Genomic DNA, 101,436 nt, shown 5'->3' on the forward strand with positions numbered 1-101,436 from the left:
CATTTCGCCGAGATCGAGCATGTCCCAGACCATGGACAGCACTGCGGTCGGCAGCCGCACCGCGGGATCCAGTCCGGTCATGCGCCGAGCGTGGGCGGCGTCGACCGGAGGCCGGTGACGGGATCGATGGTCGCTTCTTCGTCGGAGAAGATGTCGTCGGTGTCCAGGACGTACTTGCGGTTGTGCTCGGCGTCGTCCTCCTTCTTGCCGCCGCGACCGCCGCTCATCCCGGCCCCGGGCATGCCGCGCTCGCCGGCCGCGCCTCCGCGCAGCGCACCCGTTCCCGCTCCGCCGCTGCCCCGAGGACCGAACTCTCCGGCTCCGACCCGGGAACCGCCGCCCGGACCGCGAGGCGTGGTCGCGGCGCCTCCGCTCTCTCCGCCGGTCGAACCGAACCCGATGCCCGGGGTGTAGCCGAGGCCAGACCCGCCGGAGCCGCCGGAACCCGGGCCGGACGCGCCAGGCTGGTACCCGGCGATCTCCGGCGGGGTGAACCGGGACTGAGCGGAACTGTTCGGCTCCAGGTAGCTGGAGGTGCTGGTCGCGTCGGCCGGACTCGGCGAACGCGGGTAGCTGCCGCTGTACGGCCCGGTGTCGCGGTAAGGACTGTGGCCTCCGCTGACACCGGGGCCCGGGCTGCTCGCCCCGCTCGCTCCGGGAACTTGGCCGCCTGGTCCCGTCTCATACGGGTCGGGACCTCCCGGCCGCCGACCGCCGGGGCCTGGTGGGCCTGCTGGCGGATGGCCCGGGCCTGGGTCGCTCGGCTGGTGATTGACCGAGACGCCGCCGTCGTACGCGCCGAGCTTGCCGTAGTCGTACTTCAACTGCCCCGAATTGGACTGGGTCTGGTGGGTGAACTCCTGGTAGAGCTGCAGATTCTTGGCCGAAGCCTCGTTGTGGCTGCGCATCTCGGCCATCACGTCGGAATCGAACAGGTTTTTCCCGCTCTTCAGCGCGTTCGTGAGCGGTTCCGCCGACATGGGCGCCATCTGATTGCGCAGATTGTCGAGCATCGCCGCGGCGGAGGCGTGCGTTCCGCTGTTGTCGTGGAACGTTTGCTGCGCACCAGTCATCGAGGAACGCACCGTCCGCAGCCGCTGCGAGACCTTGTCCGCCGCCGCGCCGCTCCAGACGGATTCGAGACCGCCGAGAATCTCCGAGACGTCCTGGCTGACCGCTTCCTGATCACCCGCCAGCCCCTTGGCGAGGTCGCTTCCCTCATGCCAGATACCGGGTTGAGCTGCCTGGATCTGCGGGACGATCTCCTCGATCGGCACCGTCATCTCCTGGTATTTGTCGAGCAGCGCCTTGGTGGACTCCACCCAGCCCATGTCACCGCCCCGCTTTCTTCTTGAGCGTCGTGACCGCGTGGTCGGCAATGATGGCGGCGATGCGGCAGGAGTCGGTCTTGCCGCTGTTGGACAAACCGAGGTCGACTCCTACCTCGAATTCGAGAGTGTCGGAGAGCCCCACCGCGATCTGGCACCCGTCTGTCCTCGGGCCTGGCTTCGGGTCGTAGGCCACGGCAGGGAAGCCCTGGATGGGCGGAAGCACGTCGAACCGTTTCATCTGCGGCTTGACCTGCTTGTAGATGATGCTCAAGCCTTCTCGTTGCTTGGTCGTGTAGAAAATCGTCAGCATTGAGCCGTCCTGATGGTCAGACCAGGTGCACTTCGGGCCGAGAGGGCCGTCTTCCGGTTTGCCGGTGACGCCGTCTCCGACGTCCTCATGGACCTGCTGGGGGCTGAGCGCGTCGCACGCGCTCCCGGAGAGCACGGAATCAGGAAGCGGATTCTCGACCTTCGGAGCGCCACCGTAGGGCGGCACTTCTCCGCTTGGCGACGAGGTGCTGGCCGACACCGGCGTGGGGTGGCCGCCCGTGGTGCCGGAGCAGCCGGCGAACAGCATTGCGGAGCTGAGCAGGACAAATGCCGTGCGGAGTTTCATTCCGTCGTTTCCTGGGGGTCGACGCTTTTCATCATGGCGGATTGCTGGTGATCGCTCGATTCTGTCATGCCGAGCGCCTCTGCGATGCGCCGGATGAATTCATCGACGTAGGCAATCTGAAGGTCGATGTGGCCTCCGCCGTATGAGTAGGCGCCCAGTTTGCCTTTGCCGTCCCCGACCATTGCCACATGCGCGGCAAGCGTCGAGGGGTCCTGCGCCGGTGCCTTCATTCCGCAGAGGTTGACCGCATTCCGGCGCATCTCCGTCAGCTTCTCTTTCACTGTCATCAGCTTGCTGAGCAGCTGTTTTGCCTCATCGGGCTCCAGCACGAAGCCGTCCGGCGCCGTCGTCTTGGCTTGCCCGCTCGCGACCGTGAACGCCGTGTCCTCCCACACCTGTGCCCCCTCGACGCTGGTGTCGGCAATTGGTTACAGGTAGCACGGTAGCCGATCAATCACCCGCGGTGGACGCGATTCTGAAAGGTGCTCTACGGCTAGACATAAATGCTCTAGACATAGCTGCTCTAGTTATTTGTGCTCTGGTTTTGCTGGCGCTAGACGTGTGTGATTACCTGACTATGGCCAAGCCTCCGATCTCCGCTGCCGCGCGCATTATCGGCGAGCGCGTGCGCGAGTTCCGGAACAAGGCTGGGCTCAATCAGGAGCAGCTGGCCGAGGCGGCCGGCGTGCACTGGACCTTCGTGAGCCAGGTCGAGCGCGGCCTGCGCAACATCAACCTGCACAACCTGCTCAAGTTCGCCGACGGGCTCGGCGTGAACCCCGCGAAGCTCGTGGACGGCTTGCGTCCGCCGTCAGACTCGGACTAGCCGCCGTCCGGTGTCTGGTCCACTGTAGACGGACGCATAACCTGACGGAACGTGCCTTCGCGAGCGAGCAGAATCTGCGTGAGCACCTGCAATCCGACGAAGAACGCGATCGACAGTCCGGCGTCGAGTGCGGGAACGTCGTCGACTGGCAGCGTGTACGCCATCCCGATGCTCAGTCCACTGTGGACCAAGCTGCCGACGCCCCACGCCACGGTCAGCGTCCGCCACACCCGGCGGAACGACGGGCGGGCCGCCCACGCCGCGTCCAGCCGGGGGCCGCGGCCGGGGAGCAGGGCGCGGGCTGCCTGATAGGTCGTCGGGTACTGGCCGACGAACAGGCTCGCGAGCAGCCAGACGCCCGCCAGCGTGCTGAACCAGGCCCCGCGCACGAGCAGCAGCCGGGCGTCGCCGGTCATCAGCGTGGTGGCCAAGCCGACGGCGAGGAACATCAGGACGAGCAGGCCGATCCCGTCCGCGCGACGCCGGGTGACCAGCGTGTACAGCACGCGCAGCGCGGGCGGCAGGCCGCTCAGCAGCAGCGCCCATACGGGTGGGACGTCGAAGGCGCGCAGCAGGTAGTAGCCGCCGACTGGCGCGCCGAGATCGATCAGCAGCGCGGCCAGCGACGAGCGGAATTCGTTCCCCATGCCCCGAGTTTCGGCGCGCCGGGCACCTCAGGACATCGTCGAGCCGGTCAGCCCGGCATCCACCGAACGGTGGAGGCCGGGCCGGAACAACGTCAGACCGGCAGCTTGCGGAAGATCGGCCGCGGCACGTGCCGCAGGATCGACATCACCAGCCGGAACTCCGACGGCGACCACACGAGGTCCTTGCCCTTGCGCGCGGCCTCGACCGCGACGTCGGCGACCTGCTCGGCGGTCCGGGTCAGCGGGGCGTCCTTCATGCCTGCGGTCATCTTGGTCTTGACCTGGCCCGACCGCACGACGGTCACCTGCACGCCGTGCGGCGCGAGGGCCTCGCCGAGACCGAGGTAGAACCCGTCGAAACCGGCCTTGCTCGAGCCGTACACGAAGTTCGACCGGCGCACGCGCTCGCCCGCGACCGACGACAGCGCGATGACCTTGCCGTGGCCCTGCGTCTTGAGCTTCTCCGACAGCGCGACGCCGACCGACACCGCGGCGGTGTAGTTGACCGTCGCCAGCTCGACCGCCTTGCCGTGGTCCTGCCACAGCTCCTCGGCCTCGCCGAGCAGGCCGAACGCGACCACCGTGACGTCGATGTCGCCGCCGGCGAACGCCTCGTCCAGCACCTTCGGGTGGGAGGCGAGGTCCTTGGCGTCAAAGGCCACAGTGGACACTTCGGCACCGCGATCCTTCAGGCGCTGCGCGGCTTCCTCCAGCCGCGGCGAAGGACGTGCGGCCAGCACGACCCGCAGCGGCTTCTCCGCGAGGTACTTCTCCGCGATCGCCAGCGCGATGTCGGACGTGCCGCCGAGCAGCAGCAGGGACTGGGGGTTACCGACCGCGTCGATCACAGTGCGAGCCTCCGGCTCATGTCAGAGGCGAAAACGCCTTCGGGGTCAACGGAAGCGCGCACCTTGCGCCACTCCTCCAGCCGCGGGTACATCTTCGCGAAAGTCTCGGGCGAGGTGCGCGAGTCCTTCGCGGTGTAGAGACGGCCGTTCGCGTCCAGGACCATCTCGTCCATTTCCTCGCAGAACCGGCTGAGCCCGCTCTTGATCGGGAAGTCGACGCTCAGCATCCAGCCCGGCGCCGGCCAGGACATCGGAGCCGGGTTCGAGTCGCCCATCCGCTTGAACACGTTCAGGAACGAGTAGTGCCCGGACCGCGAGATGGCCCGGCAGATGCCCTTGAGCTGCTCTTCCGCGCCGAACGGCACGGAGAACTGGTACTGCAGGAAGCCCTTGCTTCCGTAGCCGCGGTTCCACTCGCTCAGCATGTCGAGAGGGTGGTAGAACTGCGTGAGGTTCTGGATCTTGCCGCGCGCGCCCTTCTTGGGCACGGTCTGCTGCCACAGATTGCCCATCATGGTCGAGGTCAGCTTGTTGACCAGACCGCTGGGGAACACGTCGGGCAGCGTCAGCAGCTGCGGCGCGTCGAAGCGCAGCGGGTCGTTGCGCAGCTTCGGCGGCAGCTGGTCGAGCGTCGCGAGCGAACCGCGCGAGAACGTGGCCCGGCCGAGGCGGCTGTCGGACGAGATCAGGTCCGGCACGGCCATGGAGTAGTCGTAGTTGAGGTCCGAACCATCGGTGAAGAGCCCGAGGGTCTCGTCGAGGTTCGAGGTGCGGTCGGCGTCCACGTAGAAATACGCCGATTCCGTCTTCTTCATCCGGATCGTGGCGCGGACGATGATCCCGGTCAGCCCGATCCCCGCCACGGTCGCCCAGAACAGCTCGGAATCCGGGCCTTCGGGGGTGAGCGTGCGCACGGATCCGTCGGCGGTGAGCAGGTCCATCGACACCACGTGGTTGCCGAAGCTGCCCGCCGAATGGTGGTTCTTGCCGTGGATGTCGTTGGCGATCGCGCCGCCGATCGTCACCTGGCGGGTGCCCGGCAGGACCGGGACCCACAGGCCGTACGGCAGGGCCTCGCGCATCAGCTTGTCGAGGCTGACGCCCGCGTCGAGGTCGACGAGGCCGGAGTCCGGGTCGATCGAGTGGATGCGGTCGAGCACGGTCATGTCGACGACCAGGCCGCCCGCGTTCTGCGCCGGGTCGCCGTAGGACCGGCCGAGCCCGCGTGCGATGACCCCGCGCGGGCCTGCGGAGGCGACGGCGCGGGCGATCGCGTCGACGTCGCGGGTGCTCAGCACGTCGGCGACGGTCCCGGCGGTGCGGCCCCAGCCGGTGAGCGTGCGGCGCTGTGTCTCGGGTGCTTGGGTCACGCCGACCAGGGTAGCCACGCCGAACACCGCCCGGAACGTGACCCTGAAGTGCTCGCTTCTACACTTTGCGCATCAAGGCACAAGCGTCCGAGCGTCGAAGTGGGTAATACGGACACTGACGCAATAGGCCGAGAAGGTATTCCAAGTGGTGGCTACAGAACCGCAGAGTGACCAAGCGCAGCCGGTGCCCGCGGGCCCCGGGCTGCTGGGCCAGCTGATCCGGTTCGGCGTGATCGGCGGCTTCTGCGCCCTGTTCGACCTGGGCACGTACTCGCTGCTGCGAGCGGTCGGCATGGACGCCGTCCCGTGGGTGGACGTCGCGCGCGCGATCAGTTTCGTCGTGGGCACGACCACGGCGTTCTTCCTGAACCGGCGCTTCACGTTCGCTGACGGGCGGCGCGACGGGAACGCGCAGGTCGGCAGCTTCGTTCTGCTGTACGCCGTCACCTTCTTCGTCGCCGTCGGCGTGAATCAGCTCATGCTGCACGTGCTGCCGGAGTCGGGCTGGAAGGCCACGCTGGCCTGGGTGGTGTCCCAGGCAACGGCGACTGTGATCAATTTCGTGATGCTCAAATGGGTCGTGTTCCGTGTACGGCCGGTAAAGGAGAACTGAGTTCGATGCCCGGTAAAGCAGCCCCGGTCGCGGAGGCGGCCCCCGCAGGCCAGACGCGGTTCGCCGAGCACGCCCCCGAAGGCAGGCTCACGGCCCAGCGCGGGCTGTACGCCGGGCCGGCTCCGATCGTCAGCAAGGACATGTACGCCGAGGTCGAACTGGGCAACGCCCTGCGCGAGCGCGGCAGTGTGACGCTCGAGCCGTCCGCGAAGGTCACCGGCAACACCTACTTCGGCCGCTTCCCGGCGAGCTACTGGCAGCGCTGGACCACGGCGACCGAGGTGAAGCTCGAGGCCGTCGTCACCGGGGACGGGCTGCTGTCGCTCGGCGCGTCCGACATGCTCGGCGACCCGCGCGTGGTCGACGCGCAGCAGGTTTCGGGCGCGAAGGGCGCCAAGGTCGAGCTGACCGGCAAGCTGGACAAGTTCCTCGACGGCGGCGCGCTGTGGCTCGACCTCGAGACCGAGGGCGGCCAGACGCTGCGGGTCGAGCAGGTCCGCTGGACCGTCGACGCGCCGGAGTCGATCCGCCCGACCGCGGTCACCATCTGCACGATGAACCGCGCCGACGACTGCCTGAAAAACCTCCAGGCGCTCGCCGCCGACGTGTCCTCGCTGGACACCCTCGACGCCATCTACGTCGCCGACCAGGGCACCGACCTGGTCGAATCGCGCGAGGGCTTCGAGCAGGTCGCGAAGGACCTCGGCGAGAAGCTGCACTACATCAAGCAGCCGAACCTCGGCGGCGCGGGCGGCTTCACCCGCGGCATGTACGAGGTGGCCGGGCACACCGAGACCGAGCACGCGAACGTGCTGTTCATGGACGACGACGTGCTGCTCGAGCCGGACCTCGTCGTGCGCATGACGGCGTTCTCCAACCGCGCGGCCAACCCGATCATCGTCGGCGGCCAGATGCTCAACCTGCTGCACCCGAACCAGCTGCACGTCGGAGCCGAGTACGCCCGGCTGAACACGCTGGAGCCGGGACAGCCGGTGCAGCACTCGCTGTCCACCGCCGACCTGCTCGGCGTCGACGAGGACGGCAACCCGAACCGCCAGGAACGCCGCCTCGACGCCGGGTACAACGGCTGGTGGTCGTGCCTGATCCCGTACGAGGTCGTCAAGGCCATCGGCTACCCGCTGCCGTTCTTCTTCCAGTGGGACGACGCGGAGTACTCCTACCGGGCCCGCGAATACGGCTTCCCCACGGTGACCCTGCCGGGCGCCGGCGTGTGGCACGCGGACTTCCACTGGAAGGACTGGGACGAGTGGCACCGGTACTTCAACCTGCGCAACTCGATCATCACCGCCGCGCTGCACTCGCCGTTCAACCTGAACCTGCTGTCCCGCGTGCTGCTGGCGCAGCTGGTCCGCTACCTGCTCGGCATGCAGTACGGCCTTTCCGCGACGCTGATCAAGGCGGTCGAGGACTTCCTGGAGGGCCCGGAGATCCTGCACGACGGCGGCGTCGAGGCGATGAAGGAGATCCGCCGGATCCGCGACGCGTACCCGGAGACCAAGCGGCACAAGGTCACTGACGTGCCGGGCATCGCGTCCAACGACATCGGCATCATCAACAGCGCGCCGCGGCCGAGCATGCAGCGGCTCGTGCTGATCAAGCGCATCCTCGACAAGGTGCTCGGCCGCAGCCGTTTCGGGCTCGGCGCGGTGTCGATCGACGAGGCGCACTGGTGGCACGTCGCTTTGTTCGACACCGCCGTGGTCACCGACGCGTCGCAGGAAGGCGTGCGCGTGCGCACCTACGACAAGGTCAAGATGTTCGACCTCGCCAAGCGCGGCGCGAAGGTGCTCAACCGGCTGCGCAAGGAGGGGGCGGGCGTGCAGGAGCAGTACAAGCGCGCGATGCCGGAACTCACCTCGCGGGAGAACTGGAAGCGGCTGTACGGGCTGTGATCGCCTGAGCTGTCCGGGAAGGGCGTTCGCGTTTCGGCGCGGACGCCCTTTCTGTCTTTTTCGGTAGCTTTGAATTCATGGCCGACCTGGTTTCCCGCGCGCGGGCTCTTGCCGACGATCTGTTGTTTCCGGCGGCGGCTGAGGTGGACCGGCTGGGCGTGGTGCCGCGCTCGCATTTCGACGCGCTCGCCGAGGAGGGTTTCTACGGTCTCGCCGCGCCGGATTCCGGGGTCGGCCTCGAGCAGCTGGTCGGCGTGCTCGAAGCGCTGGCCGGCGGGTGCCTGAGCACCGCGTTCACTTGGCTGCAGCACCACGGCCTGGTCGCTGGCCTGGCCGCGACGGACCGGGAGGACCTGCGGGAGCGATACCTGGCGGACCTGATCAGCGGACGGTTGCGCGCGGGCGTCGCGTATGCGGGCGTGATCCCGACGCCGCCGAGAGTGCGGGTTCAGCGGGTCGACGGCGGGTATCGGTTCGACGGCGAGGCGCCGTTCGTGAGCGGCTGGGACGCGATCGACCTGCTGCAGCTGTCCGGCCGGGACGGCGACACGGTGGTCAACGCGTTGGTGTCGCCGATTGTCGGGCACAGTCTGGTCGCCGAGCCGTTGACGCTCATGGCCGCGCAAGGCACCGCGACCGTGCGATTGAAGCTGAACAACCACTTCATTCCCGACGAATCGGTTTTCGCCAAGGTCAGCTACGACAAATTCGTGGCCGGCAATACGTTTGCGGCCCGGCTCAACGGGTGTGCGCCGCTTGGCCTCGCGGAGCGCTGCGCCTGCTTGATCGAGGCGACCGGCGAGAAGGAAACGGCGACGGCGCTGCGGTCCGAACAGGAAGAAATCCGTCGTCGCCTCGACGCCGGGCTCGCTGATCCGGCCACGCTCCCGGCTGCCCGCGCCGCCGGAGCCGAGCTGGCGTACCGGTCGGCGGGCGCGCTCGCCGCGGCGACCGGCAGCAGCGCGGTGCTGGCCGGGGCGCCCGCGGGCCGGCTGGTGCGCGAGGCGACGTTCCTGCTCGTGGCCGCGAGCAGACCGGAGATCCGCGCCGGACTGCTCGCCCTCGTCCGCCGCTAAACGGACAGGCCGAATTTGCCCTTTCGGCTCAGATCGTCCACATAGGCGGCCGCCACGTGGACGAAATTCACCGAAACAGTGTTGCCGTCCCGGGTTTCCAGCGAGTGAACGCCGCCGTGTTTCAGGAGGTCCGGGAGCTTTTCCTGAACAGTTTCGGAACTGTCCGCGGTGAGCGGGAAGATCAGCGGCTCTCCGCCTGCCGAAAGGTGCAGGACCAGTGCTGGTTTGGAATCTGCCATGGGTCCATGGCAGCAGCGGGTGATCATCGGCGGCAAGGGCGGTTCGCCGACAGCGGATCCGCTCACAGCGGAAGCGGGCTAGGCGGGTTCGCCGAGGCGGGCGGCGAGCCGGTCCGTGACAGTGCGGGGCTCGCGCCCGAGAAGCTCGCCCAGCAGCGGGCCCGATTCGGCGAAATAACCGGCCCGGGTGGCCTGGTGCCAGGTGAGCAGGAACCGGGCCGTCTGCTCCGGGACCCCGTTCGCGATGTGCCCGGCGACCCATTGTTCGTCGTCCAGGACAACGCGATTGACAGTGCGACCGGTGAGGCCGGAAGCGATTTCGGCGAAATCGGCGAAAGTGACCGCGGCCGGAGCGGCGAGGGTGACGGGGCCGTCGACGGAGCGGTCGCCGGCGAGAAGGGCCGCGGTGGCTTCGGCGATGTCCGCGCGGTCGGTGTACGGGACGGGGCCGTCTGCCGGCTGGGCGATCTCGCCGGTCCGCTGCCACGGGCCGAGCACCTGGTCGAGCGGACCGTAAGCGCTGTTGCGCAGTGCGGTCCAGGCGACTCCGGAGTCGCCGAGGATCGCCTCGGTGGCGAGGTGGAGGTCCGACGGCCGGTACGGATTGCCGGGGGCGGCGCCGTGCTGGCTCGTGTAGAGGATCCGCCGGGCGCCGGCCGCGACGGCCGCGTCGATGGCGCGCCGGTGCAGGCTCACCAGGTCGGCGGCGGGGTCGTTGCCGGAGATCAGCAGGACCTGGTCGGCGCCGGCGAAAGAGTCGCCCGGGTCCTCGTAGGAGCCCCGTCGTACGCGGACCCCTCGGTCGGCGAAGTGTCGCGCCTTCGCGGGATCGCGGACGCTGACGCCGATCTGGCTTGCGGATACGCGCGTGAGGAGGTGCTCGACGGTGGCACTGCCCAGCCCGCCGGTGGCACCGGTGACAACGATCATTCCCCTGGTCTCTTCCTCGGGAGCATAAGTTGACTTCATGGGTCAACTTCTTCCGCCGCTGACTTTAGGTAAGCTGACTCATCGAGTCAACTTACGTGGAGAGACGAGGTCGCGGTGCCCGCGGAATCCCGGCTGCGCGCCGACGCCAGACGCAATTCCGAGCAGATCCGAACCGCTGCGATCGGCGCCTTCCAGGGACGGGGCCTGACCGTCCCGCTGGAGGAGGTCGCCAAGGCGGCGGGAGTCAGCAAAGCCACGATCTTCAACCGGTTCGGCGGCCGGATCGGCCTCATCGAGGCGGTGCTCGAAGAGGTCGTCGCGACGGAACTGTTCGCGGTCATCGACCGCATGCGGACCGTCGACGACATCGGCGAGCGGATCGACTGTTACGTCACCGGGCTGCGCGATCTCCAGTACCGCCAGCCCTCCGTCAATGACGTCCTGCTGCAGACCTATCCGAACTCGCCGCAGCTGATGGAGATCTGCCGGGTCGGGGGCGAGGCGAACGAAGAACTCGTCGCGGCGGCACGGGCCTCCGGGGCTCTTCGGCCGGAGTTCACGGCGGGCGACCTGCACGCATTCGTCGTCGAAACCGCCCTCGCCCTGAAACACGGCGAACGGCCTGCTCGCGAGGCCTACGACCGGCGCACCGCTTACTTCCTGAACGGAATCCGAACCGCGCGCTCCGGATGACGCGCCCTTGGCGCCGATGGCCGCGACCGTGCGGAGTGGACTACGGTTTCGCCGGGGAGAGACCGGATTTAGGGGTGGGTCGTGCCGTACACGTTGACGCTGTCACCGGCAGCGGTGGATCTCCTGCTGGCCGAACTCGGACTCGGCCGCGCGCCGGTGCCGTTCGTGGTGCCGCACATCGGCATCACCGGCGAGGAACGCGCCGCGGTGCGCGACGCCGTCTTCCGCGACCTCGACAGCCGCGGCCTGCTGCGGCGGGGGACCATCGACGACGACGTCCAGATCGCGCTAGCCACGTTCGCCCGGCCCGGACTCGCGGTGTCCGCGGCGGCGAAGCTCGGCGACGAGCAGCTGTTCGCGCGCGTGGCGTCCAACGGCCAGTTCGCGGTGCTGGTGTCCCAGCGGGACGGGATGTTCGCCTTCGAGGAGGTCCGCCCGACCGGCATCGTCCCGGCGATCGTCGACCTGCTGCCGCTCACGCCCGCCGCGCCGGGGCAGTCGGTGACCGTCGCGCAGCCGTCGAAACAGCCGGTCCGGGGCGACGCGTACGACCCGTTCGCCGGGGTCAGCGGCCCGCGCACGCACAATCCGCAGCTCCGCGCGGTCCAGCGGATCTTCGAGAAGCCGCGGTTGGCGGTCGGCCAGTTCACGCCGTACGTAGGCGACGGCAACGGCCATGAGCGGGCGCTGCCGTCGCTCGCGTGGTTCGACACCGAACTCGGCCGCTACCTGCTGAGCACGCGCGATTCGAGCGACGGAAACCGCTGGCTCACCTATGCCCCGGCGGACAATGCCCGGCTGGCCCAACAACTGTTCACCCAGCTGGAAGGCTATTCGGCAAACGCCTGACCGGAGCGGCTCGCGTCGGTAAACTCCGGCGCATGAGCACTGATCCGCTGGCGGCAGGCGGGCTGAACGCCAAGGGCATCGCCGAAGCCGCGGCCGAAACGCACAAGCTGGCCGACACCGCGAAGGCCGGCGGGTTCAGCATCGACGGCGACGCACTCGGTGACCTGCGCAAAGCGCTCACCGACATGGTCACGCGCCTCGAACGGCTCAAGCCGCAGACGCAGGCGCTGACGACCGCGCCGAAACTCGGCAGCCACCCGTATGGGCAGACCGTGGCCGAGCACGACCGCAAGAGCGGAGCCGACGCGCCCGGGTCGGCCCTCGACGTGCTGGACCAGTTCGGCCGGATCCTGAAGGAGGCCGACGAGGCCCTCGCCCGCGCCGGCGGGGTCTACACCGAGAACGAGAACCAGGCCGTCGATTCCCACCGCACCGTGAAGGGCACCGAATGAGCACGCCGCAGCCGGGGCTCGCGCCGTCGGACGCCGACTACCTCGGGCACCCGCACCAGCAGCTGAAGTCGTTTGTCGAGACCAATCTCGACGTGGAGCAGGTTTCCTCGGTTTCGCACGCGTACACCGAGGTGCAGAAAGCGTTCGAGGAATTCGCGACGCAATTGGGCGAGGCCGTGAAGAAGGCTTCGCACGCGTGGAGCGGCGAGGCCGCGGCCGGTGCGCAGGCGTATTTCGTGAGCCTCGCCGAATGGGCCGAGGCGAACGGCCAGAACGCGAAGCTGGCCGCGCAGATCGTCGAGGAACAGGCGTCCGCGGCGCAGGCGGCGAAGCATTCGATGCCGGAAGCGGTCCCATTCGACTGGTCCGAGGAATTCGACAAATGGTCGCACGCGAGCCCGCTCGAAATGAGCAATGAGATCGACGCGACGCTGAAGAAGCAGCAGGAGAGCCGTTCCGCGCACGAGCAGGCCGCGGAGACGATGTCGAAGTACGACGCTTCGCTGTACTCGTCGGGCTCGAAGCAGCCGACTTTCGCGCACCCGCCGAAGTTCGGGGTCGCGGCGGGCGGCGGGGCCGCGGTGGCGATGCCGACTGGTCCGGAGCACCACGACGCCCCTGCTCCTGCCCCTGCGCCCGCTCCCGCTCCGGTTGCCGCGGACGCTGGTTCAGCCTCGGTGGGTGCTGCCGGTGGCGGCGGCGCGGTGGCCGGGCACGCGAGCGCGCCGACGGTCAGCGGCCCGAGCCAGTTCACCGGTGCCGTGCATCAGCCAATGCCGGACAGCGCGACCACCGCGGCCGGTTACGCACCGGCCGCCGCCCAAGCGGCCTCGAGCGGCGGCAGCGCCGGGGCGGGCGGAATGGGCATGGGCGCGATGCCGATGGGCGGCATGATGGGCGGTGGCGGCGGCGGTTTCGGCGCCGACGAGGAGCACGAAAACAAGGTCGGCCGCGGCGGCGGTTCGTTCGGCCCCGGCGACGGAGCCATGTCCCCGGGCGCGGCGGACGTCGCGGCCGGAGGAATGGGCGGCGCCCCGGCCCGCCCGGGCATGGGCTTCGGCGCCCGTCCGTACGACGACGGCAACGACCAGCCCGCGTTCGTGATGGAGATCGACGAGAACGAGGAATACGGCGGGCACCGTTCCGCGCCGCCGGTCATCGGGGAATAACGCGAAAGTCCGTTGTGGACGGTGAGCCCATCGTCCACAACGGACTGACCGGCGTCAGTACCGGTAAAACTTCTCCGCCCGTCCCTGCCGGACGAGCTTCAGCCACTGCACGAAGGCCTTCGGGTCCCGCTTCACGCCCACGAAATACAGGCCGAAGCGCAGCACCTCCAGCGCCCCGATCTTGCGCATTCCCGGCTGCGACAGCAAATACCCGCGGTTGCGGTACGTGTAGTACCGCTTGACCTCGTTCTCCGGGTCCTGCGCGTGGAATTTCCCGCCCAGCATCGGCTTGAACTCGTCCGAACCGTCCGGGTGCAGGTAGGTCGTGCGCAGCGACGTGCCGAACGGCAGGCCGGACCGCACCAGGCGGCGGTGCAGTTCCACCTCGTCGCCGCGGAAGAACAGGCGCAGGTCGGGCACGCCAGTGACGTCCAAAGTGGACGCGCGGAACAACGCACCGTTCATCAGGGACGCGATGCCCGGCAGGAAATCCGTGCCGAGTTCGGCCGACGAGCGCTTCCAGGTCAGGCCGCGGCGCAGCGGGAACGCGAGTTTCGCCGGCGCGTCGATGTTCGCCACCACCGGGGAAATCTCGGCGAGACCGCGCTTTTCGGCTTCCTCCAGCAGGATCTCGAGCACGTGCTCGTCCGCCGGGCGGCCGTCGTCGTCGGCGAGCCAGACCCACTCCGCGCCGAGCGACAGCGCGTGCAGCATGCCGAGCGCGAAACCGCCCGCGCCGCCGAGGTTCCGGTGCGACGGGAGGTACGTGTACGGCAGCGGGTAGGCCTCCACGACGTCCCGCGCGGACTTGTCCGGGCCGTTGTCGACCACGACGAGGTGGTCGACCGGCCGGGTCTGGGCGGCGATGACCTTCAGCGAGTCCGCGAGCAGCTCGCGCCGGTGCCGCGTGACCACCACGCCGACGACCGCGCCGTCGGGCAGCTCTCGCGTCTCGCCGGTCATCATTCCCCGCCGTTCGTCGTGGTCGCGGGCTCGATGCCGAGGCGCTCGAGACCTTCCTGGCTCATGTTCTCGAACGGGTCGCGGCCCTTGTACTCGGTGAGCACCTCGCGCAGCGAACCCTGCTTCCGGACGTGCCCCTCGTCCATCCAGATCGCGGTGTCGCACAGCTCCATGAGGAACTCGTCGGAGTGGTTCGCGAACACCAGGATGCCGGAGCGCTTGACCAGGTCCTTGAGCCGGTCGCGGGCCTTGTTGAGGAACGCCGCGTCGACCGCGCCGATGCCCTCGTCGAGGATCAGGATCTCCGGGTCGATCGAGGTCACGACGCCGAGCGCGAGCCGCACCCGCATGCCGGTGGAGTACGTCCGCAGCGGCATCTGCAGGTAGTCGCCGAGTTCGGTGAACTCCGCGATGTCGTCGACCCGCTTCTCCATTTCCTTGGCGCTCATGCCGAGGAACAGGCCGCGGATCAGGATGTTCTCGACGCCGGAGATCTCCGGGTCCATCCCGATGCCGAGGTCGAACACCGGCGCGATCCGGCCGACGATCCGCGACGATCCGCGCGTCGGCTCGTAGATCCCGGCGAGCAGCCGCAGCAGCGTGGACTTGCCCGCGCCGTTGTGCCCGACGAGGCCGACCCGGTCGCCCTCGCGGAGGCTGATCGACACGTCGTGCAGCGCCTCGATGATCGGCACCTTCTGGTCGGAACTGATCTTTCCGCCGACCTTGCCGAGCACGCGCTTTTTCATCGAACGCGTTTTCGCGTCGAAAATCGGGAAGTCCACGTACGCGTTGTGGACGTCAATGCTGACCATCTGTCACACCCAATACGAGACGCGAGACCGGTAATTGCGCATGGCGACGAGCGCGAGCCCCCACCCGACGACGGTGATGCCGCCGACCACGACCCAGCTGGACCAGCTCACCGCCTGCCCGATGAGCGGCGACCGCACCACCTGCATGTAGTGGTAAAGCGGGTTCAGCTTGATGATCGGCAGCGCCCACGACGCGCCGTCCCGCGCGCCGCCGGACAGCAGCTGGTCGACCGGCCAGACGATCGGGGTGCCGTAGAACATGAGCTGGATCAGCGAGTTGATCAGCTGCGGGATGTCCCGGAACCGGGTCGAGATGATGCCGAGCAGCAGCGCCGCCCAGCCCGCGGTGAGCGCGAGCAGCACGAAGCCGGGAATGGCGAGGAAAATGTTCCAGCTCAGCCCGGGGTGGCAGTACTTGTGCGGAAGACACGCGCCGTCCGGCGACCCGAGCGAATACGGGGAATCGAGCGCCGAGAAGAAAATGATCAGCAGCACGACGTAGACGATCATGTTGTGCGCCAGCAGCAGCGTCTGCCGCCAGATCGTGCGCAGCACGTACACGCTGATCGGCGCGGGGACCTGTTTGATCAGGCCCTCGTTCGCGATGAACGTCTCCATGCCCTCGGTGAGGCAGCCCTGGATGAAGCCCCAGATGATGAAGCCGGTGGAGAGATAGGGCAGGAACACCTCGATCGGCGTGCGGAACAGCTGCGAGTACAGCAGGCCGAGACCGAGCGCGATGACACCCTGGCTGATCGTGATCCAGAACGGCCCGATGATGGACCTGCGGTAGCGCTGCTTGATGTCCTGCCAGCCGAGATGGGTCCAAAGCTCGCGGGCGGCGAAACCGGTCTTGATGTCGTCGATGGCACGCGCGAACGTCTTGCTGTCCGACGACGGTGGAACCGGAGTCGAGACATCGGGTTCGGCTGCGTGAACCGTGCTGGTGGCATGCACGTGGACGAGGGTACCGATGGGGCGAGGCGGGCTAGGTCCGACCCGTCGCGCGGCCGCCCGATCCTTCTCACCCGTGCTGACCGGCGCGTGTGCGCGCCGTTACGATGAGCCGATGCCGGTCCCCGAAATCAGCGCTTCGCACCCGAAGTCTGTTTCTTCCCGCGCGCAGTACCACCTGGTCGCGCCGGTGGGCCACCCCAACTACGGTGACGAGCTCATCACCGCCGGCTGGCTGGGTTACCTCGCGGAGACCGCCCCGGACGCCGACGTGTGGGTGGACACGCACTCGCCGGGGCCGGCCAGCGTCCTGCTCGACGGCATTCACCCGCGGGCGAAGTTCACCGACACCTTGTGGCGTTTGTGCTGGGAGTCGCCGGACGAGGACCCGTGGCGCGCTGCCGCCTGGGTGCGCGACGCGGTGCACAGCCCGGGCATGATGCCGCGCCTGCACCACAGCGTCGAACTGCTGGCGAAGGCCGACGTGGTGCACGTGGTCGGCGGCGGATACATCAACAAGCTGTGGCCCAAGCAGATCGGCTTGCTGGCGGGCGCGGTCGCCGCGGTCGAACGGTCCGGCGGCCGGGCGGCCATGACCGGACAGGGTCTGCTGCCCGCCTGCGAGGGTTCGGCGCCGCTGGTGAAAGCGCTCGCCGACCGGTTCGAGGTGGTCGAGGTCCGCGACAGTGCGTCAGCGGATCTGCTGGGCCGTCCGGTCGGCCTCGACGACGCCTTCCTCACTCTCGGGCCGGACCGCTACGACCACTCCGAAGACCTGCCCGAAGTAATGCTGTGCCTGCAATCCGACCTGGTCGAGATCGGCATCGGCGCCTTGGCCGGCTCGGTGCTTTCCATGCTGCGCGCCTGGAAGACGGACCCGGCGAAGATCGGCGTCGTCGAGGGAGTGCCCCGGGTCGACCGCGAAGTCTTTTCGTTGCTCGAACGCGAATTGCCGGGCGCCCGGTTTTATCCGTTTTCGCACATTTGGACGCACGGCCTTCCCGCCGGGCCGGAGCAAACCTGGATTTCCACCCGGTTCCACGTCCACATGCTGGCGGCCGCGGCCGGGGCGTCCGGCGTCGCGGTGAGCATCCACCCGGACTATTACGCCACGAAGCATCGCTCCCTGGCCGAGCTCGGCTCGAACTGGACGCTGCTCGAAGACCTCTCCCAGGTCCCGGACCGCCCGGACGCGGGAGGGTACGCGGAAGAGACGCTGGCCCGCTTCAAGGACAGCAAGCGGAAGATCGCCGAACAGGTTTACGCGCCGGTGGTCCGCCCGGTCGAGGAGGAGCCGGAGCCGTCGGTGCCCGAGGAGCCGCCCGTGGAGCCGCCCGCCCAACGGCGCCGGTGGCCCCGGCGGCGCGACTGAGCCGGCGGACGCCGTCCCGGGAACGCGTCGCCGATTGAGGACCGGAATGGTCCGCAATCCCGCATAGCTTCCCCTCATGGCCCACGACCTCACCCCCTTCCGCGTCCAGGTCCCGCAGACCGACCTGGACGACCTCCGCCGCCGTCTCGCCGACACCCGCTGGCCGGACCCCTTCGCCGACCCGGCGTGGGAGCTGGGCATTCCGGTGCCCGAAGTCCAAGACCTCGCCGACTACTGGCGGCTGGGCTTCGACTGGCGGGCACAGGAAGAGCGCCTCAACGGCTTCCCGCAGTTCACCACCACGATCGACGGCGCGAACATCCACTTCCTGCACCTCGAATCCCCCGAACCGGACGCCGTCCCGCTGCTCCTCACCCACGGCTGGCCCGGTTCGATCGTCGAGTTCCTGGACCTGATCGGCCCCCTCGCCGACCCGCGGGCGTACGGCGGCGACGCCACCGAGGCGTTCCACGTCGTCGTCCCGTCCGTGCCCGGGTTCGGCTTCTCCGGCCCGACCCCCGACCGCGGCTGGGGTCCGGCGCGGACGGCGCGGGCGTGGGCGGAGCTGATGACCCGCCTCGGGTACCGCAACTTCGGCACGCACGGCGGGGACTGGGGCGCGCTGATCTCCCGCGAACTCTGCGTCCAGTTCCCCGAACGGGTCCTCGGCGCGCACGTCACGATGCTGCCCTCCGCGGTCGCGCGCGACGAGGCGGACCTCGCCGGGCTCGACGGGGACGAACTGGCGAAGGGACAGCGGTCGCTGGAGAAATCCCGGGCCTTCCAGCGGACCGGCATCGGCTACGCGATGATCCAGTCCACCAAACCGCACACGCTCGCCTACGGCCTCACCGATTCCCCGGCCGGGCAGCTGGCCTGGATCGCCGAGAAGTTCCGGGCCTTCTCGAACACCGACCACGACCTGATCGACCGCGACGACCTGCTCGCCAACGTCTCGATCTACTGGTTCACCCGCACCGCCGCGTCGTCCTCGCGGATCTACGCCGACCAGGACGTCCAGTGGGGCGCGGCGCTGCCGGCGTCGACCGTGCCGACCGCGGTCGCGGTGTTCCCGGACGACATCGGGCTTCCGCTGCGCTCGCTGGCCGAGCGCACCGACCGGATCGTGCGGTGGACGGAATTCCCGCGCGGCGGGCACTTCCCGGCGCTCGAAGAACCCGACCTGCTGATCGGCGATCTTCGAGCGTTCTTCTCCCGGGAAAGCTAGAGGTACTGCCCGGTTCCGGTGATGCCGTGCCCGTGCCCCTCGCCGGGGTGGCCGCCGGAGCCGGACGACCCCGCGGGCAGGCCGCGGCGCATCTGCTCCAGCTGCACCCGCGCCGCCATCTGCTGCGCGAACAGCGCGGTCTGGATGCCGTGGAACAGCCCCTCCAGCCAGCCGACCAGCTGCGCCTGCGCGATCCGCAGTTCGGCGTCCGAGGGGGTCTCGTCCTCGGTGAACGGGCGCACCAGGCGCTCCAGTTCCTCGCGCAGTTCGGGCGCGAGCGCTTCCTCCAGCTCGCGCACCGACGTCTGGTGGATCTCGCGGACGCGGTTGCGGCTGGCGTCGTCCAGCGGTGCGGCGCGGACCTCCTCCAGCAGCTGCTTGATCATGGTCCCGATGCGCATCACCTTGGCCGGTTCCTCGACCAGGTCGCCGACGGACTCGTTCTCCTCGCCCTCGGGTGCCGTCTGCGCGGTGCCGACCGGGACGCCGTCCGGTCCGACGACGACCACGCGCGGCGCCTCCGCGTCCCTGGCTGCGCCCGTTCCCCCGAAGTTCGGCTCGCTCATATGCTCCATCCCCGTCGGTCAGCGGTCCTGCCCCGAGCCTAGCGGCCGTTCGGGCAGTTCTGCCCAACCCCGCGGCAACCGCGAAACCGCACGTCCGTACGGTGTCCCCATGGCGTTCGACGTCGCTCGTATCCGTGGGCTCTTCCCCGCGCTTGGCGACGGCTGGATTCACTTCGACGGCGCCGCCGGAATGCTCGTGCCCGAACAGGTCGCTTCGGCCGTTTCGACAGCTATGCGGGCGCCGGTGTCCGGGCCGGGCGGAGCGTTTCCGGCCTCCCAGCGGGCGGAAAGCATCGTCACCGCGGCCCGCCGGGCCGTGGCCGATCTGGTCGGGGCGGACCCGGCCGCCGTCGTGCTCGGCCCGAGCGCGCCGGTCCTGCTTCGCCGTCTCGTCGACGCGCTCGCCGAACGCTGGACGATCGGCGACGAGATCGTCGTCTCCCGGCTCGACGAGGAGGCCAACATCGCGCCGTGGCGGCGCGCCGCGAAACGCGTCGGCGCGGTCGTGCGGTGGAGCGAGATCGACATCGAGACCTGCGAGCTGCCCGCGTGGCAGTACGAGAACCTCGTGTCCGCGCGGACGAAAGCGGTGTCGGTGACACTGGCGTCCGGGTCCGTCGGGACCCGGCCGGACGTGCCGACGGTGATCGAATTCGCCAAGCGGGTCGGTGCGCTCGTGGTGGTCGACGCGACCTACGCCGCTCCGTTCGTGCCGCTCGACCTGCAAGAACTCGGGGCCGACGTCATGGTCGTCTCCGCGCCGTCGTGGGGCGGCCCGTCGGTCGGCGCGCTCGTGTTCCGCGACCCGGAGCTGCTGGAGCGCATCTCGTCGGCGTCGCTCGACCCGGCCGCCACCGGTCCCGCGCGGCTCGAACTCGGCCCGCACGCGTACCCGCTGCTGGCCGGTCTCGTCGCGTCCGTCGACTACCTCGCCGGCCTCGACGACGCCGCGACCGGCTCCCGCCGCGAACGCCTCGTGACGTCGCTCGGCTCGGCCAAGTCGTACCACGCGGGCCTGCTCGCGCAGCTGTCCACGGAACTGCGCTCGCTGCGGCACGTGATGGTGATCGGCGACGCGATGCGCCGGATCCCCGCGCTCGCCTTCGCGGTGGCCGGCGCGAAAGCGTCCCAGGTCGCCGAATACCTGGCGTCGCAAGGGCTTTGCGCGTTCGCCGACGACGGCACCAGCGGCGTGTTCGCGTCGCTGGGCGTCGGCGAGGTCGGGGGAGCGGTGCGGATCGGGCTCGCGCACTACTCCAACGTGTTCGAGATCAATCAGCTGGTGCGGGTGCTCGAAGAACTGCGCTGAGGTCAGGACTTCGCGGCGAGCAGGACCTTCCCGAAGATGCTGCCCTCCTCGAGCATCCGGTGCGCGGACGCGGCCTCGGCCATCGGCACCACGTGGCCGACGATCGGCTGCACCGAACCCTGTTCCACCAAGGGCCACAACCGTTTCCGGACATCCGCGACGATCGCGGCTTTCTGGTCGAGCGGACGGGACCGCAGCCCGGCCGCGAACACGCTCGCGCGCTTGCCCAGGAGCTTGCCGATGTTCAGCTCGCCCTTGATCCCGCCCTGCATGCCGATGATGACCAGCCTGCCGTCCGCGGCGAGCGCGTCGACGTTGCGGTCGAGGTACTTCGCGCCCATGTTGTCGAGGATGACGTCGGCGCCCTTCGTCTCGGCGCGCAGCACCTCGACGAAATCCTGGTCCTTGTAGTTGATCGTGAGGTCCGCGCCGAGCTGGCGGCAGCGTTCGAGCCGTTCCGGCGAACCCGCGGTGACCGCGACGGTCGCGCCGAGCGCCTTGCCGACCTGGATCGCGTGCGTGCCGATGCCGCCCGCGCCGCCGTGCACCAGCAGGACCTGGCCTTCGCCGAGACCGGCGTGCATCACGACGTTCGCCCACACCGTGCAGGCCACCTCGGGCAGCCCGGCCGCGGCGACCGTCTCGATCTCGCCCGGCACCGGCAGCAGCTGCCCGGCCGGGACCGCGACGCGTTCGGCGTACCCGCCGCCGGCGAGCAGCGCGCAGACCTCGTCGCCGACCTGCCAGCCCTCGACGCCCTCGCCGAGTTCGGCGATCGTGCCGGAGCATTCGAGGCCGAGGATGTCGCTCGCCCCGGGCGGCGGCGGATAGTTGCCCTGGCGCTGCAGCAGGTCGGCTCGGTTGACCGCGCTGGCCGTGACGTCCAGCAGCACCTCGCCCGGACCGGGCTCCGGATCGGGGACCTCGGTCCATTCGAGCACGTCAGGGGCGCCGGGTTCGCGGATCGTGATCGCGTGCATGCGCCCGACTGTATCCCGGGTCAGCCGAGGTCGTTGGTGCTGAAGGTGTTGCAGCTCGCGGGCTGTCCGGTGCGGTAGCCGGTGGTGAACCACTTCTCGCGCTGCGCCGAGGTGCCGTGCGAGAAACTCGACTTGTCGACGTGGCCGTTGCCGAGGTTCTTCTGGATGTAGTCGTCGCCGATCCGGGACGCGGTGTCGAGCGCGCGCGAGATGTCGTCCTGCGTGACGTCCTGGACCAGCGGCTTCCCGGAGCTGGTCGGGGTCGTGCTGGCGTGGTTGGCCCAGACGCCCGCGTAGCAGTCGGCCTGCAGTTCCAGCCGGACCGAACCGGACGTCGGCCCGGTGCCGGTGCCGCGCTTGGACGTGCCGGTGAGGTTCTGCACGTGGTGGCCGTATTCGTGGGCCAGCACGTACGCCTCGGTGAACAGGCCGCCCTTCGCGCCGAAGCGGGTCTTCAGCTCGTTGAAGAACGACAGGTCGATGTACACGTAGGAGTCGGCCGGGCAGTAGAACGGGCCGGTGTCCGACGTCGCGCCGCCGCAGCCGGTGCGCACGCCGCCGGTGAAGAAGCGGGTCGTCGCCTTGCGGTAGGTCTGGCCGGAGCGGGAGAACTCCTGCGTCCAGTAGTCCTGGATGGAGTTGACGATCGCGACGATCGCGCAGTCGTGGTCCCGGTTCGCGTCGGCTCCGGTCTTGCACTTCTTCGCGAGCGTGCCGGAGTCGAGCTGCTGTCCGGACTGGACGTCGCCGAGCCCGACCCCGCCCACCGCGGGCGACGTGCCGGTGCTGGGTCCGCCGCCGAACTGGGAGAACAGGAAGTAGATGACCAGGCCGACGATGCCGAGCCCGCCACCGCCGAGGGCCACGCGGCCGCCGATGCCGCCGCCTCCGCCGCTGCCGCGCATGTCCTGGATCTCGGAGGCGTCCAGATCCGCGTTGTCGTCGAATCGCACGCGGAAAGGGTAGCCGCAAACCCGGGAACGGGGCTGGGTGCGGCCCCTGCGCTGGGGGCCGCACCCAGGTACTACCGAGGTTTCGTTGACAGCGGTTGGCCACCGGCCGGGCTGGCGTCCGGCGCTGCCTTCGCGGTGCCGAGGCCGCGAAGAGAAGCAGCGGCATAACGACGCCGGGTGCGCGTGGCCGATGCCGAGCGCACGGGTGCTCGTGCTGTTCGCAATCGCGACCGAACCGGAACGGGGCCGTGCCGGTCGCGGGGTCACAGCGGGCGGTCAACCGCGGGAACTACCTGCCATGCCACCACCTGGCCTTTCCCGGGGGGAAACGCGGCCCGGCGTGCCCTTCGGCGCGCTCTGGGGGATCCTCGTCGTCCCTCCGCTGTCTCCCGAGGATGCGCTTCTTCGCGCCGAGTCTCAACCTTTTCGTAACCCTCCATTGGGGGAAGTTCGCCCGGGAATTTCACGCCGGGCCGAAACGGAGGGGAAAATCCGGCCTTCTACTCTTCCGGACATGAGCGATGACCAGGACGTGCGCTGGCTCGACCCGGCAGAACAGCGCGCCTGGCGGGCCTACATCGTCGCGTCGCTGCGGCTGCGCCAGCGGCTGCATCGCGAACTGACCGAGAGCCACGGCATCTCGCTCGCGGACTACGAGGTCCTGGTGTGCCTGAACCTGACCCCGGACCGGTGCACGCGGATGACCGAGCTGGCTGCGCTGCTGGGCTCGACGAAGAGCAGGCTGTCGCACCAGATCGGCAAACTGGAGGTGGCCGGGCTGGTCACGCGCCGCCCGGACCCGGAGGACAAACGCGGCGTGCTGACCGAACTGACCGACGCGGGCCTGCGGGTACTGGCCGAAGCCGCGCCGACGCACGTGCGCGGCGCCCGCGAGCACCTGATCGACCTGCTGACGCCGGACGAGCAGACCGCGGTGGCCACGGCGTTCACCCGCGTCCTCGAACACCTGGACGACGTCGAAGGACGGCGCGATACCCTGACCTAGAAGGAAGCGTGGCAGAGCGGCCGAATGCAGACGCCTTGAAAGCGTCCGTAGGGAAACCTACCGGGGGTTCAAATCCCTCCGCTTCCGCTGGACGCCCCGAGTGTCCGGCCCCGGATTCCGCGCCCGCCGCGGGAGACCGGGGCCGTTTTGTTTTCGGCTTTCGTCGGCGGCAGGCCGGTTCGATCGACCGGGTGAACGCCGCGGCGGCGCTGGTCGCTCCCGCCGCGGTCCGCGCGGGTACCCTGGCCGTGCTGTGCGCCGGGTTCCCGTGGAGTCTTCCGTCATTCGCGACGTCGGCTACGACGCCGCGAAGTCGGTGCTGGAAATCGGGTTCCGCAACGGCAGCGTCTACCGCTACCACCTCGTGCCCGCGCGCGTGCATCGCGAGCTGATGGCCGCCGACAGCCCCGGGCGCTACCTCAACCAGGAGATCAAGCCGCGGTTTCCCGGGCAAGAGGTGGAATGATTGCGGCGTCAGGCTTTCTTGGCCTCGCGCAGGGCGATCCGCGCCTGGACTTCCGGACGGCGCAGCGGCGGCACGGTCGCCGGCGGCTGGCGGCGTTGCGGGAGTTCTTCCAGCAATCGCGCGGTGATCTGGGCGATTTCGGCGACCGCCGCCTCGAACGGTTCGCGCGTCGCGTCCGAAAGGGACTGCACCCCGGTCACTTTGCGCACGTACTGGCGCGCCGCGGCTTCGATCTCTTCGGTGGTGGCGGCGGGCTGCAGGCCGCGCAGCGTCGTGATGTTTCGGCACATGTGCTTCAGGGTACGTCTCTGCGGCCTACCGCATCACACTCTAGGGCCAACCTCGTTGACGGGGTCCGAGACCGCCCGGCAACCTTGATGAAGTGCCCCTCAGACCACGTTCTCCCCGGCTCAGCCGCCCCGTCCCGGAAGTTCCCGCCGACACCCCGATTCCCGAGCAGGCCTGGCACCGCGTTCCCGCCGACGAACTGGTCACGCTCGTTTCCGTTGTCCTGATGGCACAAGGCTTTCCCGAAGACCGCGCCCGTCCGGCCGCGGAGGCGTTGTGCCACGGCGACCTCACCGGCGCGCCGGAAACCGGCGTCGGGGAGCTGACTCGGGTGCATCTGCCCGCGATCGAAAACGGATTGGTCAGTCCTGGTGCGCAACCACTGCTGATTGCGGACCGCGGAGCGGCGGCGCTTGTCGATTACCGTCGTGCGTCCGGGCTTTGGGCGGTGGGCGACGCGATGGATCGGGCCGTGCAGCGGGCCGGGCGGTTTGGCGTTGGGCTGTTGTCGGTGCGCGGGGTCGGGCCGTTCGGGCGGGTCGGCCATCACGCGGCGCGGGCCTTGCCGCACGGGATGATCGGCATCGTGATGGCGGCCGGCGGGTACGCGGATCAGCCGGTGCATCCGCTGGGGATGGCCGCGCCTGCCGGGGCTTATCCGGAGTTCGTGTTCGATATCGATCTCGCTGATGCTGCTCGGGATCCTCGGTTCGCCGGGTTCGCGTTGATGGTGGACGTGCTGGCCGGGGTGTTGTCCGGGGTGGCCGATCATGAGCACGACACTGGGTTGCTGGTGCTGGCGATCGCGCCTACGACGTTGCGTAGTGCGGATGGGTTTTACCGGGCCGCCAGTGCGGTTTTCGGGAGCATGCTCGGGTGGGAGGGCGGGGCTCCGGTGCGGTATCCCGGGTGGCGGGAGGCTCAGTATCTGGAGCAGTGCCGGGCGTTGGGGGTGCCGTTGCCTGGGGCGGTGCGGAGGCAGTTGGATTCTTTGGCGTTGAAGGTGGGGTTGGCGCCGTTGACTACGGTGGGGTGATCTGGGGCCGGGTCGGCTCGTCGCCTGGCGGCGACATTGCGCCCCTCCTTGGTTGCGTGGGCACCCCGATTTTTGATTGTGCTGACGGTTCGGGGGTGCTTGTCAAGGCGGGAAAGATGCCTTGACAAGCACCCCCGAACCGCAGGGCGGCTTTGTATCGGGGTTGGGGGGAGGGGTGGGTGCCCCCGGTGTTTGGGTGGTTTGGCGGCGGTTTTAATGCCGTGAGGAGAACCCTGAGGGACTTGCTGCCGGAGTGTCCCGGAGGGTCAGCGGGAGAGGGAGACGCGGGCCTTTTCGGTGCCTACTGCTACTACGTCGCCGTCTGCTAGTTGGCGGCCCCTGCGGGTTTCTACCTCGCCGTTGACCGTCACCTCTTCTGCGTCGATCAGGTCTTTCGCGTGTGAGCCGTTGTCTGCGAGGTCGGCCAGTTTCAGGAATTGGCCCAGCCGGATCGGTTCGCCGGTGATCGGGACGTCGCGCGTGCTCATCGCCGCATCATGTCACGGCATCGTGGTTGCTCGGTTGTACAGATCGGTGATCTGGTCGTCGAAGTAGCTCGAGTACGAGACGTCGTCGGTGTAGCCGCCTCCTTCGTAGCCGCCGATCACGCCTACTACTGTGCCCGTTTTCGTGTCTGGCGACGGGTCCGCGACCAGCGGGCTGCCGCTCGTTCCGGTGGCGAAGCCGGGGCAGTCGACTCGGATCTGGTGTTCGTCTTGCTGCTGGGTGTGGGTTTCGCAGGTCGCCACCTCGTCGACGCCGTCCGGGTAGCCGGACACGGTTACCTGGCGGGCGAAGGGACCGTTCGTGCCTAGCTGGTTGGCTCCGGTCACCGCTTCCAGGGGTTCGGGCGAGCCGTCTTGGCGGGCGGTCGCGAAACCGACGTCCAGGTTCGGATCGGACGAATCGATCCATCCTTGGGCGACCAGTTCGTTTCCGACCTGCCAGTATCCGTACGGGGCGACGCCGTCGTGGAAACCGGGGGCGAACGTGACATTGGCCAGGTAACCGCCGCCTTCGCCGTCGTGGATGCAGTGGGCGGCGGTGAGCAGTTCGTCCCCGCGCGGGCTGTGCACGACGCTCGCGGTGCAGTAATGCGAGCCGTCGACGAACAGGGCGCCGATGGACGCGTGGACCGGCTTCGCCGGGGGCGACGAAGACGGCGGCGCGACCGCCGGTTCGTCCGCCGCGCGCTCAGCGCATGCCACGATGGTGCCGCTCGCACTCATTAGTGCGAACAGCCCGATCACCGTGCGCCGCATGCCACCTCCTGTACTGGTCCTCGTCACTAGTATCAGAGAACGCGGTGAGACCAGGGTGGGGAGACGATGAAGGACTTCTCGAACAAAGTCGCAGTGATCACCGGAGCGGGCTCGGGCATCGGGCGGGCGCTGGCGCTCGAACTCGCGTTGCACGGCGCGGTCCTCGAACTGTCCGATGTCGACGCCGAAGGTCTCGACAGCACCGTGCGCGAAGCTCGCGAACGCGGTGCCGAGGTGCGGGGCCATTCGCTCGACGTGGCGGACCGGGCCGCGGTGCTCGCCCACGCCGAGGACGTCGTGCGGGAGCACGGCCGGGTCAACCTCGTCGTCAACAATGCCGGGGTGGCGCTCGGCGCGACCGTCGAGGACATGACGTTCGAGGACTTCGACTGGCTGCTCGGCGTCAACCTCGGCGGGGTCGTGAACGGCACGAAGGCATTCCTGCCGCACCTCATCGACTCCGGCGACGGCTACGTCGTCAATATCTCCAGCGTGTTCGGATTCGTCGGAGTGCCTACGCAGAGTGCGTACAACGCGGCGAAGTTCGCCGTTCGCGGATTCACCGAGTCACTCCGCGAAGAAATGCTCGCGGCGCGGCATCCGGTCGGCGTCAGCTGTGTGCATCCGGGCGGGATCAAGACCAACATCGCCCGCAACGCCCGCGGCGGAGCAGGCGGCGACCAAGCCAAGGCGGCGGCCGGATTCGACAAAATCGCCCTTACCACACCGAAGAAAGCGGCCGAAACCATCCTGCGCGGCGTGCGCAGGCGGTCCGCGCGGATCCTCATCGGACCGGACGCGTACGTGATCGACGCGATCCCGCGCGTGCTCGGTTCGGCGTACCAGCGTCCGCTCGCGGTTTTGGCGCGCCAGGGACTCAAACGTGTCGAGCGGAACGGATAACTCGCCGCGACTCTCCGCATTCTTGATCACTCGATAGAGTTGCATTTCCGCCGAGGTGCTCGGAAATGCCGCAGAATGCTGCAGTCCACTCGTGTGTCCGCACCCCGGAGGTAGCCCTCGATGCTGCGCCTTGCCGAGCGCCGTTTGGCCGCGCCCGCTGACCGCGCCTCCGGGGAACTGGTCGACCGCACCGGGATCATCGCCGCGAGCCTGCCGCGCGAGCCGCGCCCGCAGGACGAGGCCGCTCCGGAGACGAGCTGCGAATCGACCCAGCAGATCCCGGTGATCGCCGGATGCACGCCCGCCGAGGAACGCCCGCGCGCGGTGGCGTCGCGCCGCCGAGCCCGGGTGTGGGTCGGCACCGGACTGGCGGTAATCCTGGTCGGACTCGGCTGGCTCGCCGGCGGGTTCTTCACCGGGACGCTCCCCGGCCAGCCCGCCGACGACGCGGTCGTGCAGGCCGAGCAGCGCGTGCCGATCGCGGAGCAGCAGATCCCGGTCCCGTCGACGATCACGCCGCCGGTCACGCAAACCGCGCCGCCGGTCACGGTGTACGTCCCGGTGCCCTCGCGCCAAGCCCCGGTGAAGCGGCACAACCCGGTCCGCTCGACCGCACCCCGCGCGGCCGCGCCGGAGACTTCGGAGCAGGCCGACCCGCGCGCGGACCTCGACACGCCTGCGCCGAGCAAGGCCCCGGCACGGGTCGGCATCGACCAGTTCCTCGACTGGAAGCCGTGGCTGGACGCGGCACAGCGGATGGCTGGCGGGCACTGACGGCAAGCGGACTCGGGCCGCGGCCGGAGACTTAGCCACTGTTGGCTTGCAGGGTTGGCGGATTCAGGCGGGCTAGGTCGGTGATTCGCGGTGGGGATGCGGGGTCGGCCGGGTTCGTCGGGCAGTAGCGAGGCGTTGGCTGGAGCGGGCCGCGTCGTTGATTCGCCCAGCAACAGGCGGCCATTGGCACCGCGGCTTGCCGAGGTCAGCCGATCCAGGCGTATTCGTGTTCGGGGCGTCCCGTCGCTCCGTAGCGAAGCCGCATTTCCACTGCTCCCGACTCCGCCAGCGCGGTCAGATAGCGCTGCGCGGTCGCGCGGGCCATGCCGAGTTCGCGGGCTACTTCGGCGGCCGACAGCGGGGTCGGCGAACCGCGCAGCCGCTCTGACACGAGGCGGGCCGTCGCGCTCGATTGGCCCTTCGGCGTCGCCGCGCGGTCCTGGTCGTGCAGGGCTCGGAAGGCCCGGTCGACGTCGTCCTGCGACAGCGGGCGTTCGGTCGTGACCAGGCCGCGGTACCGCGCGTACGACGTGAGCCGTTCCGACAACTGCCGGGTCGTGAACGGTTTGATCAGGTAGTTCAGCGCGCCCGCGCGGATCGCGGCGGAGATCGACGCGGCGTCGGTGGCGGCGGACAGCACGATGGTGTCCGTCTTCAGGTCCGGCAGGACGGAAAGGCCGGGCTCGTCGGGCAGGTAGACGTCCAGCAGCACCAGGTCCGGGGCCAGTTCGCGCACCCGGGCGCGGGCTTCGGCGGCGGTGTGCGCGACCCCGGCGACGGTGAATCCCGGCACCTCCGACACGAATCCCGCGTGCACGCCGGCGACGCGGAAGTCGTCGTCCACGATCAGGGTGCGGATCATGCGTCGGTCTCCTCGGGTCGGTCCAGCAGGCCGGGAAGTTTGGCGACGAACAACGCGCCGGTCGTCGCGCCGCCGGGGTCGGCGAGCCACACGTCGCCGTCGCGGGCCCGGGCGGCTTGGCGGGCCAAGGCCAGTCCGAGGCCGTGTCCGGGACTGATCTTTGTGGACACTCCCTCCTCGAAAAGCTTATCCCTTAACGAATCTTCGATTCCCGGCCCACTGTCTACAACGGACACATGCAAAGTGGAAGCATCGGCGAGCAGGCCGACTTCGACCCACGCGGGCCGCCGCGGCCCCATGCGCGCAGCGTGCAAGGCGTTGTCGACCAGGTTGCCGATCACGGTTCCCGCGGCGATCGGGTCGGTCACCGAGGCCGGGACCCAGGCGTCGTCGGCCAGCCGAAGTTCGATGCCTTTTTCTTGCGCCTGCTCGGTTTTCGCGACCAGCAAGGCCTGCAGGTACGGATCGGTGACGCGGTCGTCGAGCGGTTCCGCGCGCGAGGCGGTGGTTTCGGTGAGGGTTTGCAGGTATTCCTCGGCTTCGGCGTGGTGGCCGAGCTGCAGCAGGCCGGACAGCGTGTGCAGGCGGTTCGCGAACTCGTGCCGTTGCGCGCGCAGACCGTCGGACAGCGAGCGGATGCCGTCGAGTTCCCGGGTGAGGGTGTCGAGGTCGGTGCGGTCGCGGAAGGTCAGCACGGTGCCCAGCGCGCGTTCCTCCCGTTGCACGGCACGGGAATTGATCACCAGGACCCGGTTTCCGGCTACGGCCAGGAGGTTGTCCACCGGCCGTCCTTCCGCGACGGCCTGGTGCACTCGCGGGGACAGGTCCAGATTCTCCAGCGGGGTGCCAACCGGGAGCGGGGTGCCGAGGAGTCGTTCGGCCTCGTCGTTGCGGACGGTCACCCGGTGTTCCGCGTCGACAGCCAGGACGCCTTCGCCGATGCCGTGCAGGACGGCTTCGTGTTCGTAGAGCAGTTCGGTCAGTTCGTGGGGTTCGAGGCCGTGAGTCACGCGGCGCAGGCGGCGGTTGAGCAGCGCGGACGCACCCGCGCCCAGAAGCAGTGCCCCGCCGCCGAAGATCATTGTCAGGACAAGAAGCCCGTTGAACTCACTGGTCAGATCGCTCATCTCATAGCCGACGCTCACCTCGCCGACAATGCGCGAGCCTTGCCGGATCGGGGTCTTGCTCCGGACCGACGGGCCCAATGTGCCGGACCGGAACTCGCTCACCACATCGTTGCCCGCGATCACTTCCGCCCAGGGCGTGCTCACTTCCTGACCGACCAGGTCGGGCTTCGGGTGCGCCAGCCGGATGCCGTGATCGTCGGTGATGACGACGAACAACGCGTCGTTCTCCTTGGTCACCGCCTGCACCCGCTGCTGGAGCGCGGCACTGGGGTCGCGCGCGGCGGCGTCGGCGACGACGACCGGCTCGGTCGCCACCGACTTCGCGACCGCCAGCGCGCGTTCCCCGTACTGGTTCGACAGCGTCGAGCGCAGGAGCGAACTGACCAGCGCGACGCCGAGGCCCACGACGAGGACCACCACGCCGATCTGCAACAGCAGCACCTGACGGGTGAACCGCATCCGCGGAAAGAGCGCCCACTTTGGCATGCCAGGGAACATACCCCCAGCTCAGCGCTGTGCGCTAAACGAGCAAAACGTGGAGAACGCGCAGAGCGCACGCAGAACGTCGACAAGCTTCTCCACCGCGAAACCCGCTCTTAACCTGCGTCGAGCGAGTCCCCACCGTGACGAAGGAGTCACCTCGATGGCCCCACTCATCGAACTGATCGGCGCCACCAAAAGGTTCCCGAGCGGATCAGGTTCTGTCCACACCGCTGTCCGCGAATTGACCATGACCGTCGAACCGGGGGAGTTCGTCGCCGTGGTCGGGCCGACCGGATGCGGCAAATCGACCACGTTGTCCCTGGTCTCCGGGTTGCAGCCGCCGTCGGCGGGCCGGGTCGTCGTGCACGGCTCCGACGTGAAGTCCATTCCGGACGGCGTCGGCTACATGTTCCAGACCGACGCGGTGATGCCGTGGCGTTCGGTGCTGGACAACGTCGCGTCCGGACCGCGGTTCCGCGGCGTGTCCAAAGAGGACGCGCGGAAGAAGGCCGCCGACTGGATCGGCCGCGTCGGCCTGGCCGGGTTCGAGAAGTACTACCCGCACCAGCTTTCCGGCGGCATGCGCAAGCGCGTCGCGCTGGCGCAGACGCTGGTCACCGAGCCGAAAATCCTGCTGATGGACGAGCCGTTCTCCGCGCTCGACGTCCAGACTCGCGCGCTGATGCAGGACGAATTGCTCCGGCTGTGGTCGGGCACCGGCGCCGCGGTGATCTTCGTGACGCACGACCTCGACGAGGCGATCGCGTTGGCGGACAAGGTGGTCGTGCTGACCACGAGCCCGGCGACGGTCAAGGACGTTTTCGAAATTCCGCTGGAGCGTCCGCGCAAGGTGGAAGAACTCCGGCTGACCGAGGAATTCCGCAAGCTCTACTCCGACATCTGGGAATCGCTGCGCGGCGAGGTCGACAAGGCCCGCCAGAAGGGAGCGACCGGTGTCGCTTGAGACTCAGACCGCGCCGACGCCGGTCTTCGAAACCGAACAAGACATCCTGTCCCGCGCGAAGAAGTCCGCCGGGCGGCACAAGCGCAACGTCTGGCTGTTGCGGCTCGCGATTCTCGTTGCCTGGCTGGGGTTGTGGGAGCTGGCGGGGCGGTTCTGGATCGACCCGTTCTTCTATTCGATGCCGTCGAAGATCTGGGAACGGCTCACCGAATGGTTCACCACCGGCACCGACTTCGGGACTATTTGGTACCAGATCCTGGTGACCGTCGAAGAAGCCGTGATCGGCTTCGTGCTCGGTGCGGTCGCTGGGGTGATCTGCGGCGTCATCCTCGGCCGCAGTGCGTATCTCGCTGAGGTGCTGGCTCCGTTTATCAAGGCTGCCAACGCGATGCCGCGGATCGTGCTCGCCGCGCTGTTCGTGATCTGGTTCGGTCTCGGACTGTCCTCCAAGGTCGCGACGGTCTTCGTGCTCGTGTTCTTCGCGGTGTTCTTCAACGCGTTCACCGGTGCTCGCGAAGTGGATCGCAATCTGATCGACAACGCCCGCATTCTCGGGGCGACGCGGTGGCAGGTGCTGCAGTCGATCGTGCTGCCCAGCGCGACGTCGTGGATTCTTTCGTCGCTGCACGTGGCGTTCGGTTTCGCGTTGATCGGTGCGGTCGTCGGCGAGTACACCGGTGCGAAGGCGGGCATGGGCTTCCTGATCGCCAATGCGCAGGGCACGTTCGACACCGCCGGGGTGTACGCCGGGATGCTGGTCATCATGGTCGTGGCGTTGTTCGCGGAATGGCTGATCGGTTCGGCCGAGCGCAAACTGTTGCGCTGGCGTCCGCAAATGTCGGCCGACGACGGACGGCGGGACATCTGACATGCGGCTGAAAAGGACACTCGCGGTCGCGGCGGCCGCGCTCGTGACCGTGGCCGGGGTGAGCGCCTGCCGGGATTCCCGGGAGATCGACCTCGGCAACGGCGGGCGGCCGCACCTCAAGATCATGGTCGGCGGACTGTCCAAAGTGATCTATCTGCCGGGGCAGCTCGCGAAGCAGCTTGGCGAGTACCAGAAGCAGGGACTGGACGTCGAGCTGTTCGACCAGCCGTCCGGGGCCAACGCGGAAACCTCGTTGCTGGCCGGTGAGGTGCAGGGCGTGGTCGGGTTCTACGACCACACCATCGACCTGCAGGCCAAGGATCAATGCATCACCAGCGTGGTGCAGTTCGCGAATGTGCCGGGCGAAGCGGAAATGGTCGCGACCCCGAAGGCCGGGCACATCAAATCCGGCGCGGATTTCCGCGGCAAGAACCTCGGCGTGACGTCGCTGGGCTCGTCGACGGACTTCCTCACCAAGGCGCTCGCCAGCCGCGGCGGGGTCGGCAGCAAGGATTACACGCCGGTGAAGGTCGGGGCCGGGCAGACGTTTATCTCTGCCATGCAACAAGGTTCGATCGACGCGGGCATGACGACCGACCCGACCATCGCGCAGCTGACCAACACCGGCCAGGCCAAGGTGCTGTACGACATGCGCACGCCGGAGGGCACGCGTGCGGCGCTGGGCGGGTTGTACCCGGCGAGTTCGCTGTATATGAGCTGCGAAATCGTGAAACGCTATCCCGACGTCGTGCAGAAACTCGCTAATGCGTTCGTGAATTCGCTGCAGTGGCTTTCCACGCACACCGCGGAGGAGGTGGCTGATCTGATGCCGCCGTCGTTCGCGGGCGGGGACAAGGCGTTGTACGTCAAATCGCTCAAGGACAGTCTGCCGATGTTCACCAAGGACGGCCGGATGGACCCGTCCGGGGCGCAGAACGTGCTGAAGGTGCTGGGCGCTTCTTCCAGCAACGTGAAGCCCAAAAAGGACAAGATCGATCTGTCCAAGACGTACACCACCCAGTTCGTGGACGCCGCGCACGCCCGTACGGCGCGGTAGTCCACTTCGGAAGGAGTCCGTGCCGGCCCGCCGCCTCCCCTGGCGGGCGGGCACGGACTTCCGTGTACACACAGGAGAATCAGGACATTTGGTGAAGAGTTCCCGAGGTGTGAATACCCTTCGAAAGTAGCTACCAACTCGGGCGAACGAAATTCAACACTGGTACGCGCAGCCACTCCCGTGACCAGATTGGACGCCCATGAGTTCACGATCTTTCCGTCGTCCCCTCGGATTGCTGGCGGCCGGTGCGTTCGCGGCCGCGACCCTCGCGGCCGGCGCGGGAGCCGGGCCCGTCACGTTCGGCAAACACTTCCACGGGGACCATTACTCCGGCGGAAACTGGGGCGGTTACGTCAGTTTCGGCAGTTTTACCACCGCGACCGCGGGCTGGACCGAACCGGCGGCCACCTGCAATTCCAGCAACGACCTGTTCGCGCCGTGGGTCGGCATCGACGGCGACGGTTCGTCCACTGTGGAGCAGACCGGCGTCGCGACCGATTGCTCCAGCGGCAGCCCGCAATACCAGGCGTGGTACGAAATGTACCCGGCCGCGCCGGTTTACTACTCGGCGAGCGAAGCGCCGGTGAACGCGGGAGACCACCTCACCGCGACCGTCACGCGCAGCAACAACAGCTACAGACTCGACCTGAGGAACGACACCCAGGGCTGGACGAAAACGACCACGCAGTCGTTGAACGCGAAGCACTCGTCGGCGGAGGCGATCATCGAATCGCCGACCGATTCGTACCCCGCGCTCGACGGCGGGGTGAATTTCGACGGGGTCAAGTTCGACGGCAAGAACCTCGCCGACACCAATCCGCAGGGCCTCAACGCGGACGACGGCGGCAGCGCGACGTGGGTCCCCGGTCCGATCGGATCGGACGGGCAGAGCTTCACGATGAACCGTCAGTAGCAGGGAAGCCCTGAGGGAAGCGGATTCCCTCAGGGCTTCCGTCACGGACGTTCGAAGCGGTAGGCGCGTTCGACCCGGGAGACCTGGACGTCGAATTCCGTGTACCACTCGGCGCGGCCCTGCTCGCGGGTTTCGGTGTGCTCCAGGTGGGTGCGCCACCCGGTGATGGCGTCCTCGTCCTGCCAGTACGACACGGTGATGCCGAGCCCGGACTCGTCGCGGACGGAGTTCTGGCCGAGGTAGCCGGGCTGTTTCGCGGCCAGTTCGGACAGGTAGGCGGCGCGCTCGGCGTAACCGCGGTCGCCGTCGGTGCGCCGGGACGTGAAGATCACCGCGTAGTACGGCGGTTCGGGAAGCTCCATGGCCGGAGATATACCTGGCGGACGCCGTCGAGGCCAGCGGGTTTCAGCCCTGCAGCCCGTTGACCGCCCACGCGAACACCATCAGCGCGAGCAGCAGCGAGATCCCGGCCTGGACCATCATGGTCATCTTCGCCCAGATCCGCAGCGGCATGACGTCGGTCGGGCTGAACGCGGTGGCGTTCGTGAACGACGTGTAGAGGTAGTCCAGGTACCGCGGTTCCCATTCGGTCTTGGCCATCGACGGGTCGCTCATCTGCGGAAACTGCAGATCGGGGAAGTCCGCCCGGCCCGCCGCGCGACGGGCCGGCCCGCCGCGGTCGAACTCCCAGTACCAGAGCGAGAAGACGACGATGTTGGTCCAGTAGACGACCACGCCGCTGATCAGCACCTGCACCGCGTGCCCGCGTTGCGCGCCCTGTGCGATCCCGATCACCAACTGCACCGCGGACGCCCCGTTGAGCACGCTGACGACGGCGAGCGCGGTCAGCGCGACCATGCGCTCGACGATGTTGAACTCGGTGAGCCGGCCCGGGTTGATCAGCAGCAGCGCGATGATCAGCACGGCGGTCAGCGAGGGCAGCAGCCACCACGGGTGCAGCACCATCTCGTCGGGCAACGCGAGCTGCAGGGCGAGCGTTCCGATGACGACGGCCGCCGCGGGCCATCGGGTCTCGCCTTTGGTCGCCCGCCGCCAGGCAGGCACTGGTTCTTCAGCCACCTGGACAACGGTAGGGCGCGGACCGCGGGTTGGCGCGTCGCAGAGATAGACGTGTCGTGGGGCAGTGCGGGCGAAGAGGACGAACCTCCTTCAGGGTGACGGAACGCTTGGCAGCTTCCTCGCGACGTCCGTGCGGCTTCGCGCGCCTAGCTTGCGAAGCACCTTCGCTACGTGCTGCTCCACCGTGCGCGGAGACAGGAACAGGCCGTCGGCGATCTGGCGGTTTGTCCGCCCCTCCGCGAGCATCTCGGCGACTTCGCGCTCTCGCGGCGACAGTTCGCGACCGTAGCCGCGACGGCCGCGTTGCGACGGTGCCCACGCACCGTGTTCGCGAAGCACGTGATGGCAGCGGCCAGCGTCGCGCGCGGCACCTAGCTGTGTGTACGCAGCTGCGGCCTGTCTGAGCGCAGCGGTCGCGTCGTCTTGACCTGCAGCGAGTCGACAGCGTGCCGCGCGTTCACGCATGCCTGCCGCGAGGTACGGCATCGGCAGCGCTGCGTACGCGTCGGCGGCGGTGTCGAAGAGTGTTGCGGCGGCTAGGTGTTTCGCGCGCGCGTTGGTCAGGACGGCGCGGCCAGCGTGCAGGGCGGCTGCGGCGAGAGGTGCGTCGCGGTCTTCGATGCCGCGCGCGAACTCTTCGACGAACGCGTCGGCGTCGTGCCAACGGTCTGCGCGCGTGTACGCCTCCGCGGCGGCTGGGACGAGCGACGCTGCCCAGACCCACACGCCTTTGCGGCGCGCGGCGTCGACAGCGACATCAGCGGCTTCGCAGGCTGCGGCGACATCATCGGTCGACAGGTGCACGCCGATCAACACCGAAGCCGCGCACAGCACGACGGGGATAGGGCCTTCGCCCGGACGGTGCGCCGAGGCGTCGGCCAAGTGTCTTCGCGCCGCCGCGAACTCACCACGCACCGCGGCCAGCCCGCCCAGCACCAGCGACGTTTCCATGACGATCGCGCCCAGCGCCGGGTGCCGGGCACGGACGTCTTCGGTCGCCTCGGCCAGGCCGTCCCAGTTGCCGCGGAACCAGGCGAGGCGCACCGCGGTGCCTTCGATCAGGCCTTTCGGGTACAGCGCGCCGGCTTCGGAAGCCCGGCGCAAACCCTCGGCGACCAGCTTTTCGGTCCGGTCGAGGTGGCCGGACCACGACTGCGCGTCGGCGAGGTTGCACCACAGCCGGGCCAGCTGCACGCGTTCCGCGACGCTCGGCGCGGTGTCCGGCATCGCCTGGAACTCCGCCCACGCCGAACCGTCGCCGATGTGCGCGGCGGTCGCGATCCGGTCGCCGGTGAGCGCGAGCCGCAGTTCTGGGTCGGTCAGTCCGGCGTGGACTTCCCGGGCCCGGCGCATCCACTGCTCGTGCCACGACAGCGGGGTGAGCCCGTCGAACGGCAGCGCGAGCAGGTTGATCCCGCGCGCGGCCAGTTCCGGCCGGTCCGACAGTTCGGCGACGGCGCGTTCCACCGCCGCGCGCCCCTGCTCCAGCCGTCCGGCGACGCGGACCAGCAGCATGCCCAGCGCGAGCCGGATGGTCCCGTGCACGGCCGGCGGCAGCGGCCGGTCTTCGAGCACCTTCTCCAGCGTCAGGTGGACATCCGGGCGGAAGACGCGCAGCGAGACGTCGCTGAGCTTCTTCGCCAACCGACCGACCGCGTCCTCGTCGGCCTTCGCGACGATCGCCTGCAGCAGGTCGATCGCGCGTGCGGTATCGCCGTGCGCGATCGCTTCGTCCGCCGCTTCTTCCGCGTAATAACGCCATTCCTCGACGCGCCCGGCGGCGTGCGCATGCGCGGCGAGCAACGACAACGGCTGACCAGGAAGGTGCATTGCCTTGGTGTGCAACAATTTCCGCTCGGACGCGCTGAGCCCATCGTACACGGCTTTGCGCGCGAACGGATGCCGAAAGCCGTAGCGATTGTCGTCGACCTCTTCCACCAGGCCGTCCGACCACACGATCTCGTCCTCGGCCAACCCGGCCAGCTCATTCAGCACCGACAACTCGGCGGGCAGGTCAAGCACGGCGGCGGCTTTGGTGAGCTGAATCGCGGCCTTCGGCAGCGCGGACAGCTGCCTGGACACCGATTCCTGAAGTGCGGCCGGAACTTCCAGCCGGTCCAGCGCCGACTCGGTCAGTTCGACCCCACGCAACGCACGGAGAGTTTCCTCGGCGACAAAGGGAATTCCGGCCGTGTACTCGTGCAGCTTGGCGGTGAGCTCGGCGCTGATCCGGGGCACGCCCAGAAGATCGCAAGCCATCGCGGTGACCGCCGCGGGGTCCAGCGGACCGAGCGTCACCTGCGCGCTGTGCACCTCCGGAGCCGTGCGAACGCGGGAGTTCCCGGTGCGACAGGTGGCGACGACGCCCAGGTCAGGCGGCCAATCGACGGCGAGAAACCGCAGCAGGTCACCGGTTCCCGGGTCGGCGCGGTGCAGGTCGTCGAGGAGCAGGACGGTCGGACCGCAGGCGATCAGCAGCTCCCGGAACGCGCGGAACACGCGATGCCGTTGCGCCCCGGCGTCCGGCAGCGGTTCCGGCGCGGGCGGCAGCACGTCGGCCAGTTCCGGCAGAAGCGGTTGCAGCGCACCGGCAACCGGGCTCAGCGGCCCGAGCCGATTCCCGGCGGAGCGCAACGCTTCCAGGATCGGTCCGTACGGAAAGGGCTCGGCCAGCTGCGGGCACGCGCCGCGCAGCACGCGGATCCGGGAGAACTCCGGACGGACGGCGAGTTCGGCGAGCAGCCGGGTTTTGCCCATTCCGGGCGCGCTCTCCACCAGCACCGCGGCGGGCCGGTGTCCGAGAACTTCGGTGACGGCGGCGAGTTCGCGGTCCCGTCCGGCGAAAGCCGCCGGACGCGGACGCACTGAGACCAACGTCGGAACGGCCGGCCACATCACGACCTCCCCAGCGAGCATCTTGTCCGTTTCGCCCGGAGCTTAAGCAGTGCGCGGGGCGCGGTAAACCGACTCTCGACGGGAGCGTGCGCACGCTCCTCACACGTCTGCCTCCGTACGGTCACCAAATGGCAGAAGAAAACCCGGCTTGCGGTCACAAAGAGTGCGAAACCTCGTGGAGTTCGCCGGTTCAGCGGAACAACCCACGGACGCCCCCTTCGGCGGCGAACGCTCGGTAGTCGCGCAAGTCCCTACTTAAGGATTGCTCCGCTACCTATTCTCGCGCCCCCTTATTGCAGTGGATTGAACCACCGCCGCACCCTTCGAGGCCGGGGGGAACCGAACGCGAGGGAGAAGCATGAAAGCCATCAGATTCCTCGGCGCCGCAACCGCAGCCGCGGCGGTGACGGCGATCTTCGCCGGCGTCCCGGCCGCGACCGCCGCGCCGCTCAACCCCGACATGGTCCCGGCGATGCAGCGCGACCTCGGCCTGACCCACAGCCAGGCACTCGCCCGGCTCGCGAACGAGGAGGCGGCGAACAAGGTCGGCGCGGCACTGGAGAATTCTCTCGGCGAACGCTTCAGCGGCACGAGCTTCAACGCGGCCACCGGCAAGGCCGTCGTCTCGGTGACCGACGCGGCGCTCGTCGACCAGGTGCGCGCGGCCGGCGCCGAGGCGCAGGTCGTCCGGTTCAGCGCCCGGCAGCTCGACTCGACCGTGCAGACGCTCAACGCCCACGAGAAGGCCGCGCCGAAGTCGGTCACCGGATGGGGCATCGACACCGCGGCCAACCGGATCAGCCTGACTGTCCTCAAGGGACAGCGCGGCGCGGCGGAGCAGTTCGTCCGGGAGTCCGGTGTGGACGGTTCCGCGGTGACCGTGACGGAGACCTCGGCCGTGCCGAAGGCGCACTACAACGTGCTCGGCGGGGATGCCTATTACATCGGCAGCTCGTCGCGCTGCTCTGTCGGATTCTCGGTGAACGGCGGCTTCCTGACCGCGGGCCACTGCGCCGCACTCACCGGCGGCGGCGCGCTGTCCGGCTACAACCGGGTCGCGATGGGCCAGTTCTCCACCTATCGCTTTCCCGGCGCGGACTACGCGGCCGCGCGGGTCAACAGCAACTGGACCCCGGTCGGCCAGATCAACAACGGCACGCGCGTCGCCGGTTCCACCGAGGCCGCCGTCGGCGCTTCGGTGTGCAAGTCCGGTTCCACCACCGGCTGGACCTGCGGCACGATCCGCGCCAAGAACCAGACGGTGCGTTACCAGGAGGGCACCGTGACCGGCATGGTGCTCACCAACGCCCGGTCCGACCACGGCGACTCCGGCGGTTCGTTCATCAGCGGGAACCAGGCACAGGGCATGGTTTCCGGCGGCGACACCGTCAACAGCTACTACTACCCGGTGAACGTCGCGCTGTCGGCGACGGGCACGACGCTCGTCCGCGGCTGAGCAGTTTCGGAGTGCCTGCGTTGCTCGGCGCAGGCACTCCTTGCCGCGTCAGGACGGATCGGCGGCCATCCCGTCGATCCAGGAACCTGGGCGGGATGGTGCCGAGGGCCGGCACTGTGCGCTTGTCCCGGAGTCCACATGCGACAAAGGCGGCTCGAGTGCCTCCAGCGCACTCGAACCGCCCTTGTCCGCATTGCCGCGGGATCGGCAGGTCTTGTCTCACACGTTGCTGATCTCCTCGATCAGCCCGTCGATGTCGAAGTACTCGCTCTCGGCGCCGAACGGCACCAGCTCGTAGGAAGATTCGAGGAACGCCTCGAGGTCGGCGCGCTCCAGCTCGAACGACGCGTAGCCGTCGGGCGATTCGATTTCCAGCGTCAGCAGGGCCTCGTCCTCGGACAGGTCGGGGCGGATCCGCACGTCGCCGATGCCGGTGGGCTCGTCCAGCCCGGCCACGAGCAATTCGCGGGCGAACGTCCACTCGATCCACCGGCCGCGTTCGGTCCGGAACGCCACGGTGACCGCGTACGGCTCCGACACGTGGAAGGAGAGACGGGACAGCACCGGCGTAGTGCTCTCGTTCAGCAGTACGAACTGGGTCTGGTGTACGGCGTCGGTGGTGTGCACGGCTGCTCCTGGAGTCCTCCGGTCGTTCGCGCCTCGCGAACTGGTCGGCAGGGAGATGATCGGCTCGGGAGCACATGACGGCGTTCGGCCGACGTTCACGCGATCGGTTGCATCGGGCCGCGAACGCGTAACACCGGACACAGAACCCTTGCGTTTCCGCGCCGGTCAGGAAAGCGGCAGCGTGAGGCCCACTTTCACCCGGTCCATCGCCACGCTCGTGGTGAAATGCCGGACGTTGGGGTTGTCGAAGAACATCCGCCGCGCGAAATTCTCGAACGCCGCCATGTCCGGGCAGGTGACCACGAGGACGAAGTCCGCGGTGCCGGTGACGTAGTAGCACTGCTGCACGCAGTCGTCGGCGAGGACCTGGGCGCGGAAACCGTCGAGCACCGCCAGGCTCTCGCGCTCCATCTCGACCATGACGACGAACGTCATGTCCAGCCCGAGCGCGGCGGGCGACAGCACCGCGACCTCCTTCTCGATCACTCCGGCTTCGCGCAGCCGTTTGATCCGCCGCTGCACGGCCGCGGCGGACAGGCCCACTTTGGACCCGATGACCTCGGCGATCGTGCGGGCGTCGGTCTGCAGGCAGGAGAGGATGGCGAGGTCGAGCTGGTCCAGGTCGGGAGTGCGCACGCTTCAGGCTAACCGGGCGGACCGACAAAAAGCCTCGGGTTTACCACGCGGCCGAACCGGCGAGCGCAATACCTCCTATTGAGCGAATGTGGAAGAGGTCTCTTAGTGACGTGGAACACAACTGACCGGTCTACCCAGGGGTAGGCCATACAAGGGAGGCAACCGGCGACGTCCGCCAACAAGCCGGTCTGGGAGGTCCCGTCATGAGTGCTGTCCGGTCGTGCCATCGCGCTGCCGTCATCGCCGGAATCGGCGGTGCGCTGCCCGAGCACGTGGTGACGAACCACGAGATCGCGGCCCGCCTGGACACGAGCGACGAGTGGATCCGCACCCGCACCGGGATCCGGGAGCGCCGCCGGGTCGCGCCCGGCCAGTCCACAGTGGACCTCGCCGAGGAAGCGGGGCGAGCGGCGCTCGGCCCGGACGGGCACGCGGACGCGGTCGTGCTCGCCAGCTCCACCGCCGACCAGCTGTGCCCGGCCACCGCGCCGCAGGTGGCGGCCCGGCTCGGCCTCGGCACCGTGCCCGCGCTCGACGTCAACGCGGTGTGCAGCGGCTTCATCTACGCGCTCGCGACCGCCGCCGGGTTCATCGCCGGCGGGATGGCCGAGCGCGTGCTGGTGATCGGCGCGGACGTCTTCACCTCGCTGGTCGACCCGGACGACCGCACGACGGTGCCGATCTTCGGCGACGGCGGCGGCGCGGTCCTGCTGCGCGCGGGCGAGCCCGGCGAACGCGGCGCGCTCGGCCCGTTCGACCTGCACAGCGAGGGCGAACTGGCGAAGCTGCTGTGGGTCGAGGCGGGCGGCGCGGCGCAGCGGGTGCCGGAGAACCCGAAGGACCGGTTCCTGGTCATGCAGGGCACGGCCGTGTTCCGGCAGGCGTGCGCGCGGATGGCGGAATCCTCGCGCGCGGTGCTGGAGCAGGCGGGCTGGATGGTCGGCGACGTCGACCGGTTCGTCGGGCACCAGGCGAACATCCGCATCCTGCAGGCGACCGCGAAGCAGCTCGGCATGCCCGCGGACGCGGTGGTGTCGAACATCGACCGGGTCGGCAACACCAGCGCGGCGTCGATCCCGCTCGCGCTCGCGGACGCGGTCGCCGACGGGACGCTGACGCCCGGGCACCGCGTGCTGCTGACGGCGTTCGGGGCCGGGCTGACCTGGGGTTCGACGGTGCTGACCTGGCCCGAGCTGCCGTGAGGCGCTAGGTCGTCCAGGTCCGGGTCTCGCGGTGGCGGCCGCGGAGGTGGAGTTCGCCGTGCAGCCGCCAATGTTCCCGTTCGCCGCCCAGCGCAGATTTCACCGTCGTTTCGCTGGCGAGCACCCGCGACGGCACGGCTTTCGCGTGTTCGGTGAGCCGCGCGGCCTCGTTCACCGCGTCGCCGATCACCGTGTACTCCAGGCGGCTCGACGCACCGAGTTGCCCGGCGAAGACCTGTCCGGTCGCCACGCCGATCCCCAGGTCCAGCTCGCCTTCCGAGAGCACCGCGTCGCGAATCGCGCGGGCCGCGGCGAGCGCCATCGTCGGGCTGTCGGACAGCCGGGTCGGCGCGCCGAACACGCACAGCGCGGCGTCACCCTGGAACTTGTTGACCAGGCCGCCCCGAGCGTCCACCGCGGACACCACGCTCGCGAAAAACCGGTTCAGCTTCTCGACCAGTTCCTGCGGCGGAGTGCGCGACGCGAGCGCCGTCGAGTCCACGACGTCCACGAACAGCGCGGTGACCTCGCGGACATCACCGGAGAGCGAAGCGCCGTATTCGAGCGCGTGCCGGGCGACGTCGGTGCCGACGTGGCGGCCGAAGAGGTCGCGCATCCGGTCCTGTTCGCGCAGGCCGGCGGCGAGGTCGTTGACCGACGTCTGCAGCATCCCGATCTCGCTGGAATCGTCCACGTCGACGTGCACGTCCTTGCGTCCGCGCGCGATCGCGTCCAGCGCGATCCGCAGCCGGTGCAGCGGCGCGGCGACCGCGCGGGACAGGAGAGCGGTGCCGATCGCGCCGGTGGTCAGGCCGGTCACGGACAGCACGATCAGGCTTGCCGTCGGGTTGCCGTGGCGGCCGAGATCGGGCGGCGTGGTCACCAGCAGCACGCCGATCAGCGGTACGCCGCTGGCCAGCACCCAGGTGACGACCAGCCGGGTCAGCACGGTGACTGGCAGCGCGCCGCGCGGCGGGAGGACGTCGAGCGCCATCGTCATCACCGGCCGCGCGACCCATTCCGCGGCCAGATACGTGAGGCCGACCGTGGTCAGGCCGCCGAGCCCGATGGTGAGCGCGATGCCCGCCGCGTCGCCGATCGAGCCGAGGAGCCCGGCCAGGATGCCCAGCGCGAGCGCGCCGATCAGCCAGAGGGTGCCGCTCACCACTGCCATGTCGAAGGGCAGCCGCAGCGCGCGCTTCGCTTCGTCCGCGGTCGGCGGGCGGCCGATCGTGAACCACACCACGGTGCGGCGCTGCAGATAAGCGGTCCAGAGCGTGCCGACGATCAGGGCGAGCGCGACCACCCCCGCCGCGGTGACGCCGAGCACCCAGCCTCGGTCGTCGACGTCCGCCGGCAACCCCTGCAAGAGCAGCAGCAACGCGACGACGCCCGCCCCGGCGACACTCGAGCCGACGCCGAGCGCGGCGAAGCCCAGACTGGTGCGCAGAACCAGCCGGAACCTCCCCGCGATCATCGTGCGCACCAGCAGATCGTATGGGGTGGCGGGTCCGGGAGCGAAAAAGCTGTCGCTGTCGGGGCGCGGCGATGGTTAGCGTGGTCCTATGCAACCGCTCGACCCCGCCGAGATCCGCGCCTCGTTCGTCAACTGTTCCCGCGGGGAAGCCAAATCCGTCACACTGCCCGCGGACATCCCGTGGGAGAAGCGCGACTTCCTCGGCTGGCGCGACGCGAAGGCACCCGGCCGGGCATATCTCGTGGTCCCGCACGGCGACGAGGTGATCGGCCTGTCGCTGCGCGCCGCGCCGTCGCCGAAGTCTCGGCTGCGCAGCAACATCTGCGCGTTCTGCACCACGACGCATCCGCTCGCCGACATCGCGTTGTTCACCGCGCGGCTGGCCGGAAAAGCCGGTCGCGACGGCAACACGGTGGGCACGTATTTGTGCTCCGACCTGGCGTGCAGCGCGTACTTGCGCGGCGAGCGCAAGCCCGCGGTGCCGCAGCCGAAGGAGACGCTCACGGAGGAGGAAGCCGTGGAGCGGATGAACGAAAAGATCAGCCGGTTCGTGGCGCGGGTGCTGGAAACCCGGTAACCGCCGTGCGGGTGCTGGTGACCGGGATGTCCGGCGTGGGCAAAAGCAGCCTGCTCGCAGAACTTTCCCGGCGCGGGTACCGCACGGTCGACACCGATTACGGCGGTTACACCCGCGACGGACTCTGGGACGAAGACCGGATCGCCGCGTTGTTGGCGACGCCGGAGCCGTTGTTCGTGTCCGGCACGGTCTCGAACCAGGTGCTGTTCTATCCGCGCTTCACGGACATCGTGTTGCTCAGCACGCCGCGCGAGGTGCTGATCGAGCGACTGGCGACGCGGAGCGGCAATCCGTACGGGAAGCACCCGGACGAACTTGCCGAGACGTTGCGGTACCTGGACGAGGTGGAGCCGTTGCTGCGCTCGTCGGCGACGTTCGAGGTGGTGACCACGGTGCCGGTGGCCGAGGTCGCCGACGCGGTCGTGCGCCGGGTCGGTTAGGGATTCAGAAATCCCACTCGCCGATCCGGCCCATCTTCCGGATCACCGGGAACAGCGCCGACGCGCGCAAGGCCAGCCGGGACGCGGCGGGGATCTTCGCGACGGCCTCGTCGTCTGCCCAGTCGGTCGCGTCCACACTGGACACCAGGCGGAGGCCGTAGCGCTCCAGTTCGTGCGGATCGTCGATGCCCCAATGCAAAGTCGCGCCCGCGCGGCGGACGACCGGGTTGATCATCTGTGCCTTGACGCCGAGCGAGCTGAAGAAATCGACCACGATCCGGCCGGACGGGAACTTGCCGACGAGCCTGCGGACCAGTTCGGTGCCGGACTCCGCGGTGAGGTACATCGTGAGCCCCTCGGCCACGATCAGCGCCTCGCGGTCGCCGGGAACCTGGTCGAGCCAGTCGAAATCGGTGACGGACGAGCCGATCATGGTGTACCCGGGCCGTTCCGGGTAGATCCGGCCGCGCACGTCGACGACCTCGGGATAGTCCACGTCGAACCACGTGACCGAGGGCGGCGGGTCGAGCCGGTAGACGCGGGTGTCCATTCCGCAGCCGAGGTGCACGACGATCGCTTCGGGGTGTTCGGCGAGCCATTTGGCGGCCCGCTCGTCGATGGCGCGCGCCCGGATCGCGACGGAGACCGCGGAGTTTTCGTTGACGCCGAGCTTGCGGAAGTCATAGTCGATCTTCTTGACCGCTTCGTCGGCCGCGGTGTCGCCGAGAATCGGGTTTTTCCGGCGAGCGTCGAGCGCGCGGCCGTACAGCGTGCCCAGGTTGGTCGCCTTTTCCTCGGTGAAGTGCACTTTCTCCACGGCCTGGCCCCCTTGGTGTCAAACTTTTCACAAACTTGTGAAGACTGTAGCGCTGATTGCCGGGGAGGGCATCATCCGCAGGCATGGCGAAGCGCTTGCAGATCGCGATCGACTGTGCGGAACCGGAGCGGCTCGCGGACTTCTGGGCCGAGGCGCTGGGGTACGCGGTCGAGGATCCGCCCTCCGGTGCGTCGAGCTGGGCCGAGTTCTCGCGCTCGGTCGGGGACGGCGCGGAGGCGTGGTGCGCGGCGGCCGACCCGGACGGGCTCGGGCCTCGGTTGCTGTTCCATCGCGTGCCTGAGCCAAAACGCGGCAAGAACCGGCTGCACCTGGACGTGCGGATCGGTGCGGCGGAGCGAGCCGCGATCGAGGCCGAGACAGCGCGGTTGGTCGCGCGCGGTGCGCGGCAGGTGCACACGATCGAGGACGAGAGCGGGTGTTTCGCGGTGCTGCAGGATCCGGAGGGGAACGAGTTCTGCGTGTGCTGATTCAGGAAGACGCGTAGTCGTGGGCGTAGGTTTTCGCGTCCAGCAAATGTTTGAGCGTGATCTCGCGGGCGGCCGCCGCGTCCGAACGGCTGATGGCGTCGAGGATCGCGCGATGCTCGGCCACGGCCTTCCGGATCTGGCCAGGCAACCGCAGCGCGGCGCGGCGTTCCTCGCCGACCAGGGCGAGCACTGAACGGAGCAGGTCCGCGACGTCGTCGTTGCCCGCGTTGCCGGCGATCACCCGATGGAACTCGGCGTCGGTCGCGATGACCCGCAGCATGTCTCCGGCCGCCGCGGCCTCTTCCATCTCCGCGACGTTGTCCGCGAGCCGCTGCACGACGCGCGGCGTGTGCTGCTCCGCGAGCCGCTCGGCGAGGGTCGGCTCGACGGTCGCGCGGAGGTCGAAGAGTTTTTCCACCAGCTGCTCGTGCTCGGAAAACCAGCTGCTCAGCGGGCTTTCAGCGGTGCCCTGCTCGCGGACGTAGGTGCCCGACCCGGCGCGGATCTGGACGTAACCGATCGAATCCAGGACGCGCAACGCCTGCCGCAACGACCCGCGGCTGATGCCGAGCTGCTCGCACAGCGCGCGTTCCGCGGGCAGGCGCGAGCCCGGCGGGAGTTCGCCCGAGTCGATCATCGTGCGCAGATGGTCGACCGTGGCGCTCCAGACCTGCTCGGATTCGTGGGCCACGCCGCCCATCCTGGCAGCTGCCGTCCGCGGGCGCGCGAAATTGTCGGTCGCGGGTGTCACGATCGTCGGTGGGAAAGGGAGGGAGTCATGACCGCGAAGTTCAAGGATCTGGCATTGGACGCACTCGACCACCAGGCCCAGGCCGACTGGTGGTGCCGGGTGCTCGGGTATGTCCGCCGGAGTCCGCCGGGAGGAAGCCCGCCGCCGCCGGAGTGGCCGGTGGCGATCGTCGACCCGGCTGGCGAGGGTCCGTTGATCTGGCTGAACCCGGTGCCGGAGCGCAAGACGGTGAAGAACCGGATGCACCTGGACGTGTGGGGAGACCCGGGCGAGCTGGCCGCGGCCGGGGCTCGGATGGTGGCGGAGCGGGGCGAGGAGCGGGAGTGGCACGTGATGGCGGATCCGGAGGGGAATGAGTTTTGCGTCTTTGAGCGGTGAGGGGTTGGCGGGATTGGGCGAGGGAGTGGCTGAGTGGGGAGGTGGGTGCGGTTGGGGCGGAGCTAGGCCGTGGAGGTGCGTTGGCGGCTGATGCCGAGGCGGCCGCGGGCGGAGTGCGGGTTGGTGGCTGCGGAGGTGCGTTTGTGGCGGACGTGCGTTGAGGCCTGATGCGGAGGCGGTGGCCGCGGGAGGAGCGCGGGTTGGTGGCTGCGGAGGTGTGGCGTGGGCAGGTCGCTGCGCAGTTCCGTTGCTGAGGCGCGGAGCAAAGCGGGCCAGTGGCCAGTCTGGAGTGCGGACGGGCGGTGAAGCGGAGAGCGAAGAGCGGAGGTGACTGCTGTTGGAGCGGATCGAAGAGCCGGTTAGCGGCTGAGGCGGTGGCGAACCGCGGGCAAACGGCCTGACGCATTTACGGACTGGCGGCTAGGCGGAGTGCGGGCTGGCAGTCAGGCGAGTGTGCCTGGCAGCCAGGCGACGGTGGCTGGCAGTGCGGGCGAAGCGTGGATGCCGCAGCCGAAGCGGTGTGTTGGCGGTGAGGTGTGCGGACTGGCGGTGTGGTCGGCGTGCGGGCGCCGTGGCCGAAGCGGAGCGCGCGGCAGAAGTGCGGGCCAACGGTCAAGCGGTGCGCGGCTGGCGGCGCGGTCGAAGCACGGCCCAAGAGCCGAAGCGGCGTGCGCAGGCGAGCGGGTCGGCGGGCCGGGCGTGCGCTGGTGGGAGTGTCGGCTGGCGGGCCCCGTCGGCTGCGCGGCCACGACAAGCCCTCCGACGAGCCGAAACCCCGCCCCTCCCCAAGCCCCGCCGTGCCCAGACCGACGCCGGGAAGTGTCTGACCGGACACATCGCGTCGCCGGGGGTCGGGGGTGCTGCTTAGGGTCAGCGGGTGAGTGCTTTATGACCTGGTGGCATGCCGTCGTCATCTTCATCGCTGGGATGTGGGCCGGGACGATCAACACGGTGGTCGGGTCCGGGACGCTCGTGACCTTTCCGGTGCTGGTCGCGCTGGGGTATCCGCCGGTGACGGCTACGACGTCGAACGCGGTCGGGCTCGCGCCGGGGACCGTCAGCGGGGCGTACGGCTACCGGCACGAGCTGGTCGGGTACTGGCCGCAGGTGGTGCGGTTCGCGGTCGCCTCGTTCTTCGGGGCTATCGGCGGCACCGTGCTGCTCCTGACGCTGCCCAAGGACGCCTTCGAGAAGGTCGTGCCGGTGCTCGTCGGGCTCGCCGTCGTGCTCGTGATCGTTCAGCCGAAGGTGTCGAAGTGGGTGCAGAAGCGCCGCGAGGCCAACGGGCGCGAGCATCACGCCGGGCCGTTGCTGTTCGGGCTGCTCTTCGTCATCGGGATCTACGGCGGCTACTTCACCGCCGCGCAGGGCGTGATGATGATGGCCGTCATGGGCATGCTGCTGTCCGAACCGTTGCAGCGGCTCAACGGCGTCAAAAACGTGCTGTCCGCGGTCGTGAACATCGTCGCCGGCGCGATTTACGCGTTCGTGGCTCCGGTGAGCTGGCCGGTGATCGGCCTGCTCGCGCTCGGGTCCACGATCGGCGGGCAGCTCGGGGCCAAGATCGGCCGCAAGCTGCCGCCCACCGTGTTGCGCGGCGTGATCGTCGTGATCGGGCTCGCCGCGGTCGTGCAGCTGGTCCTCAAATAGCCTGGAATTCCTTGGCCGCGGCCAGCATCAGGTCGTTCTCCTCCGGCGTCCCGATCGTCACGCGCGCGCCCTCGCCAGCGAACGGGCGCACGATCAGCTTCCGGTCCAGCATGTGCTCGGCGAAGGCCGCCGTGCGCTCGCCGAGCGGGAACCACACGAAGTTCGCCTGGGTCGGCGGGATTTCGTAGCCCATCTCCAGCAACGCGTCCCGCACGCGGGTGCGTTCGGAGATGATTTCCTGGCACCGGGCGAGCAGTTCGTCCTCCGCGTCAAGCGACGCGATCGCGGCGACCTGCGCGATGCTGTTCACCGAGAACGCCACGTACACCTGCTGCAGCGCCTGCGCGATCGGCTCCGGGGCCACCGCGTAGCCGACGCGCAACCCGGCCAGCCCGTACGCCTTCGAGAACGTGCGCAGCACTGCCACATTGCTGTGGGTCCGCGTGAAGTCGACGCCGTCCGGCACCTCGGGGTCGGTGACGAATTCCTTGTACGCCTCGTCCAGCACCACGAGCACGTGCGGCGGCACCGCTTCCAGGAACCGCTCGATCTCGTCCCGGTGCAGCACCGTGCCGGTCGGGTTGTTCGGGTTGCAGACGAAGACCAGCTTGGTGCGGTCGGTGATCCGCGCCAGCATCGCGTCGAGGTCCAGCCCGTGCTCCGGCGTGAGGGGGACTTTCACGCCCGTCGCGAGCGCCACCTGGACCACGATCGGGTAGGCCTCGAACGACCGCCAGCCGAACAGCACCTCGTCGCCGGGACCGCACAGCGCCTGGATCATCTGCTGGCACAGCGAAACCGACCCGCAGCCGATCGCGAGCCGTTCGGCGGGCACGTCCAGCCGCCGCGAAAGCCGCTCGCGCAGGGCCTGGGATCCGTTGTCCGGGTACCGGTTCACTCCGGTTACCGCAGCCGTGATCGCCGCCTGGACGCTCGGCAGCGGACCGCCGGGCACCTCATTGCTCGCGAGCTTGACAGCCCCTTCGATCGTTCGGCCAGGGACGTACTTCGGCAACGAATCGAGGTCAGGGCGGGGGGCGAGGGACGGCATCGTCGGAACTCCTCGGGTTTCACGGGACGACGGGGTCACCGTATCTCGCCCCGGCGGATCCGGAAAGGTTCCCAATGTTCACCCAGAGGTGATTGCATGAGGCGATGACGTCGACGACCACCGTGGATTACCAGCGTACCGACGGCAGCGTCCTCCGCCTCACCTTCGCCGAGCCCGACGGCGCGCTCCGCGGCGGCCTCGTGGTCCTGCACGAGGGCGAGGGAGTGACCGACGGCGTTCTGCTGCTGGTCAAGAGCCTGGCCGGCGAGGGCTGGCTCACCGTCACCCCGCACATCGAGTCCGGCGAACAGCTCACTCAGCGCGACCTGCTCGACGCCACCGACCGCACGCTCGACTGGCTCACCGACCGGGGCGTCGACGCCGACCTGCGCGGCGTCGTCGGCTTCGACCTCGGCGGCACGGCGGCGCTGGTAGTCGCCTCGCACCGCAAGTTCGGCGCGGCGGTGAGCGTCGGCGGACAGGCGGTGGCGGAGCTGCCGAAGCTGCTGGAAATCGCCGGCCGCGTGACCAGCCCGTGGCTCGGCATGTACGGCGACGCCGGCGACGAGGCGGGCGAGGCCCAGGTGGAGCAGCTGCGCGAGGCCGCGGCGACGGCGAAAGTCGCGACGAACGTCGTGCGCTATCCGGGCGCGAACCACCGCTTCGACGCCGACCCCAGCGCGGCCGAAGACGCTTGGCAACGCACCCTCGACTGGTTCGACGCCCACCTCCGCTGAGCGCTCGCACCGGGCCGCTGTGTCCTTTGTGGAGGGTTGCGGGCCGGAAGGGGCTTCGCGAGCACCTCGGGGTTAGCATCGGCGGGTGACCGAGAACGCCGCTGTTCCCGAGGTGCTTTGGCGACCCGACCCGAACCAGGTCGCCGACACGAGGATCGAAGCCTTCCGCCGCTGGCTGCGCGAGCAGCGCGGCGTCGACCTGGCCGATTACGACGACCTGTGGCACTACTCGGTCGAGCACGTCCCGGAGTTCTGGACCGCGGTCGCGGAGTTCTTCGGCGTGCGCTGGCACGAGCAGCCGCGCGAAATCCTGTCCGGCGCGATGCCGGACGCGAAATGGTTCGACGGCGGCACGCTCAACTACGCCGAGCATTCCCTGTCTCCGGGCACCGGCGGCGCGACGAAGGCCGACGACGAACTCGCGGTGATTTTCCACCGCGAGGACGGGCTCGCCGAGCAATTCACCTATGGCGACCTCCGCGCGCACGTCGCGGCCGCGCGGGCCGCGTTGCGGGCTTTCGGCGTCGGCAAAGGAGATCGCGTCGTCGCGCTCGCGCCGAACTGCCCGCAGACGCTCATCGCTTTCCTCGCCACCGCCAGCCTCGGTGCGATCTGGGCGTCGTGTTCCCCGGACTTCGGGATCCGCGCGATCGCCGACCGGTTCGCCCAGATCGAGCCGAAGGTGCTCATCGCGGTGAACGGATACGCTTACAGCGGCCGGAAATTCGACATCCGCGACAACGTGCAGCGGCTGCGCGACGAGATTCCGTCGCTGGAAACCACGGTTTTGGTGAAATACCTGGGAGAAGGAACCCTCGACGGGGTCCTCGACTGGAACGCGGTGCTCGCCGAACACGCGGGCGGCGAGCTGGCCTACGAGCCGGTGGATTTCGCGCATCCATTGTGGATTCTGTATTCCTCGGGCACGACCGGGCTCCCGAAGGGAATCGTGCAGGGCCACGGCGGCATCGTCGTCGAACACTTCAAGGCGCTGGGCCTGCAGAGCGGACTCGGGCCGGGCGACCGGTTGTTCTGGTTCACCACCACCGGCTGGATGATGTGGAACTTCATCGCCTCCGGGCTCCTTGTCGGCGCCACGATCGTGCTGTACGACGGCAGCCCGGGCCATCCGGACCTGAACACGCTGTGGCATCTGGCCGAACAACACCGCGTCACGTACTTCGGCACGTCCGCGCCGTTCATCCAGAGCTGCCTCAAGGCGGGCCTCGCCCCGGCCGAACGCTTTGACCTCAGCGCGCTGCGCGTGGTCGGCTCGACCGGTTCGCCGCTGTCTTCCGAGGGCTTCCGCTGGATCGCCGACGCGATCGGCCGCGACGTGCAGATCTGCTCGGTCTCCGGCGGCACCGACCTGTGCGCGGCGATCGTCGCGGCGGCGCCGGACGTGCCGGTGTGGCTCGGCGAACTGTCCTGCCGCGCGCTCGGCGTGGCCGCGGCGGCGTTCGACGAGCACGGCGAGCCGGTGGTCGACGAGGTCGGCGAGCTGGTGATCACCGAGCCGATGCCGTCGATGCCGGTCTCGTTCTGGAACGACCCGGACGGTTCCCGGCTGCGCGAGGCGTACTTCGAGACGTACCCGGGTATCTGGAGGCATGGCGACTGGGTCAAGATCACGCGCCGCGGTTCGGCGGTGGTCTACGGCCGCAGCGATTCGACGCTCAACCGCGGCGGCGTCCGGATGGGCACCGCCGAGTTCTACCGGGTCGCGGAAGGGTTCGCCCAGGTCGCCGACTCGCTGGTCATCGACACGTCGGCAGCGGGCAACGAGGACGGGCAGCTGCTGTGTTTTCTGGTACTCGCCCCGGGCGCGACGCTCGAGGAAGTCGAGTCTGACCTGCGGAAAGAGCTGCGCACCGCGCTGTCGCCACGACACGTACCCGATCGGTTCATCGTCGTTTCCGAGATTCCCCGTACGTTGAACGGTAAGAAGTGCGAAGTACCAGTGAAGCGGATCCTCTCCGGAGTCGCGCCGGAGAGGGCGGTGAGCAGGGACGCGCTGGCCAACCCGGCCGCGCTGGCCCCGTTCGTGGAGCTCGCCGCGGACTGAACGCGCAAGCGGGGGGAAGCATGGCAGGGCCGTGCGTGTTGCACGCGTGGTGACGGGGACACGCGCGCAGCACACTTGGCAGGCGGCCGGCGTCACGTCGGTCGTCGCGATCACGTGGGTGACCAGGCTGGCCGGGCTGCTGGCGATCGTGTCCACGGTCGTGCCGATGGGCCGCGACGTGCGCGGGCACGTGGCGAAATGGCTGGAGCTGCCGAGCGAGGCGACCACCGCGGCGGCCGCTGTGGCGCTGGTCACCGGTGTGCTGTTGATCATGCTCGCCGCCGGGCTCCGCCGCCGCAAGCGCCGCGCTTGGCAGCTGGCGGTCGCCTTCGCCGCGCTGTTGGCGTTGTCACACCTCGGGTTGCGGCACGTTTTCGGCGCGGGCGTGGTGTCGGTGGTGCTGCTCGCCGGGCTCCTCGGCACGCGGCGCTACTTCATCGCCCGCCCGGACCCGACGGTCGGCCGCTGGCGTGCGCTGCGGGTGCTGCTGCAGCTGGTGCTGGCCGGGTTCGTGCTCAACTTCGCGCTGCTGTCGGTCGCGCCCGCCCGGATGCTCGACCCGCTGAGCTTCGCCGACCGGATCTCCCAGTCCGCGCTCGCGCTCACCGGCGTCAGCGGGCCCGCGGTGTTCCACGAGATGTGGTTCGAGGACCTGTCCGCGTCGATCGGGCTGGTCTTCAGCATCACCGGCGTGCTCGTGGCGGCGTACTTCCTGCTGCGCTCGGCCGAACCCGCACCGGAGCTGTCCGACGACGAACTCGCGCGACTGCACGAGTTGCTCAAGCAGCACGGCGACCGGGATTCGCTGGGCTACTTCGCGCTGCGCCGCGACAAGTTCGCGGTGTTCTCCAAGACCGGCAAGGCGGCCGTGACGTTCCGCGTGATCGCCGGCGTCGCGCTGACGTCCGCCGACCCGCTCGGCGACCACGAGGCCTGGCCCGGCGCGATCGAGGAGTACCTGGACATCTGCCAGCGCAACGCCTGGGTGCCCGCCGCGATGGGCGCGTCCGAGCTGGGCGCGACGGTGTGGGCCAGGTTCGGCCTGGAGGTGCTGGAGATCGGTGACGAGGCGGTCGTCGACACCGAGACGTTCACGCTGGAAGGCCGAGTGATGCGTGGCGTGCGGCAGGCCTCGTCGCGGACGAAGCGGGCCGGCTACAAGGTCCTGGTGCGGCGGGCGGAGGACCTGCGTCCCGGCGAGTTGTCCGAGCTGGTGCACCTGGCCGCCGCCTGGCGCGGCACGGAGACCGAACGCGGCTTCTCGATGGCGCTGGGCCGCATGGGCGACCCCGGTTCGGTGATCGTCACCGCGGAACAGGGCGGCAGCGTCCGAGGCGTGCTGCAGTTCGTGCCGTGGGGCGACCGAGGCCTGTCGCTGGACGTGATGCGGCGGGACCGCACCGCCGACAACGGCGTGAACGAGCTGATGATCTCGGAGCTGCTGCTGTTCTCCCGCGAGAACGGCATCGACCACGTGTCGCTGAACTTCGCCGCGTTCCGCGCCCTGATGGAACAGGGCCAGCGCATCGGAGCGGGCCCGGTCGCGCGGCTCTCGGCGAAGGTCCTGCACTTCTTCTCGCGCTGGATCCAGATCGAAAGCCTCTATCGGTTCAACGCCAAGTTCCAGCCCCGGTGGGTCCCGCGGTACCTCGTCTACCCGGGCGTCGGGTCCCTCCCGAGGGTCGGCATCGCGACCTTCGAAGCCGAGGGCCTCGGCGGCCGTTCTCCCTGGTTGCGGCGGCTGCTGCAGCGTTGAGGGGGGTGCCTTCCGGAGGGGCTGGAGGGGTGTGTAACCTATCTGAGCAGTGGTCGTTAGGACCCAGGAGGCTTCGCCTAGTCTGGTCTATGGCGCCGCACTGCTAATGCGGTTGGGGGTAACCCCCCCTCCCGGGTTCAAATCCCGGAGCCTCCGCTGGTGCCTGTTTCGGCAGGTGCTAGGTTAACAACTGAACATGCGCCCGTAGCTCATTTGTGGATAGAGCATTCTGACTACGGATCAGAAGGTCAGGGGTTCGAATCCCTTCGGGCGCACTGTCTGGTCGAGACAGTAAAGCAAGAAACCCGCTGGTGACGGCGGGTTTCTTGCTGTCTGGGGCCTTGTCTTGGGTCTGCGGTGTGGTCAGGCGGTTGCCGGTTTATTGCCGGGAGTTGTGGGCGGGCGCGCTGGAAGAAGCGGGCTCGCTGACAAAAAGAGATGTCCTCGCCGGACGGGCAGGCCACCAGGATGGTCGGGCGGGCGTATCGGTTGCGTTCGTGGGTGCCTCGCGTCCATCCCGGCGACCTCCCGGAGGGCTATCAAGCCTGTCAAGGGGGCAGTTTCGCGGTTCGCTCGCCGGTGGTGCAGAGGTGCCCCCTTGACAGGCTTGATCGGGCTGAAGCCAGGTCGCCGGGATGGACGAGGAGGCCCCCACTTGTAGGTGGAGACGAAAAGCTCGCTGCTGGCGTCGGCGGGCTGTCGAACCGGGGGCGAGCGGTCGTCTCTCATTTTTTCTTGCGGGCGGGATTTCCTGGCGTGGAATCGCTAATACGATTCCGTGTTTGGCGGGGTTACTTGTCTTTTTTCTTCGGGAGATGTTCGGCTGCCTTCTTGCCTGCTGGGCCGAGCTTGCCGAGTACTGTGCGCACGCCGTCCACTACCGCGTCTCCGACTGGGTTCGGGTGGTTGTCGTCCGGGTCGCCGATGCCGCTTGCTGCGCCGCTGGAGCCTGAGTCCATGATCGTCTCCTTGGTGTGGTGATTTCTGATTGTCGAGTCGGTTGGCTAATTACCTTCTAATTCATGCTACGCACTCGCCCTATCCACAACAACCGGGCGATTTGGGCCTCCTCTCCGGGGACTGCGCCTAGGCGGTTGTTCATGAGGTGTACGTGCTGGAAAGCGGCTCGGTAGGGCGAAACGCGGCGGGCCGAATCCTGGTACTCCGCCCAGAAGCGGGCGCTGTAGCGGCGTAGCGGGCCTCCGACGGAATCGGTTTCTAGTTCTCGTGCCACGGTTTCGGCTAGGCGGTTCGCTTGGCGTACGGCGGCCGGATCGTCGGGGTGTGCGGTCGCGGCGGCGGGGCGCCACGCGACGGTTCGGGCACCGCGGCCTGACCAGTACCACGCGTATTGGTGCAGGAAACTGACTTGCTGCGTGGCGGGCAATCCTGCGGCGAGGACTGCTGTGTGGGCTGCGGCCAAGGCGATGCGGCGCGCTGGGGTGCGGGCGGGCAGCAGGTCCAGTGCGGTGTCGCTGCCGAGGTGGGCGACGCGTTCGGCGAATTCCACGCCGTCCGGGCCGCGGAACTTTGCCAATTCCGGTTCGTACCAGCGTTTCACGACTTCCGCGCCGTGTTCGGCGAAGCGGCGGTCGAGGTCTGCTTCGACGTCTGCCGCGGCTTCGGGGCGCGGGTTGAACCGGACGCGCAGTTGCAGGCCCGACATGTCCATGTACTGCAGGAAAAACCACCGTCGCAACCCTTCGCGGTGCGAGGTGACGACGGGGTGCACGACCTCGCGCAAGAGGGTTGGAACGGATTGGAGATCGGGTACGTAAACCCGCCAATAGCGCCACTTTGGGTGCAGCACCGCGTCAATCATGGGTCACCACCGTGAGGAATTCCGTGACGCGCCCGGGGGCCGCACCCGCGGCGGGCAGTGCTTCGGTGAATTCGAGTTCCTCCGCACCGGCCAGGCCTTTCAGCGCCGTCCACGCCGCGAGCGGGCGGTCGAAGCTGAGCCATTGCGGTTTGCCCAACGGTGTCCCGCCCGCGGCTAGTCCGCGGACGAACAGCTGCTCGGGCAACCCGTGCTCGGCACGGAACATCCGGCCGGCGCGGAGGAAGTCGAGGTCGGGCCCGTTTCCGAGCGGCGGGAGCGCCGACGCGGGCAGCGTCCAGCGGGCGCGCCGTAGTACGAGCCGTCCGTCCGTCATGCGGTCGCGGAAGCCGGGGCCGGGCGTCGGGGTCCAGGAGCCGAGCGACAGCCATGGGTCCGAAAGCAGTTGCAGCACGCGGGGTATGCCCCGCAGCAGGTGTGCGGGCACCGCACCGAGGTAGCTCAACGCCGCGGGGCGTCCGGCCGGGTCGAGGACTTCGAGCGTGCCGGTGGCCGGGTCGTGGCGTACGCGGAAACCGTCGATCGGCACGCCGCCGTAGGCGCGTTCGGCTCCCCAGGCGAGGCACGGCGTGGCGCGTACGGCGGGGCGTTGCGTGTCCGTCCAGTCGGCGTGCGCGGTCAGCTGGTAGACCACCGCGTCGGGAAAACGCCGTTCGTGCAAGGCGGTCATCGCCGTTTCGACCTGGTCGGACAGACCTGGCACGCTGGCCCAGCGCGCGATCGCGCCGAGGTAACCGGGATGGACCTGGTTGAGCACCAGTGAGTCGCCCGCGACCTGCCAGAACACCGAGTGCACGGGTCGTCCGACGCTCGCCCCGGACACCTCGCGCAGCTGCGGGTCGGGCACCGCGCACCGCGAGAGCCACCACATCGGGTCCAGCTCCCGCACCGCGCGGAACGCGAACTCGGCGAGGTCGGCGCTGCCGTCGCGGTAGTGGTGCACGAAAAACCGGACCAGATCGAAGTAGCCCGCCCGCGGGCGCACCATCGAACGCAGCACGCCTTCGAGCCGGTCCAGTTCTCCGGGAACCCAGGCGGGCGGGGCGGTTTCCGGCTCCGGGCCGTGCGCGACGGTTTCGTGGACCAGGCCGAGGCCGTCCAGCCATCCCGCCCGGGCCGGATCGTGCTCGGCCATCGTCGCGCGCAGGCGCGAGCGCAGGGCCAGTACGGCGTCGGCGCGCTCACGTCCGTTTCCGTTGCCAGCAACGACTTTTTCGGCTTCGGCCAGTGCGGGCTCGCCCCACGCCGTGAAGTGCCGCGGTTCGGTCAGTTGCCACGGCGGAACCAGCAGCAGGAGGCCTTGGTCCACAAGCCGGTGCAGCTCGTCGGTCGAGCATCCCAGCAAGGCGGCCAGTTCTCGCAGGCGACGGGGGCGAGCGTCGAACGGCACCGGGCCGGGCAATGCCGTGACCTCGTCCTCGCGGAAGTACACGCCACCGCGCTTGAGGTGGATCGGCAACGCGGCGAGCCACTCGTCACCGGCCAACCTGGTGTCCACATTGGGCAGCACGACCGGGTCGCTGGCGAGTGCCGCGTAGGCGAGCCGCGCGGCGACGCGCGAGGAACTCACCAGCCTGCGCTCCGGTCCGGGCTCGACAGCCCCGGCGAAGTCGCCGACGCCGACCGTGGTCAACGTGCCGAACGGGCTGGGCTTCAGCGTGGTCCGCACCAGATACGACACCGCGCTGCGGCTCAGCCTGCCGCTCGGTTTGCCCAGCTCCGGCCGGTCGGTGAAGGCCGTGACGAACTCCGGGCTGGCCAGCGCCAGCCCGGCGAGCACGTCCGGCTGGCGCAACGCGGCCGACACCGCGTGCTGCGCCGCCGCCAGCTCGCCGGTCAGTGCGCGAGCCGCCTTTTCCAACAGCTCGCGTTCCCGCACCAGCGCCTGATGCCACTCGCCGAGCCGCTCCGCGTCCGCCGGTGCCAGCACCTCGCGCGAGAGCCGGAGCCCGGCCTCGTCGGTGCGGTCGTTGAACACGCCTCGGCGCAGCCGGATCAGCGCGCGCCGCTGGGCGCGCGACAGTTCGTCGCGGCCGATGACGGCGTGCAGCAGATCGCAAACCGGTTCGCGCAGCGCGTTTTTGCGTGCCGCGGCGGCCTCGGCTTCTTCCAGCAGGGCGAGGGTCTCCGGGGCCCGCAGGCCGTCGAGCACCGCGGCGGGCAGCCCGCAGATCCGGGAGACGAGCAGTTCGGCCACGGTCGTCACCGCCGCCGCGCGGCCAGGGCCTCGGCCTGCCAGCCCGGGTCGTTGCCCGCGCGCCAGTCGAGCGCGCCGTCCCCGCTCACCGGCGCCGGGAGTTCGGCCGGGGCGCTGCCGAGAATGAACTCGCCGACCGACGACTCCCGCAGGTAGTCGAGCTTGAACGCGCGGGCCGACGCGTCGGCGTCCCCGCTGCCCAGCCCGCATCCGGCCAGGCCCATGGCGGTCGCCACCAGGTACATCGTCTGGTACAGCGCGCCGGCGTGCTTGAGCGTCACGGCGTAGGCGATCGACTGGTACTTCCACGAGAGCCGCTGGAAGCGCGACGTCATAGTCACCAGCACGTCCGGCACGGCCTGCCCGCCGGTCGACAGCGTCGCGACGGACAGCAGTTCCTCTCGCGCGGCCTCGTCGGAGTTGACCAGCCGCAGCACGTGCTCGCCCGCGTCGTAGTGGTAGATGCCCGGCTCTAGCCCGTCGCACCGGCGCACGGTCAGGTACAGCTCGAGCTCGTAACCCGCGCCGCCGCACGGGTACGGACGGCTCGAACCTTCGTACGGCATGCGTGCCTCCGGCCGCGGACCGTACGTGCCGCGCACCCGCGCGGTGCGGTACAGGAACTCGCCGAGCTGCTCCGCGGTGATCGGCTGCTCGCCGTACGTCCGGATGGACTGGCGCGCCTCGATGGTCTCCTGCAGGCCCGGATCGGCCGCGCGCACGGCGGCGAATTCGGGGCGGTACAAGGCGATCGCCGGGCCTTCCGGAGCGGGCTTCACCGCGGGCAGCGGCTCGATCTGCCCCACGTAAGGGAACCGGCCGCCGAACGCCTCGTCGGTGCGCCCGATCCGGCTGCGGCTGTGGAAGTACAGGTCGTGCACGTCCCACTGGCGCAGCACGTCGTCCTGGTCCGCCGGGAACTCGCCGTCGGTTCCGAGGTCGAGGAAGCCGGCCCCGGCCAGCGCGGCCAGCACGGGATGCCATTCGGAGTCCACTTCGGACACTGGCCGCGCGACGGCGAGCCCGGCCACGGCTCCGGCGAGCGTCGCGTCGAGCAGCACCGCGCGGTACTTCCCGATCGGCGACTCGATCACCAGCTCGCCGCCGCGACGGCGCAGCAGGCTGAACTTGCCGAGGCGCAACCACGCGCCGGCGATCTCGGGCAGTTCGGGCCGCAACGGCGTCACGCCGGTGCGTTCCAGCACGGCCACGCGCTCGCCGCGCAGCCGGAAACCGGTGGCGAGGAACGGTTCCACCTTGGCCAGCACGGAGGCGACCGGCGAGTTCGGATGCTCGGCGACCAGTTCCTCTTCGGTGTGCAGGCCGGCGCGGACCTGCTCGAGCGCTTCGAGCATCGGCGCGCCGACGCCCTTGAGCCGGTAGCCCGCGCGGTCGGCGAGCCCGAGCAGGACCTGATCGTCCTTGTGCAGCAAGGAAATGTCGCGGCGGAAGGTGACGACGGTTTCGGCGGTGCGTTCGAGCGTGGTCATAGGAACATCGCAATCGGGTTGAGGTCGGCTTCGGACGGCTTGCGGTCGGTCCAGCCCAGCTCCAGCGGCACGTCGAACAGCCGGCCGGGCGCGAACCGGGGCCAGAAGTGCCGCATGCCCGGCACCAACACCCGCACCACCGGCAGGCCGATGTCGACGCGGGTCTGGTCCAGCACCAGCATTTCCATGCCGTGCTCCCTGACGATCCGCTCGGCGCGCAGCACGTCGTCGCGGACATCGGTGCTTTCGTAGCGGGCGAAGTCGGCCTTGGTGCGCCGCGGGCCTTCGGCCGGGAGCACGTACGGCTGGTTCTCGGTGGTCGCGGTGCGCCACCAGTGCAGCTGGTCGGGGTCGTTGTAGGCGTAGGTCCCCGAACCGTCGGCTTTCATGCCGATCACCGCGGGCAGGAACTGGTTCATCTCCGACAGCGCCCGCCCGATCGCCACCTCCACGTCGAAGTGCGCGCCGAGGGCGAACAGGATGTCCTGCGCGGGCTTGTCGCGGCGGACCGAAACCGCGGCCACTGAAGGGATGCCGAGGTCGTTCGTCAGGTCCAGCACCCAGGTGTCGCGCTCCAGATCGTCGTAGCGCTGCTGCCATTCGGCGAAGTACGGAACGTCGAAAGTGGACAGATCGATGGCCGGGCGGCGCAGCCGGTGGTACCACCACATCGCGACCGTGTCGCGTTCGACGAGTTCCATGAAGCCCTGCAGCACCGCGTCCTCGAGGCTGGTGCCCGCGGCGCAGCCGTTGGAGTTCGCTCCGGCCTGGTACCGGTTTTTCGGGTGGTGGTAAGCGAAGTAGAGCCCGGAGGTGGGGAACAGCTTGGTGCGCTGTTCGGTCAGCGACCACACCGGCGACCATTCGACCTCGGCGTTCGGGTCGAGGTCGTCGGCGACCCAGTGGAAGTGCGACGGCCGCGCGTTCCACTCGGCCCGGTCGCGGAACTGCGCTTCGCTGTACAGGTGCACCGCGTTGGGGTGGATCACCTCGGCCGGGTCCAGATCGGCGTAGCGCGCGGTGCGGCGGGCTTCGTCGCCGTGGAACAGGCCGGAGTAGCGCTCGATGGCCTCGCCCAGCGCGGACGCCTTGGCCTGCGCGTCGCTCATTCCCTTGCCCGCGCTGCAGCTGCGCAGCCCCGCCCGCAGGTCGTTGGCGTTGGCCATCGGGATCGCGAAGTTCTGGCCCGCGGTGTAGGTGTGCAGGCCCTCGACCTCCAGCGGCACCTTCACGAGGTTGCTGATCGGGCCGGTGACCGGGCTGATCAGGTGCTCGTACCGGGCGACGAACTGCTCCGGCGGACGCGAGCGGTACCCGCCGTCGCTGCTCGCCATCCGCGGACGCGATTCGATCCGCACGGGCGTTTCCTGACGGCGCGCCTGCAGGTCTGGCTCCCCGCACAGCGGGCACTGCGGACGCCGCTGGAAGGGGTGGTGCTCCTGGGTGAGGCTGATCGTGTCGAGCGTGAGGACCTCGGCCTGCCACGGCGTGCCGTATTCCGCGGCGACCCCGCCCGGCGGCTGCGGCATCGCCGCCCGGCCCGCGGCGAACGCGCCGGTGAGCCACTTGCCCACGTGCAGCGCGGCGAGCCGGTGCGCCAGCTCCTGGGTCACCGGGGTGCCGGTCACGGAGTTGACCAGCGCGGGGCTGTCGAGCACGCCGCGCTGGCGCAGGTAGGAGGCGAGCACGTTCTTGTTGGACAGCCGCACCCGCAGGCATTCGTAGCAGCCGGTGACCTCGGGTTCGAAAACCGGGCCGACCCAGATCATGCTGCCGACCGGCTTCACCGGAAGCCACGGCACCCCGGCCTCGTGGAACTCCTTGCCCCATTCGGCGAGTTCCGGGCGCAGGTAGTCGTCGGTGAGCACGACGGTGAACCCGCCGGGCTCGCTGGTCACGCTGGTGCCGAGCGCGCGCAGCGCCTCGGTGAACCCGGCGGCGTCGACGTCGCCCGCGGTCAGCACGCGCACCTTCGCCGCGGCGAGGCGGCGCACCGCGTCGTCACCGTCCACTCCGGACGCTTCCCAGTAGCCGCCGACGCGCGGGTCGACCTCGGGGTCGACCTCGACCACGTATCCGCTGCGGCCCAGCCGGTCCAGCGCGACGTCGATGCGCGCGGGGTCGGCCTCGGCGAGCGCGGCCTTGATGTCGTCGCGGCTCAGCTGGCCGTCGGTCAGCAGCGGAGCCAGCCGTTCGACCAGCGGGCCGGCCAGCCGCGTCTGCGTGGTCCGCTCGCTCGTGAGGTACACCGCGTCGCCGGGCACCGTCAGCACCCGCAGCGACCGGTTGAACCTCGTGACCCGGTTGATGCTTTTCGTCATGGTTGTTCCCCTCAGTCGAGCCGGCGGGCGGTGCCCACCAGCCGGGCGAAAGCCTCCGAATGGCCGGCCACCTCGGCGAACGTGCCGAGGCTGGCGATGCGGCCGTGTTCCAGCACGGCGATCCGGTCGGCCGAGCGGATGGTGGACAGCCGGTGCGCCACCACCACCCGGGTCAGCCGCAAGTCGTCCACCGCGCGCCGCACCAGTTCCTGCGCGGCGGCGTCGAGCGCGCTGGTCGCTTCGTCGAGCAGCAGCACGGACGGGCGTTTGGCCAGCGCGCGGGCCAGCAGCAGCCGCTGCACCTGGCCGCCGGACAGCCCGCTCTCGCCGTCGGTGACCTGGGTGTGCAGGCCCATCGGCAGCGCGCGGACGACGTCGGCGAGCTGCGCCGATTCCGCCGCCTGCCAGGCCAGGTCCAGGTCGGTCTCGCCGGCCGCCCCGCAGATCACCTCGGCGAGGGTGCCGCGCATGAGCGTCGCGTCCTGTGCGACGTAGCCGATCCGCGTCCGCAGTTCGTCGACGTCGCACCGGCGGACGTCCACGCCGTCCACCAGCACCCGGCCGCGGTCGGCGCGGTCGAGGCCGAGCAGCAGCCGCAGCAGGGTCGACTTGCCCGCGCCGGACGCGCCGACCAGCGCGACGAATTCGCCCGGCTCGATGCGCAGCGAAATGTCCTGCAGCAGGTCGCGGGTCTGGCCGGGATAGCGGAAGCTCACGCCGTCGAGCACCACCTCGCCGCGGGCCCGGGGGAGCGGCAGCGGGTCCGGCGGCGTCTCCGGCCGGGTCGTGAGCACCGGCGCGAGCCGGGCGTGCACCGGGCCGATCGAGAACAGGCCGACCAGCGCGCCCTGCAGCCGCGCGGCGGTGAGGTTGAGCGTCATGGCGACCATGACCACGGTCCACTGCGCGGTGAACCCGAGCCCGGCGGTCATCGGCAGCAGCACCGCGAGCAGCGCCGGATAGCACGCCACGGCCAGTGCGCTCGCGATCTCCGAGTACCGCAGACCCTTGTCGTCCGACCGTTTTTGCGCGGTGAACGCCGCGCGCCAGCGACTGACCACATAGGACTGCGCGCCGAACGCCCGCACGTCGTCGATGCCGAGCATCGCCGGGTACACCGCGGCCTGCACGTCGTCGACCGCGGCGAGCACGTCGGTGTCGTGCCGTTGCTGGCGCACGGAAAGCCACAGCATCGCGCCGAGCACCAGCCCGAACATCCCGGTGGCGGCGACCGCGAGCCACGGGTCGAGCAAGGCCAGCAACGCGACCGCGACGAGTGCGAACACCGCGTGCAGCGCGGCGGTCAGGCCCCCGCTGCCGAGAAGTCCGCGCAGCTGGCCGACGCCCCCGGCGAAGCCCATCAACCGGCGCAGCGGGTACTGGCGGAAGAACGCCGAGGGCAGGCTCAGCAACCGGTGCCACAGCGCGGATTCGAGCCGGCCCTGGGCGCGGTCGGTGAGCGTGAGCAGACCGCGTTCGACCACCGCGGTGGTCAGCAGCTGCAAGGCGAGCAGCCCGGCGAGCGCTCCCGCGGCGTACGGCACGGCATCGTGGTTCGCCGCGGCGATCGCGATGGCCAGCACCATGCCCGCCAACGGCACGACGAATCCGAACACCGTAGCCAGCAGGCCGAGCACGGCCGTGACTGCCAGCCGGACTCGTTCGCCGGCCAGCGCGAACGACAGCAGTCCGCGTCCGGTCATTCCTTCGGGCGGCAGCGTGGTCATCCGGCCACCTCCGCGAAGTCGCGATACCCGCGGGCGTGCGCGACGAGGTCTTCGTGGGTGCCGTAGACGCGCACCTGCCCGCGGTCCAGCAGCACGACGGTGTCGTCGCCGCGGACTTCGGAAAGCCGGTGCGCCACCACGATCGTCGTGGTGCCGCGGGCCCGCAGCGCCGCGTCGATCCGTCCGGCGAGAGCTGTTTCGACCGCGCTGGTCGCTTCGTCCAGCACGAGCACGCGCGGGTTGCGGGCGAGCGCGCGGGCCAGCGCGAGCCGTTGCCGCTCGCCGCCGGAGAAGTTGCGGGCCTGCTGGCTCACGGTGGCCCCGTCGACGCCGCCGCGCAGCGCGATCGTTTCGGTGAGCTGGGCGTCGGCGAGCGCCGCGGCGATCGCGTCGTCCGGCAGCGCCGTGCCCAGCTCCAGGTTTTCCCGCACGGTGCCTTCGAAGAACGCGGGCCGCTGCGGCACGTATCCGAGCAGCGAAGGCCGTACCGAAGGCGGCAGGTCCGCCGCGCGCTTGCCGTCGACGAGCGCCACGCCCGACCACGGCCGCACGAGTCCGGCCAGCAGTTTCGCCAGCGTCGACTTGCCGCAGCCGCTCGGGCCGACCAAGGTCATGCGGCCGCCGGGCGGCACGTCGAGGTCCAGCGAGACCAGCAGCGGTTCGGCGTTGGTGTCGTAGCCGTAGCGCAGGCCGCGGACGGTGACGCGGCCCGGGCCCACCGCGACCGGTGCGTCCACATCGGACGGATCGGTTTCGGCGCCCGCAACGTCGTCGTACGCGGCGAAGCTGCTGCGCAGGCCGCCGAGGCGATGCAGTCCGGTGACCAGCCCGCCCGCGTGGAGCTGCCACACCCCGGCCAGCACGGCCACGGTGATGACTTCGCCGGGCGCGACCAACGCGGTCAGCGCGAGGCAGACGGCGTATCCGAGCGCGTGCAGTGCCGTGACGCCGAGCCCGAAGCCGTGCTCGCCCAGCGCGGCTTTTCGTTGTGCGGCAAGTACTTTGCGTTGTGCTGCCGACCAGCGAGCGAACGCCTGCTGACCGCTGCCTTCAGCCTTCACCGTGTCGATCGCGGAGAGCACGTTGAGCGAAAGCCCGTCGCGTGCCGACTGCTCGACCATGAGCGTCGACTGCCGTTCGGTGGCCGAGCGGCGGCCGAGGCGCAGGAACAGGGCGGTGAGCAGCGTGCTGCCGACCAGGACCGCGGCGGCCGCGGGAGCGAGCACGGTCAGCACGACGAGCAGTCCGAGCACCGCGGCGGCGTTCACCGCGACTGGGAGCACCACGGTGGTGAGCTGCTGCGCGATGGTGTCAGCGATCTGCACTCGAGCCGCGACGCCACCGGTGAAGCGGCGGTGGAAGTAGCTGCCCGGCAAACGAAGCAGGTGGCCGACGAGTTCGCTCGACCGCGTAAGCGAAGTGCGCAGGAGTGCTGCCGAAAGCAAGCGCTGCTGCGCCCAGCCCGCCAGCGCGACACCGATCGCGGTGGCGGCCAGAAGCCACTGCGCACCCGGCCCGGCGGTCGCGGTGACCAGCGACCGGGCGACTAACGCGGCCGTCACCGTCAGCGCGGCGGTGAGCACGCCCGCGGTCACCGCGCCGACGACCGCGGGCAGCCCCGCGCCCAGCCAGCGCATCGCGCGCGGCAGCACTCGCTGCGGAGCACCACTGCGCGTGAACCCGGTGCCGGGCCGGAAACCCAGGTACAGCCCGGAAAACCGCGTGCGAAACTCGGCCAGCGACAGCGTCAGCCTGCCCGCCGCCGGGTCGTGCAACCGCACGCGACCCCGCCGGCCGACTCGCTCCAGCACCGCGAAGTGCCGGTTGTCGACGAACACCACCCCGGGCGCGGCGAGTCCGCGCAAGGTGGCGACGTCGGCCTCGGCGCCGGACAGCCGGACGCGCTTGGCGCTCACGGTCAACCCGAACTGCTGCCCGCGCCGGGCGAGCGTCGCGGCGCTGATGCCGTCCCGGCCGCCGCCGCACGCTTGGGAAAGCTCCGGCCAGGTCAGGTGCTTGCCGAAACCGGCGAGCAGGATCCCGAGGCAGGCCGCGCCGCAGTCGGATTCCTCGACCTGGCGGAACTCGGCACCCGCGCGGGAGCGGAAGCGGCTGCTCACCGCGCACCGCTTTCCGCGAGCGCCGGGGCGAAGGTCACCGGCAGCACGCGCGGGGTCGGAAAGGCCAGCGACTGCCGCCAGGGCAGTTCCGCGAGCGGACGGCTCGGGGTCGGCAGCCGGTGGTGCACCGCCTGAAGCAGCGACTGCGCGGTCATCGCGGCCAGCGCGCTGCCGAGGCAGTAGTAGCTGCCGTGGCCGAACGCGACATTGCCGGTGATCGGCCGGTCCCACCGGAACTCCAGCGGGTCGGCGAACTTGCGCGGGTCGAGGTTGGCGGCGGCGAAAGCGAGGATGACGGTGTCGCCCGCCTTGAAGTCCAGCGTGCCGACGGAAAGGTCGTGCGTGACCTGGCGCGAACCGAACGCGACCGGCGTGCGCAGCCGGATCGCCTCGGCGAACACGCGGTCGGCACACTGCTCGTCGGCGGCGAGCGCGGCGGCGATCTCCGGGCGTTCGGACAACACGACGAGCGTGTTGGCGAGCGCGGCGGTCACGGTGTCGAGTCCGGTCATGAACAGCAGGAGCACCATGTCGACGGCCTCGTCGGCCGAGAGCTTGCCGTCCTGCTGCGCCTGGGCCAGATGCCCGATCAGGTCCTCGGCCGGTTCCGCGCGGCGGCGGGCCAGCTGGCCGGCGACGTACTCGCGCAGCTCGGCGAACTCCGCGGCGGTGATCGGCGGACCGGCCTCGGGGTGCGTTTCGGCGAGGAAACCGGCGGCCAGCTGGTTCATCATGCCGGTGGCCCGCGCGGTGACCAGGTCGCGGTCGGCGGCGGGGATGCCCAGCAGCACGGCGGTGACGCGCGCGGGCAGCGGCGTCGCGATGTCGGCCACGAACTCGGCCTCCCCGCGCCGGAGAGGCTCGGCCAGCAACTCGGCGACCACCTCGTCGATCCGGCCGCGCAGCGCGGCCAGCCTGCGGCCGGAGAACGCTCCGGTGAGCACGCTTCGTAGCCGCTGGTGCTCCTCCGCGGCGCGCACCGACATGGTGCCGCTGAAGAAGCGAACAAACTGTGGGTTATCCCGGCGGACGTTCTCCTGGAACACCGGAGCCGCCATCGGGAAGCCGGGGTGCGTGCAGAGCCGGGTCACCAGGTCATAGCCGGAAATGACCCACATCCCGTCGAACCGCACCACCGGTGCGCGTTCCGCGAGCTCCGCGAAGAAGCTCGGAGCGTCTTTGCCGAACGGCTCCTGACGGGCGAAGTGCCGCCACAGCCGCTGGACGATTTCTGCCATCCCCCAGTTCCTTTCTCGGCACGTGTTCGTCCGCACCGCGTGGTCGCCGCCGCTGAATAAAATGATTCACAATTCGGCGGCGACCACGGGTGTGCGTGAAATATCGGCTAATGCGCCTGGATCAGGTGGCGCAGCCGTAGGTGCCGAAGCACACCGGGCAGCCGATGCTGCCCGCCGTTCCGAAACAATTGCTGGCTCCGGCCTCGGTGAGTTCCTCGATCACGAGCTCCTCGACCTGCGGGGCCTGCGTGGTAACGTTCTCCATGGCAACCTCCCTTCGAAATTCGTTTCGCCGCGGATGTGGTAGGGGATTGTCAGCTCGAGCTCGCGGTGCCGACCGTGCCCGCCGAGCTCGGGCACCCCGCGGTGCCCACGCTGCCGAGGCAGAAGCTGCCCGCCTGCGCGTCCGACAGCTGCTCGATGGTCAGCTCGGTCGTCGGCTCGAAGATCTCTTCGTTCATGGTGTTCTCCCTGTTCAGAGGCTCAGTGCGAGCTGACGGTGCCGTAGGAGCCCGCGCTGGAGGGGCAGCCGAACGTGCCGGCCGACCCGACGCACCAGCCGGCGCCGGTGGCGTCGGACAGCTCCTCGACGGTCAATTCCTCGGTGAAGTCCTGCGACTCCTGCATGTCCATGTGCGTTGTCCTCTCAGGACCAGCTGAAGGCGGTGCCGATGCACGCCGGGCAGGTGGTGGAGCTGATGGTGCCGCCGGTGTTCGTGGTGCCGGCTCCGGCGACCTCGCCCAGCTCCTCCACCGTGACGTCCTCGGCGAACGCCTGCTCGACCTGCGTGTCGAACTCGTTCATGGTGATCTCCTCAGATGTGCTGACCAGTGTTTTTCCCGATGCGGAACCGGCTCAGCCGAAGCTGGAGGCGGTGCCGACGCTCGACGGGCAGCCCGCGCTGCCGATCGAGAAGGCGGTGCCGGCCGCGGTCGTCTCGACGAGCTCCTCGACCTGCAGCTCCTCCACCGCGTCCACGACGTTGGTGTTCTCCTGCATTCCATTCACCTCCTCTCGCGATATAAGTGAAGGGAATTCATCTAGGGAGTGCAGGCGACCGTGCCCTGAACCCAGCCGTTAAAGCTGTAGCGGTACCGGTATTCGCCGCCCTGAGTACCGAGGTACTCCCATTCCGCCTGCTCGAATCCGATGGATTTGTACTGTGTGCTGGGCACACACCTCGGCGGAGCGGGAACGGCGGCCGCAGTAGCGGATACTCCGGACAAACCGGACACAACAACTAAAGCGGAAACGATAGCAGCGGTCATGACGCAAGCCCCCAGGCTTTGTGATTCCCCAGTTTTGCGCTATTCGCATCGAGCGATTCGCACAACGCGAACGTAAACCAAACTCGGCGTCTGCGAGATGGGTAATGCGGCGATATCACCCATCTGGAGTAGTTAACTGTCAGCTAACTTAGGGTTCTCTTAGGGAAGGCATGCTAAGGGTGCATGGCTGCCTACGGAGGGGTGACCGCGAGTACTGGCTGCGAGCGGCTCAGCGGCCGCCCGCGAAGCCCGCCTTCGCCGCGAGGACCAACGCCCGCACGCCCGCCGGCAGTGCCTCGGGCGACGGGGCGAAGTCCGGCGAGTGGTTGGTTCCGCGGTCGCCGACGCCGAGCGTCCAGTAGCAAAGCGGCGCGCCAGCAGCCAGGTGGCCGACGTCCTCGGCCGCGGCCACCGGCGGCGTCCAGGAGACAAGGCCTTGGCCCAGGGCCGCCAGTTGCGCGGCTCGCACGGCGAGCGTGAGCGGCCGGTCGTTGATCGTCGCGGGAGCCGCGCGGACCGTCTCGATCTCCGGCTCCACCGGCGCCCCGGACGCGGCGGCCTCGGCGCGGCACACGCGTTCCACGGCGGTCAGTGCGCGGCTCAGCGCGCCGTCGGTCGCCGCACGCACGCTCACCCCCAGCCGCACCCGGTCCGGGATCACGTTGGCCGCGTCGCCCGCGTGGATCGAGCCGACCGTGACCACCACCGGTTCGGCGGGGCTGGTTTCCCGCGCCACCACCGATTGCAGCCGCACCACGAGATGCGCGGCCAGCACCACCGGGTCCACCGCGAGGTGCGGCGCCGCGGCGTGCCCGCCCCGTCCGTGCACGGTGATCGCCAGCTCGGCGCAGGGCGCGGTGATCGGCCCGGGAGAGTGCCCGATCCGCCCCACCGGCCCCGGCACGGCGTGCTGGGCCAGCACCGCGTCCGGCTTCCCGAACTGGTCGTGCACGCCGTCGGCCACCATCGCCAGCGCGCCGTCGAGAGTCTCCTCGCCCGGCTGCCCGAGCACGAGCAGCCTGCCCCGCCAGCTCGCCCGGTCCCCGGCCAGCTCCGCGGCGGCCCCGATGACGGCCGCGAGATGCAGGTCGTGCCCGCACGCGTGCATTGCTGAACCGGTTGCGGCGTAAGGCAGATCTGTGCGCTCGACCAGCGGCAAAGCGTCCAATTCGGAGCGAAGCGCGACCGCCGGTCCCTCGCCGTTGTCCAGGGCAGCGACCACGCCATGGCCCCCGATCCCGGTGCGCACGTCGAAGCCGAGAGCGGTCAGCTCTCGCGCGAGCACGGCGGCGGTGCGCTCCTCGGCGCCGGAGAGTTCGGGATGGCGGTGCAGATCCTGGTACAGCTCGATCAGGTCCGTCACAGCCACCCGGCCTCCTCCGCGACGCGATAGGCCGCCACGCGGTTGTCCACCTGCAGTTTCGTCAGGGTGCTCGACAGGTAGTTGCGCACGGTGCCCTCGGCCAGCGACAGCCGCGCGCCGATCTCGGCCGGACGCAGCCCGGCTCCGGAGAGCCGGAGCACTTCCAGCTCCCGCTCGGTCAGCGGCGTCTCGCCGACCGCGAGCGCGTCGGCGGCGATTTCGGGATCGACGTGCCGTCCGCCCGCGCACACCTTGCGCACGGCGTCGATCAGCGCGTCCGGCGAGATGTTCTTCGTGACGAACCCGCGCACCCCCGCGCGCATGGCGCGGTGCAGGTACCCGGGTTTGCCGTAGCTGGTGACGACGAGAAGCGCGCACGGGATGCCTTCCGCGTGCACCGCCTCGGCGACCTCCAGGCCGGACATGCGCGGCATGTCGATGTCGACCATGGCGCCGTCGGGACGTTCGCGCCGGATGGCTTCGAGGGCGTCGGCTCCGTTGTCCACGGCTTCGACCACCTCGATGTCGTCGGCGAGGCTGAACACCGTGCGCAGGGATTCCCGGAGCAGGGCGTGGTCCTCGGCCAGCACGATTCGCAGGGTCATGAGTTTTTCCTCGGCAGGTCAAGGGGAACGCGAGCGGTGAGCACGAACTCGCCGCCGCTTTCGGTGTGGTCGAGCGTGCCGTGCACCGCGGCGAGCCGCTCGGCGAGGCCGGTGAGACCGTGGCCCGCCCGGGCGCCCCCGGCGTGCGGCCGGTCGTTGGAGATCCGGACGGTCAGCGCCGCCGGTTCGCGCACGAACTCGACGCGGCAGTTCTCCGCGGCGCTGTGGCGCAGGATGTTGGTGCCGCCCTCGCGGATGGTCGCGCCGATCGCCTCGGCCGCGGGCGCGGGCAGGTCCTCGGGCGCCGGATCGGCGACGACGCGGACGCCGGCGAGGCTGAGGATCGACGACGTGCCGCGCAGTTCCTCGGCGAGGCTGGGCTGCCGGTAGCCGGCGATCACCTTGCGCAGTTCGGACACCGAACCGCCGGCGAGCTCGGCGATCTGCACGAACTGGTCGCGCGCGGCGTCCTTGTCGGCCTCCAGCAGGCGCACCCCGAGTTCGGCCTTGAGCCGCACCACCGACAGGCCCCGCCCGAGCACGTCGTGCAGGTCGCGGGCGAACCGCAGCCGCTCCTCGACCACCGCCATCCTGGCCAGTTCGTCGCGGCTGGCGTGGACCTCGGCCGCGTAGGCGACCAGCAGGCCCATCCCGGCCAGCACCACGACGGTCACGACCGAGCGCAGCAGCGTCTGCGCCACCGCGAACGGGGGCACGTCGTGCAGGAACGCGATCCCGGCCGTGCTGATCAGCACGAGCAGCGGGAAAAGCCAGCGTTTGACCCCGGTGAAGCTGATCGCCGCGACCCCGGCGACCAGCGCGGGCAGCGCCAGCCACGCGGGTCCGAAGGCCAGCAGCAGCGCGTACGACAGGCTGGTGGCGATGGCCACGTCGATCAGGTGCTCGCTCCGGGTGGACGACCGGCGCACCACCGACCACACGATCCGGCCGATCGCGGCCAGCAGACCGGCCCCGGCCAGCACCGCGAAGAGGACGTCGACCGCGGGGGGCCGGGTGCTGAGCCAGAGGAAAAACCCTTCGCCGGTGAACGCGACGACCGTGCCGAGGATCAGCAGCGCGACGACGCGGCCCAGTGTCCCGGGGCTCCACCGGTCCACACGTCCTCCCGCCTAGCCCGTCCGTTTCGGGTCCCATTTGAAGAAGCGCTTGCCCAGGCCGAGGGAAACGCCGATCCAGGCACAGAGTAGTCCCAGCGGCATGACGCACGCCCGGAACGACTGGAGGAATCCGACTTCGCGGGGCAACTGGGCCGTCGCGGGATTCGAAGCGAAGTCGCGGCCGAGGTAAGCGGTGCGCAGAATCTCGACCACCGAACTCGACGGCAGGTATCGCACCGGCACCTGCAGGAAGTGCGGCATCTCCGACAGCGGGAATACGATTCCGGACGCGAACATCATCAGGAACAGGAATGGCGTGACCAGCCACGTGGAGACCTCGCTGGTGGGCAGCAGCCCGGAAACGCCGATCGCCAGCAGCGCGAACGTGAACGCGCCCAGCACCACGCCGACGAGCAGCAACAGCGGGTTCGCCGGGGCCGGGGCGCCCAGGTAGACGAGCCCGAAAACGAGCAGCACGACCACTTGCGCGACGCTGGTGACCGATCCGCTCATGGCTTCGCCGGTCATGATCGCGGTGTCCGGAAGCGGGGTCCCGCGCAGCCTTTTGTAAATCAGTTTCCCGCGCCGGCTCGTCGCCGAGTTCACGACGTTGTAGACGATCCAGACGAGGACGAATCCCATCATCCCGGGCAGCAGGTACACACCGCCGTCGAGTCCGGCGATCTCGCCCTTGCCGTGCTGGCTCGCGGGCAATCCGATGCCGAGCCCGAGCGGAATAAGCACCCCGGTGAGCGCGAAACCGAGATCGCGCCAGTGCACCTTCTGCGACAGCAGGAATTGCGACCAGGTGTAGCGCCACCAGCCCAGCGATCGGCGGGCGGACGGCGCGAGTGCGGCGGCGGTCATCAGCGCTCCTTCGCGGTGACAGCGAGGTCGGCCTCGTCGGCGACCCGCAGGAAAACGTCCTCGAGCGAATTGCGCCGGACCTCGAGTTCGGAGATCCGCGCGCCGGCCCGGTGGGCCCAGTCGAGCAGCCGGTGCAGGTCCGCCTGCGGGTCGGTGCTGCTCAGCGCGTAGTGGCGGCCGTCGTCGGACACCCCGGCCAGTTCGACCGGAACCGGGGCCTCGCTGACGAACGTGACCGTCGAGCCGTGGTCGGCCCCGATCACCTCGCCGACGGAGCCGTGGCGCACGATGCGCCCGCGGTCCATGATCGCCACGCGATCGGCGAGGTACTGCGCTTCTTCCATGTAGTGGGTGGTCAGCAGGATCGCCATGCCGCCCGCGACCATGTCCTCCAGCACCCGCCACGTGCGCCGCCGCGCCTGCGGGTCGAGGCCGGTCGTCGGCTCGTCGAGGAACAGCAGCTCCGGCCGCCCCAGCACGGCGAGCGCCAGGTCGAGACGCCGTCGTTCGCCGCCGGACAGTTTCCCCACGCGCGTGTTCCCGACCTTGCCGAGGTCCACCAGGTCGATCGCCTCGTCGACCGACATCGCGTCGGCGGTGAAGCGCCGCCAGGCCCGGATCGACTCGACGACCGTCAGATCGTCGAAGAACCCGGCCTCCTGCAACATGATCCCGACCCGCGGCGCGATCTTCTCGCGCTGCTCGGCCGGATCGACCCCGAAGACCCGCACGCTCCCGGCCGCGGGCCGCCGGTACCCCTCCAGGACGTCCATTGTCGACGTCTTGCCCGCGCCGTTGGTCCCCAGCAATCCGAAGACCTCGCCGGCGCGCACCGTGAAGCTCAACCCGTGGACCGCTACGAACGACCCGTAGTCGATCCGCAGCCCGTCCACCTCCACTACTGCTTCCCTTCCCATGCCGTCAGCGTCTCGCCGACCGCACCGGAGGGCACAGGCGCAGCTCTCACCGAACCGGGGTGGGTTCCGCAGGCGGTCTTCATGACAAACCTCATACGCGCAGGTCAGGGCAGGTTTCGCGGATTTCTCGCGCTGGGTCGCGGGGCCGGATGCAACGCTGTCGCGGCGAGCGGGGACAGGGTGTTGTGACGACAGTTTCGGAGCAGGGGCGGGGGTGGGGGATGGCGGCCGAGTACGGGGCCGACGTCCCGGAGACCCTCGGTGGCGACCAGGAGCTGTGGGCGCTAGCCGCGGGGGGGGTGTCCTTATGTGGTTGTCAAGCCGCTGCAGGGGCGCTCGCGGGTTCGGGGTGTCGGTAGTGGGTGTTGTTGCGGAGCATGGCGTAGAGGACGTCGCAGCGTCGTCGGGCCAGGCAGATGAGGGCGGCGTTGTGTTTCTTGCCCTCAGCTCTCTTTTTGTCGTAGTAGTGCCTGCTGGTGGGGTCGGACAGGGCGGCGAAGGCGGCGAGGAAGAACGCGCGTTTGAGTTTGCGGTTGCCGGTGCGGGCGGGGTGCTCGCCTTTGATGCTGGTGCCGGAAGCTCGGGTGACCGGGGCGATCCCGGCGTAGGCCGCGAGATGCGCCGAGGACGCGAACCCGGAGGCGTCGCCGATCTCGAGCAGGATGCGCGCGCTGGTCCTGACTCCGATGCCGGGCATCGACGTCAGGACCCCGGCAAGAGGGTGCGCATCGAGTATCCCCTCGACTTGTCCGGCGACGGCTTTGCGTTGCTGGAGCACGGTTTTCAGGCTGTCGGCGAGCCGGGGCAGGACGGTGTCGGCGGCTGTGGTGCCGGGGACGGTGACGGTCTGCTCGTCCAGCGCGGCCATGATCGCCGCGACGAGGTTGTCGCCCATGCGGGGCGCGTGCGCGATGGCGATCGCGGTGAGTTGCGGCGTCCGGCTTTGCGGATTCCGGCGGGCCCGCCGCAGCGGGAGAGGATCTCCAGCACCGCCGGGTGAGCGATTTTCGGGCCGATGGCGCGTTCGAGTGCGGGGTGGATGCCGGTGAGCAGGCCGCGGACGCGGTTGGACAGACGGGTCGCTTCGGCGGCGAGGTCGTCGTCGAACCCGACCAGCACGTCGAGTTCGGCCAGGGCGTCGTCGCCGAGGTCGACCTGGCGCAGGGTGTGCGGGAGCGAGCGGGCGGCGTCGGCGATGACGAACGCGTCGCGGGCGTCGGTTTTCGCCCGGCCGGGGTAGAGATCGGCGATGCGGCGCATCGCCAGGCCGGGCAGGTAGGCCACCTGGTGCCCGGCTGCGCGGGCGATCGCGACCGGCAGGGCTCCGATGGTGGCGGGCTGGTCGACCACGACCAGCAGCCGCCCGTGGCCGGCGAGTTTGTCGAACAACGCCCGCAGTTTCGGTTCGCTGTTGGGCAGCGGAGCGTCGTGCAGCCGCTTGCCGTCCGGGTCCAGCCCCACCGCGTGATGGTCACCCTTGCCCACGTCCAAGCCCAGAAAAACCCTGATACCGCTGGTCATCCACCATGCCCTTCGCCGTGGTGCGGGTGGTCGCCCGGTCGAGCATCGAGCGCCGGCACCCACGTTACGAGGAGACCTGCCCAGCGGCGGCCGTGTCCTTATCAGCGGTCGGTCGATGCCACCAGGCCCGGTGACACCACCCCCCGGATCATCACTTCGACTGGGGGACACAGTCATGCCGGACCTGGCGACCACAGCTCCTTGATCAGGAACTACGAAAACGGTAACGGGGGGACCGCCGCCGCCGGATTCCCTTGCGCACTGGACGATTTCCGCGCCGCTCTACGGAAAGGCGGAGCTGTACCTGGTCAATGCGCGGTAAACTCCGGCCATGGCTCCCTTGCGCGGCGAACGGCTCGACGGGTCCGCGCAGGAAGCCGCCGCGGCGCGAGGCGAGGTTTTCGACCTCGAATGGCCGGAATCGCACCGAAAATGGATCGCGACGGTCGACGACACCCCGACCGGCGGAGTGTATTGGCTGGGACACCGGACGGACCGCGGCGACCGGGGAGCGCTCGTCGCCACCACCACGCAGTTGGACGACCTCCGCGGTCCGCTCGGGAAGCTGATGAACCTCGTCGAGCCGGTCGGCACGATGCCGGACCGCAGTCGCGTCGGCGCGGCGGTGTGGCAGCACCTCACCGAACAGGCCGAACGCCGGGCGGAGTGGCCGCGAGCGCGGTGGACAGTGCGGGACACCACAGTCGAGGCGATGGTCCTGCACTTCGCCGGGGCGTGGCTCGCCGTGAGCGAGCAGGCGAATCTCGTCGTGGTCGGAACCGGGTTTTCGCCGGAAGGGCTGCGGTTCCACGCAATCAGCGGCGAAGAGTACGGAGCGGACTTCGCGGCGCCGCTGACGGTTGCGCAGTTGCATCGGCTGCCGGTCTGGCAGCTGCCGCAGCCGGAGAGGGTGCACGAGGAGCTGCGGAAGTTCTGAGACACCTCCCGTTCACCTGCCCTGCTTAAGGTCGGCCGCATGTTGCGGGACGTGCGGGAGTACATCGATCGGCTCGGGATCGACGGGCATTCGGTCGGCGAGGATCACGACGACGATCCCGTGTTGATCGACGCGTTCGGCAAGGCGGTCGACACCTGGCGGGAGAACTACCCGTACGCCGAGCGCATGCCGCGCGAGGAGTACGACGAGACCAAGTACCTGCTGCAGGTCGAACTGCTCAAGCTGCAGAACTCGATCAGCGAGACCGGCAGCCGCCACGTGCTTCTGTTCGAGGGGCGCGACGCCGCGGGCAAGGGCGGCACCATCAAACGCTTCATGGAGCACCTCAACCCGCGCCACGCGCGGACCGTCGCGCTGGCCAAGCCCAGCGACCGGGAAATGCACCAGTGGTATTTCCAGCGCTACGTCCAGCATTTGCCGACCGCGGGCGAGATGGTGCTGTTCGACCGGTCCTGGTACAACCGGGCCGGGGTCGAGCAGGTGATGGGGTTCTGCTCGCCGGACCAGTACGAGCAGTTCATGCACCAGGTGCCGCTGTTCGAGGAAATGCTCGTGGAGAGCGGGATCACGGTCACGAAGTTCTGGTTCTCGGTGACCCAGGCCGAACAGCGCACCCGGTTCATCATCCGGCAGGTCGACCCGGTGCGGCAGTGGAAACTGTCCCCGATGGACCTGCAGTCGCTCGACAAATGGGACGACTACACCGCGGCCAAGGAGGCGATGTTCCTCCGCACGGACAACGATCTCGCCCCCTGGATCACGATCAAGAGCAACGACAAGAAACGCGCCCGGATCAACGCGATGCGCTACTTCCTGTCGCGGTTCGAGTACGAGGGCAAGGACGAAACCGTGGTCGGGGAACCGGATCCGCTGATCGTGAAACGCGGGCGGGACGCGGTCGGCGACTGAAAGTCCACAAAGGACGGATCAGCCCTCGAGGAACTCCAGCCGGTTGCCGACCGGGTCGAAGGTGTGGAACCGCCGCCTGCCCGGGATTTCCGCCGGATCGGCCCACGTCACGGGGCGTCCGGAGGCTTCGATCGCGGCGGCGACGGTGTCCACGTCGACCACGAACGCCGGGTGCGCCTTGCGCGCCGGACGGAAATCCGCCTCGACGCCGATGTGCAGTTCGCCGTCCGGGCCGCCGACGCCGGGGACCTGGAACCAGCAGCCGCCGCGGGCTGCCAGCAGCGGCGGTTTCGGCAGTTCCGCCCAGCCGAGCACGCCGGTGTAGAACGCGCGTTCGTCGTCTTCCGCGCCTGCTGGGCAGGCGACCTGCACGTGATGAATCATGCCCCGAAACTTACGCCAGCTCAGCGGGTTCGGGTTCCGGGAACGCGTAGAACCGGACGGCCAGATCGCGCGCCTCTTCGGTCGGGCCGGGCTTGCGGGCGGCGTAGCGGTGCACCAGTTCCAGGTACTCCGCTTGGAACTCCTTCAAGTCCTGGTAGCTAAGCCGCATCCCGGCCCGGCTCCCGGCGGTCCAGCCGTCGAAGGTGTCGCGGCGCTCGGCGGCCCAGGCCATCAGGCGCACCTCGTGGTCGTACTTCGCGTCCAGGTAGGCGGCCAGCTTCGGCCGGTCCTCCTCGGGGAAGTCCTCGGGCTTCGCCTCGTTCGTGCTCTGCGGGACGGAATGCCAGCGGCCGTCCCGGGCGCGGCGCGTGTATCCGGCGTGGGTGAGGGTCAGCAGCGCGGCCGGGACGTCGATCGACGGGAGCTGCGTGCGCAGTTCGGCCGAAGTGGCGGGCATCAGCCGGAGCAACCGCTGGTAGTTCGGGTTCGTGCGCACCGCGACGTCGCGCATGGTCAGCGGCCGCGGTCGCGCGTTGCCGGCGAGCAGGGCACGAGCGCGCAGCATCAGGAACACCGCGATCGGCAGCTCGGCGAGCAGCGCGGTGCCGATGCTGGGCCACTGGTCGGGGCCGCCCCAGTCGAGGACGACGTCGAACCAGGCGTCGCAGCACAGCAGCGCGGCGGTCGCGGCCAGCATCGGCACCGAGGCGCGGCTGCGGCGCATCCCGAGCAGCACGGACGCGGCGAAACACAGCAGCAGGACGATGTCGAAGCCGACCCAGGCGACCCGCCACTGGCTCGTGTCGAAGTGCTCGGGCAGGGTCAGGCCGAGGTAGACGGTCCACGGCACCAGGAACACCGCGATACCGGCGAGGAGGGCGAGAAGCACGCGTCGGAACACCCGATCGACGCTAGCCGCGCGGGGGCCGGGGAACATCCGGGACGATCCCCGAGATCGACCCCGAGATCCCGGACCAGCTGTCTACTGTGGACGGTCGGCGGCGAGGGCCTGCCAATGGTCGGCTTCGGCGGTCGCGCCGCGGGCGCGCAGCATCCGGGTCAGGCTCAGCATGCCCTGCACGTCGCCGGTTTCCGCGGCGACGCGGAAGCAGCGTTCGGCCTGTGCCAGGTCGTTGCGGGCTTCGGCGAGATGTCCCAGGTTGGTGAGCGCGGGGACGCTGCCGTGCTCGGCGGCCTTGCGGTACCAGGCCGCGGCCTCGCCGTCGTCGCGGCGATTGCGGGCGAGGACGCCGAGGTTGGTCATCGCCGCCGCGTCGCCCGCCTCGGCGGCTTCGAGGTACCACCGCTCGGCTTCTTCGAGGTCGCCCCGGCGATGCAGCAGCAGCCCCAGCCGCACCTTCGCCTCGACGTGCCCGCCCTTCGCGCCGCGCCGGAACCACCGCTCGGCGTCGCCTTCCCGGTTCGCCCGTTCCGCTTCCCGGCCCAGCAGGCAGGTCGCGGAGAGTTCGCCCGCGTCCGCCGCGGCTCGCCACCAGTGCGCCATCTCCTCGGGCGCGCCGAGTTCTCGCAGCACAGTGCCGAGGTCGAGCATCGCAGTGGCGTCGCCGTCCTCCGCGGCGGCGCGGCACCAGCCCTCGGCGTCCGCGTACCGGCCGTCTTCGACGAGCAGGTGCCCGAGCAGTCCGGCTGCCTCCGGCACGCCGGCTTGGAACGCGGCGGCATACCAGCGCTCGGCTTCGTTGAGGTGACCCTGGTTTTCGCAGGTACGGGCGTATCCGAGCATCCCGTGCGGCTCGCCGGCCTGCGCGGCTTCGTGGTACCAGCGGGCGGCTTCGTCGTCGGCGCCGCGTTCGGCCAGCAGATGGGCCAGTGCGGTCATGGCGATCCGGTCCCCGCCCGAGGCGGCCCGGCGATACCACTGTTCGGCCTCCGCCGTTTCCCCGCGTTCGCGCAGGTCAGCAGCGACCCGCGTCATCGCGACGAGGTTGCCGCCCTCCGCCGCCTTCCGGCGCAGGTAGTCGTCGACCCGCGTGTTCCAGTTCCGCAGCCGCCCGGGCATCTCGCACCCGCTCCTTTCCGGCTCCCCACTCAAGACAATCGCCGCGACCGCCGAGGACGTGACACCTTCGCGAGCGTTATCCACCCCCGCTGATCAGGGCTTTTTCGTTGGCGGGCAACAACTGGCCGTACGTGGTCCTTGCCACGGCTCGAGCGCTGCCGAGAGTGTCTGCGCGATTACCGGCCCGGCGACAGGCATACTCCGGCTCCCGAACTCCCCGCCCGAGAGGATTCCGCGCACCATGGCCCGGCCGTTCCCCACCAAGCGCACCGTGCTGCTCGCGGTCGTGCTGCTCATCGCTGTCGTCGGGTTTTGGTACGGACAGCGCGAAGTCGGCGACACCCAGTCCGAGGCGGCGCCGGCGTCCGCCGCGGACGCGACGAAGCAGCTGTCCGAACTGAAGATCGGCGCGCGCGGCACGATGACCGGCTATTCGCGCGACAAGTTCAAGCACTGGGACAGCCAGGGCGACAACTGCGACACCCGCGAGGCCGTCCTCAAGCGCGCGGGCAAGGACGTCAAGGCGGGCAGCGACTGCAAGCCGACGTCGGGCACCTGGCTCAGCGTCTACGACGGCCAGACCTGGACCAAGCCGACCCAGCTCGACATCGACCACCTGGTCCCGCTCGGCCAGGCCTGGGTGAGCGGCGCGCGCGACTGGACGCAGGAGAAGCGCGAGCAGTTCGCGAACGACCTGGTCCGGCCGCAGCTGTTCGCCGTGACGGCGAGCGTGAACCGGCAGAAGAGCGACAAGGCGCCGGACGAGTGGAAGCCGCCGCTGGTTTCGTTCTGGTGCACCTACGCGACCGACTGGGTCACGGTGAAGCACTACTACGGGCTGACGATCACCGACATGGAGAAGAACGCGCTGCAGGACATGCTGAAGCGCTGCCCAGCGTGACAAGCTGGGTCCCATGGCGACCTTCGCACTGATCCACGGGGGCGGCGGCAGCGGCTGGGACTGGCACCTGGTCGCCGCGCGGCTCAAGGCGTCCGGCCACGAGGTCGTGACCCCGGACCTGCCCATCGAGAACCCCCAGGCCACGCTGGCTGACTTCACCGACACCGTCGTCGCGGCGATCGGCGACGCGCAGGACGTCGTCGTGGCCGGCCATTCCTACGGCGGGTTCACCGCGCCGCTCGTGGCGGAACGGGTCGGCGCGCGGCTGCTCGTGTTCGTCGCCGGGATGGTGCCCGCGCCGGGCGAGGCTCCAGGGGAGTGGTGGGGCAACGTCGGCTTCGCGTCGGCCGAGGGCTTGAGCACCGCCGAGCAGTTCATGGCGGACGTTCCGGCGGAGCTGGCCGAGGAGAACGAGCGGCGGGGCCGGGACCAGAACAGCGCCGAGTACAGCGTGCCGTGGCCGGGCGAGCGGCTGCCGGACGTGCCGACGAAGGTGTTGATCTTCCGCGACGACCGGTTCTTCGCCGCGGACCTGTTGCGCCGGGTCGCGAAGGAGCGGCTGGGACTGGACGCGGACGAGATGGCTGGTTCTCATCTCGCGTTGCTGAGCCGTCCGGACGAACTGGCCGACCGCCTAATGGCCTATTACGCGACGGTGGCTGGCTAACCAGACGTTGTCCCAGTTGCGACATGTCACAACCGCGACACCGCGAGCTAGTGACGTGAACCCCGGCTCGCCCCGAATCTGGTGCGATGACGTGGAGATCACGAGCCATCACTCTCGGCTGCACGGGCGCACTGGTCGCGGCATTCGGCCACGCGGCACCCGCGGCGGCGGAGCCTGCGAACGGTTCACCGGCGCCTGGTCCCGGTGAGCGGCACACGGTCACCCTGCTCACCGGTGACGTCGTGCGAGTCGAAAGCGTCCAGGGCGGCAGGCAAATCGCGACGGTCCAGCCGGGCAAGGGGCGCGAGAACATCCGCTTCAGCCAGTCCGAAGTGGACGGAAAGCTGCTGGTCATCCCGGCGGACGCACTGTCGCTCGTGGCGGGCAAACGGCTCGACAAAGCCCTGTTCAACGTCACCGACCTGATCGCGCAGGGGTACGCCGACGAGTCGAGCCCGACGGTGCCGATGATCGCGCACTACGCGAAGGGCGTCTCGATCGCGTCCGCGCCGACGCTGGCCGCCACCACGCAGGGCGCTGAACTGCCCAGCGTGAACGGCCGCGCGGTGCGGGAGGACAAGAAGCGTGCCGGCGAGTTCTGGCAGTCCTTCACCGGCCCGCACGCGGCTTCCGGTGCGGTGGAACGGATTACGCTCGACCGCAAGGTGCACGCGTCGCTCGACCGCAGTGTCCCGCAGATCGGGGCGCCGGAGGCGTGGGCGGCCGGGTTCGACGGATCCGGCGTCGCGGTGGCCGTGCTCGACACCGGCTACGACCCCAACCACCCGGACCTCGCGGGCAAGGTGGCCAAGTCGGCGAACTTCTCGACCAGCCCGGACGTCGTCGACCGGTTCGGCCACGGCACGCACGTCGCGGCGACCATCGCGGGCACCGGCGCGGCCGCGGGCGGCGCGCGCAAGGGCGCGGCTCCGGGCGCGAAGCTGTACGTCGGCAAGGTGCTCGGCGACGACGGCACAGCCTCGTCTTCCGAAGTCCTGCAAGGGATGGAGTGGGCCGCGGCGTCCGGAGCCAAGGTGATCAACATGAGCCTCGGCGGCGGCGCGACCGACGGCACCGACGATCTCAGCGTCGGCCTCAACGAACTCACCGCCCGCACCGGCGCGCTGTTCGTGGTCGCCGCGGGCAACGACGGCCAGAACGGCGCGTCGACCATCGGCACGCCCGGCACCGCGGACGCCGCGCTGACCGTCGGCGCGGTGGACCGCAAGGACGAGCTGGCCCCGTTCTCCAGCATGGGTCCGCGGCAGGGCGACCAGGCGGTGAAGCCGGACATCACCGCGCCGGGCGTGGGCATCGTCGCGGCGCGCGCGGCGGGCACTGCACTGGGTGAAGTGGTGGACCAGTACTACACCGCTGCCTCCGGCACGTCGATGGCGACGCCGCATGTCGCTGGTGCGGCGGCGATCCTGGCCCAGCGGTATCCACAATGGACCGCGCAGCAGCTCAAGGACGGCTTGGCCAGTACGTCGAAACCGTCTGCGGGACTCAACGCGTTCCAGCAAGGCGGCGGCCGGGTGGACGTCGCGGCTGCGGCCGTGCACCCCGGAGTCTTCGCGACCGGCACGCTCAACCTCGGCCCGGTAACCAACGACAGCGGTCCGGTACGCAAGGAAATCACCTACACCAACACGACTTCCGCACCGGTCACCATCACCCCGAAACTCGACCTGCGCCGCGGTGACGGGGCCACGCCGGGCGACGCGGTGAAGCTCGACAAGTCCACTGTGGAGGTTCCCGCCAACGGGACCGCGACGGTAGCGGTCTCCGTCGATTCGGCTGCGCTGGTGCCTGGCAACTACACCGGCAGCGTTCTCGTCGGCGCGGTGCACACGACGATCGGGCTGGTGAAGGAACCGCCGAAGCACAAGGTGACCGTCACCGGTGTCGGGCGCGACGGCAAGGCGCATCCGATGGACATCCAGATCTTCGGCGACGACATGCGCTACGACATCGTGGGCGACGTCGTCAGCGACCATCCGTTCGTCACCGAACTGCCCGAGGGCACCTACTACGCCCGCGCGATGTTCCACACCGGATGGGCTCCGGACGAGGAACTCGCGATCGTGCTCAAACCCGAGTTTTCCCTGACCGGGGACCTGAACCTGGTGATGGACGCGCGGAACGCGGTGCCGGTGGAGATCAAGACGCCGCGGCCGTCGACGCTGGAAAACATCATCAGCAGCTACGCGCACCGCGAATTCGGCTCGCGCAAGATCTCGAACTACGTGATGGAATTCCCCGGCGTCCGGCACATCTACGTGACGCCGACGCAGAAGGTGAAGAACGGGACGTTCGAATTCGGCACGCGGTGGCAGCTCACGGCGCCGATGCTGACCGCGACTACGTTGCCGTGGGTCGGGATCAAGACCGAGCTGTTCTACTACGCGTCGTCCCCGGCGATTTCCGGCTTCAAGTGGCTCGACGTCGTTCCGGTCGCCGCCGACAAGCCGGAGCAATATGCCAAGGCGCGCGGGAAAATCGCGTTGGTGACCCCCGCGAAGGACGGCACCGACCCGGACGCCGCGGCAAAGCAGGCCGCCGCCGCGGGTGCCGCGATGGTGATGGTCGTCAGCCTGCCCGAGGAACACACGTACGGGCACTGGCAGCCGCGCGGGGATCGCCTGCCGATTCCCGCCGTGCTGATCACGAACGAACAAGGCATGAAGCTGGCCGACCGGGCCAAGTACGGTTTCACGAGCTTGTTCCTGCAGGGCACGCCGGTGAGCCCGTACCTGTACGACGTCATGCAGGTGACGCGCGACCAGATTCCGCAGAAGATCGTCTACCAGGTCAACGAACGCAACAGCGCGACGGTCACCGCGAATTACCACGCGACCGGCAAGGACGAATGGCTTTCCGAACAGCGATTCGGTTGGCGGCCATGGGAAAAGACCGCGATCAACCAGTATCAGCGGTACGCGCACACCGGAACGGCCCGCGAGGAAATCGTTTCGACCGACGAGACGATCTGGCAGCACCGGGTGAACAACAAGCTCAACTGGGACACTTTCCAGCCGCTGGCGGTCGGCATGCTCGAACAGCCGCGCACGTTCAGCCCCGGACAGCGGGCGACGGAAAACTGGTACGCGCCGGTGGTCCGCCCGGCGATCCCGCGCGGAGCCGGACTGGAAACCTCGCGCACGGGCGACACGTTCGCCTTCCGCATCCCCGAATTCGTCGATCCGGAAACGTCGCACTACGCGTTCTCCGAGTCGGCCTGGGAAGAGGTGCCGGACCAGGTGAGCGCGAAGCTGTACCAGGACGGAAAACTCGTCAAGGAAGGCCCGGCGGCGTGGGGCAAGTTCCCCGCTTCGGCGGACCCGGCGAAGTACCGGCTCGATTTGGCGCTGACCAAGACCACTCCGGACTGGACGTACGGCACGCACACCGAAACGTCGTGGACCTTCGGGTCGAAGCGGCCCGCCGAAGGCAAAACGGACCTGCTTCCGTTGCTGCAGGTGGATTACGGCGTGCAGACCGACCTGGCGCAGAAGGCGCGAGCCGGACGTGCGCTGCCGGTCGAGTTCACCGTCCGCAACCAGGACGGCTTGGCCGCGCCGAAAAATCCGCAGCTGACCGTCGAAGTGTCCTATGACGACGGTCGCACGTGGACGAACGTCAAGCGGATGGACCCCATCGGCGGTGGCCGTTTCCGCGCCGTGGTCGGCCATCCGCGGCTGGACCGCACGAACGGATTTGTCGCGCTGCGAGTGCAGGGCTCCGACGCGGACGGGAACGCGGTGCAGCAGACCGTGCTCCGCGCCTACGGGCTCTCCTGAGAAAGAGGCAGCCGGATAACCCGTCGCGGTTATCCGGCTGCCGCGGGCTCGTCGAGCCAGCCCTGCCTGCTGACCTCCCACGCGAGCTGCATCCGGGTCTGCACGTTCATCCGGGTCATCAGGTCGTGGATCCGCCGCTGCACGGTCCGCTGGCTCACCGCGAGCCGCGTCGCGATCGCCTTGTCGGTGACCCCCGCGACCAGCAATGACAACAAATGCAGCTCGTCCCGGTCCGGCCCGGCGCCACCGGGGGCGTCCTGCGGGGTCCCGTCCGCGCGCAGCGGCCACGCGCGTTCCCAATAGCTTTCGAACAACGCGATCAACGCGGCCAGCAGACTGCTCTCGCGGATCAACGCGGCGGTCGGTTCGCCGGAGCCGTCGAGATTCTGCACCAGCGGGCACAACGCGATGGTGCCGTCGGCGATCGCCAGCCGCACCGGAACCACGGTGGACGACCGCGCCTCCTCGCCGTGCCGGATCCCGTGCGCGACGTTCTCGATCATGCCGGGCTCTTCCAGCATCGCCCGCTCGTAGACGACGCGGTACCGCACGCCGCGAGCAAGCGCGTCGTACTCGTCGGCGTTCTCGCCCGACGCCATCGCGATGTGCCCGGCCCGGCAGAACCACAGCAGCTCGTGCCGGGCGCCGACCTGGATGTTCGTCAACTGCTGGCGGATCGCCGCACTGCCGGTGATCACCTCGACCAGTTGCGTCGCGTCCCGCCGCCGCGCACCCCCGCGATACTCCTCGGCCATCCGGCTCACTGCGGTGCGCGCCCACTCCAGCGATTCCTGCCCGCGCATCAGCAAGGGCCCGAACGCGACATCCGGCGGCGACGGCGCATACCGCGGCTCGTCCCCGGCGACCAGGCTGACCAGCCCCTTGGCGTGCAGCGAACGCAGAATCGCCGACACCTGCGCCGCGCTCAGGCCCAGCTGCTCGGCCACCTGCCGCGGTCCGGCGTCGAACATCCCCACGAGGAGCCGGTAGACCCGCTCCTCGTCCCCAGTCACCCCGATTGCGTCCAGCATCCGGCGAGCGTAAGGCACCGGCAACGGGAGCGAACGAGACAAAACCGGACAGCGCGCGGCGGGACCAGTCCTGGGGGAGCGGACTGCAACCGGTCTCGCCTCCCCGTTCAGGAGTCGGATCAGGAGCGCTCGGCGCGGCCGGACTCCTGGCAGGCCGTCAGCTCAGGCCGAACGCCGCCCACACGCACTTCCCGCCCTCGGCCGGGTCATAACCCCAGCGCCGGGACAACGCGCGCACCAGCTGAAGCCCCCGGCTGCGCGCCGCGGACGGGGCGACCGGTTCCTTCAACTGCGGAACGGCGGCGGAAGTGTCGAAAACCCGCACCATCAGTTCGCCGTCCTCAAGCCGCAGCTCCAAGCGGTCCGGGCGGTCGCCGTGCTCGAAGGCGTTGGTGACCAGTTCGGAGGTCGCGAGCAGGACGTCGTCGCGCACCTGGGCGGGGACGTCGACCTGGGCGAGCGCGGCGCGGACCTGGGCTCGCGCGATGGCGGGCGCGGTGACGTCGTCCGGAAGCTCCAGGCGCACGGTGGCGGCGGCCGCCCCGGTGCTCCTGGTCGGCATCCTCGACGTCGTCATGGCTTCTGCACCTCCCGGCCGCTCTGCTCGCATCTGGTGTTTACCCAACTCGGGGGAAACCGAATCAGGTGCCCTCGGTGATGTCAGTCTCCGCCAGTCCGGTACGGAGCTTTTTCAGCGTCGCCGCGAGCAGCCGCGACACCTGCATCTGGGAAACCCCGACGCGGCGCGCGATGTCCGATTGGCTCATCCCGGACCCGAAGCGCAACGCCACGATCTTGCGCTCGCGCTCCGGCAGACTGTCCAGCATCGGCCGCAGCGCCTCGCGCAGTTCGGCTTGGCCGAGGTTCGCGTCCGGCGCGCCGAAGCGGGTGTGCGCGGAGTTCTCCAGCAGGTTGTCCAGCGAGGCCCCGTACCGGCCCTGCCCCGCGCGCAGACCCTCGTAGACGTCCTCGATCGGCACGTCGAGATGCCGCGCGATCTCACTCGGCTTCGGGGCGCGCGAAAGCCGCACGGTCAGTTCCTCGCGGGCAGCTGAGATCGTCGCGTTGAGCTCCTTGAGCCGCCGCGGCACCCGGACCGACCAGCTGTTGTCGCGGAAATGGTGGCGCAATTCGCCGGAGATCGTCGGCACCGCGAAGGCCAGGAAGTCCGTGCCCTGCGTGGGGTCATAGCGGTCGACCGCGTGGATGAGGCCGACCGTCGCGATCTGCACGAGGTCGTCCATCGCCTCGTCGCGGTTGCGGAACTTCCGGGCGAGGTTGCGCGCCAGTTCGAGGTGCTCGCGCACCAGGATGTCCCGGATCTCCTCGCGGCGGGGCGAACGGTCGGGCAGCTGCGTCAGCTCGTGGAACAGGGCTGCCACGTCGGTGGGCTTGTCGCCGCCGGCGGGGTTCGTCACGAGCTGGCCGCCTCACTCTCCCGGACCAGTTGCACCCGGGAGAGGTACCGGCCGTTGGCCGGGGTCACGGTGCGCCGCGCGGAGGTCGCGAGCGCGGTCAGCAGCTGCCAGGACAGACCGGTCTCGTCGCCGTGCTCGGCGCGGTCGGAGACCACCGACACAGTGACCTCGATCCGGCCGTCCAGCCAGGAAAACACGCAGGTCAGCTTGCCGTCGGCGGCCGAGGGCAACAGCATCGAGCAGGCCTCGTCCACGGCCATCCGCAGGTCCTCGACCGCGTCCAGGTCGAAGTCCTGGCGCATCGCGATGTCGGCGACGATGGTGCGCAGGGTGGGCACCACGTGCGGGATAGCCGCCGTCCGCACCTCGATGAGCTGTGCGTCCTCGCGCTCGAGCGGGGCGTTCTCCTCCACGTGCTGTTCCTCTCTCCGGCGTGCTTCGCCAGTCTTTCGTGCCCGGTCTGCCACATGCCCGGGGGGTGAGCAAACCAAACCCGCGTTTGACCGCCGCGACCGGCGGGCATGTAGCGGTCGAGTGCTGATCCCGGGAAAGGTGGGGACGACATGGCTGACGTGAGCCGACTGCCGAACGTGGTGGCCGAGGAGTGGGAGTGGCAGCTTCAAGGCTCGTGCCGCGGAGCGGACAGCAGCCTGTTCTTCCATACCGACAACGAGCGCGGCTCCGCGCGCGAGCGCCGCGAGTCCCGTGCCAAGGCGATCTGCCACACCTGCCCGGTGCTGGCCCAGTGCCGCAAGCACGCGATGACCGTCGAAGAGCCGTACGGGATCTGGGGCGGGCTCGGCGAGATCGAGCGCCGCGAGCTGTTCATGCGCGAACGGCGGGCCAAGCGCAAGACCGTGTCTGCCTGAGCCGACGACCTCCCCGCCCGCGCGCCGACCTGCGGTGCGCGGGTGCTGTGCGTCTCCCGGCCCCCCGCGCGCCAAGGTGTAGCCGTGTGCCGACGCGGCGGCGGTCACCCGCTGGGTTAGGGTTGGGTCTCCAGATGCTTTGGGACCGTGACACGGTTGCCGCTTGAGACTACAGGCGCGTACCGGCGCAGGAGCAGCGCCTGACGAGGAGAAACTGCATGCCCGCAGCCGACCAGAACGCCACTCCGCCCGGATTCGGCATCACGCTGGACACCGCGGCCGCCGAGCCGAGGGTGGTGGTCACGGGTGAGCTCGATCTGCTCACCAGCCCGCAGCTGCAGGAAGCTCTTGCCGGATTGATCGCGGACAAGAATTCCCGTCGCGTGGTGGCCGACCTCACCGGGGTGACCTTCTTCGACTCATCGGCGCTGAACGTCGTCCTGCACGCCCAGCGGCAGGCCGGCGAACAGGACGTCGAACTCGAGGTCGTCCCGAGCCCGGCGGTGAGCCGGGTGATCGAGCTCACCGGCGTGGCCGAACACCTGAGCGTGTCGGAGGAACCCCCGGCCTGATCTCCCGATACGGTCGCGGATCGAATTGGCCCGCGACCTGGGGGATGACCATCATGATGGGGCGCACGCACGCCCTGACCGGCTGGTGTGCGGGGCTCGCCCTCGCGCCCGCGGTCGGCGTCGGCTCGGTGCATCAGGCGGTGGTCTTCGCGGCCACCACGGCCGGGTTCGCGCTGCTGCCGGACCTGGACCATCCCAGCGCGAGCGCGACCCGCCTGTTCGGCTGGCTGACCGGCGCGCTGTCGTGGCTGCTGCGCCGGGTGTCCGCCGCCGTGTACGCCCTGACGAAGGGTCCGCGCGACGAAAAGGTGACCGGCACGCACCGGCACCTCTCGCACACCCTCTTGTTCGCGGTCGCCCTCGGCGCGGCCACCTCCGCGGGCTGTACCGCGGGCGGGGCTTGGGCCGTGCTGGGCGTGCTGTTGTTCGGCTTGCTGCTCGCGGTCGGCGCGCTGGGCGACTGGCTGCTGCTGCCCTACGGCGGCGCGGTGGCCTGGTGGTACTTCACCGCGCCCGACGACCGGGTGGCCCAGCTGGCGGACATCTCCGGCTGGCTCGGCGTGGCGGTCGCGGCCGGGTGTTTCGTGCACTGCCTCGGCGATTCGCTGACCGAGTCGGGCTGCCCGTTCCTGTTCCCGTTGCCGATCGGGGGGGGGAGACCTGGTACGAGCTCCGCCCGCCGAAGCCGCTGCGGCTGCACACCGGCAAGAAGGTCGAGACCCGGCTGGTGTTCCCGGTGTTCCTGCTGGTGGGAGTGCTGCTGATCCCGGGCGTGTGGGACTGGACGGTGGCCACGGCGGAGCACCTGTTCACGCCCTCGGCAGCGCAGACCGCGACTCACTGAGCGACAGCGCGCTGGTACCGATTCCCGAGCGCACGCACGGCCTCGACGAGTTCGGGCGGTTCCGTCACCGTGAAGTCGACCCCGAGCGAACCGAGATGCACCGCAAGAGTCTCGACGCTGTCCGCACCCGTATCCAGCAGGCAGCGGTCATCGTCGATCGCCGTGACCGTGCCGATCGCGGGAGTGATCCGCTCGGCCAGCTTCTCCGCGGACACCCGCGCCACGACCCGCGCCCGGTAACGCCACGCGGCGGAGGACGCGCCCCGGCGTACCTGGTCGACGGCCTCTTCGGGGAGGTCGCGGGGTGCGAACCGGGGACCGGCCGGGGTGCTGCGCGGGCGAATCCGGTCCACGCGGAAGGTCCGCCAGTCGTCCCGGGCGGGGTCGAAGGCGACGAGGTACCACCGGCGACCCCAGTTGACCAGGCGGTACGGCTCCACGTCCCGCCTGCTCTCGGTGCCGTCGTGGCCGAGGTAGTCGAAGCGCACGCGTTCGTGGTCGCGGCAAGCGGCGGTGAGGGTGCTGAGGACGTCCGCGTCCACCCGCGGTCCGAGGTCGTCCCTGGGCACCGCGACGGCGTAACGCTGGATCGCCTCGACCCGCCGCCGGAGCCGGGCGGGCAGGACCTTCTCCAGTTTGGCCAGCGCGCGCAGCGAAGTCTCCTCGACGCCGGTGATCGTGCCGCCGGCCGCGGTGCGCAGCCCGATCGCCACCGCGACCGCCTCCTCGTCGTCGAGCAGCAGCGGCGGCAACGCGGCCCCGGCCCCGAGCCGGTAACCGCCCACCGCGCCGCGGCTGCCGTGCACCGGATAGCCGAGGGTGCGCAGGCGTTCCACGTCGTTGCGGATCGTGCGGGCGCTGACCGACAGCCGTTCGGCCAGTTCGGCTCCGGTCCACTCGCGGGGCGTCTGGAGCAGCGAGAGCAAGCGCAGCAACCGCGCCGAGGTTTCCAGCATTTTTTCAGTATCCCGCGCGATTAGGAACGTAGCTTGCCTAATCCGCTCCTACGGTGCGGACAAGGCAGTAAGCGAACCGCACGGAGGAACAGCGCATGTATCTCGTCATCGGAGCCACGGCCCACTTCGGACGTCAGGCAGTGGAGGAGCTGGTCGCGGCGGGCGCGCCGGTGCGGGCGCTGACCCGGGACCCGGAGCGGGCCGGACTCCCGGACGGGGTCGACGTCGCCCGCGGGGACCTGACCAAGCCCGAGACGCTGCCGTCGGCGCTGGCCGGTGTCGAGGCCGCCTTCCTGGTCCCGCAGTACGGAATGGACGTCGCTCCGCTGCTCGCGGCCGCGGTCGAGGCCGGGGTGCGGCGGCTGGTGCTGCTGTCCTCGGGCGCGGTCGTTCCCGGCGCCGGACAGCAGCCCGACGTGATCGCCCAGTACCACCGCGACGTGGAGCGAGCCGTCGCGGAGACCGGCATCGAGTGGACGTTCTTGCGGCTGTTGTTCCCCGCCATCAACTCGCTGACGTTCGCGATGCAGCTTCAAGGCGGCGACGTCGTCCGCGTGCCGTATGCCGAGGCGGCGTTCAGCGCGGTGCACGAACGGGACGTCGCGGAGGTCGCCGCGCGGATCCTGACCGGCGGCGGGCACGCCGGGCGGGCCTACGACCTGACTGGCCCGGACTCGCTGACTCAAGCGGACCAGGTCCGGGTTCTCGGCGAGACGCTCGGGCGTCCGCTCGTCGTCGAAGATCTCGACCCGGAACCCGTCCGGGAGCAGATGAGCCAGTTCATGGACCCGGTATTCCTGGCGGCCCTGTTCGACCTCATGGCGCAGACGGTCGGCAAACCCGCGCCGGTCAACGACGTGGTCGAGCAGATCACCGGGCACCCGGCGCGCACCTATGCCCAGTGGACCGCGGATCACCGCGCCGACTTCAACAACTGAAGGAGCACGTTGTGACCCTCGGGCGGCGAGAGCTGGGACGAGCCCTGCTGGCCCGTCAGTCGTTGCTGGAACGAGCCGACGCGACCGTCGAGGAGGCGGTCGCGCGGCTGGTCGGCATGCAAGCGCAGGCCCCGTACGCGCCGTATTTCGGGCTCTGGAGCCGGATTCGGGCGTTCCGCACCGCGGACTTGGCGGACGCGCTGACCGAACGTCGCCTGGTGCGGGTCGCGCTGATGCGCAGCACCGTTCACCTGGTCACCGTCGCGGACTATCGCGCCTTGCGGCCGTGGTCGCAAGACGCGCTCGACCGCGAACTCGACACCGCGTTCAAGGCACCGCTGGCCGGCCTGGACCGCGCGGCCGTGGCGGAATCGGGCCGGGCGCTGCTGGGCACCCGGCCGCTTACCCCCAAGGAACTCCGGGCGGTGTTGCACGAGCAGTGGCCCGACCGTGACCCGCACGCGCTCGCCACCGTCGTGCGCAATCGCGTGCCGCTGGTGCAGGTGCCGCCGCGGGCGGTCTGGGGCGTCGGCGGCACCACCCGGTACGCGGCGGCGGCCGACTGGACCGGAACCGAACCGGCCGCCACCGCCGACGCCGAACAGATCGTGCTGCGCTACCTCGCCGCCTTCGGCCCGGCCTCGGCCGCCGACGTGCAGACCTGGGCGGGCCGGACCCGGCTGCGTCCGGTCCTGGAAGGCTTGCGGCCGCGGCTGGCGGTCTTCCGGGACGAACACGGGACGGAGCTGTTCGACCTGCCGGGCGCACCCCGCCCCGCGGCCCACACTCCCGCCCCGGTCCGCTTCCTGCCCGAGTACGACAACCTGCTGGCTTCCCACGCCGACCGCACCCGGGTGATCTCCGCCGAAGACCGCAAACGCTTGCTGACCGGCAACGGGATGCGCGCCGCTTTCCTCGTGGACGGTCAGGTCGCCGGAGCCTGGAAGCTCCAGCAGGACAAGACGTCGGCAACGCTTGAGATCGAGCCGTTCCGGCCGCTGACCGCCGCCGAGCGCGCCGAGGTCGAGACGGAAGGTTCGCTCCTGCTGAAGTTCGCGGCTCCCGGCGCGGACCAGGACGTCCGCGGGACTACTCCTCGAACCTAGGCGCGCCCGAGTAGTCGCGGGAGTGCACGATCCGCCCGTCGCGCACGGTCAACACCATCGCGTATGTCGACACGTACGGCTTGCCCTCGTACTCGCCGTGCAGGTCGTACTCGGCCACCAGCACCTCCGGGTCGCCGGTCTCGTGCACCACGACCCGGTCCGCCTTGGTGATCCGGCGGCGCTCCCCGGCCTGGTGAAAGCGTTTGCGCAACTCCTCGCGGTCGCGTGTCACCCTCGGCACCCCGGCCGGCGCGAACGGGATTTCGATGACGACGTCGTCGGAGTACAGGTCGGCGAGGTCGTCCCAGCGGTTGTCGACGGCCGCGTCGAGGAAGCGCTGGAAGACCTCCTTCGTGCCGTACAGCGTGGTTGCCGCGCCGTGGTTCGGGTAGTCGCGGTACCGGGTGACCTCGCCGTCCCGCACGGTCAGCAGTCCGGCCGACGACGGGAGCCGGTAGCGGCGGCCGGTGTGCGGATTGCGGCCCTCGGCGACCAGTTCGACCGCGAAGCCGTCCGCGGTTTCGGTGGTGGTGACCTCGACTTTCTCCAGGCCGATCCGGGCCGCGACGGCGCTGCCCGCGCCGAGCGTGGCCACTACCGCGTCCCGGCCGGCCGAACGGTGGCCGGTGAACGGGATCTCGTAGACGGCGTCCTCGGCGAGAACGTCCGCGAGCGCCGCGGCGTCGATGGCGCTCAGCGCGTTCGCGACGATCTCGGCTACTTCGGACACGGTGCGGGGCATCGGAAACCTCATTCGGGAAGACGGGACGATAATCGGAACGGGGCACCCGCTTACGACGATACGGAGTTCGCACTCCGGTTGTCAACGAGGGTCTGGAGATCTCGGCCACGGTCGGAAGCGGCGGACCTCGTTCCAAGGAAGAATCGGACGACCGCACCACTTTGAGAGCAGAGGAGATGGCCCGGTGGAGAAGCCTGCGCTCCGCGCGGACGCGCGCCGGAACCGCGCCCGCGTGCTGGCTGCCGCCGAAGCAGCGTTCGCCGTCGACGGGCTGTCCGTGCCCCTGGACGACATCGCGCGACTGGCCGGCGTCGGCGCGGGCACTGTCTACCGGCATTTCCCCAGCAAGGAAGCCCTGTTCCAGGCGGTCGTGGTGGAGCGGCTGGAACAGTACGGCGTCGAGGCACAGGAGTTGATCGACTCCGACGCGCCGGGCGAAGCGTTCTACGACTACTTCACGCGCGTCATCGAACAGGCGTCGCGCAATCGGGCAATCTGCGAAGCGCTCGGTGAGACCAGCGGTTCTGCGTACAAGGCCGAAGCAGCGGAGCGGTTTCGGGTGAACCTCACGGCGCTTCTGGAGCGCGCGCAAGCCGCGGGCGCCGTACGCGCGGACATCGACGGCGAAGACCTGCGCGCGCTCATCGTCGGCGCCCTCGCGGTGGAACGGTTTACGCCGGACAGCCGCCATCTGGTGCGGGTGCTGCTCGACGGGCTGCGCAAGGTCTAATCGCGGCGGCCGACGCGTAGGTGGATGCGTTCGCCGGATTTGCTGAAGAGACTGAGGATTTCGACGTCGCCCTTGCCCGCGGCACCGAACCAGTGCGGGAGGTGGCAGTCGAACTCGGCTGCTTCGCCGGGGCCCATGATGAAGTCGTGATCGCTCAGGCGTACGCGTAGCCGTCCGCGAAGCACGTAGAGCCATTCGTGCCCGTCGTGGCTGCGCGGATGGGGCTCTACGTCGCCCGCCGGGATGATCTGTTTGTAGGCGCGGAGTTCTCCCTGATGCCGGGACAGCGGGATCAGCACGCGCCCGTCCCGCTTGGCGGCCTGCTGGGGCACGCGCGGGTCGACGATCCGGGGCGCGGCGACGATCTCGTCGAACGGGATGCCCAGCGCCGCGGTGATCGGCAGCAGCAGTTCGAGGCTCGGCTTGCGCTGCCCGGATTCCAGCCGGGACAGCGTGCTGGTCGAAATGCCGGTGGACCGCGACAACTCGGCGAGGCTGACGCCGCGGTGGTCCCGGGCGCGCCGCAGACGGGGCGCGATCTGCTCGAGCACGCTGTCGACGGCGGGATGGTCAGTCATGCGGCGCAGTCAACCAATGCGTCCCGGAAACAGCAACGTTTCTTGCCGCTTCCGGTCGAGTCTTCCGATGCTGGACGCGGAGGTGCTGACGCGCCCAGACCACGGAGGTTTGCCCGTTCATGACCAGCGAGACCGTCGAAACACCCCGGAGTTCCGCGCGCCTGCCCATCGGCGTCTACCTGCTCGCGTTCAGCCTGTTCGCGATGGGCAGCGCGGAGTTCCTTCTGGCGGGCGTGCTGCCCGCGGCAGCGGACGACCTTGAGGTTTCGCTGTCCTCCGCCGGATTTCTCATCACCGCGTTCGCGCTCGGGGTCGTATTCGGGGGCCCGCCGTTCGCCGTGCTCAGCTTGCGCTGGCCCCGCCGCACCGCGCTGCTGGCCACGCAAGGAGTGTTCGCGGTCAGCATCGCCGCCGGGCTGCTGGGCGACTACCCGGTCCTGCTGGTGAGCAGGGTGGTCTCGGGGGTCGCCTACGCCGGTTTCTTCGCTGTCGCTTCCGTGACTGCGATCAGCCTGGTCACCCCGGAGCGCAACGCCCGCGCCTCCGGAGTCGTGGTGAGCGGTCTGAGCGTCGCCATGGTCGCAGGCGGACCGGCGGGTACCTTGCTCAGCCATTTCACCCAGTGGCGCGGCGGATTCTGGGCTGTGGTCGCACTGACGCTCGCCGGAATCGTCGCCTGCTCGCTCGGCATCCCGGCGGCGAACACCGGCTCCGCGGCACGACCGAGCGTGTCGCGGGAACTCGCCACCATTCGCAAACCGCGGCTCTGGGGGATTTACGGGATCACGATCCTGACGACCGCGGCGTACATGATCACGTTCAACTACCTCTCGGCAATGCTGGCCGACATCACTGGCGTCCCGACGGGGTGGATCCCCGCGGTGCTCGCGCTTTTCGGGCTCGGTGCTTTCGCTGGCTTGTCCATCGGCGGGCGCGTTTCCGATCAGCGGCCCCACTCCGCGCTGCTCGCCGGAGCCGCCGCGATCGTGCTTCTTTCGGTCGGCATGGTTTTCGCCGTCCACAGCTGGTGGGCGGTGCTTCCCGCAGTGTTCCTGCTCGGGGTCGCCGCTTTCGTGCTGAATCCCGCGATCTACGGCCGGGTTTTCGCCATCGCCGCCGACGCCCCGACTCTCGCTGGGGCGACCACGGTTTCGGCATTCCAGCTGGGAATCAGCGCGACGCCGGCCCTGGCGGCAGCCGTGCTGACCCATGCCCTCACGTCGGTCAGCCTCATCGGAGCTGTCCTCGCCGCGCTTGCGGTTCCCCTAATCGTTCTTGATCGCACCCTCGGCTAGCGGCAGATCACGCAGCTTGCGAAGCGGCGAAGCAACGAGAATCGCCGACGCCGCAAGCACTCCGACTCCGCACACGTACAGCGTGACCCGGGTTGTGGTGAGTTCGGCGATGAAGCCGCCGAGCAGACTGCCGAGCGGGGCGACGCCGAAAACGACCGTCTGCGACACCGACGACACCCGGCCCAGCAGCTCGTGCGGGGTGACCGCCTGCTGGAAACTCGTCTCGAACACGCCGAGCACGATGATCCCGAAGCTCGACCCGATCCCGCCCGCGATGTACCAGGCGAGACCCCATCCTGGCGTCGCGAAAGCGTTGGGCAGGAACGAAATGCTGTACACGGCACCGCCGATGAACAGGGCGCGCGCGGCACCGAAGCGGGCACCGAGTCGTCGGGCGACCAGGCTGGCCAGCAGTGCTCCGGTGAGCGAAAGCGTGCCGAGCAGCCCGATCGTGAACGGCGTCAGATGCAGGTCTCGCACCATGAACACCATCGACACCGCCATGAACATCGACTGGAACAGGCTCGAAACGGCGCTGTGGACGGTGATCGCGCGCAGGATCGGGTGGCGCAGCACCGTCCGCACCCCTTCGGCGATTTCCCGGCGGAGGTTCCGCTCGGCAGGTTCGGGCCGCACATCCGGCGTGCGAATCCGGCGCAGCCACGCGGCGGACCACAGGTAGGTCGCCGCGTCGAGCGCCATCGCGCCCGCGCCCCCGACGAACTGCACGATCATCCCGCCAAGGCCGGGTCCGGCGAGCGCGGCGACGGACAGGTTCGTCTGCAGCCGGGCGTTCGCGTCGGGCAACTGGCCGCGCTCGACGAGGTTCGGCAGGTAGGTCTGGTGCGCGACGTTGAAGAAGACAGTGAACCCGCCGGCCAGCAACACGACGACATACAGATGGCCCAGCGTCAGCGACCCGAACAGCGCGGCGAGCGGCACCGAGCCGATGAGCACCGCGCGGGCGAGGTCGGCGGTGATCAGCACCGGCCGGTTGCGCATTCGGTCGCACCACGCGCCCGCCTGCAGTCCGAGCAGCAGATACGGGAGCGTGCTCAGCGTCCGCAGCAGCGAAACCTCGGCCACGGACGCGGCGAGCGTCGTGGTGGCTAGCAGGGGAATCACCAGGAAATCGATGCGGTTGCCGACCTGGCTGAGGCCGTCGGCTAGCCAGAGCCGCCGGAAGTCCGGCGAGCGAAGAATCCCCCTCATAGGATCAGTGTTACATAAGTTGAGTCAGTAGATATCAAGTTGCACAGTGCGTAACGACGCCTATGATCAACGCGACGAACCCTCGTAGCCGAGTGACCGTGCGGCGAGGAGGTGCCGGATGTCGGACACCGCTCCCACCTGGGGTTATGTCGTCGTGACCGGGCTTGCCGGCCTGGCGGGCGGACTGCTCATCGCCGCGTTGCTGGTAGCCGGTCGCACTCCGCGTCCGGCCGGGGAGTCGTCGCCGCCCATCCCGCAGCCCGTGCAGCCGGTGACGGTCACGGTGACCGGCCTCCCTCTGCCGCCGATCACCGTGACCGAGCGCCCGCCGGCACTCCCGGCCCCGCCGCCGCGCACGACCACGGCCACGGTGTCGGTCACCCCCACGGTGTCGAGCCCGCCGGCGCCCCCGCCGACCACGCTCGGCCCGACCACCGGGTTTTTTCGCGACGAACGCTGACGTCAGCCGACGTCGCGCCGCCGCCAGCCGGCCAGGCCCGCCGCCAGCACGACCGCCGCGACGGCCAGCAGCACCACCAGCGGCACCGCGGTGAACACCGCGCCGGGCACCTTCGGCGGATGCTGGAACGGCGAGACGTCCAGCAGCACCTGCGGCGCGTTGACGACCGGTCCGAACATGCTGATCAGCAACGCCAGCGCCGCCACGCCCCAGGCAGCGGTCGCCAGTTTCGGCAGGAGCCCGAAGATCAGCGCGGCCACCGCGACGATCACCCACGCCGCGGGCACCTGCACCGCGACGGCCGCGACCATGTTCCCGACCGACCGGCCGACGTCCCCGCCGCGCAATCCGTTCGACAGCCCGAGCAGCACGCCCCCGACGAGCACGAGCAACGCGCTGCCGAGGAACGCGAACACCAGGTGGCTCGCGGCCCAGCGCAGCCGTCCGACCCGCGTGGCCAGCAGCGGTTCGAGCCGGAGCGAGGTCTCCTCGGTGCGCATCCGCAGGGTCGCCTGGACGCCGTAGAGCGAAACGAGCATCGCGAACAGGCTCACCATCGTGGCGAGGAACGCGTCGACCAGACCGTGCGAACCGCCGAGCCGCTCGAAGATCTGCCTGCTTTGCTCGGTACCGCCGACCAGGCCGGAAATGCCTTGCGCGATCGTCCCGAACAACGCGCCGCCGACCGCGAGCCCGACCAGCCAGCCGAGCAACGGACCCCGCTGCAGCCGCCAGGCCAGCGAGAACGGCGACCGCAGCGACGGCGCGGCCTCACTCGGGCCGAGTCGCGGCGGAAGCAGGCCGACGCCGACGTCGCGGCGCGGTAGCAGCGCATAAGCCACGGCAACCAGTACGAGCGTGAGCGCGAGGGGCAAAATCAATACCCACCAACGTTCTTCGGCGAACGGCCGGATTTGCTGTGACCAGCCGAGCGGCGACAGCCACGACAGCCAATGCGCGTCGGTGGTCGAATCACCCGCGCCACGCAACAGAAACGCGACGCCGAGCACGGCCGTGCCGATGCCGTTCGCGGTGCGCGAGTACTCGCCGAGTTGTACGGCGACCGCGGCGACACCGGTGAAAACCAGCCCGGCGAGCGCAGTGCTCGCGCCGAGCGCGACGGAGCCTGCCGCGGGAACCTTCGCCGCGAGCGTCACCGCTTGCAGCACGCCGATCAGCACGCTCGCCCCGCCGGTCACCGCGAGCGCGGCGGTGAGCGGCGCGTATCGACCGACCACAGTGGACGCCAGCAGCTCGGCGCGGCCGGTGTCCTCCTCCGCGCGGGTGTGCCGGGTGAGCGTGAAGACCGCCATCAGGCCGGTCAGCAGCGCCAGGAACCCGCCCATCCGCCAGGCGATGAACCCGCCCGCCGTGCCGAGGTTGAACGCCGGGCCGTAGAGCAGCGCGAACGACGGGTTCGCGGCGGCCGACGCGATGAGCCCGGCCCGGCTCGCGGCGGTCGGATAGAACTGGTCGTAGCTGCTGATCGTGGCGACCGGGATGAGGCTGAGCAGGACGATCCAGATCGGCAGGATGACCCGGTCGCGGCGAAGGGCCAGCCGGATCAGCGGCCCGGTGCCGGTGAGCGCGCCGGTCATTTCCCGGCCTCGAGTTCGTCCGCGTAGTGGCGCAGGAAGAGTTCCTCGAGCGTCGGCGGCCTGCTCTCCAGGCTGCGCACGCCGATCTGGGTCAGCTGGCGCAGCGCGTCCTCGAGCGAACGGGTTTCCACGTCGAAGCGGACGCGGTTGCCGTCCATTTTGAGGTCGTGCACGTCGGCGAGCCGGGCGAGACCGTTCGGCGGTCCGGCCAGCTCCGCGGTGATCGACGTGCGGGTGAGGTGGCGCAGTTCGGCGAGTGTGCCGGACTCGACCGTGCGGCCGTTGCGGATGATGCTCACCTTGTCGCATAGGGCTTCCACCTCGGCGAGGATGTGGCTGGACAGCAGCACGGTGCGGCCCTGCGCGCGTTCCTCCTGGATGACCTCCTGGAAAGTGGCCTCCATCAACGGGTCGAGGCCGGAGGTCGGCTCGTCGAGCAGCAGCAGGTCCACAGTGGACGCGAGTGCGGCGACGATGGCGACCTTCTGCCGGTTGCCCTTCGAGTACGTGCGGCCCTTTTTGCGCGGGTCGAGGTCGAAGCGCTCGACGAGTTCCTCGCGGCGCTTCTGGTCGAGCCCGCCGCGCAGCCTGCCGAGCAGGTCGATGACCTCGCCGCCGGACAGATTGGGCCAGAGGTTGACGTCACCGGGCACGTAGGCGAGCCGGTGGTGCAGGCTCGCCGCGTCGCGCCACGGGTCGCCGCCGAGCAGCCGGACCTCGCCGGCGTCGGCGCGCAGCAGTCCGAGCAGGACGCGGATCGTGGTGGACTTCCCGGCGCCGTTCGGGCCGAGGAATCCGTGTACTTCCCCCGCGGGAACCTGAAGATCAAGGCCGTCGAGGGCCTTCACCCGGCCGAATGCCTTGCGCAGGCCGGAGATCGCGATGGCGTTTCCCATGATTCGGAAGCTACACTCTTTTCATGAAGTTGTGAAGTTAAGAAAACGTATGGACCGAGTGATCTTCTGGACGCGCGTGGGAGAGGATGGACGGATGACGACGCCTGAGACGAAGAGGGACGAGGACGCCGTCCGCCGATACGTCGAAAGCCTGGGCCTGGTGATGGCTCAGATCGGCATGCAGCGCATGTCAGCGCGGGTGTTCGCGGCGCTGATGACGACCGACTCGGGGCAGCTGACGGCCGCGGAACTGGCGGAGCAGCTGTCGGTGAGCCCGGCCGCGATCTCCGGTGCCGTGCGGTATCTCGACCAGATCGGCCTGGTGCGGAAGGTGCGCGAGCCCGGCGAGCGTCGCGACCACTACCAGCTCTACGACGACCTCTGGTACGCGACTTTCCTCAAGCGCGACCGTTTCCTGATCATGTGGCGCGACGCGGCCACCGAGGGCATCGACGCGCTCGGCGAGGACACTCCCGCCGGGAAGCGGCTGGCCGAGATGCGGGACTTCCTGGCGTTCATGCTGGTCGAGGTCAACAACCTGTACGACCGGTGGCACGAATTGCGGAAGAACCGCGACTAGCCGATTCGCGCGATTGCCGCGGCGAGCCGCGGGGCGAGATCCGGTCGCGGCGGGCGTTCCTCGAAGGACGCGAGGAACGCCTCCTGGAAACTCGCGCCGAGCAGCAGCCGGGCCGCGGCTTCGACGTCGAGATCGGCGCGCAGCCTGCCCAGCTTGACCTCGGCGGCAAGGTAGCCGGCGACGTGCTGGATCGGCAGGTCGGGGCCGTTTTCGAGGGTGTCCCGGTGGGTGCGGAGCAGGTCGCGCGAGGAGAAGATCGAGACGGAGATCGGAAAACTCGCGCAGTAGAAGGCCAGCGCGGTGGCGGTCAGCTCGGCGAGATTGTCGCCGAGTTCCGCCTTTTCCGGATGCTCGGCGAGCCGCGCCGCCGTGGCGGCCAGGTCGGGCAGCTCCTCTTTCAGCACCGCCAGGAAGAGCGCGGTCTTGTCGCGGAAATGCTTGTACAGCAAGGCTTCCGAGTAGCCCGCGGCCTGCGCGATCGCCTTGGTCGTGGCGTGCGCGTAGCCCTGCTCGCGCATGACCGTCGCGGCTGCGGCGACGATCTCCTCGCGGCTTCCCATGCGTGCTCCCTGAGG

The 101,436-nt window shown here is 69.5% G+C and carries 106 protein-coding genes, 3 tRNA genes and 1 pseudogene (1 of these 110 only partly in view); 47 read left to right on the plus strand and 63 right to left on the minus strand.

What is annotated here, in order from left to right; all coding sequences use genetic code 11:
* The 4 genes in view from SSMG_RS39865 to SSMG_RS39880 are tightly spaced (at most 10 nt apart) and all read right to left on the minus strand, a layout consistent with a single transcriptional unit that may run on beyond the window.
* Positions 1–81 carry the start of an ESX secretion-associated protein EspG gene (locus tag SSMG_RS39865; RefSeq protein ID WP_009085872.1) on the minus strand. It extends 630 nt beyond the left edge of the window, so the window shows 81 of its 711 coding nt (coding positions 1–81); it begins with the start codon at positions 79–81; its stop codon lies off the left edge, out of view.
* A complete protein-coding gene (locus SSMG_RS39870; protein WP_158688137.1) occupies positions 78–1,322 on the minus strand; it encodes a hypothetical protein in 1,245 nt (414 codons plus the stop codon). Before SSMG_RS39870 ends, SSMG_RS39865 begins: the two co-directional genes overlap by 4 nt.
* Before the next feature lie 10 nt (positions 1,323–1,332).
* Complete coding sequence (locus tag SSMG_RS39875; protein ID WP_009085874.1) at positions 1,333–1,947, minus strand: DUF3558 domain-containing protein; 615 nt, start codon at positions 1,945–1,947, stop codon at positions 1,333–1,335.
* Positions 1,944–2,342: a hypothetical protein gene (locus SSMG_RS39880; protein ID WP_009085875.1), complete on the minus strand. Its 399-nt coding sequence runs from the start codon at positions 2,340–2,342 to the stop codon at positions 1,944–1,946. The genes SSMG_RS39875 and SSMG_RS39880 overlap by 4 nt, the downstream gene beginning before the upstream one ends.
* Before the next feature lie 182 nt (positions 2,343–2,524).
* Here SSMG_RS39880 and SSMG_RS39885 point away from each other — a divergent pair, with 182 nt between their 5' ends.
* The gene (locus SSMG_RS39885) at positions 2,525–2,773 is read left to right on the plus strand and encodes a helix-turn-helix domain-containing protein (protein ID WP_009085876.1); all 249 of its coding nucleotides are present in this window, start codon (positions 2,525–2,527) and stop codon (positions 2,771–2,773) included.
* Here SSMG_RS39885 and SSMG_RS39890 read toward each other — a convergent pair.
* The 3 genes from SSMG_RS39890 to SSMG_RS39900 all read right to left on the minus strand — a co-directional run bounded on the left by SSMG_RS39890 (position 2,770) and on the right by SSMG_RS39900 (position 5,638).
* Positions 2,770–3,420 (minus strand): VC0807 family protein, encoded by a 651-nt coding sequence (locus SSMG_RS39890; protein WP_009085877.1) that lies wholly within the window; start codon positions 3,418–3,420, stop codon positions 2,770–2,772. The genes SSMG_RS39885 and SSMG_RS39890 overlap by 4 nt on opposite strands.
* Before the next feature lie 92 nt (positions 3,421–3,512).
* Positions 3,513–4,268, minus strand: a complete 756-nt coding sequence (locus SSMG_RS39895; RefSeq protein WP_009085878.1) for a decaprenylphospho-beta-D-erythro-pentofuranosid-2-ulose 2-reductase — start codon at positions 4,266–4,268, stop codon at positions 3,513–3,515.
* Positions 4,265–5,638 (minus strand): FAD-binding oxidoreductase, encoded by a 1,374-nt coding sequence (locus tag SSMG_RS39900; RefSeq protein WP_037719113.1) that lies wholly within the window; start codon positions 5,636–5,638, stop codon positions 4,265–4,267. Before SSMG_RS39900 ends, SSMG_RS39895 begins: the two co-directional genes overlap by 4 nt.
* A 148-nt stretch (positions 5,639–5,786) precedes the next feature.
* On the opposite strand from SSMG_RS39900, the gene SSMG_RS39905 reads away from it, so the two are divergent.
* From SSMG_RS39905 to SSMG_RS39915, 3 genes are all read left to right on the plus strand, one after another.
* On the plus strand, positions 5,787–6,251 hold the full coding sequence (locus SSMG_RS39905; RefSeq protein ID WP_286157104.1) for a GtrA family protein: 465 nt from the start codon (positions 5,787–5,789) through the stop codon (positions 6,249–6,251).
* A 5-nt stretch (positions 6,252–6,256) separates the two neighbouring features.
* On the plus strand, positions 6,257–8,164 hold the full coding sequence (locus SSMG_RS39910; RefSeq protein ID WP_009085881.1) for a glycosyltransferase: 1,908 nt from the start codon (positions 6,257–6,259) through the stop codon (positions 8,162–8,164).
* 77 nt (positions 8,165–8,241) lie between these two features.
* Complete coding sequence (locus SSMG_RS39915) at positions 8,242–9,240, plus strand: acyl-CoA dehydrogenase family protein (RefSeq protein ID WP_037718999.1); 999 nt, start codon at positions 8,242–8,244, stop codon at positions 9,238–9,240.
* Here the strand turns inward: SSMG_RS39915 and SSMG_RS39920 are convergent.
* Positions 9,237–9,479, minus strand: a complete 243-nt coding sequence (locus SSMG_RS39920; protein ID WP_009085883.1) for a hypothetical protein — start codon at positions 9,477–9,479, stop codon at positions 9,237–9,239. The two genes, SSMG_RS39915 and SSMG_RS39920, sit on opposite strands and share 4 nt — an antisense overlap.
* A 78-nt stretch (positions 9,480–9,557) precedes the next feature.
* A complete protein-coding gene (locus tag SSMG_RS39925) occupies positions 9,558–10,409 on the minus strand; it encodes an NAD(P)H-binding protein (protein WP_009085884.1) in 852 nt (283 codons plus the stop codon).
* A 114-nt stretch (positions 10,410–10,523) separates the two neighbouring features.
* Between SSMG_RS39925 and SSMG_RS39930 the strand changes: the two genes are divergently transcribed.
* The 4 genes from SSMG_RS39930 to SSMG_RS39945 all read left to right on the plus strand — a co-directional run bounded on the left by SSMG_RS39930 (position 10,524) and on the right by SSMG_RS39945 (position 13,572).
* Positions 10,524–11,102: a TetR/AcrR family transcriptional regulator gene (locus SSMG_RS39930; protein WP_009085885.1), complete on the plus strand. Its 579-nt coding sequence runs from the start codon at positions 10,524–10,526 to the stop codon at positions 11,100–11,102.
* Between the two features lie 81 nt (positions 11,103–11,183).
* Positions 11,184–11,951 (plus strand): ESX secretion-associated protein EspG, encoded by a 768-nt coding sequence (locus tag SSMG_RS39935; RefSeq protein ID WP_009085886.1) that lies wholly within the window; start codon positions 11,184–11,186, stop codon positions 11,949–11,951.
* A gap of 32 nt (positions 11,952–11,983) precedes the next feature.
* Positions 11,984–12,403: a hypothetical protein gene (locus SSMG_RS39940; protein ID WP_009085887.1), complete on the plus strand. Its 420-nt coding sequence runs from the start codon at positions 11,984–11,986 to the stop codon at positions 12,401–12,403.
* A complete protein-coding gene (locus SSMG_RS39945; RefSeq protein WP_009085888.1) occupies positions 12,400–13,572 on the plus strand; it encodes a hypothetical protein in 1,173 nt (390 codons plus the stop codon). The genes SSMG_RS39940 and SSMG_RS39945 overlap by 4 nt, the downstream gene beginning before the upstream one ends.
* Positions 13,573–13,626: 54 nt before the next feature.
* Here SSMG_RS39945 and SSMG_RS39950 read toward each other — a convergent pair whose 3' ends face one another.
* Genes SSMG_RS39950 through SSMG_RS39960 form a run of 3 tightly spaced genes read right to left on the minus strand, consistent with a single transcriptional unit; the run spans position 13,627 to position 16,307 of the window.
* The gene (locus SSMG_RS39950) at positions 13,627–14,535 is read right to left on the minus strand and encodes a glycosyltransferase (protein WP_037719003.1); all 909 of its coding nucleotides are present in this window, start codon (positions 14,533–14,535) and stop codon (positions 13,627–13,629) included.
* Positions 14,535–15,350: an ABC transporter ATP-binding protein gene (locus tag SSMG_RS39955; RefSeq protein WP_009085890.1), complete on the minus strand. Its 816-nt coding sequence runs from the start codon at positions 15,348–15,350 to the stop codon at positions 14,535–14,537. The genes SSMG_RS39950 and SSMG_RS39955 overlap by 1 nt, the downstream gene beginning before the upstream one ends.
* 3 nt (positions 15,351–15,353) lie before the next feature.
* A complete protein-coding gene (locus tag SSMG_RS39960) occupies positions 15,354–16,307 on the minus strand; it encodes an ABC transporter permease (RefSeq protein WP_009085891.1) in 954 nt (317 codons plus the stop codon).
* Positions 16,308–16,419: 112 nt separating this feature from the next.
* Here SSMG_RS39960 and SSMG_RS39965 point away from each other — a divergent pair, with 112 nt between their 5' ends.
* Both SSMG_RS39965 and SSMG_RS39970 read left to right on the plus strand, forming a co-directional pair.
* Positions 16,420–17,676 carry a polysaccharide pyruvyl transferase family protein gene (locus tag SSMG_RS39965; RefSeq protein ID WP_009085892.1) on the plus strand — a complete coding sequence of 419 codons (1,257 nt, stop codon included), beginning with the start codon at positions 16,420–16,422 and terminating at the stop codon, positions 17,674–17,676.
* Between the two features lie 76 nt (positions 17,677–17,752).
* Entirely contained in the window at positions 17,753–18,904 is a 1,152-nt protein-coding gene (locus SSMG_RS39970) for an epoxide hydrolase family protein (protein WP_009085893.1), read from the plus strand.
* Here the strand turns inward: SSMG_RS39970 and SSMG_RS39975 are convergent.
* Complete coding sequence (locus tag SSMG_RS39975; RefSeq protein WP_199786443.1) at positions 18,901–19,470, minus strand: bacterial proteasome activator family protein; 570 nt, start codon at positions 19,468–19,470, stop codon at positions 18,901–18,903. The genes SSMG_RS39970 and SSMG_RS39975 overlap by 4 nt on opposite strands.
* 109 nt (positions 19,471–19,579) lie before the next feature.
* Between SSMG_RS39975 and SSMG_RS39980 the strand changes: the two genes are divergently transcribed.
* A complete protein-coding gene (locus tag SSMG_RS39980) occupies positions 19,580–20,779 on the plus strand; it encodes a cysteine desulfurase-like protein (protein ID WP_009085895.1) in 1,200 nt (399 codons plus the stop codon).
* A 2-nt stretch (positions 20,780–20,781) separates the two neighbouring features.
* Here SSMG_RS39980 and SSMG_RS39985 read toward each other — a convergent pair whose 3' ends face one another.
* Together SSMG_RS39985 and SSMG_RS39990 are read right to left on the minus strand one after the other, a co-directional pair.
* Positions 20,782–21,759 (minus strand): NAD(P)H-quinone oxidoreductase, encoded by a 978-nt coding sequence (locus SSMG_RS39985; protein WP_009085896.1) that lies wholly within the window; start codon positions 21,757–21,759, stop codon positions 20,782–20,784.
* A 20-nt stretch (positions 21,760–21,779) separates the two neighbouring features.
* The gene (locus tag SSMG_RS39990; RefSeq protein ID WP_009085897.1) at positions 21,780–22,712 is read right to left on the minus strand and encodes a neutral zinc metallopeptidase; all 933 of its coding nucleotides are present in this window, start codon (positions 22,710–22,712) and stop codon (positions 21,780–21,782) included.
* 514 nt (positions 22,713–23,226) lie between these two features.
* Between SSMG_RS39990 and SSMG_RS39995 the strand changes: the two genes are divergently transcribed.
* The 3 genes from SSMG_RS39995 (at position 23,227) to SSMG_RS40005 (ending at position 24,184) form a co-directional block, all read left to right on the plus strand.
* Positions 23,227–23,718, plus strand: coding sequence for a MarR family winged helix-turn-helix transcriptional regulator (locus SSMG_RS39995; RefSeq protein WP_009085898.1), 492 nt, complete (start codon positions 23,227–23,229; stop codon positions 23,716–23,718).
* 2 nt (positions 23,719–23,720) lie between these two features.
* Positions 23,721–23,805, plus strand: a tRNA-Ser gene (locus SSMG_RS40000).
* A gap of 181 nt (positions 23,806–23,986) precedes the next feature.
* On the plus strand, positions 23,987–24,184 hold the full coding sequence (locus SSMG_RS40005; protein ID WP_199841111.1) for a KTSC domain-containing protein: 198 nt from the start codon (positions 23,987–23,989) through the stop codon (positions 24,182–24,184).
* An 8-nt stretch (positions 24,185–24,192) separates the two neighbouring features.
* On the opposite strand, the gene SSMG_RS40010 is transcribed toward SSMG_RS40005, so the two are convergent.
* A complete protein-coding gene (locus SSMG_RS40010; protein ID WP_009085902.1) occupies positions 24,193–24,474 on the minus strand; it encodes a DUF2277 domain-containing protein in 282 nt (93 codons plus the stop codon).
* A gap of 92 nt (positions 24,475–24,566) precedes the next feature.
* Here SSMG_RS40010 and SSMG_RS40015 point away from each other — a divergent pair, with 92 nt between their 5' ends.
* Complete coding sequence (locus SSMG_RS40015; protein ID WP_009085903.1) at positions 24,567–25,508, plus strand: Ldh family oxidoreductase; 942 nt, start codon at positions 24,567–24,569, stop codon at positions 25,506–25,508.
* A gap of 266 nt (positions 25,509–25,774) precedes the next feature.
* Here SSMG_RS40015 and SSMG_RS40020 read toward each other — a convergent pair whose 3' ends face one another.
* Positions 25,775–25,996, minus strand: a complete 222-nt coding sequence (locus SSMG_RS40020) for an RNA-binding S4 domain-containing protein (RefSeq protein WP_009085905.1) — start codon at positions 25,994–25,996, stop codon at positions 25,775–25,777.
* A 12-nt stretch (positions 25,997–26,008) separates the two neighbouring features.
* Positions 26,009–26,770, minus strand: a complete 762-nt coding sequence (locus SSMG_RS40025; RefSeq protein ID WP_009085907.1) for a serine protease — start codon at positions 26,768–26,770, stop codon at positions 26,009–26,011.
* 66 nt (positions 26,771–26,836) lie between these two features.
* Here SSMG_RS40025 and SSMG_RS40030 point away from each other — a divergent pair, with 66 nt between their 5' ends.
* Positions 26,837–27,673, plus strand: coding sequence for an SDR family oxidoreductase (locus SSMG_RS40030; RefSeq protein WP_009085909.1), 837 nt, complete (start codon positions 26,837–26,839; stop codon positions 27,671–27,673).
* A 120-nt stretch (positions 27,674–27,793) separates the two neighbouring features.
* Positions 27,794–28,447, plus strand: coding sequence for a hypothetical protein (locus SSMG_RS40035; RefSeq protein WP_009085910.1), 654 nt, complete (start codon positions 27,794–27,796; stop codon positions 28,445–28,447).
* A gap of 205 nt (positions 28,448–28,652) precedes the next feature.
* Here SSMG_RS40035 and SSMG_RS40040 read toward each other — a convergent pair whose 3' ends face one another.
* Both SSMG_RS40040 and SSMG_RS40045 read right to left on the minus strand, forming a co-directional pair.
* A complete protein-coding gene (locus SSMG_RS40040) occupies positions 28,653–29,309 on the minus strand; it encodes a response regulator (protein ID WP_037719010.1) in 657 nt (218 codons plus the stop codon).
* Entirely contained in the window at positions 29,306–30,922 is a 1,617-nt protein-coding gene (locus tag SSMG_RS40045; RefSeq protein WP_009085914.1) for a sensor histidine kinase, read from the minus strand. Before SSMG_RS40045 ends, SSMG_RS40040 begins: the two co-directional genes overlap by 4 nt.
* A gap of 157 nt (positions 30,923–31,079) precedes the next feature.
* Here SSMG_RS40045 and SSMG_RS40050 point away from each other — a divergent pair, with 157 nt between their 5' ends.
* From SSMG_RS40050 to SSMG_RS40065, 4 genes are all read left to right on the plus strand, one after another.
* Complete coding sequence (locus SSMG_RS40050) at positions 31,080–31,883, plus strand: ABC transporter ATP-binding protein (protein ID WP_037719015.1); 804 nt, start codon at positions 31,080–31,082, stop codon at positions 31,881–31,883.
* The gene (locus tag SSMG_RS40055) at positions 31,873–32,751 is read left to right on the plus strand and encodes an ABC transporter permease (protein ID WP_009085918.1); all 879 of its coding nucleotides are present in this window, start codon (positions 31,873–31,875) and stop codon (positions 32,749–32,751) included. Before SSMG_RS40050 ends, SSMG_RS40055 begins: the two co-directional genes overlap by 11 nt.
* A gap of 1 nt (position 32,752) precedes the next feature.
* Positions 32,753–33,808, plus strand: a complete 1,056-nt coding sequence (locus SSMG_RS40060; protein WP_009085920.1) for an ABC transporter substrate-binding protein — start codon at positions 32,753–32,755, stop codon at positions 33,806–33,808.
* 199 nt (positions 33,809–34,007) lie between these two features.
* Entirely contained in the window at positions 34,008–34,721 is a 714-nt protein-coding gene (locus SSMG_RS40065; protein WP_009085921.1) for a G1 family glutamic endopeptidase, read from the plus strand.
* Positions 34,722–34,762: 41 nt separating this feature from the next.
* On the opposite strand, the gene SSMG_RS40070 is transcribed toward SSMG_RS40065, so the two are convergent.
* The 3 genes from SSMG_RS40070 to SSMG_RS40080 form a co-directional block, all read right to left on the minus strand.
* On the minus strand, positions 34,763–35,083 hold the full coding sequence (locus tag SSMG_RS40070) for an antibiotic biosynthesis monooxygenase (RefSeq protein ID WP_009085923.1): 321 nt from the start codon (positions 35,081–35,083) through the stop codon (positions 34,763–34,765).
* Between the two features lie 43 nt (positions 35,084–35,126).
* Positions 35,127–35,801 (minus strand): DUF1345 domain-containing protein, encoded by a 675-nt coding sequence (locus tag SSMG_RS40075; protein WP_009085925.1) that lies wholly within the window; start codon positions 35,799–35,801, stop codon positions 35,127–35,129.
* A gap of 90 nt (positions 35,802–35,891) precedes the next feature.
* Positions 35,892–38,666: an AAA family ATPase gene (locus SSMG_RS40080; RefSeq protein ID WP_199786444.1), complete on the minus strand. Its 2,775-nt coding sequence runs from the start codon at positions 38,664–38,666 to the stop codon at positions 35,892–35,894.
* Positions 38,667–39,054: 388 nt separating this feature from the next.
* Here SSMG_RS40080 and SSMG_RS40085 point away from each other — a divergent pair, with 388 nt between their 5' ends.
* A complete protein-coding gene (locus SSMG_RS40085; protein ID WP_009085929.1) occupies positions 39,055–40,152 on the plus strand; it encodes a S1 family peptidase in 1,098 nt (365 codons plus the stop codon).
* Positions 40,153–40,371: 219 nt separating this feature from the next.
* On the opposite strand, the gene SSMG_RS40090 is transcribed toward SSMG_RS40085, so the two are convergent.
* Complete coding sequence (locus SSMG_RS40090) at positions 40,372–40,779, minus strand: SsgA family sporulation/cell division regulator (RefSeq protein WP_009085931.1); 408 nt, start codon at positions 40,777–40,779, stop codon at positions 40,372–40,374.
* 165 nt (positions 40,780–40,944) lie between these two features.
* The gene (locus SSMG_RS40095; protein ID WP_009085935.1) at positions 40,945–41,415 is read right to left on the minus strand and encodes an Lrp/AsnC family transcriptional regulator; all 471 of its coding nucleotides are present in this window, start codon (positions 41,413–41,415) and stop codon (positions 40,945–40,947) included.
* Positions 41,416–41,618: 203 nt separating this feature from the next.
* Here SSMG_RS40095 and SSMG_RS40100 point away from each other — a divergent pair, with 203 nt between their 5' ends.
* Positions 41,619–42,617, plus strand: a complete 999-nt coding sequence (locus SSMG_RS40100; RefSeq protein WP_037719018.1) for a beta-ketoacyl-ACP synthase III — start codon at positions 41,619–41,621, stop codon at positions 42,615–42,617.
* 4 nt (positions 42,618–42,621) lie between these two features.
* Here the strand turns inward: SSMG_RS40100 and SSMG_RS40105 are convergent, their stop codons facing one another.
* Positions 42,622–44,094, minus strand: coding sequence for an adenylate/guanylate cyclase domain-containing protein (locus tag SSMG_RS40105; RefSeq protein ID WP_037719124.1), 1,473 nt, complete (start codon positions 44,092–44,094; stop codon positions 42,622–42,624).
* Positions 44,095–44,182: 88 nt separating this feature from the next.
* Between SSMG_RS40105 and SSMG_RS40110 the strand changes: the two genes are divergently transcribed.
* Positions 44,183–44,671, plus strand: coding sequence for an FBP domain-containing protein (locus SSMG_RS40110; RefSeq protein WP_009085941.1), 489 nt, complete (start codon positions 44,183–44,185; stop codon positions 44,669–44,671).
* 5 nt (positions 44,672–44,676) lie between these two features.
* Complete coding sequence (locus SSMG_RS40115; protein ID WP_009085944.1) at positions 44,677–45,111, plus strand: AAA family ATPase; 435 nt, start codon at positions 44,677–44,679, stop codon at positions 45,109–45,111.
* 4 nt (positions 45,112–45,115) lie between these two features.
* Here SSMG_RS40115 and SSMG_RS40120 read toward each other — a convergent pair whose 3' ends face one another.
* The gene (locus tag SSMG_RS40120) at positions 45,116–45,928 is read right to left on the minus strand and encodes a class I SAM-dependent methyltransferase (protein ID WP_009085945.1); all 813 of its coding nucleotides are present in this window, start codon (positions 45,926–45,928) and stop codon (positions 45,116–45,118) included.
* A gap of 83 nt (positions 45,929–46,011) precedes the next feature.
* Here SSMG_RS40120 and SSMG_RS40125 point away from each other — a divergent pair, with 83 nt between their 5' ends.
* Positions 46,012–46,416, plus strand: coding sequence for a VOC family protein (locus SSMG_RS40125; protein WP_009085947.1), 405 nt, complete (start codon positions 46,012–46,014; stop codon positions 46,414–46,416).
* A gap of 1 nt (position 46,417) precedes the next feature.
* On the opposite strand, the gene SSMG_RS40130 is transcribed toward SSMG_RS40125, so the two are convergent.
* Positions 46,418–47,107, minus strand: coding sequence for a FadR/GntR family transcriptional regulator (locus SSMG_RS40130; RefSeq protein ID WP_199786445.1), 690 nt, complete (start codon positions 47,105–47,107; stop codon positions 46,418–46,420).
* Positions 47,108–47,194: 87 nt separating this feature from the next.
* On the opposite strand from SSMG_RS40130, the gene SSMG_RS40135 reads away from it, so the two are divergent.
* Together SSMG_RS40135 and SSMG_RS40140 are read left to right on the plus strand one after the other, a co-directional pair.
* A complete protein-coding gene (locus tag SSMG_RS40135; RefSeq protein WP_009085951.1) occupies positions 47,195–47,545 on the plus strand; it encodes a VOC family protein in 351 nt (116 codons plus the stop codon).
* 888 nt (positions 47,546–48,433) lie between these two features.
* A complete protein-coding gene (locus SSMG_RS40140; protein WP_009085954.1) occupies positions 48,434–49,195 on the plus strand; it encodes a sulfite exporter TauE/SafE family protein in 762 nt (253 codons plus the stop codon).
* On the opposite strand, the gene hisC is transcribed toward SSMG_RS40140, so the two are convergent.
* Positions 49,188–50,246, minus strand: coding sequence for a histidinol-phosphate transaminase (gene hisC, locus SSMG_RS40145; RefSeq protein ID WP_009085956.1), 1,059 nt, complete (start codon positions 50,244–50,246; stop codon positions 49,188–49,190). The genes SSMG_RS40140 and hisC overlap by 8 nt on opposite strands.
* Positions 50,247–50,350: 104 nt before the next feature.
* Between hisC and SSMG_RS40150 the strand changes: the two genes are divergently transcribed.
* The 5 genes from SSMG_RS40150 (at position 50,351) to SSMG_RS40170 (ending at position 55,079) form a co-directional block, all read left to right on the plus strand.
* The gene (locus SSMG_RS40150) at positions 50,351–50,983 is read left to right on the plus strand and encodes a dienelactone hydrolase family protein (RefSeq protein WP_037719021.1); all 633 of its coding nucleotides are present in this window, start codon (positions 50,351–50,353) and stop codon (positions 50,981–50,983) included.
* Between the two features lie 85 nt (positions 50,984–51,068).
* A complete protein-coding gene (locus SSMG_RS40155; protein WP_009085960.1) occupies positions 51,069–53,048 on the plus strand; it encodes an acetoacetate--CoA ligase in 1,980 nt (659 codons plus the stop codon).
* A gap of 31 nt (positions 53,049–53,079) precedes the next feature.
* Positions 53,080–54,804, plus strand: a complete 1,725-nt coding sequence (locus SSMG_RS40160) for a phosphatidylglycerol lysyltransferase domain-containing protein (RefSeq protein ID WP_009085962.1) — start codon at positions 53,080–53,082, stop codon at positions 54,802–54,804.
* Between the two features lie 66 nt (positions 54,805–54,870).
* Positions 54,871–54,960, plus strand: a tRNA-Ser gene (locus SSMG_RS40165).
* 42 nt (positions 54,961–55,002) lie between these two features.
* Positions 55,003–55,079 (plus strand) — tRNA-Arg (locus SSMG_RS40170).
* Between the two features lie 516 nt (positions 55,080–55,595).
* Here the strand turns inward: SSMG_RS40170 and SSMG_RS45770 are convergent.
* From SSMG_RS45770 to SSMG_RS40235, 20 genes and pseudogenes are all read right to left on the minus strand, one after another.
* Entirely contained in the window at positions 55,596–55,763 is a 168-nt protein-coding gene (locus SSMG_RS45770; RefSeq protein WP_158688138.1) for a hypothetical protein, read from the minus strand.
* Between the two features lie 56 nt (positions 55,764–55,819).
* Positions 55,820–56,626 carry a thiopeptide-type bacteriocin biosynthesis protein gene (locus tag SSMG_RS40175; protein WP_009085964.1) on the minus strand — a complete coding sequence of 269 codons (807 nt, stop codon included), beginning with the start codon at positions 56,624–56,626 and terminating at the stop codon, positions 55,820–55,822.
* Positions 56,619–58,841: a lantibiotic dehydratase gene (locus SSMG_RS40180; RefSeq protein ID WP_158688139.1), complete on the minus strand. Its 2,223-nt coding sequence runs from the start codon at positions 58,839–58,841 to the stop codon at positions 56,619–56,621. The genes SSMG_RS40175 and SSMG_RS40180 overlap by 8 nt, the downstream gene beginning before the upstream one ends.
* 5 nt (positions 58,842–58,846) lie before the next feature.
* A complete protein-coding gene (locus SSMG_RS40185; protein WP_009085967.1) occupies positions 58,847–60,331 on the minus strand; it encodes a SagB family peptide dehydrogenase in 1,485 nt (494 codons plus the stop codon).
* Positions 60,328–62,652, minus strand: coding sequence for a TOMM precursor leader peptide-binding protein (locus SSMG_RS40190; protein WP_078561236.1), 2,325 nt, complete (start codon positions 62,650–62,652; stop codon positions 60,328–60,330). The genes SSMG_RS40185 and SSMG_RS40190 overlap by 4 nt, the downstream gene beginning before the upstream one ends.
* An 11-nt stretch (positions 62,653–62,663) precedes the next feature.
* Positions 62,664–64,379, minus strand: a complete 1,716-nt coding sequence (locus SSMG_RS40195) for an ATP-binding cassette domain-containing protein (RefSeq protein WP_009085971.1) — start codon at positions 64,377–64,379, stop codon at positions 62,664–62,666.
* A complete protein-coding gene (locus tag SSMG_RS40200) occupies positions 64,376–66,499 on the minus strand; it encodes an ATP-binding cassette domain-containing protein (RefSeq protein WP_037719028.1) in 2,124 nt (707 codons plus the stop codon). Before SSMG_RS40200 ends, SSMG_RS40195 begins: the two co-directional genes overlap by 4 nt.
* Positions 66,496–67,737: a cytochrome P450 gene (locus SSMG_RS40205; protein WP_050788530.1), complete on the minus strand. Its 1,242-nt coding sequence runs from the start codon at positions 67,735–67,737 to the stop codon at positions 66,496–66,498. Before SSMG_RS40205 ends, SSMG_RS40200 begins: the two co-directional genes overlap by 4 nt.
* Before the next feature lie 121 nt (positions 67,738–67,858).
* On the minus strand, positions 67,859–68,002 hold the full coding sequence (locus tag SSMG_RS45775) for a hypothetical protein (RefSeq protein WP_158688140.1): 144 nt from the start codon (positions 68,000–68,002) through the stop codon (positions 67,859–67,861).
* A 49-nt stretch (positions 68,003–68,051) separates the two neighbouring features.
* Entirely contained in the window at positions 68,052–68,198 is a 147-nt protein-coding gene (locus tag SSMG_RS45780; RefSeq protein WP_107487940.1) for a thiocillin family RiPP, read from the minus strand.
* A 22-nt stretch (positions 68,199–68,220) separates the two neighbouring features.
* The gene (locus SSMG_RS45085) at positions 68,221–68,370 is read right to left on the minus strand and encodes a thiocillin family RiPP (RefSeq protein WP_009085976.1); all 150 of its coding nucleotides are present in this window, start codon (positions 68,368–68,370) and stop codon (positions 68,221–68,223) included.
* A gap of 13 nt (positions 68,371–68,383) precedes the next feature.
* The gene (locus SSMG_RS45785; RefSeq protein WP_009085978.1) at positions 68,384–68,542 is read right to left on the minus strand and encodes a RiPP peptide; all 159 of its coding nucleotides are present in this window, start codon (positions 68,540–68,542) and stop codon (positions 68,384–68,386) included.
* Positions 68,543–68,593: 51 nt separating this feature from the next.
* A complete protein-coding gene (locus SSMG_RS45090; protein WP_106430336.1) occupies positions 68,594–68,737 on the minus strand; it encodes a thiocillin family RiPP in 144 nt (47 codons plus the stop codon).
* Positions 68,738–68,778: 41 nt separating this feature from the next.
* Positions 68,779–68,913 carry a hypothetical protein gene (locus SSMG_RS47480; protein WP_255409799.1) on the minus strand — a complete coding sequence of 45 codons (135 nt, stop codon included), beginning with the start codon at positions 68,911–68,913 and terminating at the stop codon, positions 68,779–68,781.
* 322 nt (positions 68,914–69,235) lie between these two features.
* Complete coding sequence (locus SSMG_RS40210; RefSeq protein ID WP_009085982.1) at positions 69,236–70,375, minus strand: amidohydrolase; 1,140 nt, start codon at positions 70,373–70,375, stop codon at positions 69,236–69,238.
* The gene (locus SSMG_RS40215) at positions 70,366–70,974 is read right to left on the minus strand and encodes a response regulator transcription factor (protein ID WP_009085984.1); all 609 of its coding nucleotides are present in this window, start codon (positions 70,972–70,974) and stop codon (positions 70,366–70,368) included. Before SSMG_RS40215 ends, SSMG_RS40210 begins: the two co-directional genes overlap by 10 nt.
* Positions 70,971–72,092, minus strand: coding sequence for a sensor histidine kinase (locus SSMG_RS42780; protein WP_009085986.1), 1,122 nt, complete (start codon positions 72,090–72,092; stop codon positions 70,971–70,973). Before SSMG_RS42780 ends, SSMG_RS40215 begins: the two co-directional genes overlap by 4 nt.
* Positions 72,093–72,104: 12 nt before the next feature.
* On the minus strand, positions 72,105–72,959 hold the full coding sequence (locus SSMG_RS40225; RefSeq protein ID WP_009085987.1) for an ABC transporter permease: 855 nt from the start codon (positions 72,957–72,959) through the stop codon (positions 72,105–72,107).
* Positions 72,959–73,876, minus strand: coding sequence for an ABC transporter ATP-binding protein (locus SSMG_RS40230; protein WP_009085989.1), 918 nt, complete (start codon positions 73,874–73,876; stop codon positions 72,959–72,961). The genes SSMG_RS40225 and SSMG_RS40230 overlap by 1 nt, the downstream gene beginning before the upstream one ends.
* Positions 73,877–74,192: 316 nt before the next feature.
* A pseudogene (locus SSMG_RS40235) lies at positions 74,193–75,397 on the minus strand (IS110 family transposase).
* Positions 75,398–75,728: 331 nt separating this feature from the next.
* Between SSMG_RS40235 and SSMG_RS40240 the strand changes: the two are divergent.
* Positions 75,729–76,334 carry a hypothetical protein gene (locus SSMG_RS40240; RefSeq protein ID WP_009085994.1) on the plus strand — a complete coding sequence of 202 codons (606 nt, stop codon included), beginning with the start codon at positions 75,729–75,731 and terminating at the stop codon, positions 76,332–76,334.
* Between the two features lie 39 nt (positions 76,335–76,373).
* Complete coding sequence (ppk2, locus tag SSMG_RS40245) at positions 76,374–77,264, plus strand: polyphosphate kinase 2 (protein WP_037719030.1); 891 nt, start codon at positions 76,374–76,376, stop codon at positions 77,262–77,264.
* Between the two features lie 18 nt (positions 77,265–77,282).
* On the opposite strand, the gene SSMG_RS40250 is transcribed toward ppk2, so the two are convergent.
* The 3 genes from SSMG_RS40250 to SSMG_RS40260 form a co-directional block, all read right to left on the minus strand.
* Positions 77,283–77,648 carry a glyoxalase gene (locus SSMG_RS40250; protein ID WP_009085997.1) on the minus strand — a complete coding sequence of 122 codons (366 nt, stop codon included), beginning with the start codon at positions 77,646–77,648 and terminating at the stop codon, positions 77,283–77,285.
* A gap of 10 nt (positions 77,649–77,658) precedes the next feature.
* A complete protein-coding gene (locus SSMG_RS40255; RefSeq protein WP_199786446.1) occupies positions 77,659–78,549 on the minus strand; it encodes a hypothetical protein in 891 nt (296 codons plus the stop codon).
* Between the two features lie 81 nt (positions 78,550–78,630).
* Positions 78,631–79,668 carry a tetratricopeptide repeat protein gene (locus SSMG_RS40260; protein ID WP_037719032.1) on the minus strand — a complete coding sequence of 346 codons (1,038 nt, stop codon included), beginning with the start codon at positions 79,666–79,668 and terminating at the stop codon, positions 78,631–78,633.
* 241 nt (positions 79,669–79,909) lie between these two features.
* Between SSMG_RS40260 and SSMG_RS40265 the strand changes: the two genes are divergently transcribed.
* The 3 genes from SSMG_RS40265 (at position 79,910) to SSMG_RS40275 (ending at position 85,036) form a co-directional block, all read left to right on the plus strand.
* Positions 79,910–80,569: an HNH endonuclease family protein gene (locus SSMG_RS40265; protein ID WP_037719034.1), complete on the plus strand. Its 660-nt coding sequence runs from the start codon at positions 79,910–79,912 to the stop codon at positions 80,567–80,569.
* Positions 80,570–80,582: 13 nt separating this feature from the next.
* The gene (locus tag SSMG_RS40270) at positions 80,583–81,236 is read left to right on the plus strand and encodes an alpha/beta fold hydrolase (protein WP_009086004.1); all 654 of its coding nucleotides are present in this window, start codon (positions 80,583–80,585) and stop codon (positions 81,234–81,236) included.
* Positions 81,237–81,478: 242 nt separating this feature from the next.
* Positions 81,479–85,036 (plus strand): S8 family serine peptidase, encoded by a 3,558-nt coding sequence (locus SSMG_RS40275; protein ID WP_199786447.1) that lies wholly within the window; start codon positions 81,479–81,481, stop codon positions 85,034–85,036.
* 29 nt (positions 85,037–85,065) lie between these two features.
* On the opposite strand, the gene SSMG_RS40280 is transcribed toward SSMG_RS40275, so the two are convergent.
* The 4 genes from SSMG_RS40280 to SSMG_RS40295 all read right to left on the minus strand — a co-directional run bounded on the left by SSMG_RS40280 (position 85,066) and on the right by SSMG_RS40295 (position 87,898).
* Positions 85,066–86,067 carry a LuxR family transcriptional regulator gene (locus SSMG_RS40280; protein ID WP_009086007.1) on the minus strand — a complete coding sequence of 334 codons (1,002 nt, stop codon included), beginning with the start codon at positions 86,065–86,067 and terminating at the stop codon, positions 85,066–85,068.
* 157 nt (positions 86,068–86,224) lie between these two features.
* A complete protein-coding gene (locus tag SSMG_RS40285; protein WP_037719037.1) occupies positions 86,225–86,644 on the minus strand; it encodes an ATP-binding protein in 420 nt (139 codons plus the stop codon).
* Between the two features lie 64 nt (positions 86,645–86,708).
* Positions 86,709–87,485, minus strand: coding sequence for a SigB/SigF/SigG family RNA polymerase sigma factor (locus tag SSMG_RS40290; protein ID WP_009086010.1), 777 nt, complete (start codon positions 87,483–87,485; stop codon positions 86,709–86,711).
* Positions 87,482–87,898 (minus strand): anti-sigma factor, encoded by a 417-nt coding sequence (locus tag SSMG_RS40295; protein WP_009086012.1) that lies wholly within the window; start codon positions 87,896–87,898, stop codon positions 87,482–87,484. The genes SSMG_RS40290 and SSMG_RS40295 overlap by 4 nt, the downstream gene beginning before the upstream one ends.
* A gap of 150 nt (positions 87,899–88,048) precedes the next feature.
* Here SSMG_RS40295 and SSMG_RS40300 point away from each other — a divergent pair, with 150 nt between their 5' ends.
* The 3 genes from SSMG_RS40300 (at position 88,049) to SSMG_RS40310 (ending at position 89,690) form a co-directional block, all read left to right on the plus strand.
* On the plus strand, positions 88,049–88,354 hold the full coding sequence (locus SSMG_RS40300) for a WhiB family transcriptional regulator (RefSeq protein ID WP_009086013.1): 306 nt from the start codon (positions 88,049–88,051) through the stop codon (positions 88,352–88,354).
* 218 nt (positions 88,355–88,572) lie between these two features.
* On the plus strand, positions 88,573–88,926 hold the full coding sequence (locus tag SSMG_RS40305) for an STAS domain-containing protein (protein WP_009086015.1): 354 nt from the start codon (positions 88,573–88,575) through the stop codon (positions 88,924–88,926).
* Positions 88,927–88,970: 44 nt separating this feature from the next.
* Positions 88,971–89,690 (plus strand): metal-dependent hydrolase, encoded by a 720-nt coding sequence (locus tag SSMG_RS40310; RefSeq protein ID WP_009086016.1) that lies wholly within the window; start codon positions 88,971–88,973, stop codon positions 89,688–89,690.
* Positions 89,691–89,763: 73 nt separating this feature from the next.
* On the opposite strand, the gene SSMG_RS40315 is transcribed toward SSMG_RS40310, so the two are convergent.
* Positions 89,764–90,726, minus strand: a complete 963-nt coding sequence (locus SSMG_RS40315) for a YafY family protein (protein ID WP_009086018.1) — start codon at positions 90,724–90,726, stop codon at positions 89,764–89,766.
* Positions 90,727–90,821: 95 nt separating this feature from the next.
* Between SSMG_RS40315 and SSMG_RS40320 the strand changes: the two genes are divergently transcribed.
* Positions 90,822–91,664, plus strand: coding sequence for an NAD(P)H-binding protein (locus SSMG_RS40320; RefSeq protein WP_009086019.1), 843 nt, complete (start codon positions 90,822–90,824; stop codon positions 91,662–91,664).
* A gap of 11 nt (positions 91,665–91,675) precedes the next feature.
* Positions 91,676–92,770 carry a winged helix DNA-binding domain-containing protein gene (locus SSMG_RS40325; protein WP_050788531.1) on the plus strand — a complete coding sequence of 365 codons (1,095 nt, stop codon included), beginning with the start codon at positions 91,676–91,678 and terminating at the stop codon, positions 92,768–92,770.
* Here the strand turns inward: SSMG_RS40325 and SSMG_RS40330 are convergent.
* On the minus strand, positions 92,754–93,512 hold the full coding sequence (locus tag SSMG_RS40330; protein WP_037719039.1) for a nuclear transport factor 2 family protein: 759 nt from the start codon (positions 93,510–93,512) through the stop codon (positions 92,754–92,756). The genes SSMG_RS40325 and SSMG_RS40330 overlap by 17 nt on opposite strands.
* A gap of 184 nt (positions 93,513–93,696) precedes the next feature.
* On the opposite strand from SSMG_RS40330, the gene SSMG_RS40335 reads away from it, so the two are divergent.
* Positions 93,697–94,242 (plus strand): TetR/AcrR family transcriptional regulator, encoded by a 546-nt coding sequence (locus SSMG_RS40335; protein ID WP_009086025.1) that lies wholly within the window; start codon positions 93,697–93,699, stop codon positions 94,240–94,242.
* On the opposite strand, the gene SSMG_RS40340 is transcribed toward SSMG_RS40335, so the two are convergent.
* Positions 94,239–94,820: a helix-turn-helix domain-containing protein gene (locus SSMG_RS40340; protein ID WP_009086026.1), complete on the minus strand. Its 582-nt coding sequence runs from the start codon at positions 94,818–94,820 to the stop codon at positions 94,239–94,241. The two genes, SSMG_RS40335 and SSMG_RS40340, sit on opposite strands and share 4 nt — an antisense overlap.
* A gap of 119 nt (positions 94,821–94,939) precedes the next feature.
* Here SSMG_RS40340 and SSMG_RS40345 point away from each other — a divergent pair, with 119 nt between their 5' ends.
* Complete coding sequence (locus tag SSMG_RS40345; protein ID WP_009086028.1) at positions 94,940–96,115, plus strand: MFS transporter; 1,176 nt, start codon at positions 94,940–94,942, stop codon at positions 96,113–96,115.
* Here the strand turns inward: SSMG_RS40345 and SSMG_RS40350 are convergent.
* On the minus strand, positions 96,086–97,327 hold the full coding sequence (locus SSMG_RS40350) for an MFS transporter (protein ID WP_009086030.1): 1,242 nt from the start codon (positions 97,325–97,327) through the stop codon (positions 96,086–96,088). The genes SSMG_RS40345 and SSMG_RS40350 overlap by 30 nt on opposite strands.
* A 118-nt stretch (positions 97,328–97,445) precedes the next feature.
* On the opposite strand from SSMG_RS40350, the gene SSMG_RS40355 reads away from it, so the two are divergent.
* Complete coding sequence (locus SSMG_RS40355) at positions 97,446–97,787, plus strand: hypothetical protein (RefSeq protein WP_009086031.1); 342 nt, start codon at positions 97,446–97,448, stop codon at positions 97,785–97,787.
* A 2-nt stretch (positions 97,788–97,789) separates the two neighbouring features.
* Here SSMG_RS40355 and SSMG_RS40360 read toward each other — a convergent pair whose 3' ends face one another.
* Both SSMG_RS40360 and SSMG_RS40365 read right to left on the minus strand, forming a co-directional pair.
* Complete coding sequence (locus SSMG_RS40360; RefSeq protein ID WP_009086033.1) at positions 97,790–99,385, minus strand: ABC transporter permease; 1,596 nt, start codon at positions 99,383–99,385, stop codon at positions 97,790–97,792.
* Positions 99,382–100,281: an ABC transporter ATP-binding protein gene (locus SSMG_RS40365; protein ID WP_009086035.1), complete on the minus strand. Its 900-nt coding sequence runs from the start codon at positions 100,279–100,281 to the stop codon at positions 99,382–99,384. The genes SSMG_RS40360 and SSMG_RS40365 overlap by 4 nt, the downstream gene beginning before the upstream one ends.
* A 94-nt stretch (positions 100,282–100,375) precedes the next feature.
* Between SSMG_RS40365 and SSMG_RS40370 the strand changes: the two genes are divergently transcribed.
* A complete protein-coding gene (locus SSMG_RS40370; protein WP_009086036.1) occupies positions 100,376–100,861 on the plus strand; it encodes a GbsR/MarR family transcriptional regulator in 486 nt (161 codons plus the stop codon).
* Here SSMG_RS40370 and SSMG_RS40375 read toward each other — a convergent pair.
* On the minus strand, positions 100,858–101,436 hold a 579-nt coding region (locus tag SSMG_RS40375; RefSeq protein ID WP_286157105.1), incomplete at its 5' end, for a TetR/AcrR family transcriptional regulator. The genes SSMG_RS40370 and SSMG_RS40375 overlap by 4 nt on opposite strands.

Source organism: Streptomyces sp. AA4, assembly GCF_000158875.1.
GTDB lineage: Bacteria > Actinomycetota > Actinomycetes > Mycobacteriales > Pseudonocardiaceae > Amycolatopsis.

Excerpts from the sequence above, each read along its gene's own strand:
- SSMG_RS39940 (WP_009085887.1), top strand. The coding sequence starts at position 11,984 with ATGAGCACTGATCCGCTGGCGGCAGGCGGGCTGAACGCCAAGGGCATC.
- SSMG_RS40270 (WP_009086004.1), top strand. The coding sequence starts at position 80,583 with ATGGCGACCTTCGCACTGATCCACGGGGGCGGCGGCAGCGGCTGGGAC.
- SSMG_RS40125 (WP_009085947.1), top strand. The coding sequence starts at position 46,012 with ATGGCGAAGCGCTTGCAGATCGCGATCGACTGTGCGGAACCGGAGCGG.
- SSMG_RS40035 (WP_009085910.1), top strand. The coding sequence starts at position 27,794 with ATGCTGCGCCTTGCCGAGCGCCGTTTGGCCGCGCCCGCTGACCGCGCC.
- SSMG_RS39885 (WP_009085876.1), top strand. The coding sequence starts at position 2,525 with ATGGCCAAGCCTCCGATCTCCGCTGCCGCGCGCATTATCGGCGAGCGC.
- SSMG_RS40100 (WP_037719018.1), top strand. The coding sequence starts at position 41,619 with ATGAGTGCTGTCCGGTCGTGCCATCGCGCTGCCGTCATCGCCGGAATC.
- SSMG_RS39975 (WP_199786443.1), bottom strand. The coding sequence starts at position 19,470 with ATGAGCGAGCCGAACTTCGGGGGAACGGGCGCAGCCAGGGACGCGGAG.
- SSMG_RS40205 (WP_050788530.1), bottom strand. The coding sequence starts at position 67,737 with ATGGCAGAAATCGTCCAGCGGCTGTGGCGGCACTTCGCCCGTCAGGAG.
- SSMG_RS45085 (WP_009085976.1), bottom strand. The coding sequence starts at position 68,370 with ATGGACATGCAGGAGTCGCAGGACTTCACCGAGGAATTGACCGTCGAG.
- SSMG_RS39965 (WP_009085892.1), top strand. The coding sequence starts at position 16,420 with ATGCCGGTCCCCGAAATCAGCGCTTCGCACCCGAAGTCTGTTTCTTCC.
- SSMG_RS40250 (WP_009085997.1), bottom strand. The coding sequence starts at position 77,648 with ATGATTCATCACGTGCAGGTCGCCTGCCCAGCAGGCGCGGAAGACGAC.
- SSMG_RS39985 (WP_009085896.1), bottom strand. The coding sequence starts at position 21,759 with ATGCACGCGATCACGATCCGCGAACCCGGCGCCCCTGACGTGCTCGAA.
- SSMG_RS40360 (WP_009086033.1), bottom strand. The coding sequence starts at position 99,385 with ATGACCGGCGCGCTCACCGGCACCGGGCCGCTGATCCGGCTGGCCCTT.
- SSMG_RS39955 (WP_009085890.1), bottom strand. The coding sequence starts at position 15,350 with ATGGTCAGCATTGACGTCCACAACGCGTACGTGGACTTCCCGATTTTC.
- SSMG_RS39925 (WP_009085884.1), bottom strand. The coding sequence starts at position 10,409 with ATGATCGTTGTCACCGGTGCCACCGGCGGGCTGGGCAGTGCCACCGTC.
- SSMG_RS40190 (WP_078561236.1), bottom strand. The coding sequence starts at position 62,652 with ATGACGAAAAGCATCAACCGGGTCACGAGGTTCAACCGGTCGCTGCGG.
- SSMG_RS39890 (WP_009085877.1), bottom strand. The coding sequence starts at position 3,420 with ATGGGGAACGAATTCCGCTCGTCGCTGGCCGCGCTGCTGATCGATCTC.
- SSMG_RS40185 (WP_009085967.1), bottom strand. The coding sequence starts at position 60,331 with ATGACCACGCTCGAACGCACCGCCGAAACCGTCGTCACCTTCCGCCGC.
- SSMG_RS39970 (WP_009085893.1), top strand. The coding sequence starts at position 17,753 with ATGGCCCACGACCTCACCCCCTTCCGCGTCCAGGTCCCGCAGACCGAC.
- SSMG_RS40260 (WP_037719032.1), bottom strand. The coding sequence starts at position 79,668 with ATGCCCGGGCGGCTGCGGAACTGGAACACGCGGGTCGACGACTACCTG.
- SSMG_RS40010 (WP_009085902.1), bottom strand. The coding sequence starts at position 24,474 with ATGTGCCGAAACATCACGACGCTGCGCGGCCTGCAGCCCGCCGCCACC.
- SSMG_RS40150 (WP_037719021.1), top strand. The coding sequence starts at position 50,351 with ATGACGTCGACGACCACCGTGGATTACCAGCGTACCGACGGCAGCGTC.
- SSMG_RS40300 (WP_009086013.1), top strand. The coding sequence starts at position 88,049 with ATGGCTGACGTGAGCCGACTGCCGAACGTGGTGGCCGAGGAGTGGGAG.
- SSMG_RS40135 (WP_009085951.1), top strand. The coding sequence starts at position 47,195 with ATGACCGCGAAGTTCAAGGATCTGGCATTGGACGCACTCGACCACCAG.
- SSMG_RS39915 (WP_037718999.1), top strand. The coding sequence starts at position 8,242 with ATGGCCGACCTGGTTTCCCGCGCGCGGGCTCTTGCCGACGATCTGTTG.
- SSMG_RS40070 (WP_009085923.1), bottom strand. The coding sequence starts at position 35,083 with ATGGAGCTTCCCGAACCGCCGTACTACGCGGTGATCTTCACGTCCCGG.
- SSMG_RS40215 (WP_009085984.1), bottom strand. The coding sequence starts at position 70,974 with ATGACCCTGCGAATCGTGCTGGCCGAGGACCACGCCCTGCTCCGGGAA.
- SSMG_RS40225 (WP_009085987.1), bottom strand. The coding sequence starts at position 72,959 with ATGACCGCCGCCGCACTCGCGCCGTCCGCCCGCCGATCGCTGGGCTGG.
- SSMG_RS40045 (WP_009085914.1), bottom strand. The coding sequence starts at position 30,922 with ATGCCAAAGTGGGCGCTCTTTCCGCGGATGCGGTTCACCCGTCAGGTG.
- SSMG_RS40305 (WP_009086015.1), top strand. The coding sequence starts at position 88,573 with ATGCCCGCAGCCGACCAGAACGCCACTCCGCCCGGATTCGGCATCACG.
- SSMG_RS40310 (WP_009086016.1), top strand. The coding sequence starts at position 88,971 with ATGACCATCATGATGGGGCGCACGCACGCCCTGACCGGCTGGTGTGCG.
- SSMG_RS39995 (WP_009085898.1), top strand. The coding sequence starts at position 23,227 with ATGAGCGATGACCAGGACGTGCGCTGGCTCGACCCGGCAGAACAGCGC.
- SSMG_RS39980 (WP_009085895.1), top strand. The coding sequence starts at position 19,580 with ATGGCGTTCGACGTCGCTCGTATCCGTGGGCTCTTCCCCGCGCTTGGC.
- ppk2 (WP_037719030.1), top strand. The coding sequence starts at position 76,374 with ATGTTGCGGGACGTGCGGGAGTACATCGATCGGCTCGGGATCGACGGG.
- SSMG_RS40195 (WP_009085971.1), bottom strand. The coding sequence starts at position 64,379 with ATGACCACGCTGCCGCCCGAAGGAATGACCGGACGCGGACTGCTGTCG.
- SSMG_RS40365 (WP_009086035.1), bottom strand. The coding sequence starts at position 100,281 with ATGGGAAACGCCATCGCGATCTCCGGCCTGCGCAAGGCATTCGGCCGG.
- SSMG_RS40265 (WP_037719034.1), top strand. The coding sequence starts at position 79,910 with ATGGCCCGGCCGTTCCCCACCAAGCGCACCGTGCTGCTCGCGGTCGTG.
- SSMG_RS45785 (WP_009085978.1), bottom strand. The coding sequence starts at position 68,542 with ATGAACGAGTTCGACACGCAGGTCGAGCAGGCGTTCGCCGAGGACGTC.
- SSMG_RS45775 (WP_158688140.1), bottom strand. The coding sequence starts at position 68,002 with ATGGAGAACGTTACCACGCAGGCCCCGCAGGTCGAGGAGCTCGTGATC.
- SSMG_RS40105 (WP_037719124.1), bottom strand. The coding sequence starts at position 44,094 with ATGATCGCGGGGAGGTTCCGGCTGGTTCTGCGCACCAGTCTGGGCTTC.
- SSMG_RS40085 (WP_009085929.1), top strand. The coding sequence starts at position 39,055 with ATGAAAGCCATCAGATTCCTCGGCGCCGCAACCGCAGCCGCGGCGGTG.
- SSMG_RS40065 (WP_009085921.1), top strand. The coding sequence starts at position 34,008 with ATGAGTTCACGATCTTTCCGTCGTCCCCTCGGATTGCTGGCGGCCGGT.
- SSMG_RS40175 (WP_009085964.1), bottom strand. The coding sequence starts at position 56,626 with ATGATTGACGCGGTGCTGCACCCAAAGTGGCGCTATTGGCGGGTTTAC.
- SSMG_RS40370 (WP_009086036.1), top strand. The coding sequence starts at position 100,376 with ATGACGACGCCTGAGACGAAGAGGGACGAGGACGCCGTCCGCCGATAC.
- SSMG_RS45780 (WP_107487940.1), bottom strand. The coding sequence starts at position 68,198 with ATGAACGAAGAGATCTTCGAGCCGACGACCGAGCTGACCATCGAGCAG.
- SSMG_RS39875 (WP_009085874.1), bottom strand. The coding sequence starts at position 1,947 with ATGAAACTCCGCACGGCATTTGTCCTGCTCAGCTCCGCAATGCTGTTC.
- SSMG_RS40050 (WP_037719015.1), top strand. The coding sequence starts at position 31,080 with ATGGCCCCACTCATCGAACTGATCGGCGCCACCAAAAGGTTCCCGAGC.
- SSMG_RS45770 (WP_158688138.1), bottom strand. The coding sequence starts at position 55,763 with ATGGACTCAGGCTCCAGCGGCGCAGCAAGCGGCATCGGCGACCCGGAC.
- SSMG_RS40025 (WP_009085907.1), bottom strand. The coding sequence starts at position 26,770 with ATGCGGCGCACGGTGATCGGGCTGTTCGCACTAATGAGTGCGAGCGGC.
- SSMG_RS40345 (WP_009086028.1), top strand. The coding sequence starts at position 94,940 with ATGACCAGCGAGACCGTCGAAACACCCCGGAGTTCCGCGCGCCTGCCC.
- SSMG_RS40040 (WP_037719010.1), bottom strand. The coding sequence starts at position 29,309 with ATGATCCGCACCCTGATCGTGGACGACGACTTCCGCGTCGCCGGCGTG.
- SSMG_RS40110 (WP_009085941.1), top strand. The coding sequence starts at position 44,183 with ATGCAACCGCTCGACCCCGCCGAGATCCGCGCCTCGTTCGTCAACTGT.
- SSMG_RS40285 (WP_037719037.1), bottom strand. The coding sequence starts at position 86,644 with ATGACGACGTCGAGGATGCCGACCAGGAGCACCGGGGCGGCCGCCGCC.
- SSMG_RS40020 (WP_009085905.1), bottom strand. The coding sequence starts at position 25,996 with ATGAGCACGCGCGACGTCCCGATCACCGGCGAACCGATCCGGCTGGGC.
- SSMG_RS40330 (WP_037719039.1), bottom strand. The coding sequence starts at position 93,512 with ATGCCCCGCACCGTGTCCGAAGTAGCCGAGATCGTCGCGAACGCGCTG.
- hisC (WP_009085956.1), bottom strand. The coding sequence starts at position 50,246 with ATGCCGTCCCTCGCCCCCCGCCCTGACCTCGATTCGTTGCCGAAGTAC.
- SSMG_RS40030 (WP_009085909.1), top strand. The coding sequence starts at position 26,837 with ATGAAGGACTTCTCGAACAAAGTCGCAGTGATCACCGGAGCGGGCTCG.
- SSMG_RS40280 (WP_009086007.1), bottom strand. The coding sequence starts at position 86,067 with ATGCTGGACGCAATCGGGGTGACTGGGGACGAGGAGCGGGTCTACCGG.
- SSMG_RS39950 (WP_037719003.1), bottom strand. The coding sequence starts at position 14,535 with ATGACCGGCGAGACGCGAGAGCTGCCCGACGGCGCGGTCGTCGGCGTG.
- SSMG_RS40315 (WP_009086018.1), bottom strand. The coding sequence starts at position 90,726 with ATGCTGGAAACCTCGGCGCGGTTGCTGCGCTTGCTCTCGCTGCTCCAG.
- SSMG_RS39910 (WP_009085881.1), top strand. The coding sequence starts at position 6,257 with ATGCCCGGTAAAGCAGCCCCGGTCGCGGAGGCGGCCCCCGCAGGCCAG.
- SSMG_RS40240 (WP_009085994.1), top strand. The coding sequence starts at position 75,729 with ATGGCTCCCTTGCGCGGCGAACGGCTCGACGGGTCCGCGCAGGAAGCC.
- SSMG_RS39945 (WP_009085888.1), top strand. The coding sequence starts at position 12,400 with ATGAGCACGCCGCAGCCGGGGCTCGCGCCGTCGGACGCCGACTACCTC.
- SSMG_RS40355 (WP_009086031.1), top strand. The coding sequence starts at position 97,446 with ATGTCGGACACCGCTCCCACCTGGGGTTATGTCGTCGTGACCGGGCTT.
- SSMG_RS40320 (WP_009086019.1), top strand. The coding sequence starts at position 90,822 with ATGTATCTCGTCATCGGAGCCACGGCCCACTTCGGACGTCAGGCAGTG.
- SSMG_RS40350 (WP_009086030.1), bottom strand. The coding sequence starts at position 97,327 with ATGAGGGGGATTCTTCGCTCGCCGGACTTCCGGCGGCTCTGGCTAGCC.
- SSMG_RS45090 (WP_106430336.1), bottom strand. The coding sequence starts at position 68,737 with ATGCAGGAGAACACCAACGTCGTGGACGCGGTGGAGGAGCTGCAGGTC.
- SSMG_RS40340 (WP_009086026.1), bottom strand. The coding sequence starts at position 94,820 with ATGACTGACCATCCCGCCGTCGACAGCGTGCTCGAGCAGATCGCGCCC.
- SSMG_RS40140 (WP_009085954.1), top strand. The coding sequence starts at position 48,434 with ATGACCTGGTGGCATGCCGTCGTCATCTTCATCGCTGGGATGTGGGCC.
- SSMG_RS39920 (WP_009085883.1), bottom strand. The coding sequence starts at position 9,479 with ATGGCAGATTCCAAACCAGCACTGGTCCTGCACCTTTCGGCAGGCGGA.
- SSMG_RS40230 (WP_009085989.1), bottom strand. The coding sequence starts at position 73,876 with ATGGGAAGGGAAGCAGTAGTGGAGGTGGACGGGCTGCGGATCGACTAC.
- SSMG_RS40060 (WP_009085920.1), top strand. The coding sequence starts at position 32,753 with ATGCGGCTGAAAAGGACACTCGCGGTCGCGGCGGCCGCGCTCGTGACC.